The following is a 115,343-nucleotide window of genomic DNA, read 5'->3' on the forward strand; positions in this document are numbered from 1 at the left end:
GGCGCGGGAGATGGTGCGGCGTGACGGTGAAACCCCCGAGCGTCGCCGGCTGCTGGAGGATCTGGACAGGGAAGTCTTTGGGCGCAGGCCGGGGGAGATGAAGGCCGGGGCGTTCCTGCGCGGGTTTCTGGCGGCGCGCTGAGAGGGCGCCCGGGCCCCGGGCTGCGGCGCCGGAGTGAGGGGCGCTGCCCCTCACGCTCCCCGGGATATTTGGGGACAGGTGAAGGGCAGGAGGGGGACCGATACCATTGGTTCTCTTGTCACAAGCGGATGGCGCGGGCAGGATTTTGAGCAGCGCGCAAAATAAAGGGCGCGGTCAAGGGAGGGATTGCTAAAATGGGACTGCTTTCAAATCTGTTCGGTGGCGGGAGTGCGGCAGCGAAACCGAGCGCGCCGCGCTACAGCAACGTCCGTATTCATCCGGCGGTGGACAACGGCGTGAAGGCCGGATCGTCGGCCTTTTCCGGCGGTACGCTGAAATGCCATTGCGCCAGCGACAAGGTCGAGGTCGAGATCGGCGCGCAGACTGCGCATAATCATGTCTGCGGTTGTTCCAAGTGCTGGAAGCCCAAGGGCGCGACATTTGCCCAGATCGCGGTTGTTGGCAGCGACAAGGTGCGCGTGACCAAAAATGGCGAGAAGCTGGACCGGGTCGATTCGCATGCTGCGATCCAGCGCTATGCCTGCAAGGGCTGCGGCGTGCACATGTTCGGCCGCATCGAGAACACCGGGCATCCGTTCCACGGGCTTGACTTTGTGCATACCGAGCTTTCCTCTGCTTCGGGCTGGGCGGCGCCGGAATTTGCCGCCTTCGTGTCGTCGATCATCGAGGCTGGGTATGATCCGGCCAAGATGGAGTCCGTGCGCGGGCGTTGCAAGGAGCTTGGGCTTGAGCCCTATGACTGCCTGTCCCCGCCGCTGATGGATGCGATCGCGACCCACGTCGGCAAGGCGAATGGCAACCTCAAGGCCTGAGACAGCCGTTTGCGCGGGGGCAGGGCAGCGGTTGTACCCCCGCGCAGGATCCAAAGCGTTTTGACTGTACCCCCGGCCATGGGGGAATCGTCATTTGCGTTCAGATCTTTGAGTTGAGGCGCGCGATCGCATGTCCCAGGGTAGTCGAACCCGCATGCGCATGGCACGTGACAGTTGCGTGACGGGGGGCTTTCTTGCTAGCATCGGGGCAGGGAGGACTTTGCTATGAAACATGATCCGGTGGCGCAGCCCGCTGGTCGTATCCGATACGTGGTGATCGTGGACGACCATCCGCTGTATGGCGATGCGCTGGCTTCAGCCTTGCGCCATGTTTTTCAGGAGTGTCGCATCGAAACGACACGGTCTTTGGGCGAGGCGATGGCGCTGCTGGAGAGCGACGTGGCGCCAGATCTGGTGATGTTCGACCTCAAGCTACCGGATGTTACGGGAATCAGTGGGTTCCTGTCGCTGCGCGACCGCATTCCGGACACGCCCATCCTTGTCATTTCCTCGCTGACCTCGCTTGACGTGGTTCATGCGCTGATGGAGGCGGGGGCGGCGGGCTTCCTGCCCAAAGATGCCTCGGCCCAGGTGCTGAAATCTGTGCTGTTCGATGTCAGTGCCGGGCGCAAGTATCTGCCCAAGGAATTTCAGAAGGCGGCCAATGTCGATCCGGCGCGGCCCGATTGCCAGCAGGTCAATCAGAAGCTGGCCGACCTGACCCCCCAGCAGACCAAGATCATGAAGCTGATCTGTGCGGGCAAGCCGAACAAGCAGATCGCTTATGAGCTGAGCCTGGCAGAGGCGACGGTGAAGGCACATATCACCGCGCTGTTGCGCCGTCTGGGGGTGCAGAACCGCACCCAGGCTGCGGTGCTGGTGGAAAGCGGCAATATCGACGGTGCGGTGGGGGCGTCGGATGCGGATGCGCGCGCCTTCCTGAGCCAGTAGGGGCAGCGCATGCTGCATCGCCCGCTCAATGCGCCAACTTCGGTCGGGGTTGGTGTGTCTCATGTGCGCGGTGCGCGGGAGGCTGTGGCGGAGCTGGTGGGCCAGATCGATCTGCGCGAGGTCTGTCTGGCGCTGGTGCTGGTGCCCGAAGGGTTCAATCTGACGGCGCTTGCGCAGGAGCTGAACCGGCAGATGCCGGGGCTGCCGGTCTTTGGCTGCACCACGGCGGGCCAGATCACCCCGCGCGGTTATGAAACTGAGGCGCTGCAGATCCTGACCTTTCCCAAGCGGCATTTCCGCTGTGCGTCGATGCTGATCAATCCGCTGAAGCCCCTGTCGATCAAGAAGATCGCGGCGGATGCGCGCCGCCATGCGGCGCAGTTCCAGCGCACTGCGGGATGGAACAGGTTGGCGCTGATCTTTGCCGATGGGCTGTCCAAGCAGGAAGACATGCTGGTCGCCGCGCTGGAGCAAGGGCTGGGCGAGATGCCGGTCTTTGGCGGATCAGCGGGCAACGGCCTGAATTTTCGCGAGACCTTTGTGCTGCATGGCGGGCGCTTTCACACCAATGCGGCGCTGCTGCTGTTTCTTGAGACGGATCTTGAATTCACCGGGCTGGGGTTTGATCATTTTCTGCCCACGGACAAGCAGATGGTCGTGACCCATGCCATCCCCGAGGAACGGCTGGTGCTGGAAATCAACGGCGCCCCGGCGGCAGTGGAATATGCGCGTCTGGTGGGGGTGCCTGTGGACATGCTGTCGCCGCAGGTTTTTGCGGAAAACCCGGTGCTGGTGCGCAACCATCACAATTACCACGTACGTGCCATTCACACGGCGTCCGATTCCCATGCGCTGTCGTTTCTGTCGGCAATCGATGATGGTCTGATCCTGACGCTGGGGCGGGGCAAGGAGATCCTGCGCACGCTGGAGGCCGGGCTGGATGTGCGTGGTCCTGCGGGCACGCCGCCGGATTTCATCCTGGGATTCGATTGCGTGCTGCGCAAGCTGGAGGTCGAGCAGAAACAGCTGAGCGGCGCTGTGTCCGAGATTTTCCGCGACCATCGGGTGCTGGGGTTCAACACCTATGGCGAGCAGCATTGCGGCGTGCATGTGAACCAGACCTTTGTGGGCGTAGCGTTCTTTGAGCCCAGAAAGCGGGATCTGCATTGATTGATCCGAACGATCCGCTGGATGTTCAGGTCGAAAAGCAGGCCAGGATCATCGACGCGCTGGTCCGCCGGGCAGGGCGGCAGCATGATGTGGGGCAGTCCGCCTATGCGGCCTTTCAGTCTGCGATTGCCCTGCAGGGGCAGATCTGGGCCAAGACGCTGGATCTGGAACGCGCCAGCACCGAGCTGGAGCTGGTGCGCTATGACCGCGAGCGCACGCAAAAGAATCTGACCGATGCGCTGTCGGCGATGGAGGGCGGTTTTGCGCTGTTCAACGACGGCACGCTGCAGGTCTGCAACGATCTGTTCAAGACACTGCTGCCGGATATCACCGAGCGGATCCTGCCAGGGCTGGATATGGTCGGCTATTTCGCCGCGATGGAGCAGAGTGCGCATCTTGTGGATCCCGACAGCCGGTTGCGTGCCAATCTGGCCGAGGCCAAGACCGGGCCTTCGGGGGCTTCGCTGCTGTCTTTTGTCGTAGAGCTGTCGGGCGATCGGTGGTTCCAGATCAGCCAGCAGCGCACGGGTCTGGACAATGTGATCATCCTGCAGACCGAGATCACAGATGTGGTGCGCCAGAACCGGTCGGAAAAGGATCATCTGATCGACATGCAGGCGCATTACCTGCAGGCGGCGTTTGACAACATGTCCTCTGGCATCTGCACCTTTTCACGTGCGGGTCTGGTGATGATCCACAATGACCGTTTCCGCGAATTGCTGGGGCTGCCGTTCACGCTGATGCATCAGGGCACTTTGTTCACGCAGATCCTGGGGTTTATCCAGACCAACGGATTGCTGGTGGATGCGGATATCACCGACATCGACCGCTGGCCCTATCGTTTGCGCACCGAAGGACGCCTGCGCAAGCGGCTGCGCCATGGCGGAGGGCGGGTGCTGGATCTGCAGGCCAATCTGCTGCCGGATCGCGGCTTTCTAGTGGACATCAAGGATGTGACCCTGGCCGCCCGCGCGACAGAGATGCTGGAAAAGCGGGTGGAGGAGCGCACATCCGAGCTGACGCAGGCCAACGTGCGGCTGACCGCGCAGTACGAGGCGCAGGCGCGGGTCGAAGAGGAGTTGCGCCTCGCCAAGGAAGCGGCAGAAGCTGCCGTATCGTCCAAGACCCGGTTTCTGGCCGCGGCCAGCCACGATCTGCTGCAGCCGGTCAATGCGGCGAAGCTGCTGATCTCGACCCTTGTGGACATGTCGCGCGGATCATCCACCGCGCCGACGGTGGAGCGGCTGGACGGATCATTCGCGTCAATCGAATCCTTGCTGCATGCGCTGCTGGATATCTCGCGGCTGGAAAGCAGCGAAAGCGCGTTGACGGTGACGGATGTCAGTCTTGGCCCGCTGATGCAGGGGATCATCGAGGATCACGCGCCGGTTGCGGCCAAGAAGGGCGTGCGGCTGAGCGTGGTGCCATCCTCGGTCTGGGTGAAAAGCGATCAGCGCTATCTGATGCGGTCGGTTCAGAACCTTGTGGTGAATGCGATCCAGTATACCGAAAACGGCCGGGTTCTGGTGGGGTGCAGACGTAAGGGCGCGACTGTGGTGCTGCAGGTCTGGGACACCGGCATGGGGATTTCGCACAAGGATCAAAAGCGCATCTTCGAGGAATTCACCCGCGCCGACAATGTTCCGCCCGGATCGGGCATGGGGCTGGGCCTGTCCATCGTCGACCGCACCTGCCGCCATCTGGGGCACACGGTGTCGGTGCGCAGCAAGCCCGGGGTCGGGTCGGTCTTTTCCATCGAGATGGAGATGGTGCCGGGCCGCGCGCCGATGCCGGTCAGCGCCGACACCCTGCCAACCAGTTTCGACAATGACATGAACCTGATCGTGCTGGTTGTGGAAAACGACCCCTATGTGCTGTTTGCCACAACCCAGAAGCTGGAGACCTGGGGCGCGAGCGTGCTGGCGGCGAAATCGACTGAAGAGGCGCTGAGCCTTGTGCGTGACATCGGCATGGCGCCGGACATCATCCTGGCCGATTACCAGCTGGACGGTGATGACACCGGTGTGCAGGCGATCCGTCTGATCCGCGAAGAGACGGGCGTGCACGTTCCGGCCATCGTGATCACCGCTGACCGCGGTCCGGCGCTGATCCAGATCGGGGCGCGCAACGATTTTACCGTGCTGACCAAACCCGTGCAGCTGTCGCGGCTGCGCCCGCTGATCGATTGGAAAACACGCGAGCGCGCCGAGGCGTGACCCCGACAAAAGTAGCGCATGACAGCGGGCCTGTGCCCGGTAGGCTGCGCCCCGGAGGAGACAAACATGCTGAAACATCTGGCTTATGCGATGGTGGCTTTTGCGCTGGCGGTCACACCGGTCCTGGCGGCTGCCGGGGACGGCACGGCGACCTATGATCTGCTGTTCAAGGAGGGCACGCTGGACGACGTGCCGATGGATCACATCCTGCTGTACGAACGTTCGGTGACAAATACGCTGCTGCCCGAGGCAGGCCCCCGCGACACCGGAGAGCTTGAGCTGTCCTTTGAGGAGACCACGCCGCCTGAGGCCGCATTGCGATTTCTGCGCGACGGCAAGCACCGCAATCTTGGCGTTTTCCCGATGAGCGTGGGAAATCCGATCATCATGTATTTTGTCGAAACGACCGTGCGCGACATGGCCGAATCTGCAGGCGGCAGCCCCTTTTACATCCGCAACCGGGTGAAAGAGGCGCTGATCACCCCCACCGAGGTGCAGACAGGCGAGGCGATATATCAGGGCAAGACGGTGCAGACCCAGATTGTGACGCTGCATCCTTTTGCCGAGGATCCCAACCGTGACCGGATGCAGGGTTTCGGTGATCTGGCGCTGACTGTGACCATGTCGGACGAGGTGCCGGGCTGGTATCAGAAACTGGAAGCCACGGCGACGGGCAGCGACGGGCCGGTCTACAGTTCCGTGATGGCGTTCGACAAACTGGAGGAGGCGCCGCAATGAGAGGACTCGTGATCGCATTGACGCTGCTGGCCGGGTCGGTGTCGGCCCAGACGGTGGAACAGCGCCTGAACGACTATCCCACCGCAGCGCGGGCGGATTACGTCTTTGCCTGCATGGCGACAAACGGGCAGGGGCGGGATGTGCTCGACAAATGCTCTTGCTCGATCGACACGATCGCGTCGATCCTGCCTTATGACAACTATGTCGAGGCGGAAACGGTGTTGTCCCTGCGGCTGACCGGGGGCGAGCGAATGTCGATCTTCCGCTCTGCCGCCTTTGCCAACAACATGGTTGCCGATCTGCGCCGCGCCCAGGCCGAGGCCGAGATCGTCTGTTTCTGAGCATCGCCGTTCGGCGCATCCGTGAAGTGCAGCGGTCTGTGCTGTTTGTGCACAGACCCTGTTCGCCAAAAGCTGTTTCGCCAAAGATTTTGCGGATGTATATCCGCTGGCAGAGCGGTCCCGGACGGACTGCAGCCATATCAGGACTGTTTCGACATGAAGACCACCCCTTTGCAGACCATCTGGGCGCCGCGGATGCTGAGCGTTCTGCGCATCGTCGCCGCGCTGATTTTCTTTGAACACGGCACTCAGAAGCTTTTGGGCTTTCCTGTTTCGGATTTCCATCCGGAAATGTTCTCGATGCCCTGGATCGCGGGGGTGCTTGAACTGATCGGTGGTGCGCTGCTGATCATCGGCCTGTTCACCCGTCCTGTCGCCTTTGTGCTGTCGGGCCTGATGGCCGTCGCCTATTGGACTGCACATGCGCCGCAAAGCCCGTTTCCGGCGCTGAACGGTGGCGACGCGGCCATCCTTTACTGCTTTGTCTTCCTTTACTTCGTCTTTTCCGGCCCCGGACCGTGGAGCGTTGATGCGACCCGGCGCTGAGCTGTCGCTGTAGAACGCCCAAGAAGACAATCAGACTTGAACAGCGCCTAACCGGATTGGTCGGGCGCTGTTTTTGCATGTTCGACGTCTTTTTTAAGTTTCACCTCGGGACAGTCGGTCAGCCCTGCGCATCCTTGGGCAGGGTGTGTTCGAACACGTTTCCTTCGGTATCGGTGGCACGCACCCGCAGGTCTGTTGCGCCGTTGTCGGTATACTGAAACCGGAAGACCGGGTTTTCGCTGACCGAAATGCCGCCCTCCATCGTCCAGAGCATGTCGTCGCCCTGAAACACCTCAATCCGGTCGATGAAATGGGCCGGGATAAACAGCTGGGTGATCTGATCGCGCTGCAGCCCGGAATAGTTCGGGTGGCGGATCATGATCTGCGCCTCGCGGCGCGGTGTGGACATCTGCGGCTGATCAAACGGGCGCAGGCGCATCTGACCCATGGAGGCGAGCGCAAGTTCCGGGTTCTTGGACGCCGGGGCGGAGCAGCCGCCCGACGCCTTGACGAAGCGCCCGGTCATCAGCAGGCCGCTGCCCGTGTCGGCAATGACGCGTACGTTGGAATACTGGTTGACGCGCACCCGCAACTCCATATCGAGCGGGGCCATTGCGGGGCCGTAGGTGAATTCGGCCGCCAGCGGCGCGGGGTTTTCGTCGATCACCACCTTGAGGCTTTTGATATCGGTGCTGGGGTCGGTCTGGGTGATGTGGATCGGCACGGTGGCGGCATCATCGGCGCGGTAAGGCGCATCGACGTTGAACACGCCGCCGCCATCCGCGATCTCTGCATCGCCGGTGATATCGCCGCGTAGGTCTGTCCAGCTTTCGCTTGGCGTCAGGGCGGTCTGGGCGGTGTCGGATGCGGCGCTTGCCGGGCCTGCGATCAGCACAGCGAGCGCAACGGCATGGAACAGTTTCATGTGTGAGGTCCTCCTCCTCGGGCGCCCCGGAGGGCGTATCGACGGTCTATGCCACAAAATCCGTCAAAAAGACATTAGATCCTTGGTCTGACTGGATCGACTTTGCGCGACCGCGCAGTCTGATCCTGCGCCGGGGAGGGTGTGTGACATGTTCGAAGCTGTGGTGACGCTGTGTGTGATGGGGGGCGACCCTTGCCGGGAGGCGCTGCTGGCGGGATACGAGGCGGCAGAGGTTGCGGGCTGCGCGGCGGGGCTGGTGGCCGCGCCACCCGATCTTGGGCCTTTTGCGGGCTATGTTCTGCGGAAGAGTCCGCACTGCGCACCTGCGGCGGATATGCTGGCGTTCACGGAGGTGGCGCCGGGGGTGTTCCTGCATCGTGGGTTGATCGAAGAGCCCGCTGTCGGAAACGGTGGGGATGTGGCGAACATCGGTTTTGTGATCGGCGAGATCTCTGTCGCGGTGATCGATTCGGGGTCCGCGCGCTGGGTGGGAGAGGCGGTCTGGCGGGCCATCCGCGCGCAGACGGACCTGCCGGTAAGCCATGTGATTCTGACGCATATGCACCCCGATCATGTGCTGGGCGCGGAGGTGTTCGCCCAGACCGGCACCAAGGTCGTAGGGCATGCCGGGCTAAACCGCGCGCTGGCCGACCGGCGCGCGAATTATCTGGACAGTCTGACGGATCTGATCGGACCCGCGCAGTTCATCGGGACGGAAACGGTGCGTGTCGATATACCGGTGGGGGGTGAGGGCGAGATTGATCTGGGCGGGCGTCGGATTGCGCTGCGTGCCTGGCCGCTGGCGCATACCGGCACGGATCTGACGGCGCTGGATCTGCAGTCCGGCCTGCTGTTCACTGGGGATTTGGTGTTTGACGAACATACGCCCGCGCTGGACGGGTCTGTCATCGGCTGGCAGACTGTGTTGGCAGAGATGTCAGATCTGCGGGTCACGCAGGTCATGCCGGGGCATGGCGGACCGCTGCTGGACTGGCCCGCTGGGGCCGCCCCGATGCTGCGCTATCTGTCGGTTCTTGCGGCGGATACGCGCGCGGCAATCGCGGCGGGGCGGCGGTTGGGGGATGCGGTGCGGACCATTGCGCAGTCCGAGGCGGCGCATTGGAAGCTGTTTGATGCTTTCAATGCGCGCAATGCCACGGTGGCCTTTACCGAGCTGGAATGGGAGTAGTGCCGAGGCAGCGGCGCGGATTGCCTCAGCTCTGGGACACGTCGATCAGCATCTGCGCAATGGCGTAGAGGCGTTTTTCCAACAGAACAGGTGTTTCACAGACATAGGTCAGCGACTTCTGCCGGTCGGTATAAATTCTCTCGTCCCAGTCAACCTGCTCTTCAAGTTTGTCGACCTTGTCATAGTCCGGCTCTGCCGTTGCCATCAGCGTATCCATTTCGGTGCGCGCAGTGTCGATCCGTTCGGACATTGCGATCTGCTTGAGCGAAAAATCCTCGATCCCGCGCATGATTAGGGTGCGCCGCGCGGCGAGCCGGTCAAAGACCTTTTCAAACACATGGCCCATCAGCGCGTCGTCCTGGCCGTGTTTGGCGGCAAAGGCGTTGATATAGCGCTGCGCCTCGTCCAGATCGACCCGGCGCAACACCAGACGCGCCGCGAGCTCATCGACTTCTGTGGCCAGTTCCGGTGTCATCTTGATCTGTGCGATCTCACGCGGCCACATGAGCCCGACGGACAGGTTTTCTACCTTGCGCTGGATACAGGGCCAGGTTGGATCGGAAAAGTCGGCAGCCTGGACCGGGGCTGCAAGACCCAGAAAAACAAGGCTGGCCGCCCATTTGCAAAGGTGTTTCATGTGCTCTCTCCCTATGGGGGGACTATGCGCGAGGGCCGGTTGCCTGTCCACAACCCGCAATACCAACCATTGTCGCAGTTGTTCGGTTGATGCCCCCTTTTATAGTGCTATTCAACGCCATTAGAGCGAACCTAATTTGTGGAGGAAAAGGCATGCGCACACGTGCAGCCGTGGCCCTAGAGGCCGGCAAACCGTTGGAAGTCATGGAAGTGAACCTTGAAGGGCCGAAGGCTGGTGAGGTTCTGGTCGAGATCAAGGCGACAGGTCTGTGCCATACTGACGAATTCACCCGCTCCGGAGACGACCCTGAAGGCATCTTCCCCGCGATTCTGGGTCATGAAGGCGCTGGTGTTGTGCTGGAAGTGGGCGAGGGCGTTACCAGCCTGAAGCCGGGCGACCATGTCATTCCGCTCTACACACCGGAATGCCGTGAGTGCGAATATTGCCTGTCGGGCAAAACCAACCTGTGTCAGGCGATCCGCGTGACGCAGGGCAAGGGTCTGATGCCGGACGGCACCACGCGCTTTTCCATGCTGGATGGCACGCCGATCTATCATTACATGGGCTGCTCGACCTTCGCGAACCACACGGTTCTGCCGGAGATCGCGCTGGCCAAAGTGCGCAAGGATGCGCCCTTTGACAAAATCTGCTATATCGGTTGCGGCGTCACCACAGGCATCGGTGCGGTAATCAACACCGCCAAGGTCGAACTGGGCAGCCGCGCGGTTGTCTTTGGTCTGGGGGGCATCGGTCTGAACGTCATCCAGGGTCTGCGCCTTGCCGGTGCGGATCAGATCGTGGGTGTTGATCTGAACGACGACAAGGAAGAGATGGCGCGCCATTTCGGCCTGACCGATTTCGTGAACCCCAAGAAGGTCGACGGCGATATCGTGGCGCATCTGGTCGAGCTGACCAAGGGCGGCGCGGATTACACCTTTGACGCAACGGGCAACACGACCGTCATGCGGCAGGCGCTGGAGTGCGCGCACAAGGGCTGGGGCACCTCGATCATCATCGGTGTGGCCAAGGCCGGCGCCGAGATTTCGACACGTCCCTTCCAGCTGGTCACCGGGCGCAACTGGCGCGGGACTGCGTTTGGTGGTGCGAAAGGCCGGACCGACGTTCCCAAGATCGTCGACTGGTACATGGACGGCAAGATCGAGATCGATCCGATGATCACGCATATCCTGACACTGGACGAGATCAACCACGGTTTCGACCTGATGCACGAAGGCAAGTCGATCCGCGCCGTGGTGGTGTTCTGATATGAGCCTTGAGGTCATCTCGGAACACAGGTGCTTTGGGGGGGTGCAGGCGGTTTACACGCACCCGTCAAATACCTGTGGAGTCGAGATGACCTTTGCGGCCTATATTCCGCCGCAGGCAAAGGATGGTCCGGTGCCGGTGCTTTGGTATCTCTCCGGACTGACGTGCAGCCATGAAAACGCGATGACCAAGGGCGGTTTTCAGGAACATGCCGCCCGCCGTGGCATCGCGGTGATCTATCCCGACACCTCGCCCCGTGGCGCGGCTGTCGCGGATGACAAGGCCTATGATCTGGGTCAGGGCGCCGGATTCTACGTCAATGCGACGCGTGATCCTTGGAGGCCGCATTTCCGAATGTATGACTACATCGTGTCCGAGCTGCGTTCGGTTGTGGTGGACAACCTGCCGGTTCAGGACCGTCATGGCATAACCGGGCATTCCATGGGGGGACACGGAGCTTTGACTATTGCCTTGCGCAATTCTGAGCTATTTGACTCTTTGTCAGCATTTGCACCCATCGCACATCCGACCCAGTCGGATTGGGGCCGCAAACAGCTGAGCGCCTACCTGGGCGATGACGAATCCGCCTGGTCCTGCCACGATTCTACCATCCTGCTCGAGGAGCACGGCTGGAAAGGGGATATCCTGATTGATCAAGGTGCGAATGATCAGTTTCTGGAGCTGCTGAAGCCCGAAGCCTTGGCAGATGTCATGGCACGGCGCAGGCAGCCCGGGCTGGTGCGCATGCAAAAGGGGTATGACCATTCGTACTACTTTATTAACACCTTCGCGTGTGATCATGTAGATTGGCACGCCGAAAGGCTGCACCAAACACGGCACTAGGAAAGGAATGACATGTTTGTCAAAATGTTCAGCACGGTATGCCTTTTGGCGATGACGGCAGGGTTTGCCTCCGCACAAGACATTACCGGCGACGCCGCCAAAGGCGAAAAGGTTTTTCGCAAGTGCATGGCATGCCATGACACCGGCCCCGGCGCCAAGAACAAGGTCGGCCCGCATCTGGATGGCGTCGTAGGCCGTCATGCGGGCGCGATCGAGGATTTCAGCTATTCGGACGCGATGAAAGCCAAGGGTGACGAGGGTCTCATCTGGACGCCTGAACATCTGGCCGAGTTTCTGGAAAAACCGCGTGATTACGTAAACGGGACAAAGATGTCCTTTGCCGGTCTTCGCAAGGAAGACGAGCGTGCAGACGTGATCGCCTATCTTGCGACCTTCAAGGCGGACGGGGAGGGATCCTGACGCAGTGAAGACCTGCATCTGACCGGTCGGAGGAAATACGGAGCCGGTCGGATGTGAAGACACCCTTTGGTCATTGCCCACTCTTGATGGGGCAAGCCGGGGGGTGGCCATTATGGCAAGACGTCAACAAGGGAGTTGGAAATGAAAAAGCTTTTTGCTTTGACTTCAGGGATCGCACTCTGCGCCGGCATGGCCGCAGCGAACGAAGACCTGTCAAAGATGATGGAAGACCCCGGTCAGTGGGTGATCCAGACCGGTGACTACAAGAACCAGCGTTATTCCAAGCTGGATCAGATCAACAAGGACAACGTCGGAGACATGCAGGTCGCCTGGACCTTCTCGACCGGCGTTCTGCGTGGTCACGAAGGGTCGCCGCTGGTGATCGGCGACACGATGTATCTGCACACACCGTTCCCGAACATCGTCTACGCGCTGGATCTGGCCAATGACGGCAAGATCAAGTGGAAGTACGAGCCCAAGCAGGATCCGGAAGTTATCCCGGTCATGTGCTGTGACACTGTAAACCGCGGTGTGGCTTATGCTGACGGCAAGATCTTCCTGCATCAGGCTGACACGACTGTTGTTGCGCTGAACGCCGAAACCGGTGCTGTCGAATGGTCCGTGGCAAACGGCGACGCGTCCAAGGGCGAAACCAACACCGCGACCGTCATGCCCGTCAAGGACAAGATTCTTGTGGGGATCTCCGGCGGTGAATTCGGTGTGCGCGGCTCGCTCACAGCGTACAACATCTCGGACGGTTCGCTGGCATGGCGCGCCTATTCCATGGGCCCGGATTCGGACATCCTGATGGATCCCGAAAACACGATGAACCTGGGTAAGCCGGTTGGCGAAAACTCGGGCACGAACACCTGGGAAGGTGATCAGTGGATGATCGGCGGCGGCACCACATGGGGCTGGTATTCCTACGATCCCGAGCTGAACCTCGTGTATTATGGCACCGGCAACCCGTCGACCTGGAACCCGGCGCAGCGTCCTGGCGACAACCGCTGGTCGATGACCATCATGGCACGCGACGCCGACACCGGCATGGCCAAGTGGGTTTATCAGATGACCCCGCATGACGAGTGGGACTATGACGGCGTCAACGAGATGATCCTGACGGAGCAGACCATTGACGGGCAAGAGCGCAAGCTGCTGACCCACTTTGACCGCAACGGCCTGGGTTACACCCTTGACCGCGTGACCGGTGAACTGCTGGTTGCCGAAAAGTTCGACCCGGCCGTGAACTGGACCACGGGCGTCGTGATGGACAAGGAGTCGCCCGAATACGGTCGTCCCCAAGTCGTCGCACAATACTCGACCGAACAGAATGGCGAAGACGTGAATTCCACCGGCATCTGCCCGGCGGCTCTCGGCTCCAAGGATCAGCAGCCTGCTGCTTATTCCCCGAACACCGAACTGTTCTACGTGCCGACCAACCACGTCTGCATGGATTACGAACCCTTCCGCGTGTCCTACACTGCCGGTCAGCCCTATGTCGGCGCGACGCTGGCCATGTATCCGGCACCGGAAAGCCATGGCGGCATGGGTAACTTCATCGCCTGGGACGGCAAGAAGGGTGAGATCAAGTGGTCCATCCCCGAGCAGTTCTCGGTCTGGTCGGGCGCTCTTGCGACAGCTGGCGACGTCGTGTTCTACGGCACGCTTGAAGGCTATCTGAAGGCTGTAGATGCCAACACGGGTGATCTTCTTTACAAGTTCAAGACACCGTCGGGCATCATCGGCAACGTGATGACCTACACCTATGATGACCAGCAGTTTGTTGGCATCCTGTCGGGTGTCGGTGGCTGGGCGGGTATTGGTCTGGCCGCTGGTTTGGCCAACCCGAACGATGGTCTGGGCGCCGTGGGTGGTTATGCCGCACTCAGTGACTACACCGCGCTTGGTGGTCAGCTGACCGTGTTCAAACTGCCTAACTAAGGTTCTAACCAAATGGGGCCGACGCGCCGACAGGGTGTGTCGGCCCCTTCCTCAAAATGTTCCCCCCCCAAACTGAAAGGTCCGCCTCATGAAGCGTGCCGCGTCCCCCCTTTATGTCGCCGCGATCCTGGCTCTTTGTCTTCCTGCTGCAGTCAGCGCGCAGTCCTGGAGCGATCAGGCGGTTGATCCCGCTGCGGATCATCCCGAAGTTCCCGTCTCTTATGAAGACGATGGGCGGTATTACAGCGAAGATGACAGCCCGACCTTCAACATCGGTGATGATGGGACAGTCGACTGGCTGACCTTCTCGGGTTTCCGGCGCTATCATTCCGAATGCCACGTCTGCCACGGGCCGGACGGTGAAGGGTCGAGCTATGCGCCCAGGATCAAGAATTCTGCCGTAAACATGGATTACTATGCCTTTGTCGACACTGTTGTGAACGGTCGTCAGAACGGCAACTCGGTCATGCCGCACTTTGGCGACAACAAGAACGTCATGTGTTATCTGGATGACATCTATGTCTACCTCAAGGCACGGGGCATGGAAGCCGTTCCGCGTGGCCGTCCCGCCAAGAAAGCCACAAAATCGGATCTGATTGCAGAGACTGAAAATGCCTGCATGGGCTGAAAAATCTCTGGCAAGTGCCATTGCCGTCACGGCCCTGCTCTTCTCCCAGGCGGGGCCGGGTGTGGCGCAGACCTCTGACCTTGTGTCCAAGACCGCGTTCAGGGTTTGCGCCGATCCCGCCAATGCGCCCATGTCCGACAAGGCCGGTACGGGCTTTGAAAACAAGCTGGCGGATCTGTTTGCGGCCAAGCTGGACCTGCCGGTGCAGTATGAGTGGTATCCGATGGCCACTGGGTTCGTGCGCAACACATTGGGGTCCAACAAGTGTGACGTTGTCATCGGCTATGCCCAAGGCGACGAGATGGTGCTGAACACCAATCATTACATGACTTCGGCCTTTACCCTTGTGGTGCCGAAGGAGTCGGATCTGGCTGATGTGACGCAGCTGTCTGATCCGAGGCTCAAGGCGGTCGATATCGGCATCATCGCAGGCAGTCCGCCCGCGACGCATATGGCACGCAATGCCCTGCTGAAGAATGCAAAATCCTATGACCTTATGGTGGACCGACGCTACGAATCGCCAAGCATTGATCTACTGAACGATGTTCGGGACGGTGTCACCGGGGCGGCGATCCTTTGGGGTCCGATTGCGGGGCCGCTGGTCAAGGCGGATTATCCAGGGCTGATGGTTACACCGCTGCTGAAGGAAACGCTGCCGCCGCGCCTGTTCTTTCGCATCACCATGGGGGTTCGCATGGGCGAAAAGGTGTGGGAGCGTAAGTTGAATTCGCTTATCCGGCGAAATCAGGATGAGATCAATGCGGTGCTGGTCGAGGCTGGCGTGCCGCTGGTCAATGACATGGGGACCGAGATGATGGTGGTCGGGCAGTGACGACGCGGCTGGCGGTGGGGGTGATTTGCGCCTTTTTGCCGCTGGCGGCCTGGGCGGTCGAGGAACCGGGCGGCTATCGGATGGAAGAGTTCCGCGACCCGGTGCCTGATACCCTGAGCGGAGCAACGGTGGTCGGCCCCGAGGATGCGCATGATCTGTGGGAAACCGGCAATGTTGCCTTTGTCGATGTGCTGCCGCAGGCGCCGAAACCGGCGGGTTTGCCAGAAGGCACACTCTGGCGCGACAAAAAACGCAATTCGATCCCGGGTGCGATCTGGCTGCCGAATGTTGGCTATGGTGCCTTGGCGGACAGTTATCACGCCTATTTCCAGGCCGGGCTTGAGAAGGTGACCGGCGGGGACAGGGATCACCCGGTGCTGTTCTTCTGTCTTGAAAATTGCTGGATGTCTTGGAATGCCGCCAAGCGGGCGTTGGAGTATGGCTATTCATCCGTCTACTGGCTTCCTGAGGGTACAGATGGCTGGGCGCTGTGGGATTATCCGCTGGCAGAGGTGAAGGCCGAGCCAGAACCCGGCGCCGAATAGCGCGCAGCCCGGAATTGCGGGCTGCTTGTCTGGCACTTAATACCCAGTCAGCCGTTTGCTTGCATGGGTCACTGTGCCACTGCTATCTGTCATGGTCACATCCACGGATTGCGATTGACCTGGGATTCCCAGCGACACACGCGGGTTTTCTGACAGGGAAATGCTGCCGGTCAGGTCCACATACCCGCGCCCGTCCAGATCGATCGCGACATCCTCGACATAGCGCATAGGCACGAACAGCAGGGTGATCTGATCCATCTGCATCCCCGAATTGCTCGGATGGGAGATGTCGAGATCCAGCCGGTGCTGGCGCAGGGACAGGGCGCTGAGCGCGTCGCCCGACCCGGTGCCGAACATCTGGTCGATGCCGATGGTCATGTTGCCGAGTGTGGCAAGCGCCTCTTTCAGATCGCTGCCCGGTGGGGCGGAACAGGCGCCCTGACCTGAGGTCTTAACAAAAGCTTCGGCAACGAAGAGCTGGCCATCGGTGGTTTCGGCCACCACATGCATCGGCGTCGGGCCGTTGACCCGCATGGTCACGTCAAAGAAGAACCGCGGCTGGGGCTGTTCAAGGGTGAAGACCGCCGATACCGGCATCGGGTTTTCATCCAAAATCAGCGTCACACTGCCCAGCAGAAGCCCGTCGGGCGCCGCGATCTGTGCGGCGACTTGGGTGCGGGCATCGTTGTCAGTTCTGTAGGGCACGTCGATCGAAATATAGGGCGCGCCGTCGTTCAGCGTTCGGCTTTCATAAAGGGCATCTGACAGATCCGGCCAGGCGGGATCATAGGCAAAGGCGGGCAGGGCGGATGCCAGCAACAGGGGCAGGGTCAGAGCCGTAAGCTTCATGGTCAGTTCCTCTGCTGAATGAAGGTGCCAAAGGCGCGGGGGCCATCTGCTGTCTCGATTTCTCCAACCACTTCCAGCGTGGCGGCATCTATCAGGCTGACGGTGTTGGAAAACCAGTTCGCGACGACAATGGTGGCGCCGTCACTGGTGGTGTCGATCCCCTCGGGGTATTCACCGACGTCGATTGTTGTGATCGTCTCAAGCGTGGCGAGGTCGATCACGCTGACCGAATCGCCATATTGGTTGGTGACAAAGGCGCGCCCCAAGGCAAAGGCCACGCCATAGGGGCGTTCCCCGGTCTTGACTGTTCCGAGAACCTCACCCGAAACGGGATCGAGCACAGTCATATCGTTGGTGCCGACATTGGCCACGAAAAGCCGCCCGTCGGGGGCAAAGCGCAGGCCAAAGGGGCGGGCGCCGACGGTGGGGCGTAGATGCAGGTCCAGCGTGGCAAGATCGAAGATCGAAACCTGATCTGAATCGCGATCCGCAGAGGCCAGCCATTGGCCATCTTCAGAAACGGTCAGTCCAGCCGGGGCGCTGCCGGTTTCCAGCACCTGCAGAGTCTGGAGCGTTTCAGCGTCCATCACCCAGATCCGCGCATTGTACCAGTCCGACACGAAGATCAGGTTCTGTCGCGCGTCATAGGCCACGCCGATTGGCCCGCCGTCCAGCTGAGCCGCCGCCAGAATAGTGCCGGCCGCATCCAGCCTGCGCACCACCTTGCTGTCGGGTGAAACGGTAAAGACGTGCCCCTTGAGATCCACCGCCACCCCTGCGGGTTTTCCGGGAATGGAAATACGCGCGGTTTCGGTGCGTGCGTCAAGGTCCAGTATGCTCAGCTCCTGGCTGTTCTGGTTGGTCACATAAGCAAAATCCCCCGCCGCCAGTTGCGTGGCGACGAGGGTCATCAGGGCGACAAGCGTCCCGGTGCGGGACTTACGGTGCGCCAAAGCGTTCCACGAGCGCAGCCATACCCGCGTCATAGATCGCCGTTACTCCGGCAATCGCGGCTTCGTCGTTCAGTTCTGCGGGTGGGTCGTTGTTTGGGTAGCCACGATAGAAGGCACCGCGCCATTCTATCAGGGATCCGCCGCCATCGCGTGGTTTGACCGTGAGGTGGGACGAATAATTGGTGACTGGCAACACTTCGACGGCGACGTCGTCGATGTAGTAGGAATAGCTCATCTTGTCGGCGTCGTATTTGTACAGCGACTCGGTGATGGTCGGGCCGCCCGCTTCGCCAAGGACCAGTACGCGGACCGACTCGAGGTCGTTGCCGCCCTCGCCTTGGGTTTCGAACACGGCGGGGTGCCAGCTCATGTCATGGAAATTGCCGATGACCGACCAGACTTCTGCCGGGTCAGCGGCCACTTCGGCGGTCACGGTGACTTTTTGGCGGGACGGTCCATGGGCAAAGGCCATGCCGGGCAGGATCAGCCCAAGCACCACCAGAAGATATTTCAGTTGTCGCATAGGTCCTCACGATTTGAAGAAGTTGTTTTTAAGGATGTAGCGCATGCCACGCAGCCACGAGTCGTCTGTGTTCGAGCGTATGTCGACGGACATGCCACGTACGATCTCTCCGCTGGTCACATCGCGCATCACCAGGTTCATGTTCAGGATCAGGTTGGAAACCTTCTGCACCTGGCCATGCAGGATGTACGTCGCTCCCAGCTTTTCCCCCATGCGCACGTCGCAGCCATAACAATTGCTGGGATTGAAGGTGCGCGCAAGCTCTTCGGAGACGGAGGAGATGTCCATGAAGTCAAAGCCCTGCTCTTTGAATGCCTGGGTTACTGTGTCTTCGAGCAGTACGATCCTTTCCGCCTCGTCCGGGCGTTCGCCGAAATAGGCACCTTCGGTCGAGGTGTCGGTGAAGTGGATGCCGAAAAAAGCGACAGACCCGTGCTGGTCAAGGGCGCCCTGCGCCAGAAGCGGCCCTGCGCAGAACATCAGCAGGACGGAAAGGATGATATGTTTCATGGGTTGCATCGTGTTGCAGTCGGCAGGGCGCGGCAATGCTCCAAAAGTATTGGTAGGGGTTGCTGCCCATCTCTGGCAGTGTCGCGGCAGGCCCCGGAGGAGGGGTGGGAGGATACCTTGAAATTTTTGCGGATCATGCTGATTTTCGGCGTGTCTTTCCTTGTCGCGGGGCAGGCGCTTGCGGTTGATGTGCGCGCGGTGGTGTTTCGGATTGATTATCCCACGCTGGCGCCGATTTCCCGCTTTGACCTGCTGCCCGAGGATGTCGGATTTGCCGGCGCACAGCTTGCGCAAGAGGATAACATGACCACGGGTCAGTTCCTTGGGCACAGCTACACCCTGAAAACCGTGGGCGTCGCGCCGCAAGAGGCCGATGCGGCCTTCGATGCGTTGCTGGCCGAGGGCGAGACGCTGATTATCGTCATGGCAAACGCGCCGGATCTTTTGCGCCTGTCCGACAGGGCGGGGAATGGGGTTCTGCTGCTGAACGCTACGGCACGCGATACCACCCTGCGCGATGATCAGTGCCGCGCCAACACGCTGCATGTGGCGCCGAGCCGCGCGATGCTGACGGATGCGGTGGCCCAGTTCGCCATGTGGAAACGCTGGCCCAGGTGGTTCATGATCCATGGATCCAACCCGGCGGATCAGCTGCTGGCCGCGTCATACCGCACCTCTGCCAGCAAGTTCGGTGCCAAAATCGTCGAGGAGCGGGAGTTTGCGGATACCGGCGGATCGCGCCGCACCGACACCGGTCATGTGCTGGTGCAAAAGCAGATCCCGGTTTTTGCTCAGGATGCCAAAGACCATGACATCGTCATTGCTGCGGATGAATCAGACGTCTTTGCCCCCTATCTGCCGTTCCATCTGTGGACGCCTCGACCGACGATGGGCTCTGCCGGGTTGCGCCCTGTGTCGTTTCACCCTGCACATGAGGCCTGGGGGGCCACGCAATTCCAGCGTCGGTTCGAGGCCCTGACCGGGCGCTATCTGCGTGAAGAGGATTATCAGGTCTGGCTGTCCCTGCGCGTGATCGGAGAGGCCGTGACACGTACCGGCAGCAACGATGTTGCCACGCTGCGCGGCTACATCCTCTCGGATGCCTTTGAACTGGCCGCGTTCAAGGGCGTTGCCGTGACCTTTCGCAACTGGAACGGTCAGATGCGCCAGCCGATCCTGCTCTATGACGGGCGCATCACCGTCAGCGTCTCGCCGCAGGATGGCTATCTGCACCAGCGCTCTCCGCTGGACACCTTGGGGCTGGACGACCCTGAATCCGCCTGTACCGCCTTTGACTGAATCCCTGGGAGGATTGCAATGCATCACCTGTTCCTGACGACCGCGCTTGTGGCGGCTTTGGCGACGCCTGCCTTCGCGAACAAGGTCTTTGTGACCAATGAAAAGGGCAACACCGTCAGCGTGCTCGACAGTGATACCTGGGAGGTGATCAAGGAATTCGAGGCTGGGCACCGCCCGCGTGGCATCACCATCTCGCCTGACGGCAAGTTGCTTTATGTGGCGGCGAGCGATGATGATCAGGTTAAAGTCTTCGACACCGACACCTATGAAGAGCTTTATTCCCTGCCGTCGGGGCCCGATCCCGAACAGTTCGTGCTGAACCCGACAGGCAGCCCTTTGTACATCGCCAACGAGGATGACAATCTCGTCACCGTCACGGATACCGACAGTCACATGGTGCTGGCCGAGATCCCTGTGGGGGTGGAACCGGAGGGTATGGCGTTGAGCCCGGACACAAAATGGGTGGTGAACACGTCAGAGACGACGAACATGGCGCATTTCATTTCCACCGACGATTACAAGATCAAGCACAACGTGCTGGTCGACCAGCGCCCGCGCTATGCCCGGTTTACCGATGACGGCACATTGCTGTTCGTGACCTCGGAAATCGGTGGTACGGTCAGCGTTATCGGCATTGCTGAGGACGGCACCCCGACGCTGAAGACAAAAATCGGATTTGGGCTGCCCGGTGTTCTGCCGGAATGGCTGCAGCCGGTCGGCGTGCGGGTGACGACGGACGACAAATGGGCCTTTGTGGCGCTGGGACCGGCCAATCGTGTGGCGGTGATCGACGTCGAAAAGCTTGAGGTCGTGAAATATATCCTTGTGGGGCAAAGGGTGTGGCAGATGGCCTTTACCCCGGACGAGAAATACCTGATCACCACAAATGGCAATTCCAACGACGTGACCGTGATCGACGTGGCCGACCAGACCGCGATCAAGTCGATCCAGGTGGGGCAGCAACCCTGGGGCGTTGTCGTCGCACCGGACTGATCGGGTGACACATTCCTTGGGAGGGGACAGATGAACAAGAGCCTGAAATTCGCAACTGTGGTGTTTGTCGGCGTGATTGCCGCCACCGGAGTCTGGGCGCAGGATCTGCCCGTCATCCGCGCCGCAGTGCTGCAGATCGGCACGGTGAATTGGGAGCTGAGCACGATCATCGACGCCGCTCTGGACGAGAAGCATGGTTTTGATCTGCAGATGCAGCCCTATGCCGACAACGGCGCGACACGTGTTGCGGTTGAAGGGGGCGAGGCGGATATCGCCGTTGCCGACTGGATCTGGGTCGCGCGGCAGCGGGCGGCGGGTAAGGAGTATGTTTTTGTTCCCTATTCCAAGGCCGTAGGCGGCGTGGTTGTCCCGGAAGACAGCACTGCAAGCACCTTGCAGGATCTCAGGGATGGCAAGATCGGCATCGCGGGCGGGCCGCTGGACAAGAGCTGGCTGATCCTGCGCGCCTATGCGCAACAGGAATACGGCATGGACCTCAAGGCTGACACAGAACAGGTGTTTGGGGCGCCGCCGCTGATCTTCAAATCCGGTCTTTCGGGCGATCTTGATGGGGCGATCAACTTCTGGCACTTTCTGGCCAAGATGAAAGCGGGCGGCATGCGAGAACTGATTTCGGTCGAGGCCGCCTCGACCGCGCTGGGGTTGAATCCCGAAACGCCGCTGCTTGGCTATTACATGAAACAGAGCTTTATCGACTCCCATCCCGGGATCGCGCAGGCGCTATATGACGCCTCGCAGGAGTCTAAGGCGCTGATGGCCGGTGAGCCGACGGTATGGGAGGCGTTGCGCCCGCAGATGAACGCCGGGACCGACGCCGAGTTCGAGACGCTGAAGGCCGATTACATCGCCGGATCACCCGCGCGCGGGCCGGTTGATCTGGACGGTGCCGACAAGTTCCTGCAGCTGATGGCCGATCTGGGGGGCGAAGAGCTGGTCGGGCAGGCGACGACCCTGCCCGAGGGCCTGTTCGCGGATGTGAAGTGACAGCCCGCCCGATGATCGAAAAAGGCCTTGTTCCGGCGCTCTCGCTTATCGGGCTTTTGCTGTTGTGGGTTGTGGCGGCGGCGCTGACTGCTGATGCGACGATCCTGCCAACGCCTTGGTCCCTTGTCGGGCCGTTCCTGCGCGAACTTCAGTCCGGAGAGCTGCTGTTTCATCTGGGTCATACGCTGCTTCGGGTGATCTGGGCCTTTGTTCTGGCAATGACTGTCGGCATGGCGCTGGGTCTGGTCATGGGGCGGTTTCCAAAGGTGGACCGCTGGCTGGATCCCTGGCTGGTGGTGTTTCTGAACCTGCCGGCGCTGGTGCTGATCGTTCTGTGCTACCTCTGGATAGGGCTGAACGAGACGGCGGCAATTGTTGCAGTGACGCTGAACAAGGTGCCCAATGTCACGACGATGATCCGCGAAGGCGCGCGGTCCTTCAGCCCGGATCTGGACGCCATGGCGACGGTCTATCGCATGCCGCCGGTCACACGTTTGCGCCATGTGCTGTTGCCGCAGCTGGCGCCTTTTGTCGCTGCCGCTGCGCGGTCGGGTGTCGCGGTGATCTGGAAAATTGTGCTGGTGGTGGAATTTCTGGGCCGTTCAAGCGGGATCGGGTTCAAGATTCATCTGTATTTCCAGCTGTTCGATGTGCGTATGGTGCTGGTCTATGCGCTGTCCTTCATCATCGTCATGCTGGTGGTTGAATGGTCTGTCCTGCAACCTTGGGAACGGCGCGTGCGCCGCTGGCGGATCGCATGATCAAGGTCGATGTCACCCGCAAGTTTTATGGCGACACCCAGATTCTGGGACGTATCGCTTTCGAGATCAAGCGAGGCGAGACGGTGGCCGTGCTTGGCCCGTCTGGCGTGGGAAAATCGACCCTTCTGAGGATCATTGCGGGGATAGATCACACATACGAGGGGCAGGTCACGCGGCCCGAAAAGATGGCGATCGTGTTTCAGGAACCGACGCTTTTGTTGTGGCGATCTGTCCTGCAAAACCTGATGCTGATCCATCCCGGCCTGTCGGATCACGCGGCCCGGGGGATGCTGGAGAAGGTCGGGATTGGCGGCAAGGCGGATCTGTTTCCCGGTCAGTTGTCTTTGGGTCAGCAGCGGCGGCTGGCATTGGCGCGGGCTTTTGCGGGCGATCCGGAGTTCCTGATCATGGATGAACCCTTTGTGTCGCTGGATCCGCAGACGGCCGAGGTGATGCTGGCGCTGACCGAGACGCTGATTGCCGAGGTGCGACCGGCGACCCTGTTTGTCACCCATGCCCGGGCTGAGGCCGAGCGCTTGCGTGCGCGAATTCTGGAATTGCGCGGCACCCCGGCATCGCTCGCGCCGAGGCTTGTCTTGTGAAGTGACGTCCTGACGAAAAAGGCCAGAGCGTGGAGGAGACACGCTCTGGCCACTCAGGTCGCAACCATCGGGAGAGACTGGTTACGACACAGGGTTGGGCACCGGCTTTCCGGCGAAAAAGGCGTCGAGGTTGTCGGCGACCATGTTGCCCATATCCTCGCGCGTTTCAGTTGTGGCGCTGCCAAGGTGCGGCAGCAGCACAGTGTTTTCCATGGCGATCAGTTCGGCGGGCACGTCCGGTTCGCCCTCGAACACATCCAGACCGGCGCCGCCCAGCTTGCCATCTTGCAGCGCCGCAATCAGGGCTCTCTGGTCGATGACATCGCCCCGGGCGGAGTTGATGAGCATGCCCTTGGGCCCGATCAGCGCCAGCCGTTCGGCGTTCATCATATGAGTGTTTGCGCCGCCGCCCGGCAGATGCAGCGACACGACATCGGACGCCGCCAGCACATCCTCGATCGTGTCCAGACGCATCGCCTGCAACCCGTCCAGCTTTTCCGCCGACACGTCGCTGCGGTTGAAGAACACCACATTCATGCCGAAGGCCGCCTGTGCCCGCCGGGCGGTGGCGATGCCGATGCGACCCATGCCGATGATGCCCAAAACCTTGCCGCCAAGGCGCGTGCCCATCATGTGGGTGGGGCGCCAGCCCGCCCATTTCCCGGCGCGCAGCTCGCGTTCGCCTTCGCCCGCGCGGCGGGCCAGCATCAGCATCAGGGTCAGCGCCGTGTCCGCGGTGCAGTCGGTCAGCACGCCCGGCGTGTTGGTCACGGTCAGACCCGCGCCTGTCGCCGCAGTAATGTCGATGTGGTTGAAGCCCACACCGTAATTGCCAAGGATCCGGGCGCGGTGGCCGCCCGTAAAAATCGACGCGGGCAGCTTGTCGGAAACCGTCGGGCAGACGGCGTCGTGGTCATTCAGGGCCGCGCCGATGGCGTCAATCGTCATCGGCACGTCGTCGGTGTTCAGCGTGACATCGTAATCGACGGACAGTCGTTTTTCGACGGTGTCCGGCCAACGACGCGTCAGCAGGATCTTCTTTTTGGTCATGCAGCTACTTTCTTGCCCGTCAGCACGGATTCGACGGTTTCGCCAAAGGCTGCGGGGTGCGGAACGATAGTGTGGCCAGCCTCGCGGATGATCTCAACCTTTTCCTGCGCGGATTCGCCAAAGGCCGAGACGATGGCACCGGCATGGCCCATACGCTTGCCCTTGGGCGCGGACAGACCGGCGACATAGGCCATCAGCGGTTTTTTCATATGTGCCCGGGCCCATTCGGCGGCTTCGGCCTCTTGCGGGCCGCCGATTTCGCCGATCATCACGACCGCGTCGGTGTCGGGGTCCTGTTCGAACAGTTCGAGCACGTCCTTGAACGAAAAGCCGTTGATCGGATCGCCACCAATGCCGACCGAGGTCGAAACCCCGATCCCGCGTGCCTTCATCTGGCTTGCGGCCTCGTAGCCTAGCGTTCCCGAACGGCCCACGATTCCGACCCGGCCGGGGATGTAGATGTTGTCGGGCATGATGCCCATCATCGCCTCGCCGGGTGTGATGGTGCCCGCGCAGTTGGGGCCTGTCAGGATCATGCGATCCTCTTTCTTGTAGCGGCGCATGTAGCGTTTCACGCGCATCATGTCCTGCGACGGGATGCCATCGGTGATGCAGACGCAGTATTTGATGCCCGCATCTGCCGCTTCCATGATGGAATCCGCAGCAAAGGGGGGCGGGACAAAGACGATGGAGGCCTGCGCCCCAGTCTCGGCCACGGCGCCCTTGACGGTGTTGAACACCGGCAGATCCAGATGCGTGCCACCGCCCTTGCCGGGGGTGACGCCGCCGACGAGATTGGTGCCGTAGGCCTTCATCTCTGCGGCATGAAAGGTGCCGATGCGTCCGGTAAAGCCCTGGACGATCACCGGCGTGGTCTTGTTCAGAAGAATGGACATCGCGTATTTCCCCCTCAGGCTGCGTTGCGTTGCGTGGATTTCAGGGCAGCGACGGCAGCGACAGCGGCGTCTTTCAGCGTATCGGCTGTGATGACATGGGGCGCCTTTTCGCGCAGGATGGCCTTGCCCTCATCCACCTTGGTGCCGGACAGACGCACGATCAGGGGCATGTCAACGCCGACCTCTTCGATGGCCTTCACGACGCCCTCGGCCACCCAGTCGCAGCGATTGATGCCGGCGAAGATGTTCACGAGGATCACCTTGACGTTTTTGTCCTGCAGTACCGCACGGAAGCTTTTTGCCACCCGTTCAGGGGATGCACCGCCGCCGATGTCGAGGAAATTGGCCGGTTCGCCGCCTTCGATCTTGATCATGTCGAGCGTCGCCATGGCAAGGCCGGCACCGTTGATGATGCAGCCGATATCACCATCAAGGCCGACATAGGACAGACCGCGATCCGAGGCGAAGGTTTCACGCGGGTCCTCTTGCGACTTGTCGCGCAGTTCTGAGATTTCCGGGCGCCGGAACAGGGCGTTTTCGTCAAACGACATCTTGGCATCCAGCGCGATCACCTCGCCCTTGGAGACAACCAGCGGGTTGATTTCGAGCATGGAGGCATCAAAGTCGCGAAACACCCGGTAGCAGCCAAGGATCGTATCGACCGCCTTGCCGATCAGTGCGCCGTCCAGACCCAGACCAAATGCGATCTCGCGCGCCTGAAATTCGCGCATGCCGAGGCCGGGATCGACCGAGGCACGGACGAGGCTGTCAGGCTCTTCCTCGGCGATCTGTTCGATCTCCATCCCGCCAGAGGACGAGGCGACAATCATGATCCGCTCTTCCTTGCGGTCGAGGACGAAGCCCAGATAGAGTTCACGCTCGATCGGCACGGTTTCTTCGATGTAGAGCCGGTTGATCAGCTTGCCTGCGGGGCCGGTCTGGTGTGTGACCAGCTTCTGGCCCAGCAGCTTTTCAGCTGCCGCTGCCACCTCCTTGTCATTGCGGCACAGCACGATCCCGCCGGCCTTGCCCCGAGCGCCGGAATGGACCTGCGCCTTGACGACCCAGGCTTCTCCACCAATCTCGGTCGCACGGTAGGCGGCCTGTTCGGGGCTGTAGGCTAGGCCGCCACGGGGCATGCGGATGCCGTGCGTGGCCAGCAATTCCTTGGCCTGATATTCATGGATATCCATCTTAAGTCCTCCCTTAATCCGGTTATGCTGCGCGCGCCTTGAGCACCTTCTGGACGGCAAGCACGTTGTTCGCCATCTTCTCCGACGCGGCGTCGATCATCTTGCCGTCGAGGCTGGCCGCGCCCTTGCCCTGTTCTGCCGCCTCTTTCAGCGCGACAAGGATACGTTCGGCGCGCTGCACCTCGGCGTCGGTGGGCGAGTACTCCTCGTTCGCCATGTCGATCTGGCTGGGGTGGATGGCCCATTTGCCTTCGATCCCCAGCGCCGCGCCGCGTTTGCAGGCATCGCGGAAGCCGTCGGGATCGCTGAAATCCCCAAACGGTCCGTCGATGGGGCGCAACCCATAGGCGCGACAGGCGGTGGTCATGCGCGACAGGGCGGCGTGCCACTGGTCGCCCGGATAGTTCGGGTTCAGACCGCCGATGTTGACTGTGCGTGCCTTGTGGAAGGCGGCATAGTCGGCCACGCCGAAATGCATCGCCTCGAGCCGGGACGGGGCTGCTGCAAGTGCTTCGACATTGGCCATGCCGAGGGGGGTTTCGATCAGCGCCTCTAGCCCGACCTTGCGCTTGTAGCCCATTGCCATCTCGATCTGGTTGCACATGGCTTCGACCATGTAGACGTCAGCGGGCAGGCCAACCTTTGGGATCAGGATTACATCGAGCTTGGAGCCCGCCTGTTCCATCACATCCACCACGTCGCGATACATATAATGGGTGTCGAGACCATTGATGCGCACCGAGGTGACCTTGTTCTTGCCCTTCCAGTCGATGTCGTTCAGCGCCTCGATGCAGTTCTTGCGCGCCTGTTCCTTGTCATTCGGCGCGACTGCATCTTCGAGGTCGAGGAAGACGACATCGGCATTGCTGTCCGCCGCCTTCTGGATCATCGCAACGTTTGAAGCAGGCACCGCGAGGGTCGAGCGCTGCAACCGGGCGACGCGCATACCGTGTACTGTATGGCTCATTTTCTGTGGTCTTTCCTGTTGGTCAATGGATCGCTCCGATCACTCGGCCGCGATAGCCTTGCCGGATTTCGCCTGGGTGCTGGTGAAGTGTTCGATGGCGGCGCCAACGCCGGACCCGGCCTTGATGTTCATGCCGACGTCGATCATTGACATTTCCGCAACCGACAGAGCCGTGCTGACCATGCCTTCGTTCAGCCAGCCGAGGTGACCGATTCGGAACACGCGGCCCATGACCTTGGACAGTCCCGTGCCGAACGAGGTGTTGTATTTGCTGTATCCGGTCGAGATCACGTCGCGGGCATCGAACCCTTCGGGCACCAGGATCGCGCTTACGGTGTCGGAATGCCACTTGGTTTCTTTCGCGCAGAGCTTGAGGCCCCAGGCATCCACCGCCGCGCGCACCCCGGAGGCAAGACGGTGATGGCGCGCCCAGATGTTTTCCAGACCTTCCTTGTGGATCATGTCGCAAGACACATCGAGACCCTTGAGCAGCTGGGTCGCCGGTGTGTAGGGGAAATAGCCCTGATCGTTGGTCGCGATCATATCGTCGAAACTGAAGAAGGTACGCGGGAATTCCGCATGTTTATGCGCCTCAAGCGCCCATTTGCTGACCGACAGGATGCCCAGACCGGCGGGCAGCATAAATCCCTTTTGTGACCCCGAAACGGCACAGTCCACGCCCCAGGCATCCTGATCAAATTCGATTGACCCGATGGAGGACACGCCATCGACCATCAGCAGGGCCGGATGGTTGGCGGCGTCAAGCGCGGCGCGCACGCCTTTGATGTCGGAGCTTACGCCGGTTGCAGTTTCGTTATGGGTGGCGAAGACGGCCTTGATCTCGTGACTGGTATCGGCCTTCAGACGCTCTGCATATTTTTCGACTGGGACGCCTTCGCCCCATTCGCAATCGAACACCTCTACATCCAGACCAAGACGTTGTGCCATGTCGACCCAGAGATGTGAGAACTGGCCAAAGCGGCTCATCAGAACTTTGTCACCCGGGGATAGTGTGTTCTGGATTGCCGCCTCCCAGGCACCGGTGCCGGAGGAGGGATAGAGGAAGACACGGCCGGTTGTGTTCTTGAACACGCGCCGGACTTTTTCGAAAAGCGGCTTGGTGAAATCGGGAAAATCCGGGGCGCGCATATCCTGCATGCTGACGTTCATCGCCATGCGGACTTGCTCGGGCATATTGGTCGGACCCGGGATGAAGAGATGATTGAAACCGGCCATTGGTGTTTCCTCCCTACGGAAATGCATTTTCTGAGGGAAGGATGGCAGCGGGCGTGCTCAGCCAGAACACCTTGCAGGATAGGAAAGCACGTCTTGGGGAGGGGTTTAAGCCTACCCGTTGGGGATAGGACGACGGTTGCGGGAAATGTCGCGATGCAAGTTGAGGCAGGACGTTCACGCAGTGGTGACAAAATGATCCCGGCCAGAGAGATTGCACGTTTGACATATCTGATCGAATAAGTAAGGTATTCCTCGCAGGGTCTGCAAATCCAACTTTGAGGACATCTGCCCACCATCTGGTGGACAATCCGAACTGACACTGCACGGGATCCTGCCCTCATGATCGTATGCCACTGCAAGAACATCTCGGACCACGATATTCTGAGAGCCGTCGAATGGATGCGTGCTGCTGATGACAAGACGATCATCACCCCGGGCAAGGTGTACCGGGCCTTGGGGAAATCGGCGGATTGTGGCGGTTGCATGCCAATTTTCCTGTCTGTCATGCGCTCTAGCAAAAGTTTGCAAGTTCCAGTTGAACTGCGTAATCTGAGAGGGTCAAAAACACAGGAATTCCGTAATGAACGGCGACACGAAAGTTATTGAGTATCTCAACTCGGCCCTGCGCAGCGAGCTGACGGCAGTCAGCCAGTATTGGCTGCACTACCGCTTGCAGGAAGACTGGGGTTTGGGCCACATGGCCAAGAAATCCCGCGAAGAGAGCATCGAAGAAATGAACCACGCGGACAAGCTGATCGCGCGGATCCTGTTTCTGGGCGGTCATCCCAATCTGCAGAAACTTGACCCGCTGCGCATCGGACAGAACCCGAAAGAGACGCTGGAATGCGATCTTGCCGCCGAGCAGGAGGCGCGTGCGCTGTATATGGAAGCCCGTAAATACGCCGAATCCGTCGGTGATTTTGTGACCAAGAACCTGTTCGAAGAGCTCATGACGGACGAGGAAGGTCACATCGACTTTCTCGAAACGCAGCTTGATCTGTTTTCCAAGATCGGCGAGGCGAAATACGCCCAGCTCAACGCGTCCAAGATGGACGAGGCCGAGTAAGCCACTTCGGGTTCATTTCAAAAGCGCGGGGCAGTCAATCTTCGGCCTCGCGCGAATAGACAGCCACGGCCATCGCGCGGTTGCGCACGCCCAGCTTGTCATAGAGATTCTTGAGATGATATTTCACCGTGTTTTCAGAAATGCCTGTCCGGTTGGCGATCTGCTGATTTGTCCAGCCTCGTGCCAGCACAGCCAGTAATTCACGTTCCCGAACCGTTAGCTGAGACAAAGGCGTGTCGTTGATCTGAGTGACATCTATATAGGGCACACAGAGTCGCCCGTTGGCGACCGCATGCAGCGTGTCGAACAGGACCGAAGGATCGTCGAACTGATAGCAATAGCCCAAAGCGCCCAGTCTGACCGCCTGACGCACATGGCCCAGATCGCGGTTGTTGGAAAAAATCGTTGTGCGCATGCGGCTTTGCCGTGCCTTCAGCGCGCGCAGAACATCCGGCGCGCCCATATCGGAGAGTTGCCAAGACAGCACGACAACATCCGTGTCTTCTTCGGCCATCGCAAGGACATAGGCGCCGCTTTCCGTGCTGGTCACCAGGCGGAATCGCGGATCTCCCTTGAAGCACATGCCAAGGGCCGAGACGACAAGGGGATTTGGTTCGGCAAGGACGACCCGGATCTGGGCCTCCACCCCACCCGGCGGATTCTGCATGGTTCTCCTCCCGTCCCCATGGCGAATATTTTTTTTCATCGCTCCGCAAAGCAGACCCGACAGCTGTATGCGTGTCTACCTATTCTTTCGGCTGCGTTCATCGGTGCGCAATTTTATGTCCCGCCCGACCGGGTAGGGAGACTTTTCCGGCAGGACGAAATCTCGTCGCGAAACGGCAATTCAGTCTACTGTCTAGTTGCCCCGGCACTATGATCCGTGGCAGTCGCTTGGGGTTGCCAGTGACTTGGGAGGGAAAATCATGAGCCACAAGACAGATATCCAGATCGCCCGTGAGGCTTCGAAGCGTCCGATTCAGGAAATTGGTGCCAAGCTTGGTATCGGTGCCGAGGACATGCTGCCTTATGGCCATGACAAGGCAAAGATCAGCCAGGAATTTATCACCTCGGTTCAGGGCCGCCAGAATGGCAAGCTGATCCTCGTGACCGCGATCAACCCGACCCCGGCGGGCGAGGGCAAGACGACGACCACGGTGGGGCTGGGGGACGGTCTGAACCGGATCGGTAAGAAGGCCTGTATCTGCATCCGCGAAGCCAGCCTGGGGCCGAATTTCGGCATGAAGGGTGGGGCCGCCGGCGGCGGATATGCGCAGGTTGTGCCGATGGAAGAGATGAATCTGCACTTCACTGGCGATTTTCACGCGATCACCAGCGCGCACAATCTGCTGAGTGCGATGATCGACAACCATATTTATTGGGGCAATACGTTGGACATCGACCTGCGGCGGGTTGTCTGGCGGCGCGTGCTGGACATGAACGATCGTGCGCTGCGCAATGTCGTTACGTCCCTCGGTGGTGTGGCGAACGGGTTCCCGCGTGAAACCGGATTTGACATCACCGTCGCGTCTGAAGTCATGGCGATCCTGTGTCTGGCCAAAGATCTGGCAGATCTGGAAAAACGGCTGGGCGACATGATTGTGGCCTATACCCGCGACAAGGCGCCGGTTTATGCCCGCGACATCAAGGCCGACGGCGCGATGACCGTGTTGCTCAAGGACGCGATGCAGCCGAACCTCGTGCAGACGCTGGAAAACAACCCGGCCTTTGTGCATGGCGGCCCGTTTGCGAATATCGCCCATGGCTGCAATTCGGTAATCGCGACGACCACCGCGCTAAAGCTGGCAGATTATGTGGTGACCGAGGCAGGCTTTGGGGCTGATCTGGGTGCCGAGAAGTTTCTGAATATCAAATGCCGCAAGGCCGGGCTGTCCCCGGATGCCGTTGTGATTGTTGCAACCGTGCGCGCGATGAAGATGAACGGCGGCGTGGCAAAGGGCGATCTGGGGGCCGAGAATATCGCGGCAGTCAAGGCGGGTTGTCCGAACCTTGGCCAGCACATTGCCAATATCCAAGGCTTTGGCGTGCCGGTGCTGGTGGCGATAAACCACTTCGCCGGAGATTCCGAGGCCGAGGTGCAGGCGGTGAAAGAGTATGTCGCCGAGCAGGGCGCCGAGGCTGTATTGTGCAAGCACTGGGCCGATGGCGGCGCCGGGATCGAGGAGATGGCGCAGAAGGTCGCGGACCTGGCCGATTCTGGGGTGTCCCGCTTCAAGACGCTTTATCCAGACGAGATGCCGCTGTTCGAAAAGATCGAAAGCATCGCCAAGAACATCTATCACGCCGACGGTGTCGAAGCTGATGGCAAGATCCGCGCACAGCTGAAGGAATGGGAAGAGCAGGGCTATGGCCATTTGCCGATCTGCATCGCCAAGACGCAATATTCCTTTACCACCGATCCGACCCAGCGTGGCGCACCGAGGGGGTTTACCCTGCCTGTGCGTGAAGTGCGGCTGTCTGCGGGCGCGGGCTTTGTCGTGGCGATCTGCGGAGAGATCATGACCATGCCGGGCCTGCCGCGTGTGCCCGCGTCTGAATCGATCCGGCTGAACGATGAGGGCCTTATCGAAGGGCTGTTTTGATACGAATCCTCTGACAGGAGCAGAGCGCCCAGGCGGCGCTGCCCCCGGAGGATAATTTTGACCCAGAGCAGGGTAGGGTGACTACGCCCTGTCCCCCGCTTGTGACGAACTGGAGATCCGATGACCGCGACAGTGATTGATGGCAAGGCTTTTGCCGCGAAAGTGCGTGAACAGGTTGCCGTGCATGTGACCACGCTGAAAGACAAACATGGGATCACGCCTGGACTGGCCGTGGTGCTGGTGGGTGAGGATCCGGCAAGCCAGGTTTACGTGCGATCAAAGGGCAAGATGACCGTCGAGGTCGGCATGAATTCCTATGAACACAAGCTGGATGCCGATACGTCCGAGGCGGATCTGCTGGCCGTGGTGGACAAGCTGAACAAGGATCCGGCGGTGCATGGCATTCTTGTGCAGTTGCCGCTGCCGAAACATCTGGATTCCGATCTGGTGATCAATTCGATCGACCCGGCCAAGGATGTGGACGGCTTCCACATCTCGAACGTCGGCCTTCTGGGCACCGGGCAGAAATCCATGGTGCCCTGCACGCCGCTCGGCTCGCTGATGATGCTGCGCGATCATCTCGGGTCCTTGTCGGGGCTGAATGCCGTGGTGCTGGGCCGGTCGAACATCGTGGGCAAGCCTATGGCGCAGCTTTTGCTGAATGACAGCTGCACGGTGACCATCGCGCATTCGCGCACCAAAGATCTGGCCGATGTGGTACGGCGCGCCGATATCGTCGTTGCCGCCGTAGGTCGGCCCCAGATGGTGCCTGGGGACTGGATCAAGCCGGGCGCAACGGTGATCGACGTGGGCATAAACCGCATAGACGCTCCTGATCTGGGTGAGGGCAAGACCCGGCTTGTCGGCGATGTCGATTACGCATCCTGCGCAGAGGTGGCCGGGGCAATCACGCCGGTGCCGGGCGGTGTCGGTCCGATGACCATCGCCTGTCTGCTGGCGAACACGGTCACCGCCTGCTGCCGCGCCAACGGGTTGGCAGAGCCTGAGGGGCTGACTGCCTGAGCCAGCGATCAGTCAGCGCCTGCCGGAAATCCTTTGGCGGGCGTGTTCAGTTCGACGAATGTCAAAGTCGGTGCGTTAGATCGGCTATAGGTCTAGGTCCAGAAGCGCCTGCCGCATCACCTGCGGGTCAGCCTCTACGCCTGTCCAGTATTTGATGCCGATCACGCCTTGCTGCACCAGCATGCCCAGCCCGTCCACGGTCTGACAGCCGCGCGCCTCTGCGGCTTGGAGCAGACGGGTCAGGGGCGGATTGTGGATGCCGTCGGCCACCACCATTGCCGGTGTCAGGCTGTCAGTGTCGATATCGGGCATGGCCTCCACATCCGGATAGAGCCCGACCGAGGTTGCATGGATCACGATGTCGGTGTCCTGCGGCACAGAAAATGTCTGCGTCCAAGGGGCATATTCCGCCTGCGTCGGGGTTTGATCGTTGAGAAGGTCCACGACCGCCTGCCCACGCTTCGCGCTGCGGTTGACGACGGTGATCCGCGCGACCCCGGCAAGGGCCATTTCCACTGCCACGGCGCGCGCGGCCCCGCCCGCCCCAAACAACACAACAGATTTGCCCTTTGGGTCCACCACTTCGCTTAGGGCCGCGACAAAGCCGCGCCCATCTGTATTCTCGCCGATCAGCCGGTCACCGTCGCGCACGATGGTGTTGACCGCGCCGATGATTTCCGCCGATTTTCCCAGCCCGTCCAGATGGTCGATCACCGCGACCTTATGCGGGATGGAACAGTTGAACCCGCGCCAGCCCATGGCCCGCGCGCCGCGCACCGCATCACCCAGATCATCAGGCGCGACCTCGACATTGATATAGCGCCAGTCAAGGCCATGGTGCGCAAAAGCAGCCTCGATCATGGCAACCGTCGGGTTTTCGGCGGCAGGTTGTGCAAAGGATCCGGTGAGGGGCAGGAGAAAGTTCATATGATTGGTCCTTGTAGTTGAGGCGGCGCGTGTGTCGCGCAGATGCGCCCCGACCCTCAGCGCCTGGGCTGCGATGGTCAAGGCAGGGTTGAGCGCGGCAGAAGACGCAAAGAACCCCGCATCCACCACGTAAAGGTTCGGATGGTCATGGGCACGACACAGGGCATTGAGCGCCGAGGTCGCGGGGTCATCGCCCATCCGTACCGTGCCGCATTGATGCGACGGGGTCTGAATGGCTGTGTTGCACAAATACAAGAGGGATTCATGTCGTGAATCCAGTGTGGTAGCTGGCCCTCATGAGCAAACCGCACACTACGCAACTCTCGGTCTGAAGCGTTTTCTGATGGCGTATTTTTTGCCTGTGATCAGGGGAGTGTGGTTTGTGCGAAGGCGGCGGCGCAGTTCATCGAAACCAGTTCTGAACCACGACTTTGAACAGTACCCATGCTTCTTCCGGGCGGGGTATTTTGACCCCATGAGCCTGGAAGCTGTGTGACATGCCATGGCGAGAGCGATCGCGCAGACCTCCATCAGAAGGCTCAACTTTTTGGAGAGTTCCATCCTCGTATCCTCGAGGTTTAGCCCCTTTGTTTTGCTGTCAGCAAACATGCACTCTTGACGATGAAGGTGCTGTTCGGGATGGCCCTGCGTCAGACTACGGGCTTTGTGGAAAGCCTGCTGCGGCTGACGGGACTCAATTGGGACGTCCCTGACTTTAGCACCATCTGCCGCCGTCAAAGGACGCTTGCGGTCAACATTCCGTATCGCGGCGCGAACGGCCCACTGCACCTTCTGATCCCCTCTCGGGCATTGCTGCGCAATACCCTGCCTGGCGGCGGACAGCACTGGCTTCAAGGTCGAAGGAGAAGGCAAATGGAACGCCCGCAAGTATGGCGGCTGCAAACGGCGTGTCTGGCGCAAGATCCACATTGGTATCGACGAGCGAACGCTGGAAATCAGACCCGTCCATTGCCCGGCAGGCGATTTGCATAGCAAATCTGCCGAGAGGGGAGATCACGGGCAGCAACACCGGGGATGCCCCGATGTTGCCTCATCTGCTCAACCAGATCCCGCACGATCAGGAGATTGGCAGCGTGACCGCGGATGGCGCATACGACACGCGCCGATGCCATAACGCCATCCACCGCCCGGCAGTGCATTTTTACATGCATGAGAGGGGCCGATCGTGGAGCCTCTGCGGTGATACCGCCACGCAGAAATGCCCAGCCATGGAAGCCAACCACTGCCGGCGCCATCGCCAGGAACGACGCACTCCGCGCATCAAGATATCTGTGTCGAGCACTCTGGCGAAACTGGAGCGGATACCACCGCCGGAGTTGCGTCGAGACAAAGATGCACTGCGTTAAACTACTCGGCCAACGCCTGATGGCACGGGGCTTCGACCGCCAGGTCGCGGAGGTTCAGGTGCGCATCGCGATCCTGAACGGCTACACCGCTCTTGGCATCCCTGTCACGAAAGCCGTGGGGTAAATCCGTCTGGGGAAAGGGGGGAACCGTTCGTCAGCTGATTTGCGCAACAGAGTCGCTACACAGTCCAGACATGCTTTTTCGCAGTTTCATGCCGTCCCGCCAGATCAGACGCACTTGCGATTTGGGCCAAGATCACACCCGAACGCGGTGCGGTCTGACCTTTCGCGCCGGAGAGCGACTGCCCATTCTGACTGCAAGTTGACGATCCTGTTTCCAGGTATCGCGATGTCCTAAGATTATGCACCTGAAGACGACACGCTGAACTCTCAAAATAGGACAGCGTGTCGTTGCTATGGGTACAGCGTTCGGGTCGCCAACGTATTTGGCACAGGTCAGCCAGAATGTTACGTCTTTGGAATGATCCCGTCGACGCGCAGGCGATCGAACAGATCAAAGAAGGCCCTGTCCGTCGCGACATACCCCGTGAACCCCATCGCGCGGCTCTTGCTCATGTCGGTGACAACTTCGATCGGGCGGCCCAGATCGGCGTCCGTGTGCCACGGTGACGCCAGTCGCGACAGCTCACTTTCGGCAAGACCATGCTTTTTGGCGATCTCCGCCCAGACCGGGGCATCCTCTTTCATCTGCTCTTCCAGCGGGCGTTCCACACCGTCGAACTCTTCGACCTCCACACCGAAGTAGTCCCCGATCCGGTGCCACATCCAGTTCCAGCGAAAGACATCACCATTGACGATGTTGAAGTCTTCGTTGCGTGCCGCCGGGGTGGTCGAGGCCCAGATCACCTGCGCTGCCAGCTGGCGCGCATCGGTCATGTCGGTCAGCGACTCCCATTGCACCCGCGATCCCGGAAACCGGAACGGCCGCCCCGTCGCCTTGCAAAGCTCGGCATAGACGGCCAGCGTGGTGCCCATGTTCATCGCATTGCCGACCGCCTTGCCGATGACCGTGTGTGGGCGATGGATGCTGTAGCCGAAACCGTCGCGGGTGGCGGCGGCAAAGACCTCATCCTCTTGCGCATAATAGAAGTTTGCGACATCCATCCGGCCCTGATTTTCGCGGAACGGCGTCTTTGGCAGCGTGCCCTTGCCATAGGCCTCGAACGGCCCGAGGTAATGCTTGAGCCCGGTCACAAGGGCGACATGCTCCACGCTGCCAGCCGGGCGAACGGCGTCCAGCAGGTTGCGGATCATGGTGCCGTTGACGCGGATGTTCTCGGCCTCGGTGGCCTGACGCAGCCAGGTGGTCAGGAAAACATGGGTCGGTTTGAGCCCTTCGAGGGCCAGCGCCAATCCCTCGGGGTTCAGCAGGTCTGCGGCAACGTGTGTAACCCCCTCCTGCTCCTGCGGGCTGCGGGCTAGGCCCAGAACGGTCCAGCCGTCCTCGACCAGTTTGGCCGCGATGGCGCTGCCCTGGATGCCGGACGCGCCGACGACGAGTGCTGTCTTTGTCATAGGAATTCTCCTGTCGCTTCAATCTATGACAGGCACCTAGCCAGCCGGGCCGCATTTCGCTAGACGGCACCAAAGCGGAACGTAGTTACCTTAAGGAGACCACCATGCAGGATGATGACTGGCGCGAGGATTGTGCGCCGCGCCGCGTGTTAGAGATCTTTGCGACCAAATGGACCAGCATGATTCTGCACACCCTGAACGCCCGCCACAAGGGTGCGGCGCGCAGCGGCGCGTTGCACCGCAGCCTGCCGGGCGTGTCCAAGAAGATGTTCGTGCAGACTCTGCGCGATATGGAAACCGGCGGGCTGCTCGACCGTCATATCGACAGCACCGTACCGCCCGCCGTGACTTATCGGCTGACGCCGCTTGGCCATCGGTTCGTGGGCCTCGTGGATCTGGTCTATGACTGGGGGCGCGACAATGCCGATGCGCTGGATGCCCTTCAGCCCCGGGAAGGCGCCCGCCGGACACGGAGCACAGTTCTGTCGCAAAGCGAGCATGACGCTTAGTGGGGTTGGCATCGGATATAGCGATGATGCGAGTTCTGCAAACGGCTTTATCCCCTTGTTCGCGTGAGCCCTGACCAAAAACGATGTTGCGACTATGGGGTTATTGCTTCGGACATCTCCTGTCCAAGGGCTGAGATCGTGAGCCCAGGCGTGGCGGTAGAATGTTGCAGAAAGGGGAGTGGCGCTCCGAATGAAACAACGTTGTGGTTTTTTCTTGAACGGCTGAAAATCGCTGGGCTTGGCGTCGATATTTGAAACGACCATTGATCGTTTCTCGTCGCGGCCTTTCAGCCCGGTTGTTCAAGCCTTTGTGGGAGCGGTGTACGGCGCCGGCGCGAAGGTCTTGGTCGGCGATACCGCAGCAGCGCAGCTTTTCTCCACCAAAACGTTTGGCATGGGCGTGCTTGCGCCGTTGTACCAGGATTTCCAGCAAGTCACCGTTCGCATCCAAGACCTGCCAGAGCCAGTGGATCTAGCAACGGACAGAGAGGAGAATGTCGTGGTGGTGCCACTTGTCGGCCGCGGCAGGACAGTCGCGCCAGATCTTTGCTGTAATTTGTGTTCCCGAACTGTTCGCACCACACTAGGAAGCTTTCGTAGGAGACAATCACGGGTAGTATTGCAGAGCTTTGACGCCCAGTTTTTACTTCTGGACCGGAGTGATCCATTGATTGACTGAACGGGTTGGTCTTTCGCTGTGAGACACGGACCACTGGTCGGCCACAGCGGATCAACAGGGTTCTCAGGTGTCTGTCTGCGCGTTTGCTGAACCCCATGAACAGCCTCTTGTCGCCGATCGGGTGCTGTCGTGGAACAGCTCCATCGCTGTGCCAAAGGCACGCTCGCAGCGTGACGCGGCCAGATGCAGGCCGGTCGTGAACTCTTGGCCTTGGCCCACAGCTGTCGCTTTCTTTGGGGCGACACCGCAGATGCGTACGAACCGGCGGCCGATGGCCGTGATGCGCTCGTTGATTTGCCCCAAAAAGTTGAACGGGTCGCCAATGATCTTTCCGCTCACTGCGCTCAGCCCGTTGGCATGATCCTCAAGAATCTGCGGGATGGCATTGCGCGCCCGTCTGATCGAAAGGGTGATTGATATACCGCGGTCCAACAGCAGGCCTCGCATTTGGCTCATGAGTGCGGTCCTGTGATCAACGAGGCGGCGTCGTCCGCGTTGCACGGCCTGAATGTCTTGTTGTTCTTCTGTATTGGTCGGCACGAACTTCATATTTGGCAGCATCAGGGCGGTGCAGATGGCATCAGCATCATTCTGATCGTTCTTCTGATGCTTGACGAAGGGTTTGACCTATTGCACGCGATCTCCTTCACCGAATAGCCGGGCGCTTCGAACTGCCTCTGCCAATAGAACGCCCCTGTGCAAGCTTAGACGCCAACAACACAAGGGCCCAGCTCAGCACTCTGGGCCAGCAGTCCTTCTTGCCAGATGCGGCGCTTCAACACGGCCTGTCCGTCAGCGTCGGCTTCGTGCAACTTGAACACGGTCTTGCCCAAGTCAATTCCAACGACTGCGACTGATATATTGCTCTCCATTCTGCTGCGTCACAGCCGCAGCGTTGCTCATGGCTGGAGAAACATCGATCCCGTTAAATGGCGCAAGCGCAACAGTGTCGAGGATCGCAGCCTACTCCACATCAGCTGCTGCCGACGTCAACGTTCGCGCAAGAAGCCGTTGCTGTGGCACTGCGCCAGACGCTTCTGGTCTCGCTTGATCCTGCCTGCCTTCCGCAGTGTGAATACCGCCACTCAACGCTGTGGGAAGTATTGGCTTCGTTCAAACAGCGCCACAAAAACAGGCTCTGAGCCCGCCGAGACCTGCCAGTTTCGGCGGGCTATCGCCGCATACTTGACAGCGCTTGCTAGAGGCTTGAACACAAACGCGTCTTACGTCACTTGCCGAAGTCATCGGTGACGGAGAAATGCACCGTGACGTGACGATCTTATGACCGGAGTTTGATGAAGATGACCCTGAAACATTTACCGGCGGCCTCTTGTTCGGGCGAACGCGGCACCGCGCAAACCGATGTCGGTTTCAAGCCGTCACGACGGGGCATTCTCAAAGCGGCAGCGGCTTTTATCGGCACCGGTTACGCAGGTGGGGCGTGGGGGCAGGGGGCGCCACTGGGTCAGGCCAGCAGCCTGACATTTGAAGATTTGGTTGACCGGGCGCGCGCCTCTGCGTCACAGCCCTTTGTGCCGCCGGTGGTGCCTGCACCCGATCTGATCAAAAAGATCGATTACAGTGCGCACTGGCAGATCAGGTTTCGCGAGGATGAAAGCCTTTATCCTGGTGACACCGATGCAGCCGTACAGCTGTTTCATCCTGGGCGGTACTTTCCCGAACCGGTTCAGATCAACCTGCGGGATGAAAACGGGGTGTCGCGTGAGGTGATCTTCGGCGAGGATATCTTTACGATGCCACATGACAGCCCCGCGCATGAACTGCCGCCGGGGTTTGGCTTTGCCGGATTTCGGGTGATGCGGCCTGACATGGGACCAGACTGGGTTTCATTTCTGGGTGCCTCGTATTTCCGCACAGACGGCCCCGCACGGCAATATGGTCTGTCTGCACGCGGTATAGCCATCGACACTGGTCTGAACCGGCCCGAGGAATTTCCGCGCTTCAAGGCGTTCTGGCTGGGGCCGCCAGAATCAGAACGCGAAGATATGTCGGTATGGGCCGAGCTTGACGGACCCTCAATCACCGGGGCCTACCGGTTTGGTCTGGTGCGCGACGCAGAGGGCACGGATGGCCATGTCACCAGTGTTTCAGCGAATCTGTTCATGCGCGCAGATGTCGAACGGCTGGGCATAGCCCCCCTTACGAGCATGTACTGGTATTCTGAACGTGATCGAATCATCGGCGCGGACTGGCGGCCTGAAATCCACGACAGCGACGGCCTCGCCCTTGCGACGGGTGCCGGCGAACGAATCTGGCGTCCGCTGAACAATCCTGAATTGGTCAGCACATCCAGCTTTTTGGATGAGAACCCAGCAGGTTTCGGCTTGATCCAGCGCGACCACAATTTCGATCACTATCAGGATGACGGTGTATTTTACGATAGACGGCCTTCGGCTTGGGTCCGTCCAACCAGCGCCTGGGGTCGTGGGGCGGTCCAGCTTGTTCAGATCCCGACCGGAGATGAAACCTTCGACAATATCGTGGCCTATTGGGTCCCCGAACAGCCTGCACGGCGTGGCGATTCCTTCCGTTTCGATTATGAAATCGAATGGCGTGCCCAAGACCCGAAATCTGACACAGTGGCAACGGTCGTTGCCACTCGGCAGGGACAGGGAGGGATGCCGGGCCAACCCATTCCGGAAGGCGTCGGCAAGTTCGTAATCGACTTTGATGGGACCAGCCTCGAAGGGCTCGACGTAGATAGTGGCGTCGAGGCGGTAGTCGAAGCAGCCAACGGGGTCATCGTCAAACCGGTTGCAGCGCATCCAATCGTCGGAACAAAGCAGTGGCGGCTGACGTTCGATTATAAGCAGTCCGGACCCGAAGCAGTCAGCCTAAGGGCATATTTGCGCCTTGATGGACGTGCTTTGACTGAAACATGGCTGACCGATGCCTGGGTCAAAAGGAGGTCGGCATATTGACACTGCCTGAAGGTGTGTACACTTGGCGAAACTACGTCATGCAGGCCGCGCGATCACAAATCGCACAGCCTGCGCCAAGCCGGTGTACGGCGCAACTTCTGCGCGCAGACCGCCAACAGGCGGCAAGGGGAATTTTATGAGTGCCGCAATATCACGCCGAGCGTTCACTGGCATGGTACTTGCCGGGCTAGCTCCGCACGTTTTCGGGGTCTCGGCACATGCTCAGACCACACCATCCGTAGCGGCGGGCTCCATTCTTGTGCCAACCGAAGGTATTTCGGGCAGCTTCGAATCGCTGGTAAAGCTTGCCAGCGATAGATCGAAGAATGACGCAGATTTGCCAACCGGCAAGCTGTCAGGGATTTTCGACGGGCTTAATTCCGATCAATATCGCGCGATCAGACCTGAATCACTGCGACTGCAGGCTGACAACGCAACAGTTCTGCTGGATGCACTCCCCCCGGGCACGGTTTTTTCAAACCCTGTGAAACTGTCTGTGATCGATGGTGATCAGACCTTTGATGTACGTTTTGATCCTGCCATCTTTTCCTTTGATCCCCGATATTTCGATCCGGAACAGGTGGCGCAGTTCCGGGATGAGTCCGCCAGTGACACTCTGGGCTATTCCGGCTTTAGATTGCGTGCGCCGCTCAACCGCCCTGACGAGCTTGACGAATTCATCGTTTTCCAGGGCGCTAGTTATTTTCGCGGCGTCGCTAGGGGCATGGTCTATGGGCTGTCTGCCCGTGGACTCGCCATTGATACGGCCGCGCCAGAAGGCGAAGAATTTCCGCGCTTTATCCAGTTCTGGATTGAAGCGCCGGAACCCAATTCTCAGACTGTGGTGGTGCGTGCACTGCTGGAAAGCCGATCCTGCACGGGGGCGTTCCAGTTCGAGATTTCGCCGGGTGAGACAACGGTGATGCAGACGCGTTGCAAACTGTTCCCGCGCCGCGACATTGATCAGATTGGCATTGCGCCGCTGACATCGATGTTCTTTTTCGGCCCGTCACGGCGCGCTGGGGTCGACGATTTCCGCGATGCCGTGCATGACAGTTCGGGCCTTCAGATGGTCACAGGTGATGGTCGGCGGATTTGGCGATCCCTGGCCAATCCGACGACGCTGCAGGTTTCCGCCTTTGCAGACGAAAATCCCAAAGGTTTTGGCCTGTCACAGCGGCAGCGCGACTTTGAATACTATCAGGATGCCGAGGCGCGCTATGAAAAGCGACCCAGCGGCTGGGTGGAACCTATTGGGTCATGGGGACGCGGATCAGTTCTTTTGGTCGAGATTCCGGTAAAGACTGAATTCAACGATAACATTGTCGCGTTCTGGCGGCCGGAGAAGCCGCTTGGCCCGAGCGAGGAGGGGCATGAATTCAATTATCGTGTGCATTGGTGCGCAACTCCGCCCGACACGGCGCCCCTTGGCCGCGCCTATGCGCTGCGTTCGGGAGCGTTGGACAAAAACAGCAACAATCGCATTTTGGTCATCGATTTCCGAAAGGAAATGGCTTGGGTCGAAGGTATTACCGTGCAGGCTTGGGCAAACGGCCAGCCGGTAGAGAATGTGAGGCTGCGTCGACTGCCCGATGGCAAAAGCATTCGTGCCTCATTTGCCTATGATGTCGGTGATGCTTCCGTCACAGAGTTCGAAATGACGCTGATGGGTCCGGAGGGACCGGAATCCGAAACCTGGCTCTACAGACTGGCACGGTCATGACCGCTTTTCCACATCACCCTCTGCTGCCTACACCAGATAAAGCACCGCTGGAAATGCCGACACAGGACCTGCGCAAGGCCCCGGCACGTCAGCGGATCTGGCAGACACCGCAGGTCTATCTGGCGCGGATCACAGCGTTTGGCGGGGCAGCCGCGCTTACCATCTACGGCTTCATGCAGATGAACCTGGTGTTTGGCAACGAGACCTCTACCACGCTGCAAAGCCTGCTGCTCGGGTTTTTCACGGTCACCTTCGGCTGGATTGCGCTTTCGTCCACCCAAGCGCTGGCTGCGGTATTTTCCGGTCGAAGGGAAGTGGCTAATGAGAGCAGCGATCGCCCACTGACTAGCCGGACCGCAATCATCATGCCGGTCTATAACGAAGACCCCGCCACCACCTGTGCCGCTCTGCAGGCCATTGGCGAAGCCATTGCCGACAGGGGCGAGGGTAGTGCATTTGAGATTTTTTTGCTGTCGGATACGACGGATCCCGCTGTCTGGGCACAGGAAACCGCATGCTTCAGCCGCCTGCGCCAAGGCCTGAAAGGCAAGATGCAGGTGTGGTATCGTCGGCGGTTTGACAATGTTGGACGCAAGGCGGGCAATCTGCGCGAATTTGTAGAACAGTGGGGCGCGCGCTACGACCATATGCTTGTGCTTGACGCTGACAGTCTGATGGCAGCTGACACCGTGATCACGCTTGCCCGCCGGATGGAGGCTGCGCCCCGCCTTGGTATTCTGCAATCCGTACCCGTCTTGATGGGTGGGACAACCGTTTTTGCGCGGATTCAGCAATTTGCTGGCCGAGTCTATGGCCCGATAATCGCACGGGGCGTGTCCGCTTGGCAGGGCCTTGACGGCAACTACTGGGGCCATAACGCGATTATCCGTGTCAAGGCCTTCGCGGAATGCTGCGGCATGCCAGAACTGCCCGGCAGGAAGCCGTTCGGTGGCCATGTCATGAGCCATGATTTCGTCGAAGCCGCCCTGATCCGCAGAGGTGGCTGGCAGGTGCGCATGGATACAGACTTGGGCGGCAGTTGGGAGGGCGCACCGCAGAGCCTGCTCGATCTAGCCGCGCGCGATCGGCGATGGGCACAGGGCAATCTGCAGCACGTCAAAGTTGTCGGCGCACGCGGGCTGAGTGCGTCAAACCGCGCCCATTTCCTGATTGGCATCGGATCTTATCTGATGTCATCGATCTGGCTGGCGATGCTGGTCACCGGCGGTTTTCTGACAGCTCAAAGCCTGCTGTATGAACGTGATTATTTTGGCGACGAACCTCAGCTTTTCCCGCAATGGCCGATCTTTGACGCACAGCGTATGATGTGGCTCCTTGCTCTGTCGATGGCGCTTTTGTTTCTGCCCAAAATTTTGGGCGCGCTGCGCGCCATCTCTCTGCCAAAGTTGAGACGTTCCTGGGGTGGTGCCGGACGGATACTTGGCGGCACGATACTTGAAATCCTTTTGTCCGCACTGCTTGCACCAATTCTGATGCTGTTTCAGGTCCAGCAGGTGTTCGAGATCCTGAGTGGGCGAGACAGCGGCTGGTCAGCACAAAGTCGCGGCGCCAACGATATGTCATGGAGCAAGGCCTTTGCGAGCCACGGAGTGCAAGTTTTCATCGGTCTCGCCGCCTCTGTGACAGTGGTCCTCTTTGCGCCCAATCAGATCATCTGGCTCGCCCCCGTGCTGGCAGGCCTGGTGCTTTCCCCTGCGCTGTCGCGATTTACCGGTCGGGTTATGGACATAGGGCTGATCCGGCTTCTATACATCCCAGAAGATCGCAACCCACCGCCGGTCGCCTTGCGCGCTGAAGCCTTGCGTGCCGATTTCGACATCGTGGCGGATGTGACGCCGATGATGCTGCTGAGCGATCCAAAGCTGAATGCAAGGCATTTGTCATCGCTGCCACCTGTGACTGATCAGAGTGCCGACGACAATAAGATGGACCTGGATGTCATCACGACACGCGCCAAGTTGAGCGCAGCGGGGAATGTGGATCAAGCTATAGGATGGCTGACGAAAAAAGAACTTACCAAACTGCTCTCGACTCCAGAACTCTTATCTTGGGGTTGTGAAAAGTTTTCCAGAGCGCCGTAGCAACGTTCATGGGGAGTGTCGCAGATTTAGAGACGCGTCGAGAACGTCCCGTGGAGCGGATACAATTACTCCGCGAATTGCTCGAAGCCGGACTTGGCTGACCGTTCGAATTGCTCTTTACAGATCATGTGAGCGACTTCGATGCCAGCATCCCGTGAAACTGATCAATCGCTTGAACTTTGAACAGGATATCGAAAGCTTGCTCCAAGAACGCCCCAGTCCAGAAGCACAACTGGGTGTCAGAACGTGGCGACACTATCTGTGAACATCATCGTGCTGCCTGCCGGTGATCAGGACGCATCTTGGCTCAAGCCTCTGGCGGATGCCTATCATTCGGATGCGGTCAAAGCCTTCATCGACGAGAAATATCACGGCACGGTGCTGACCTCTTGGTAAGGCGGGCTAGTCTTCTGCAGCGGGCGTCCAGTCGGGCGCCCGTTTTCGTTTGGGGCACGTCATTGGCGTAGAACGGCGGTTTTACGTCGTGTGCTCATCTGTTAAGCAGATTTTATTCATAAAACCGGTTCGGCCCAAAAGGCCGCGCCAGACTAGCAATAAAAAGGGAGAGGACATGCAAATCGGAGTCTGGATCAGCCTCATCGCGTATTTCGCGCTCATGCTTGGCATAGGGGTCTACGCATATCGCAAATCAACCTCGAATTCCGAGGATTACCTTCTGGGCGGGCGCAACCTGCACCCCGCCGTGGCCGCGCTATCTGCCGGCGCTTCGGACATGAGTGGCTGGCTGCTGCTGGGTCTGCCTGGTGCACTTTACCTCTCGGGACTGGTCGAGGCCTGGATCGGCATCGGCCTGTTTTTCGGTGCTTTGGTTAACTGGATCGTCGTGGCCCCGCGCCTGCGCGAACAGACCGAGCGCTACGACAATGCACTGACGATCCCGGCATTTCTGGCCAACCGCTTCCCGACCAAAGCCACGGCGCTGCGCCTTGTATCCGCGATCATCATCGTGATTTTCTTTGCAGTCTATACCGCCTCCGGTCTTGTCGCGGGCGGCAAGCTGTTCACTACGGTGTTCGAGGGCGGTTACATGACCGGCGTTTGGCTCACGCTTGGCGTCGTGCTGGCCTATACGGTCATCGGCGGCTTTCTCGCGGTCAGCCTGACCGATTTCGTCCAAGGCTGCATCATGATGCTGGCGCTCGTCATCATGCCGCTGGTTGTGCTGTACTCCGGACAGGGCGGTGGCTTTGATCAGGCTGGCGAGACACTTGCGCAGGTTGATCCGAACTTTCTGTCGCTGACCAACGGGCTGACCGTCATGGGCTTTCTCTCGGCGGTGACCTGGGGCCTTGGCTACTTTGGCCAGCCGCATATCATCGTGCGGTTCATGGCGATCAGAAGCGTGGCCGCCGTCGCGACCGCGCGCAATATCGGCATGGTCTGGATGGGTATCTCGCTTCTGGGCGCTGTCGGGCTTGGCGTGTTCGGTCGCGCCTATGCTGAACGCAATGGCCTCGTGGTAGAGGATGCCGAAACGATCTTTATCGTGCTGGCGGATCTTCTGTTCCACCCGCTGGTGACAGGATTTCTGTTCGCAGCCCTTCTGGCGGCGGTCATGTCAACGGTGTCGAGCCAGCTTCTGGTCGCCTCATCGTCGCTGGCGGAAGATTTCTACCGCCTGTTCCTGCGCAAGGATGCAACTGAGGGCGAGATCGTCACGGTCGGCCGTCTGGCGGTCGTGCTGGTGGGTGTCGTTGCGGCCATCATCGCAGGCGATCCTCAAAGCAATGTTCTGGGACTCGTCTCGAACGCCTGGGCAGGCTTTGGCGCGGCCTTCGGCCCCTTGATCATCCTGTCGCTGAGCTGGAGCCGGATGACAGGTTCCGGAGCGGTTGCAGGTCTCGTGACCGGCGCTGCGGTGGTGATCGCATGGATCAGCCTTGACTGGAGCGCATCCTTCCTTGGCGGGCCGGGGGTCTATGAAATCATCCCGGGCTTCATCGCGGCGTTCCTTGCAATCGTCGTGGTCAGCCTGATGTCGCGCGAACAGGGTGAATTCCGCGCGCTGAACGCGAAGTAAGCTGACAGTGGCGGCGCCAGGCGCCGCCACATCTCGCGCGCAAGGGCGCGTTCGATCACGCCGTGCGTTTCGTGGACAAGTTTCATTTTTGCGCAATTGGCGTGTTCCAGCATCATGAGTGACCGCCCCCTTCCGATTGATCCAAAGTCAGTCGAACAATTTTGCGATGCTGTGCCGAGGGTTTTGTAGTCGTTGATGTCGGCGACGCAGATACGCATTTGAGCGGCTTGGCGTTCCGGGTTTCGTGCGGCAAAGCCCTGTGCGACCGCGTTCAGTTAGCGTTTCTTGGCCGCGATGAGGCTACCTTTTGCACGAGGTGGAAAAAGTAGCCACTGCCAGATCAAGACCGATCCAAATTTCGTGCGACCGCGAAGGTGAGGGCTCGGCCACCTGCGCCGTCTCTTAAACGGATTAATGACAAGAAACCTTGGTCGTCATCGTTTTGCATCAGAGCCCATGTAAGATGCTGACCGCATCAAGGCATAATACCAGACATGCAGCCTGAGCAATCGGCAAAGGTGTAGCCGATGCCGCTATCTCTTTTCAAGAAACCGGTACGCTTCGACGATTGCTTCGGTGAGCCCGGCAAAGAAGCTCGGGTCTGTGACATCCACAAGCCCTACCGGTCGGTGTGCGTCATCTCGGATCGTATCTTGGGCAGGTCTGACAACGATGAGGGAATTCGGCTCACGCATCAGCTCTCGATAGCTCTCGCCTTTCCCGTGTTTCAGAACGTTGATCGCTAGATAGTATTGGTGGATCCTGTCGGCGAGGTCAGCTTGCCCGCTGTCAACGAGCAAGGTGACCAGCTTGCGAGAGAACGGGCCTCTTTTGAAGTGATGCTGCATCCGCACTTCAAAAATCGAGAAGATGTCGACCGCCGTCAATTCAAGCTCGACGGTCGCCGCACGAAGCGCTTCGACGTCATCAACTCCGCCCTCGCGGCTCATAATGTCTGAAATGCGCTCCTGGGAAGCCCTTGCGTTTGCCTGAGCCGAAGCAACCAGTTCGATAACGCCCTGCGAAACAGCCATTCTTCACTCTCCATAAGTTCCCGCCGCAATACGCTATCTGGCTCGGAATGCTAGGGCCAGTTGAATACCTCGGATCTGTCGGAGACGATCAACTTAAGTAAGGGTGATGGTTATGACAAAAAGGCAGATCGCTACTCGCCAGAGGTCCATGCGCGTGCGGTCCTGATGATGTTCGAGCATCAAGGCGCTGGACGGGAGGTTCGCGCGTTGCGCCAGGCAAATGAGCTTCTGCGCAAGGCGTCAGCTTGTTTTGCCCCCCTCTCGGATGGGTTGACACCGGCGTTGTTGAAGAAACGCCTGAGTTCCACAACACGCGCCTGCTTGGCCCAATTGGAAACACCCTGCCAGCAGAGGCTGAAGAAAAGGTCCATGCAAAGCGTGACGTCCTCGATATGCTCGCAAGAAATGAAGCCAAAGGTTTGCGATGAAACCGGCGCGATTCAAGTCCGCCACGGAGAGTGTGAAATCGCACGCATGAAAATCTGAAGTTCTGATCCGCGGATGATTGTTTTATTCCGTCTCGACGATATGCCAAAAAGCGGAAAACAAGATGATGTTTGGGACAGATTGCGCCAGTTATCAAGATGATCGGATGGGCGTCTGGCAGCTATTTGAGGCATGCACTTGCCAGAACGGCAGGCATCTCTTGCTGCTGCGAACTCTATTGGTCCACGCGCTTGACCAGAAGCTTGTCGATGCGCCGCCCATCCATGTCGACGACCTCGATCGACCAGTTCAGCAGAGCCAGATGTTCCGAGACCTCCGGCAACCTGCCGATTTTCTCAAGGACAAATCCAGCGACTGTCTCATATCCACGATCCGTGTCGATCTCCAGCGAAAGCAGATCGGCGAATTCATCAACGGGCATCCAGCCGGCGACGAGGTATGATCCGTCTGCGCGGATAACGACCTTGGGTTCATCGGTCTCGCTGTCTGGAAAATCTCCGGTGATGGCCTCCAAGAGGTCCATTGGCGTTATGATGCCCTCGAAATGGCCGTAGTCGTCATAGACCAGAACCATATGCGCCGGCGCCATGCGCAACCTGTCGATCACATCCAGAGCGCTCTGCTCGTCCCGGACCACCGGCGCTTCGCGCAACAGCTCGTGCAGATCAAACGGTTCGTTCATGAGGGCGGGGGCGAGAATATCGCCGGTGGCCAGAACCCCGATGATGTTGTGGGGGTCTTTCTCCCAAACCGGCAGTCTCGAGCGGTGATGATCCTTCAACTGTCGCATAAGATCCGCCCTGCTGCAGGCCACATCAAGCATTTCAACTTCGTGGCGTGGTGTCATCAGGCCACGCGCGCTGCGGTCAGCGACGCGCATCACGCCGGCGATCATCTGGCTTTCGGCCGGGTTCATGGCACCGGTGCTTTCGGCCTCGGCAACGATCAGGCGCACCTCTTCATCGCTCACATGGCGGTCTTGCGTGCGTGACTGGCGCAACAGGCGCAGCACAAGCTTGCCGGAGCGGTCCAGCATCCAGATCAGCGGAAAGGCGAAGCGGGCGATGATGCGCATCATCGGAGCAACGCGGATGGCGACCTGTTCTGGGTTGCGCAGGGCGATCTGTTTGGGGACCAGTTCGCCCACGATAAGCGACAGATAGGTGATCGCCACAACCACCAGACCTACGCCTAGCGGCAAGGCGATTCCTTCGGAAAGGCCGACCTCGATCAGTATCGCTGACAACCGCGCGCCGAGCGTCGCGCCGGAAAACGCGCCGGCGAGCACCCCCACAAGCGTGATCCCGATCTGGACGCTCGACAGGAACCTGCCGGGATCCTTGGCAAGACTGATGGCTGTTGCCGCACCCTTGCTGCCTCTGTCGGCCAGCACTTGCAAACGTGCTGGGCGTGCCGACACGACAGCCAGTTCAGACATTGCCAAAAATCCGTTGATTAGTGTCAACAGGAGGACGATTGCTATTTCAAGGACCATTTTTCCATCTACTGCCGGGCCGACCGGCGATCAGTTCCGGCACTATCACATCGTATCGGGCTGGTCAGTTTCTAAATAGGCGCAGCAGGCTCGCACCGGCATCCCAGAGGTCGAGCAGGCGTGCATAATAATGTTCCCGCGCCGCAAAAGGTTTGCTGCCGGGGCCGCACAGTTCATCTTCCAGTGTGTCGATCAAGCGCATAAGTCGGCGGCGGTGGATGCCAAGGCGGCTTTGCACAGGGTCAACGAGGATGCCGGCAAATGCTGCAACCACAGAACCGATCATGACAAGGCAGGTGACGGTCGCGGTAATGAGCCATGGCCCGGCTCCGGTTGGGAACAGGCCATACCAGAGGCCGCCGAGGGACTGACCCATTGGAAACTCTGCAATTGCGTTAGTCTGTGCGACGGCGTTCGCTATGCCCGGTGCCATCGAGATCATGCCCGGGGTCAGAGCGTGGAACACCAGCGCGCCCAACGTGAGCGAGATCAGCGCCGTGGTGATTTCTGCCACTGCAGAACGTGTGCCGGCGTAATCCCCAAGTGCTTCGGAAATACTGCGCCCAAGGGCCTGCGCATCAGCCGTGCTTTGCCGCGCGCGGATCCATTCGCGAAACTGCGGGGCGGCGAGAACGGCGCGGGACAGGGCGTCAGGGTCGCGCGCTGCCGCGCCCTGCGGCATGGAAAGGTCCAGAAGATCGGTCACGATACATAACTCGACCCGGCGCGCGACGGCGGTGCGCAGCAGGATGCGCCGCTCTGACAGCCAGATTGCGACGCGGCGCATCCCGATCCGATCGCAAAGCCCGGCGGCGATGCGTGTCAGCACAAAGACCGGCGACAGCATCACGTTGATTGGCGCTAGAAGTATATCCCAGCCGAGCGCTGCACCATGCAGGCGCAATGTTCCGGGCCATGTAAAGTGCCTGTCTATGAACCTTGGCACTCTGGCACGGCGGGCACTGAAATAGTCATGGCCCGTTGGCAAACCGGTCGTTTCGGTTGTCGAGATCGGATCAGATATTGGGGACATGGCTCTGATGCACTGCTCCTTGAGTTTGATTTCAGGACCGCCTTGCTTCTGCGTGGCGTAGCCTGCGCTTCGGCTTGGATTCTTTCTAGCACGATATTGATCACGTAAGGCAGAGGAACAGGATTCTTTCCGCATCCCGCTTTGGTGAAAAATAGTTTTCGTCGATCTTGCGGACGTGACCGTTGATGCACACCTCCACGGCGGGGCAAATCAAATGCTCGCAAGAGGATTAGATTTGGACTATCTCTATATCATCGCCGGTCTGATCGGTCTGTTTTTCGGTGGAGAGGCGCTTGTGCGCGGAAGCATTGGCATCGCCCGACGCATGTCACTTCCCCCTTTGTTCATCGGCCTGACGGTGGTTGGCTTTGGGACATCAACCCCCGAACTTCTGGTGTCGGTTGATGCGGCGCTGCGCGGGGTTCCCGATATCGCATTGGGCAACGTCATAGGGTCCAACATTGCAAACATTCTGCTGATTGGTGGTCTTTCTGCGCTGGTCTGGCCCATTAAGGTCATGGGTGCAACTTTGCGGCGTGATACTTTCGTCATGATGGCCGCAGCCCTTATTCTTGTGCCGATCTTTGCGCTGGGGCAGGTAACGCGCCTGTCCGGTCTGGTCCTGTTTGGCGGCTTACTGGCGTATCTGGTCTGGGCCTATCGCACGCCCGGCGCACCCGAGGCAGAGGAAGAAGGACTGAAACCACCCGCCTCGATACCTGTGTCAGTCGTGTGGGTGGCGGGCGGACTCGTCGCCTTGATGTTTGGTGCGCGCTTTCTGGTGGACGGCGCAGTCTCGATCGCGCGGGGTTACGGCATGTCAGAGGCTTTTATCGGGCTGACCATCGTTGCCATCGGAACGTCGTTGCCGGAACTTGCCACATCCCTTATCGCGGCCCTCCGCCGCCAGTCGGAAATCGCGATTGGCAATATCATCGGATCTAACATCTTTAACCTTCTGGGAATACTTGGGGTGACCGCGCTGATTGCGCCGGTCCCAGTGGCAATGCGGTTCCTGACCTTTGACCTTCCGGTCATGATCGCCGCATCGCTGGTGCTGTGCGCTCTGCTGCTTGCCCGCTCGATGATCGGACGCCGTGTAGGTATCGCGATGCTGGCAAGCTACGGGGCCTTCGTTTGGGCCGCGCAAGGATGACGCGGGCGGGCAGGGACGTCGGAATGCGGGCTCTGCTCTCGCGGCTGCTCCTTGTCTTAGCACTGGCGTTTTTTGGAGCGCATGACAAGTCGGGCCCGACGGTACCATCCATTGGCCCGGTCGCGGAACACGAAGCTGCGTTCGCGCCAGCCATACTGACGGCCCAAAGCCATTTGTTGCGGGCGCAGTCGCCTGATGTCGATACGCCGCCGCTGATCTTGTCTGCACCGGGTAGGCGCGCGCTGATCGAAACCGCGGCTGCGCGGATCTCTTGGGACCAGCACCAGTCTTTTGTCCCTTCGGCCATTCATATCCAGCCGCCCGTCCGGGGGCCGCCTTTGGTCTGACCGTTCGACGTCAGACCAAATTTCAGGCCTTAAAGGATATAGATATGCGCCGACCAGCATGGGTTATCATGACCTATGCCATCCTGCTGCTTTTGGCAGTCGCGATGGCTCTTCCGAACTTTATTTCCACAGACATGCGCGACAGGCTGCCGTCCTGGATCAGCAGCGATACCGTGCCGCTTGGCCTTGATCTGCAGGGCGGCGCGCATTTGTTGCTTGCGGTGGATCGCGGTGATCTCGCCTCGGCACGCCTTGCAGAACTGCGCCAGATGCTCGTCGCAGAAATGCGCGCGCAGAATCTTCCCCAGGCCAAAATCCAGTTGGATGGCACCGAGCTAACTGTTCCCGGGACCGCATCACTGCTGTCAGCCGTGCAGGCGACAGCCCATGGCACGCCTGGCGTGCCGTCGGATTTTACCGTCGCGCTGACGGATGGTGTGTTGCATCTGGCGCTGACCGACGCCGGCCTTGACCGCGCGGCCACCGAAGCAGCAGATGGCAGTCTTGAGGTGATCCGCCACCGCGTTGATCAGGTCGGCGTGACTGAGCCGGTGATCAGCCGTGTCGGCAAGGATCGTGTCCTTGTGCAGATGCCCGGGGTCGAGGATCCGGCCGAATTACGCGCGCTACTGGGATCCACTGCCAAGATGAGCTTTCAGATGGTTGCGTCAGGCCCGGGACCTGGAGTGTCGCTTTTGCCGATGCGCGACGGATCGGATAAACTCCCGGTCGAGGATCACGTGGCACTTTCAGGTGATCGGCTGAAATCTGCAGCATCGGGATTCGAGCCGAAGACAGGTCGTCCGATGGTCAGTTTCAGTTTTGACCGGCAGGGCAGCGCGGTATTTTCTGAAATCACCGCCGCTAATATTGGCAGGCGGTTTGCGGTGGTGCTGGATGGCGAGGTTCTGACCGCGCCGGTGATCCAGCAGGCGATTCCCGGTGGGCAGGGGCAGATTACCGGCAACTTCACACCCCAAGAAGCGCAGACCCTGGCGGTGCTTTTGACCTCCGGCGCGCTGCCTGCCACACTTGACGTGATCGAGGAACGCAGCGTCGGTGCCGCACTTGGCGCGGATAGCGTCCGGGCGGGTCTGGTCACCGGCGTAATCGGCCTTGGGCTGGTGGTAGCGATGATGGTGGGGCTTTATGGGGCTTGGGGTCTGCTGGCCAGCAGCGTGCTTGGGCTGAACGTGATGCTCACACTCAGTGCGCTGGGATTTCTAGGAGCCACTCTGACCTTGCCGGGGATTGCTGGTATCATCCTGTGCCTTGGCATTGCGGTTGACAGCAACATCCTGATCTTCAGCCGCATTCGCGAGGAAACAGCGAAGGGCGCGGTGGCGATCAAGGCGCTGACGCTGGGATATGGGCGGGCCTGGGCGACCATACTTGACGCAAATATCACCACGCTTTTGGCGATGGTGCTGCTGTTCATGTTTGGCGCCGGCGCGATCAGGGGATTTGCAGTGACCATGAGCCTTGGCATCGTGATCTCGATGTTCACCTCTGTGGCACTGATGCGGTTCATGATGGAGGGGGTGGTGCGGCGCCGCAAGCTCAAGCGGCTGGAAATCAGACCGCTTATCGGGAGCGTGCCGAAACCGGGAAAATTTTCATTCATGCGGCGCGGACGTCTGGCACTCGCGGTGTCGGCGGTACTGTCGGTCGGATCGCTGGCGATGCTGGTGATGCCGGGGCCGAACCTTGGCATCGATTTCACCGGTGGGGTGCAGATGGTGCTGCATTCGGACGCTCCGGTGCCCCTGTCCGATCTGCGGGAGCGTCTCGCGACCGAAGTTCCCGGCGACGCCAGTCTGCAGGCTTTTGACACCCCTAACGAGGCGCTGATCCGCGTACAGGGGCAGGCCGGACAGGCCACGGTGGCCGCCGTCGAACATGTGGCCAATCAATTGATCCCTGATGCGGTGTTCAAGCAGATTGATCTGGTTGGTCCAACGATCAGCGGTGAACTGGCGACCACCGGCCTGCTGGCGCTAGGGCTCGCCGTGCTGGCGATGCTGGTCTATATCTGGATCCGTTTCGAATGGCACTTTGCCGCCGGGGCTATTGTCGTGCTGTTCTTGGACGTGACCAAGACCTTTGGCGTGATCGCCCTGCTGGGGTGGGAGGTGAACCTGACTACCATCATCGCGCTGCTGACGCTGATCGGCTATTCCGTCAACGACAAGGTGGTGGTCTATGACCGGATCCGCGAACAGCTTGCCACTGACAGCGGCGCACCCTTGGCAGAGGTTATCGACCGCAGCCTCAATCAAGTGCTTGCTCGCTGCATCTTTACTTCAGGCACGACGCTGATGGCCATTCTGCCGATGGCGATCTGGGGGGGGCCGGCGGTGGCGGGCTTTGCCTGGCCGATGATTGCAGGTGTCACCATCGCCACCGCATCCTCCCTATTTGTTGCAGGGCCTGTGCTGGCTTGGCTCGCGCGGCGCAACAATGCAACCATCCTGCATCAGGTCCTGCACAGCCCGAGCTAAAAGTCCTGGCCGCCGGGGAAAACACCCCCGGCGGGATCAGAATTTGGTAATCAGCCCCTGATCGTTTTCTGCAAAGACCGCTATGGTCAGATTATCAAGCCGCGTTTCGAATCGACAAAACCTGCACCCACGCCGTCAACGGCCCAGCGGAGCCTGATCCCATCATGGCATTCGATCTTTTACCACTCGCACCTTATGCCGCTGTTCTTTTATTCATTGCCGTTTTTGCAGCCTTTGTGCTGGAATTGCGCTCGCCCGATGTGGTCGCATTTTGTGGCGCAGCCACGGCGCTTGCCATTGGACTTGTCACGCCGAACGATGTCCTGTCCGCGATTGCCAACCCTGCACCAGCAACAATCGGCGCAATGTTTGTCCTGAGTGCTGCGCTGGTGCGGACCGGCGTGCTCGAGGCCGTCAGCGGGGTGCTTGGCAACTATGCGTCGAGTCGTCCTATCCTGACGCTCGGCCTGTTTTTCAGTACTGCTGCTGCGGCGTCGGTCTTCATGAACAACACACCGGTGGTCATTGTGTTGATCCCGGTTGTGATCACACTGGCACGCCAGATGAAGATTGCGGCGTCGCACCTGTTGATACCCCTGTCCTATATGGTCATCCTTGGGGGCACCTGTTCGCTTATCGGAACGTCCACGAACCTGCTTGTGGATGGTATTGTGCGCGACATGGGAATGCCCCCCTTTAGCCTGTTCGAGATCGCGCCAGTCGGAATTATTGTGGCCCTCATCGGGGGCGCCTTTCTGGCGGTCGCCGCCCCGCGCCTGCTGCCCCTGCGCCATACGGTTGGGGAGGTTCAGTCAAGCCGGGATCAGCGCAGCTGGCTGGTGGAACTCTTCATCCCCGCAGGCTCGCCTCTGATCGGCAAGACTGTACGAGAGGTGGACGCCTTCCGGAAGGCCGGAAATAGGGTCGTCGATCTTGTTTGCGGTGATATTTCCTTGCGGGACTCCCTTGCAACATCGGTGATGGAGGTGGGGCATATCGTGGTCGTGAAGACGACGGATACCGAGATCATGGGCTTTCGGGACGGGACCGTCGTGGGCAAGGCCGTGTTGGGAACAGAGCCGTCGACCGCCCGGCGCACATCAGTTGTCGAAGTTCTGATCGGGCCGAATTCGCAGGCTCTGCACAGACGGGTCGGCCGCCTGCACTGGCGTCGTCGGTTCGGGGTTTATCCAATTGCACTGCATCGCAAGGGAGCAGCAGTCGATATGCGTCTTGCGATGGTGAAACTGGCTGTAGGCGATACCTTGCTTCTGGATGGAGCGCCCGATGATATCGCGCGCCTCGCCGAAGAAGAGCAGCTGATTGTACTGTCGCCCGTAACGTCGCGCGGCTTTCGCCGAAACAAGGCACCCATAGCAGTTGCCACCATGATAGCGGTCGTCGTCCTCGCAGCCTTGAACGTGGCCCCAATCCTGACGCTCGCGCTGATCGGCGTCGCGGTCGTTCTGCTGACAAACTGCATTGACGCAGACGAAGGGGTGGGAGCGATCGATGGCCGGTTGCTTTTGCTGATCGTCTCAATGCTTACACTGGGAAGCGCGCTCGACAATTCCGGAGCGCTTGCACTGATTGTCGCGAAGCTCTCACCACTTCTCGCTAGAGTTCAGCCGATCATAGCGCTTGCATTGGTGTACGCCCTGACATCGATCCTAACCGAAGTGGCTACCAATAACGCCGTTGCAGTCCTGCTGGCACCGATTGCCGCGGGTGTTGCCGTTCAGCTTGGCCTTGATCCCCGACCATTTGTCGTGGCCGTGATGTTTGGTGCCAGCGCAAGCTTTGCGACGCCCATCGGGTATCAGACCAACACGCTGGTCTACAATGCCGGGGGATACAGGTTCACGGATTTTCTCAAGATAGGCGTTCCAATGAACATCATCATCGGCACTGCGACCGTGTTCCTGATCCCGCTCATCTGGCCTCTGGCTGGATAGGCAAACTGTTTGAAGTCCATCGACTTTAAGCGGACAGATCACCGTATCACCCTTCACGTTCAAATCTTTGATTTTTGAGCGAAGAAGGGTGAGGAAGGTTTAAATTGAAGACCTTAGTGGATCAGCGCATCTGCCCCTGCAGCCAGCCATAGCAGGATCGTTGCTGTCAGAACAACAGAGGCGGCGCCCATCACCATGCCTGCTGCGGTGACAAGTCCGTCACGCTCGACGATGCCGACACCAATGGTGAACAGTGAAATGGCTGGGAACCAGCCACTGAGCGGCACGGGCAGGAACAGAGCAAAGGCAATTATGAAGAGCAGCACTCCGATAAGACGTTCATTCCGGCGGGTGAAAAGCGCAGCGTAACGTGGTTTCAAGATGCGTTCCAGCCTGCGGGTGACAGGCCTGAGGCGCAAAATCGCGACCCGGATCTTTCCCTGATCCAGCCGCAGGCGGGCTAGCGGCCCTGGAAGCCTTACATGAGGGTAACCGAGTGACATCTGGACCGTCGTCACCAAGAGCGGCAGGGCGGTGAGAAGGGTCGACCCCGGCGGCAGTGGCAACAAGGTTATCAGGGAAAACAGGACAATCGCCCAGCCAAAGGATGTCTCGCCGATGGCGGAAAGAAGATTGCCGAGTGTAAGTGTCCCGGCGCGGTGCTGATCGCGCGAGGTCCGAAGAATAGGCAGCGACAGGGATGGCCGTTTTTGCGGTCTATCTTGGGCCTTCATTGCATCCCTTTTCATACTGCCAATGGACTCTGTTGCACAAATCAGCTGATGGACTGGGCCACCCTTTTGCCAGAGGGATTCCTACCACGGCTTTTGTGACAGCAATGCCACGCGCGGTGTCGCCGTTCAGGACCGCGATGCGCACCTGAACCTGCGCGACCTGTCGCTCGAAGTCCAGTGCCATGAGGCGCTGGCCCAGCAGTTTCATGGAATGCATCTCTGTCTCGACCCGGCTCCGTCGGTGGTCTCCGCTCCCGTCCCGCCAGAGTGCCCGACCCAGATGCTTCGATGCGCGACGCGCGTCGTTCCTGGCGACTGCGCCAGCTGTGCCCGGGTTCCATGACCTGTCATTTCTGCGTGGCGGAATGACTGCGGACGCACCGCGGTCCGCGATGGTATTATGGCATCGCGGGTCGTATGCGCCATCCATTGCTCGACAGGCGATTTCGCCACGCCAAAGGCGTGCTTTCAGCACGACGCAATCTGGCGAGAGTGGGCTGCACACTGCTAATCTTCTGATTGCGCGGGATCTGGTCGGGAAGATCAGACAACATCGGAGCATCCCCGGTGTTGCTGCTGGTGATCCCGACCGCTCTGACGTCTAACGCATGTTCGTCGATACCGGGATGGATCTTGCGCCAGATGAGCCATGCCGCGCCATTGGTGTGAGAGACAATGGCGAACCCGCCTGGGGCCACCATGCTTGCGGTCGCTCCACTTCTCCTCTCCCTCGACCGTGATGCCCGTACTGTCCACTGCCCGGCACTGTATTGCGCAGCAATGCCCGAGAGGGGAAGAGGAGCTGCAGTGGGCCTTTCGCGCCGCGATAGGGGATGGTCACCGCAAGTGTCCTTTTACGACGGGACAAGGTGCTGAAGTCAGGCACCGCCCAATCAAGGCCAGTCAGCCGCAAGAGGCTTTCGACAAAGCCCGTCGTCTGCCGAGGCACCATCCCGAACACGACCGGGGCCCCGCCCGTTCAGGGCTGAAACGAACCCTCTGGACGGTTTCCCGATCCGGCTCCATGCTGAATGTCCACGGCCCGCTCCTCTGCCGGAAGTTCTGGCATGCCAGTTCATCTTGGAATCAAAGTAACTTCTCATGACATTACCGCGCAACGCACTCCCGGTCAGCGACCCGCTCCGCTTCAGCGCCTCATTCGAGGCACGCCAGTTCGTAGTCTTGTAGCTCGGCGACGTTGGTTTGCTCATGCAGGCCAGCTATCACACTAAATTCACGACATGAATCTCTGATGGATTTGTGCGACAGAGCCGGCAAACTCGGCTCCTCCTGGCCTCCAATGTCAGGCCCCGATGGGCTGAGCTATAAAAAGAATTTGGCCCCGAGGCAGCATCACGTTCTTGCGTGTCACCTGCCAGCCGCTGCAGTGGGCAAGGTGGCTCACGTCTTCGGCGAGGATATGATAGGGGGCGCGCGCGTTATGTGTCACGACACCGTCGGGTTGCCGATAGGGGGTCAAGGCGGTGACGGCATCCGGAGCAAGAAACACCGTGAAAAGAAAATTTTCCAGTTTCTCGAACCGACGAAGGTTGGTCAGCGCGCGGCGCAGAAAGGCCATCGGCAGATGTGGAAACACCGCAAAGGCGATGGCATGGGTGATCGTGGCTGGGACACCAGGATACTCGAACCTTGCATCTTCGATCAGCTGTGCGGGGTCCAGTCGGCTTTGGTTCTCAAGTTCGGTGCGATGCCCAGCCATCAGGAGTGCATGAGATGCATCCGTGGCCCAATAATGACCAGGCTCCAGATAGGGAACGGCCTTGCAGCCAAGTCGCAACGCACCGGCACCGATGTCGAGAAGATGGTGATGCGGCAAAAGGCCAACCCCCTGCAGAATCGTCATCTCTATCCTTCCGGTCTCTTCCCACCGTCCTCCGACAATGGCGCGATGCCGCCCCGCGCCGATGGCAGAGTCGTAAAAGCCGACCGTTTCATATGGGTTCGTGGACAAGGTCTGATGTTTCTCGGAGAGAGTGAGTGCAATACACCCGGGAATGGTCTTGGGCCTGCTCATGCATGCAAGTCAAGTGAGCTTTTCTGAAACCAGCATCCGATCGGTTGATTGTCCCTAAGGACGATCCAAGAAAAGGTGGAAGTGATTGTCTATATTCGATCCATGTGCAGGCTTGTCCCTGATGGAAACTGTCGGAAGCTAACGGGAGTGATCGGCGTGTTTTTTGATTTTTATTGATGCTTGACGTTACGGGACAAGCGTCATCGGTGCGCCGCTCACACGTGAAGGGCCCTACAAGGCGCGCGTTCTGTCCTCTTTGTGCCGACTGAGCGTCATGATTGAAAGACTTGATCCGCATATTTCAAAACGACAAAATACGCATAGAGGCCCAGAAGCAAGGCTGCCGAACTTCAGCCAGCGACAGCCGTCTCCATACCTGCTCGCTATGCCGCTGAACTGCTTCGCTACGGTCGTCACTTAACTGTCAAATATCTGTCACAACACTGATGGGACGACATGTGAAACGCCATAGGCCGAAGGTCCATCCAGACATGGACCCCATTCAGAAAAGACTGAGGATCACACCGTGGATATCAAGAAAACCGTAGCCCTGTCCTGGGACGAATTTGACGAGCTGCGCTCGCCGCGCTCGGCGGAGAATGAGTTTGACCAAGTTGTCGAGCGCGCCATCTCGCGCCGTGGGTTTCTGGGCGGGGCACTTGCCTTTGGTTCCGGTGCCGCCGTCTTTGGAACGGGCATGCTGTCCGGCGCAGGGCGCGCGCTGGCGCAGACCAGCACTTTTGCCTTTACTCCTGTGGACATCGCAACAGGCTTTGATCTGACCGTTCCCGAAGGATATCAGTGGAAGCCGCTGGTGCGCTGGGGTGACGCGCTGTGGTCCGATGCCAGCGATGCATATTCCCCCGAGACCGGCGTTTCGGTTGACATGTCCGACAAGGTTTTTGGTGAAAACACGGATGGCATGGAGACCTTTGTTGTTGACGGCCACACGCTACTGGCAATCAATTCTGAATATGCCAACCCTGAAATCAACCTGCCCACCTCCTCTGAAGGCGTGCCTGCCAATGCAGACGAAGTGCGCATGATGAAGAATATTCAGGGCGTGACCGTTCTGGAAGTGGCCGACACAGGCAACGGTTTCGAAATTGTCGTCGACAGTCCCTACAACCGCCGCATCACGCACGAGACACAGATGACCATGGACGGCCCCGCTGCCGGGTCAGATCTGGCCAAGACCAATGCAGACCCCGAAGGCATGTCGCCCAAGGGTACAATGAACAACTGTGGTTCGGGCAAGACGCTCTGGGGCACGTATCTGACCTGTGAAGAGAACTTCAATGGCTATTTTGGCACCACCGGCACCATGCCACAGGACGAAGGCTACAACCGCTACGGCATCGGCGACGAGGGCCGCTATGCCTATGAAAAGCATGATGCGCGCTTTGATCTGAGCCAGGAACCGAATGAGCCGAACCGCCACGGCTGGGTCACGGAAATCAACCCCGCCGATCGCGAAAGCACACCGGTAAAGCACACCGCCCTGGGCCGTTTCAAACATGAGAATGCTGAAATGGTACAGGCGAACGATGGACGGATCGTTGTCTACATGGGCGACGACGAACGCGGCGAATTCATATACAAGTTCGTCTCCAAAGGCACATGGGCCGACGGCCAGCCCACCGATGGCCTGTTGTCAGATGGTACGCTGTTCGTGGCCAAATTCAACGATGATCAGACTGGCGCCTGGCTGCCCCTGACGCCCGAGACGACCGGCATGGACATGGCGGAGATGCTGGTGTTTGCCCGTATGGCCGGATCCAAGGTCGGCGCCACCACCATGGACCGCCCTGAATGGATCGCCGCCAACCCGCTGCGCTGCGAAGCCTATTGCGCCCTGACCAACAACACGAACCGCGGCGTCAAGCCGAATGCGGGCGGTGACGAAACCCCGGTCGACGGCGTGAACCCGCGTGAGGTCAACAACTACGGCCAGATCGTACGCTGGCAGCCCACCGGCGAAGACCATGGCGCCGAGACCTTTAGCTGGGATCTCTTCGTCATGGCAGGCAACCCTGACGCGGCTGAAGGCCTGTATCGTGGTTCGCAAAACGTCACCTCGGGCAACATGTTCAACTCGCCCGACGGGATGGCCTTTGACACCAAGGGCATGCTGTGGATCCAGACTGATGGGGACGACAGCAACGAAGGTGAATATGTCGGCATGGGCAACAACCAGATGCTGGTCGGAAACCCTGAAACCGGCGAGATTGCGCGCTTCCTGACCGCTCCGAACGGTGCCGAAGTGACGGGCCTGACTTGGTCCCCGGATCAAAAAGTGGCCTTTGTAGGCATCCAACATCCGGGCGGGTCCTGGCCGGATGGCGAAGGCAAGCCGCGTTCCGCAGTCATCGCCGTTTGGAGAGAAGATGGCGCGACCATCGGCTGATCGGCGTTGCGCGACTGAATGACACCGAGGGCGACGCCAGCAAGCGTCGCCCCAATTTCGTTTTGGCTTTTGAAATCCGGGCCTGTGAGCCACAAAACGTGGCACGCTGCCCAAAGGGTACACGTGCAAAAGACTCCGGCAGACCTGCTTGACCGCAAGCGCGGCCAAGCGACATTCCCTTAGGCCAATCAGAGGCCTGCGGAGTGTTCGACACTGCTAAGCGTCCGTCTACATTTGACCGAATGTGGTGAAAGAACTGGCAGAGGTGACGGCGGCATTTTCCGATTTCTCCGTCTTTAGAGCATATCGTCGGTATGAAATCCGTCATGAGGCGGATGCGGCGCTGAATTCCGCACCAAAGCGATTTTAATCCGCGCGAAGGGCTGAGTTTGCCAACTCACTTGCAGAAACTGACCGGGATCAGCCCTTGATCAAATCACCTCGTAAATCTGGCGACGCAGGACACGAACCTGTGTGCTCGGAAAAACCGGCTTGCTCTGCCTCTCTCTTTTCAGGGCTGAGACCAGCAGGCCCGGCAGGTTGACGCCGGAATGTCCTGTCATGCCAATCCCACCGGCAGCCCGGCTATTGACCTCAAGAAGACACTGTCGGCCATCGGCGTCCTCCATGGTCTGTAGGTTGGCAAGACCGGACAGACCGAGAGCGCCAACGAGAGCGGTTGCAATACCAACTGCCTCCGGATCATGGCCGACCAATTGGACCGAGCCATGTTTTTCACGGGTCACGGCCCCAAGCAGCAGCCCCTCAAGGCAGGCAAAATCAACGCTTCTTTCCCGTCCGGGAAGAAACGGCATCGTCATCATCTTCTCGACACACCCTGCCCCCTCCACAATCCTGTGCAGGCTCTGGACAGAGATATGCGGACGCTGATCATTCACGGCGATCGAAAAAGCATTTGCCGCCTGATCATCGTAAAGGATGTTGAATCCTTCACCGTAGATACCCTGTGCGGGCTTCACACAGAGCCGCACGCCATCCGGTGCCGCACCGCCAAAGTGCTCCAGTGAAGCCCTGAAACCCTCTGCATCCACCCAGGCTCGGAATGGGCTGATGCGCATCCCCAGCCGTTCCGCCACCTCCAGAAGTCTGGTCTTATCCTCGATCAAAGACATCACGTCATGGGGGCCACAGGTTAGCAGGCGTAGCCCTGCCTGTGCGAACAGAGGCTGCTCTGCGGAAAGATCGTGCCGGTGGCGATAAGGGATGACGACGTCTGCGCCTTCCCTTGACGCGATATCGATCAGCCACTGCGTATATCCTATTGGCATTCCGCCATCGGGGCGCGCGGGCATTTCAGGTGTGACGCACTCCAGGACCTGTTCCAGTCCATGATCCTCTCGGGCATGGCTGGCCGAAACAGTCACGTCGGGATGCGCCGCCCGGATCATCTCGATGATGTCGCGGATGCAGGAAATGTGATGGTTGAAATGGATATGCATATGCGTCTCTGTCGTCGTTTCAGGCGATGTTGACAAGGTGTTTTACGACGACAGGGGGGGGCCTTTGCAGGTTTCAGGCCCAGATTTTGCAGCTCTGCGAAACCAGACGGATTTCTGCCCGAACGTTCAGAACATCATCATATTCGGCGGGCGGGCAGTCGTCCTTGCTCGGCTACAGAAAGCCCGGCATCAAATGCGGACTGGTCACATTGGTCTGGGGCAAAATCCATAATGGACCTTACTGGCAGACCAATTCAAGAGCAGCCTTTGCAGAACTGTCTGATACCACACCCGCAGGTCAGACTCTGAGCGGGACAGAAACTTCAGGAAATACCGTATGAAGATCAAATCCATTGAAAGCTTCTCGACCCCCTTCATGGGTCTGGTGCGCGTGACGGATGCGGAAGGTGATATCGGCTGGGGCCAGGTGTCTACCTATCATTCGGATATCACCTCCCTTGTGCTGCACCGCCAGGTCGCGCCATATTCTTTGGGTGTCGAAATCACGGATCTTGACGACCACCTCGATCTGATTGCCGAGCGTGAGCACAAATTTCCCGGCTCCTACGTGCGCCGGGCGATGTCGGGCCTTGATACGGCAATCTGGGATCTGCGCGGTCGCAAGGCAGGCAAGCCAGTCGCCGAGCTGCTGGGCGGATCTGCGGGGCCGCTGCGGGCATATGCGTCTTCGATGAAACGCGACATCACACCTGAACAAGAGGCCGAACGGTTTCGCAAGCTACGCCAGGAACACGGTTTTGATGCCTTCAAGTTCCGCGTCGGGGCGGAGGTTGGCCGAAACGTAGATGAATGGCCGGGCCGAACAGAGGAGATCATCCCCACCATTGCCCGTGCGATGGGGGACGGGGTTGATCTGCTGGCAGATGCGAATTCCTGCTACAATCCCGCCCGCGCGATCGAGGTGGGGAGGATCATGGAAGCCAACGGCATGGTGCATTATGAAGAACCCTGCCCCTATTGGGAGCTGGAGCAGACCCGCGCGGTGACCGAAGCGCTGAATATCGACGTGACTGGTGGCGAGCAGGATTGCGATCTGCCCACATGGCGGCGGATGATCGACATGCGCGCGGTCGACATCGTTCAGCCAGACATCTGCTATCTTGGCGGCATCAACCGCACCCTGCGTGTGGTGCGGATGGCAGAAGCCGCAGGCCTGCCGGTCACCCCCCATTGTGCGAACCTGTCGCTGGTGACCCTGTTCACCATGCACCTGCTACGCGCCATTCCCAACGCTGGCAAATACCTCGAATTCTCGATCGAGGGCTCGGATTACTACCCCTGGCAGGCGGGCATTTTCCGCAATGACCCCTATCGGATCACTGACGGCAAGACGACAGTGACGGACACCCCCGGCTGGGGCATCGAGATCGAACCGGAATGGCTCGCGAAATCCGCCTATCAGATCAGCGAGGCTGCCTGAAATGCCCCGTGTAACGGGCATCGATGTCCGGTTCCTCGTAGCCCGTATTGTAGCTATGCGGCTTGCGGCAGATAGTGGACATGCGGACAGCAACGCCGCACCGGTCAGGAGTTGATCCATGCCAACCTCGCCCTTCACGTCCGACGCAAAAATGTCCTCCTATTGGTGGGAGACTACACCGCTTTCCAAAACACCGGTCGCACCACTTTCGGGCAGCGCGGATGTCGTGATCATTGGTGGCGGATTCACCGGGCTGAACGCCGCCCTGCAAATCGCGCGCGGCGGACGCCATGTGGTGGTCTGCGATGCCGAGGCGATGGGATGGGGCTGTAGCACCCGTAACGGAGGCCAGATCAGCACCAGCATAAAGCCGGATCTTGAAGCACTTGCCAAACGTCACGGTGCAGCGACGGCCCACAGGATCCTTCAGGATGGGCGCGACTCGCTGGCTTGGATGGGACAGTTCATCGCTGAAGAAGGAATCGACTGTCAGTTCGACATTGTCGGGCGATTTCACGCCGCCCACAGCAATGCGGCGTTTCGCAAACTTGCAGGCTCGCTGGACAAGGACGCACTGAAAGAGGCGCATGTTGTGTCGCGCGCAGAGCAGCGCCAAGAGATCGGCACGGATGGATATTTCGGCGGCGTGGTGTTCGAAAAACACGCATCGATAGATCCGGGACGCTATCACGCAGGCCTGCTAGACCGGGTTATCGCGGCGGGTGCCGAGATCTCTGCGCATACGAAGGTCACGGCGATCACGAAGGAAGGATCGGGCTTCTGTGTCCACACCGCCCGTGGCCAGATCAAGGCCCGAGATGTGGTACTGGCCACCAATGGCTATAGTGGTCCGCTGTCCACCTGGCACCGCCGCAGGATCATCCCGATCGGCAGCTACATGATCGCCACTGAGGCGTTGCCGACCGAGTTAATGGACGAGGTCATTCCGAAGAACCGGATCGTCTCGGACAGCCGCAAGGTGGTCTACTATTACCGACGCTCTCCGGACCGACGGCGAATTCTGTTCGGCGGACGGGTGAGCCAAGCCGAAGTGGGCCCCGCGATCAGCGGGCCGGTCCTGTTTGACGAGATGGTTCGCCTGTTCCCACAGCTCGCCTCTGCCCGGATCAGCCATTCCTGGATGGGGTTCGTGGGCTACACTTTCGACACGCTGGCCCATACCGGCACACAGGACGGGGTATATTACGCGATGGGCTACTGCGGCTCGGGTGTCGGCATGGCAAGCTATCTTGGCATGCGCACCGGCCAGCGCGTGCTTGGTCTGCCTGTCGGCGAAACCGGGCTTGGTGAGACCAAATTCCCCACTCGTCCCTATTATTTCGGTAAACCGTGGTTTTTGGCACCCGCGGTGAGCATTTTCAGGCTGCGGGACCGCATCGGGCTGTAAACTCGATGCGAAGGGACGGCTGAAATTTAAAATTCACCCCAAATCAGAAGGATCTGTTAAAAAAACCAATCAGATTTTTTCTGATGAACCCGGAAAAGGCACTGCGATTGACACGCTAAAAAGCGGCATCCTCAGTGGAATCAAAAAACAAACAACCAACAGAGGGAAGAAAATGAATAAAATGAAACTCCTGGCAACAGTCTCTGCACTGGTGGCCATTACGGGAACTGCATCCCAAGCAGAAACACTGCGTTTGCTGACCTGGGGCGGCTACGCCCCTGACGAGGTGGTCCGCCTTTTCGAGGAGAAATACCCGGACATCGACGTCGAGGTAACCTTCTCGAACAATGAAGAGATGATCGCCAAACTGCGCGCCACACGCGGCGCGGGCTTTGATCTGGCCCAGCCGAGCCATGACCGCATCTATGCCGCGCAGCTTGAATACGGTATCTACAAGCCGCTGGACCTTTCCCAGATCGACACGTCTGTGATGCAGGACGGTCTTTTGAAAAGCGTGAAGGACAACACCACAATCGATGGTGAAGTCTATGCTGTGCCGCACCAATGGGGCACCTCGGGCCTGATGGCCGATATCACCAAGGCACCAGACATCAACAGCTGGGATGACCTGTGTGACCCGGAATACAAGGGCCGCACCTCGATGCGCCTGCGCCGCACAATCCTGCTAGGGATGGCCTTTTCGATGGGCAAGGATCCCTTCGCAGCCTATGGCGACCTTGCAGAATACCAGAAGATCATGGATGAGGTCACCGAAAAGCTGATTGCCTGCAAGGGCAACATCAAGACCTATTGGAGCGGTGGTGACGATCTGTCGAACCTCATGCTCTCGGGCGAGGTGGTAGCCTCGGAAACCTGGGATTCCACCGCTTACAAACTTTACGGCGAAGACGCCAATATCGTGTTCGTTCCGCCGGAAACCGGCGCTCTAGCCTGGATCGACACCTTCGCCATCCCCGCCAAGGGCGAAGCCGACGATGCGGCCTACAAGTGGATCAATTTCGTCCTCCAGCCGGAAATCGTGACGATGATGTCCGCATCAACGGGCGCGCTGGCCTCGGTCAAGGGATCGATAGACCTGCTTCCTGACGACAAGAAGGCAGCGGTCAAGGCGGCCTTTGATGACGCGGCCATCGAAAATCTGAAATTCTTTGTCAACATTCCCGCCGGGATCGAGGACATCGAGGGCAAGTCACTGGAACGCATCAAAGCTGCTTCACAATAAGCTGCACCACCACAGCGTTTGAGCGGAGGGGCAGTGCTGCCCCTTCGTGCCGCCCCCGCAAGGAAAGAGAGCCTCATGTTCGATCTGGAAAGCGACAAGATTACCAAACGTTTTGGGACCTTTACGGCTGTAAAAGACGTGTCGTTCGAGGTTCCGAGCGGTTCTTTCTTTTCCATCCTCGGTCCGTCCGGATGCGGCAAGACCACGCTGATGCGCATCATTGCAGGCTTTGAAACCCCAAGCGAAGGCGACATTCGTATCAAGGGGAAATCGGTCCTGGGCAGCGCCCCGAACAAGCGCAACGTAAAGATGGTCTTTCAGCATCTCGCGTTGTTTCCGATGATGAATATCGGCGAAAACATCGCCTACGGTCTGAAATGCCGGGGCGAAAACCGGACGGATATCAAGCGCAAGGTGACCGCAGTTCTTGATCGGATCGGCTTGCCCGGTGTGGAAGAAAAGCATGTCTCGCAATTGTCCGGCGGGCAGAAACAGCGCGTCGCCATTGCGCGTTGCATGGTGCTTGAGCCCGATGTCCTGCTGTTGGACGAACCGCTTGGCGCGCTTGACCTCAAGCTGCGCGAACATATGAAGATAGAGCTGAAACAGCTTCAGCACCAGTTTGACACGACTTTCCTCTATATCACACACGACCAGTCCGAGGCGCTTGTCATGTCCGACAATGTTGCCGTGATGAACGCCGGACGATTTGAACAGATCGGCCCGCCGGAAGAGCTCTACAACGCGCCGAAATCCGCTTTCGTGGCCGGGTTTGTCGGCGACAGCAATCGTTTTTCCGGCAAGGTCAGCGCGATCAGTGGCGGCGAGGCCCGGATCACTCTGGCCAACGGGCAGGAGGTTTTGGCCGGGATCGATGACAAGGCTCTTTTTCTTGGAGCAAAGGTCGACGTTTTTGTCCGCCCCGAAGCAATTTTCATCACGCGTCGCGAAAAAGCGGCGGCTGACAGCCCGCAAACCCTCCTGAAGGGCGTGGTCGACAGCCTGCTGTTCAACGGTGCCAACAGCCGTGTTCTGGTGCGTCTGGAAGATAGCTCGCTGGTCGAGGTCGATCACCGGATCGGTCAGGGTGAGGATCGTTTCAACAAAGGCGAGGCGGTGCTTCTTGGCTGGGAGATGCATGCCGGCCAGTGCTTTGCTGCGAAGGGATGAACGCCATGTTGCGCAATGATGCGACCAAGCTGTCACTGATCCTTCTCATGACGCCATTCATCCTTTGGATCGTGCTGCTGATCATCCTGCCGCAACTCGGAATCGGATATCTGTCGCTTCGTGAAAAGCTTGGTCCCAACGACTATAAGTTCGGCTTTGCGAACTACGTCGACTTCCTGCAAGAGCCGATCTACTGGAACACGCTGCTGCGCACCGCCTGGATGTCGATCCTCGTGACCATCCTGTCGCTCTTTGTCGGTTTTCCAATCGCCTATTATATTGCAAAAATCGCACGGCGCCGGTCGCGGGCGGCACTTTTTCTTCTCTGTCTCATCCCGCTCTGGGTGAGCGACCTTGTGCGTGCGTTCGGCTGGATCGTGCTGTTGCGCGAAACCGGGATCATTTCAGGAGCCCTGCAATCGGTCGGGCTGATCGAAGGCCCGGTGGAACTGCTCTATAATGACGTGACCGTCGTCATCGGGCTGATCTACACGGTCGTGCTTTTCATGATCGTGCCACTGGTCTCAACTCTGGATGGCATGGACAATTCCCTGCTCGAAGCGGGCTACAACCTTGGCGGCAGCCGCTTTACCGTCTTTCGCATGATCGTCGTGCCCTATGCGATGCCCGGCATCGTCGCGGGTTGCATCATCACCTTCATGCTGACCGCGGGAAGCTATCTCACTCCGATCCTGCTCGGCGGCAAGAACAGCATGTGGTTCACCGAGCAGATCTACGACCAGTTCATCACCCGCTACAACTGGGAGGCCGGTTCGACTTTTGGGGTGCTTTTGCTGGTGTTCACGTCTTTCGTTGTCTGGCTCGGCCTCCGGCTGACCGGTCAGAACCTCGCCTCTACCGTCGCAAAGGACTGACTCCGCCATGAATGTTGCCGCGCCACAGTCGACCGTTCTGCGCATGACCTACAACACCTATCTTCTGTTGTTCTTTGTCTATCTCGCCGCGCCGCTGGTGGCCGCGGGGGTCTTTGCCTTTAACGATTCCACCTTTTCAGCTTTGCCTTGGAAGGGTTTCACGCTGGATTGGTTCTTTGGCAGCACCGACCCGAAGGTTGGCATGTTCAACGACCGCCGACTTTTGCGCGGCATGACGAATTCGCTCTATATCGGGATAATCGTGTCGGCGATGGCGGTGATCGTCGGCACCTGCAACGCCTTTCTGTTCGAACGAAAGCAGTTTCCGTTCAAGAACGTGCTGTATATCCTGATGATCATTCCGCTGGTCATTCCCGGTGTGATCCTTGGCATCTCAATTCTCGTCTTTGCCAGCATGATCGCGAATGGCGCCGAAACCAGTCTGAACCTTGACCTTGCGTTCCTGCGGCCCGGCATGTTTCTTGTCATCCTCGGTCAGTTTTCTTTCCTCACAACCATCACTTCTCTGGTGATTGCCGCAAGGTTGCGCAAGTTCGACATCTCTCTCGAAGAGGCCGCGCTGAACCTTGGCGCATCGCGTGGCCGGGTTCTGGCAACAGTCACGCTTCCCTTTCTCGCCCCTGCCTTGTTCTCGGCATTTGTTGTCGGCTTTCTCATCTCGTTCGAAAATTTCAACACGACGCTGATGCTTGTCGGATCCGATGCACCGCTGACGATCACCATGTACGACCGTATGGTCAAGGTCGGCTCGACTCCTGTGCTGAACGCTGTTTCCGTCTTCCTGATGGTCGGATCCGGTTTATTGGCGGTTCTGAGCGTCCTCGCGCAACGCAACCGCACCGGCGAATAATGTCCGGTTCCCTATAAAAGGAGAAGCCCATGCAGCGGTTTCAAATCGTCAACTCTGTCGCGGGCCTGGATTTGGGCGCAACCAACCCAAAACCGACCTCGGTCAGCGGCAATCAGAGAGAGGCCGCAAAGGCGCTGTTCCAGTCGAACGACAAAGCGCTGAATATCGGCATCTGGGACTGCAGCCCTGGACGCTTCACTGCAGATAGGGCCGAGTCGTCGGAGACATGTTACATTCTCTCCGGCCGCGTCACCCTTCATGACAGTGATGGACGCGCGCAGGATCTCGGCGCCGGAGACATGATGACATTGCCCAAGGGATGGCGCGGAGAATGGACAATTCACGAGCAAACCAGAAAGATCTATATTCTCCACGAAGACACCGACCAATCGCCCATGATCATGCCTTTGGCTGCGCGAACAGACGGATCAGCGTAGTGTCGCAGATCTGGAAAAGGGTTGAGAACGGCTCGTCTCATCCGAAACGTGCACGCCACGTTCCAGCATCAGCACCTCCCCTTCGCGCAGGCTCAAGTTGAACCGGACGTAGAGCCAGACAACTGAGCAATGATCGGAGGCGGAAACCGGTGGTGCTTGTAGCTGATTTTCAATGTCTGCAGCAGCACCACCTTCGCCCAGATCAGTGAACCGGCAGCCTCAGGCCCCTTGACGTGACAACACCAACGCCAGATTTCAGGTGCTGCGTCTGGCAAGAACCTGAGACAGTGTCAGAAAAGAGCTGGCAACGTGGCTTCGCATCAGCATGCGGGTTGTATCTGCGTCCCGTGCCAGGATCGCCCGCATCAGCGCCTCGTGTTCGGCGCGTGACGTCGACAGGCGGTCAATGTCCTCGTGAAAATTTGCAGCGCGCCAGGCCAGGGCGCGCAGGTTGAGCTCGTCGAACGCGCGCGCGAGCATCGGGTTGCGCGCGCCGGTCTTGATCGCATCATGGAACCGTGCGTTGATCTGGCCATAGGCTTCGGGATCGGTGCCACAGCTCTGCCCCTGTTCGACAATCTGCAAAAGCTGCTGGCGCTCTATCTCGGTCAGGCGCAGGGCCGCCAGTGCGGCAAGCGCGCTTTCAATCTCTCCCACGGCTTCGAACAGTTCAGCCAGATCGCAGGCCTTCATCTGCGATACAAAATAGGCGCGCCGCGCGCCACGTTCCGCGAGATGGGACTGTTCGAGGCGGTGAAGCGCCTCGCGTACGGGCGTGCGAGAGACGCCGAACTGTTCGGCCAGCGTCTTTTCTATCAGTGGCTCGCCGGCAATCATCCGGCCTGCGACGATGCCATCGACCAGTGTGTCGAATATTTCTTCTGCCACTCTATTGGTCATCCACCATCCAATTCTGCCGAAAAATGCACCTTTGGTATCAATATGTATACATATTGGCACAGCCCGTCGTTTCCTCCAAGCCGTTAAGCGCCAGTTATCTTGCACGGGAGGGGGCAGTTCAGGCATCGCCCCGCAGAATAAGGGCAAACCGGCACGGGGGAAATGCGCCAGAGATACCGAGAGGAAAGGGGGGAGACCAATCCAACAGGGAAGCAAAAAAATGACAGAGATAGATCACAAGAAGATCCTGACCGAGCGTATCTCGGCCAGACTGGGACGGCGGGCCGTGCTCAAGGGGATGGGTGCAGGGATCGTCGCGGCCACAGCTGCGGGCGGATTTCCGGCCATCGCGCGGGCGCAGCAAAGCGGACATCTCAAGATCGCATCAATCAAGGTCATCGATACACTCGATCCGCATTTCACCGGGTTTCTTTCGTCCATTCAGGTGATCAACAACATCCACAACGGCCTGCTCAAGATCGTCTACGACGGTGAAAACCTGACCTTTGAACCGGATCTCGCAGAAACTTGGGACCTTGAGGACGACAAGACCCACGTGTTCAAGCTGCGCGACGGTGTGAAATTCCATGACGGCACAACTTGCGATGCAGAAGCCGTAAAATTCTCGCTTCTGCGCGTCAAGGAGGGCGAGCCGACGTCGCCCCATGCTTGGAAACTCGCCCTGCTGGACGAGATCGAAATTGTCGATCCCCTGACGGTCAAACTGCATTTCTCGCAGCCTTATGCGTTTTTGCCGGTCGCGCTGAACGGATCGACGGGCCGTGCCGGAACAATCGTGAGCCCGGCGGCTGTCGAGAAATACGGCACGGATTACGGGCGCAACCCGGTGGGAACCGGCCCGTTCAAGTTCGTCTCGTGGCGCGAAAACGACGCAATCGAGCTTGAGGCCAACACCGAGTATTTCGAACCCGACATGCCCAAGCTTGAGCGGGTCACTTTCCTGCTGATGAACGAGGCATCGACGGCGATAGCGGCGCTGTTCTCGGGTCAGATCGACGGCATGAACGACTGCCCGATGCAACTGGTCAATCAGGTGGACGCCAACCCCAACACCACCCTCTATGGCGAGATCGAGGGGAACTACACCTTCCTTGGCATGAACTGCAAAAAGGGACCGTTCACCGACATCAACCTGCGCCGTGCGGTGGCCTGGGCCATTGACCGCGAAACCATGGTGAAACAGGCGTATTTCGGGCGTGCCCAGCAGGCCTATACCCCGATTTCCCCGCCCATGACCGATTTCTTTGACCCCGACATCGCGACCTCGGGTCGGGGGCAGTGGTTCGATCTGGACAAGGCCCGCGAATTCCGCGCTCTGGCCGAAAATCAGGACGAGATCGAAGTCACCTACATGATGGCCGAACGTGGCCCCGTCGGCACCCGCACAGCGCAGACCATCGCGCCGATGCTGGCCCAAATCGGCATCAAGGTGAACCTTGAGCTGGTCGAGCCCGCAACATGGCTCAAGCGCCGCAACGAAGGCGACTTTGATCTTTACGACTTTGAATGGGTGGCAGACCTTGATCCGGACGAGGCGATCTATCCCGAATTCAAATCCGATGGCGCATGGAACTTCTGCGGCTGGGTGAACACCGAATTCGACGATCTCTGTGCTCAGGCACAGGTCATTCTGGACCCTGCAGAGCGTCGCAAACTCTATTATCAGGCCGAAGACCTGCTGATGGACGAGGCGCCGATCGGCGTCATGGCGCATATGCCGATCTACAAGGTGTTCTCGAACAAGGTTGAGGGATTTCAGTATATTCCGGCTGACCTCATGAACCTGCATACGGTCAGCAAAGTCTGATGCTGATCCAGGCCCTCAAGAAACTCGGGCAGACTCTGGTCGTGCTGATGATCGTGTCGATTGCCACCTTCGGACTTCTGAAGCTGGCACCGGGCGATCCGGTTCAGATCATGCTCGGCGCGGAGTATTCGCAAGAAACCTACGAGTCGATGACCCGGGAACTGGGCCTGGATCAACCCTTTCTGGTGCAATATGCTGACTGGGCCATGAACTTTGTGCAGGGCGACTGGGGGACTTCCTATATCGCCCGCACCGATATCTTCACCTATGGCTTCAAAGAGGCGCTGCCCGTCACTCTGACGCTCGCCTTCTTCTCGCTCAGCTTTGCGATCCTGATCGGTGTGCCCCTGGGCGTGTTGTCGGCGGTTAAGAAGGACACGATATTCGATGCGGGATCAGCGGTCTTTGCGCTGACCGGCACAGCCTTTCCGTCCTTTCTGCTGGGCATCCTGCTGATCTGGTTCTTTGGCGTCAAACTGCAGCTGTTTCCGGTGATGGGCTATGTCTCGCCCTGGGAGGACCTGCGCCTCGGCATATACCACATGATCCTGCCCGGGCTGACGCTGTCGACCTATTTCATTGCCATGATCACACGCCTCACGCGTGCCACGTTGATCGAGGTGATGGATGAACCCTATATCGCGGCGGCGCGTGCCCGCGGTGAACCGGGCTGGCGGGTGATCTGGGTGCATGGCGTGCGCAACATCGCCATGCCGCTGGTGACCATCCTCGGGCTGCAACTGGGCACGCTCATTCAGGGCACTGTTCTGACAGAGACGGTGTTCAACCTGCCAGGCATTGGTCAAATGCTGACCAGCGCCGTGCTGGGCCGCGAATATCAGGTGGTGCAGGCCGGTGTGATGATGACCGCCTTCCTGTTCATCGGGGTCAATCTGCTGGTGGATCTGTCCTATCCCATCCTTGACCCAAGACTGAGAGACCGCAAATGACTGCCAAGGCCGCTCCGGCGCCCGCAACCGTTCCACCTGCCGGACCCAGCGGCAATGGGGCCGCACGCGGCAAACGGTCGATGTTCCGGCGCCGCCCGTTCTTTACCGTCGCGCTGATCGTATCGCTGGCCTATATTCTCGGCGCGATCTTTGCGCCGCTGGTGGCGCCCTATGACCCGGTTGCGCAATCCATCGACGCCATGATGCAACCGCCAACGGGTGCGCATCCGCTGGGCACCGACAGCTATGGGCAGGACATCCTGTCCCGCGTCATCTTTGGCGCGCGCTATGCGCTGATCATCGGGTTCTGCTCCGTGCTGATCGGCGCGGTCGGCGGGCTGATCATCGGGCTCGCTGCAGGGCTGTCGGGGGGATGGCTCGAATGGGCGCTGATGCGGCTGATTGATTCCATTCTCGCGCTGCCTTCGCTGATCCTGGCGGTGGCGTTTATCGCGATCCTGGGGCAGGGGGTGGACAAGGTGGTGATCGCCGTCGGCCTGTCGATGATCGGTCCCTTCTCGCGCACCGTGCGCGCCGATGTGATGCAGGTCCGGGTGCAGGGCTTTGTCGAAGCGGCGCATCTGATGTCGATCCCGTATCTGCAGGTGGTCTGGCGGCATGTGTTGCCCAATGTGATCTTTCCGCTGGCGGTGCAGGTGACCATCCGCATTTCCGAAGCGATCCTTGTGTCCTCCTCACTGTCCTTCCTGGGCATAGGCGTCACACCGCCCACCCCGGATTGGGGGCTGATGATCGCAGAGGGGCGCGATTTCGTAAGCTTCGCGCCCTGGATGGCGGCGATGCCCGGCTTTGCCCTCGCTTTGCTGCTGATTGCGCTGTCGATTGTGGGCGACGGCATCCGCGAAGAATTTGATCCAAAGGGGCGCAGAGGATCATGACCATGGCGATGACAGAAACGGACACGCTGCTGACAGTGTCGGACCTGACGCTTTATCGCGGGTCGGCCAAGATCCTTGACCATGTGAACCTGTCGCTGGCGCGGGGCGAAACCCTTGCGCTGGTCGGGGAAAGTGGTGCCGGAAAATCCACCATCGCCATGGCGCTGATGCAGCTTCTGGATGGCGCACGGATCGAAGGGCGGGCTGATCTTGCCGGGGCGGGCGATCTGTTCTCGCTCTCGTCGCGCCAGATGGTCAGGCTGCGGGGCAAGCGGTTGTCGATGATCTTTCAGGATGCGGGCGCCGCGCTGAACCCGGCTTATACCGTGGGACGCCAGCTGATCACCACCCTGCGCCGCAACCTTGGCCTCACCCGTCCCGAGGCATACCGCCGCGCGGTTGATCTCTTCGCGCAGGTCGGCATCAACGATGCCGAAGCGCGCCTGTCGGCCTTTCCGCATCAGCTGTCGGGTGGCATGCAACAGCGTGTCATGGTCGCTATTGCCTTGGCCTGCAATCCGGACCTTCTGCTCGCGGACGAACCGACCTCGGCACTGGATGTCACGATTCAGGCCCAGATCATCCGGCTGATCCTGTCACTGACGCGCGAACGTGGGGCCAGTTGCATTTTTGTGTTGCACGATCTGGCTTTGGCGAGCCAATCCTGCGACCGGATTGTGGTGCTTTATGCCGGGCAGGTGGTCGAATCCGGCCCCGTGGCCGAGGTGCTGAACAACCACCGCCACCCCTATACCCGCCAACTCAAAAGCTGCGTGGTCGAAATCGGGCGCGCCGATCTGGTCGCGCCCGAGGGCACGGTGCCGCCCCACGACCAGATGCCCAAAGGCTGCCGTTTTTCCACCCGATGTCCGCGCGCGCTGGCACGCTGCAGCGATGATGCGCCACCGCCGATGCCCGCCAATCCGGACCGGGGCGGCCCACATGACCATGTCTTTGCCTGCTGGAATCCCGAATGAGCTTTCTCATGTCCTCTGCCTCTGCGCCGCGCACCGAAAAGGTCCCAGCTACAGCGCCTGTTTTCGAACTGATCGAGGTCGAGAAGGTGTTTCAGGTGCGCCCGCCAAACTCTGGCCTCAGCCGCAAGACCGTGGGCCTGCGCGCCCTTGACGGCGTGCGGTTGCGGGTGGACACCGGCACCTCCATCGCCCTTGTCGGGGAAAGCGGATCGGGCAAATCAACCCTGCTGCGCGTGCTTCTGGGGCTTGATGCCCCAACCGGCGGTCGCGCGCTCTATCACGGCGCGCCGATCCGCGAGGCCCGGGCCAAAGGGCGTGATTTTGCCCGCGACGTGGCCATGGTCTATCAGGATGCACGAGGCTCACTCGATCCGCGCATGACGGTCGAGGCGCTGATTGCAGAACCCCTGCGCCACTTCAATATTGTCCAGAAGGATCAGATCAAGGCCCGCGTGGCCGAATTGCTCGACCGGGTGGGCCTGCCCACGGATGCGGGGCGGCGCTATGCCGCCGGTCTGTCGGGCGGGCAGGTGCGGCGTGTCGCCATCGCCCGCGCACTGGCGTCGGAACCCTCTGTTCTGGTGGCGGACGAGGCTGTTTCCGGCCTTGACGTCTCGACCCAGGCGCAGCTGCTCACGCTGCTGCGCGGATTGCAGCGGGATATGAACCTGACGCTGGTGTTCATCACGCACGATCTGGGCGTGGCGAGCTACCTTTGCGACGAAATTGCGATCATGTATCTGGGGCGCATCGTCGAAACCGGCCCAACCGATGTTGTGCTGAACGCCCCGGCGCATCCCTATTCTGCGGCCCTGCGCGCCGCTGCGCCCCGGTTCTTTGAACCCATGCCAGAGCCGCTTTCGGGCGAGATTCCAAGCCCGCTGGATCTGCCGCCGGGGTGCCGGTTTTCAACCCGTTGTCCCGCAGCACAGCCCGATTGTGGCGAACGCGATCCCCAGCTTGGCAGGTTCGGCGCGCACCGCGCCGTGGCCTGTCTCCATCCCCTCACCAATCCACAGGCCTGACGGCCCGGCGACTTTACAGGAATACCCAATGTTTGATTTCTTCTCTGCCCGGCGCCCCAGCACCTTGGCCTCCGAGGCGATGATCGCCACGTCGCATCCGCTGTCCACCGCCGTCGGGCTTGAGGTGCTGTCCCAGGGCGGCAATGCCGTCGATGCTGCCATCGCCGCAGTTGCCGTGCAATGCGTGGTTGACCCGCTGATGACCGGGATCGGGGGCGATTGTTTTGCGCTTTACGCGCCGGCTGGTGGCAAGGTGAAGGCGCTCAACGGATCGGGCCGTGCGCCCGGCGCGGCCAGCGTCGCGGCGCTGAAGGCTGCTGGTCTGACCGATGAAATCCCCCAGACCAGCCCGCATTCCGTGACCATCCCCGGGGCCATTTCCGCCTGGTGCCGCCTGCATGCCGATCACGGCTCGCTTCCGCTTGACCGCCTGTTTGCGCGGGCCATCGGCTACGCTGAAAACGGATATCCCGTGACGCCGCGCGTGGCGATGGACTGGGCCAACAATGCGGCCCTTGTGGCGCAGGACGAACATGCCGCGCGCCTGTTTCTGCCGAATGGCAAGGCGCCGCTGGTGGGCGAACGCCGCGCACAGCCGCTGCTGGCGCTGCGCCTGCGCGAAATCGCCGCCAAAGGCGCCGCCGCATTTTACGAAGGGGAAACCGCCGCGCGCATGGTCGCACATCTGCAATCGCTTGGCGGTCTGCACACCGAAGAGGATTTCCACGAAGGGCGCGATCAGGCGCATTGGGTCGATCCGATCTCGACCAGTTATGGCGGCTATGATGTGGTGGAATGCCCGCCCAACGGTCAGGGGCTGGCCGCGCTTTTGATCCTGCGGATCCTGTCGAAATTCGACATGGGCAAAGGCCTGTCAGAGGCCGACCGCATTCACCTCCATGCAGAGGCGACCAAGCTGGGCTATCACCACCGCGACGCGCTGATCGCCGATCCTGCGACTAGTCCCGGCGTGGTCGAGACATTGCTGAGCGACACAGTGGTTGATGCCCTTGCCGCGCGCATCGACATGACCCGTGCCCTGCCGCCGGCCCTGTGGGACGAGCCAGAGCATAAGGACACAATCTATCTGTGCGTGGTGGATCGCGACGGCAATGCAATTTCCTTCATCAACTCGATCTTTCACGGTTTTGGCTCAACCCGGCTTGATCCCGCAACCGGTGTCCTGTTCCACTCGCGGGGCGCGTCCTTCCGGCTGATCGAAGGACATCCCAATGCCATTGCGCCTGGCAAACGTCCGATGCACACGATCATTCCCGGCATGCTGTGCCAGAACGGCCGTGCGGTCATGCCTTTTGGCGTGATGGGCGGGCAGTATCAGGCGGCGGGCCATGCGGCATTTCTGTCGGGCCTTCTTGATCAGGGTATGGATCTGCAAGAGGCGATGGATGCACCGCGCAGCTTTGCCACCGGGGGCGAGCTGCAGATCGAACCCGGCGTGTCCGAACAGGCGCGCGCCGACCTTGCCGAACGGGGCCATGTGCTGCGGATCATGTCCTCGCCCATCGGGGGCAGTCAGGCGATCCGCATCGACACTGAAACCGGAATGCTGAGCGGGGGCAGCGACAGCCGCAAGGATGGCATGGCGCTGGGGTTCTGAACAAGGGCTGGGTTCATTTCAGCGCCGACAACAATGCACAGCGTGGCCGCAGCAAGGCGGCCGCGACCTCCCTTGCGATGTCCATGATGGAACCGAAAAACCAGTCAGCCCGCACAAGGGCGGATCGGAAATGCCGCCACCTGGCCCGGTTACCATACCCCACACAGATAATTACTTTGCTGACCTAATTAAATTCACTCCTTTCGACGGTCAAAGCCTGCGGCGCGACACCGGATGAAATTCGCATAAATAACCTAATTTTCAACATATACTACGGGTGGATTCAGGAATTGCATCAGAAGCACGCAGATTTCAGCCGGATTTTATCGGTTTGATCTTTGGAATACCATGCATTAGCTAAGCATCGAAGGTAGATGGCCTGATCGCACACCTCACCACCGCGCCCTTGCCGATGAGGCCTGCTGGTGCATCCTGGGGTGGGCCTGTCATCTGGTTTTGCCAAAAAATTACAGGAGCACTTTTATGCGTAAGCTAACCCTGACGTCGACGGCACTTGCGGCCATCAGCATCATGCCCATGACTGCCAACGCCCAGGACAACACTGCCCAAGACAACAGCGCGCAATGTGGCGAGGTTTCCATCGCCCAGATGGGCTGGGCCGCAGCGGAAGTGACCACCAACATCGCAAAATTCCTGCTGCAGCAGGGCTATGGCTGCGACGTTTCCCTTGTTCAGTCGGATACGATCCCAGCGATCACCTCCGTGGCCGAAAATGGCGAACCCGACGTTGTGACCAACCTCTGGCTGAACTCCGCCGGCGACGCCTATGCCAAGCTTGAAGAAGGCGGCACCATCCAGACGCTCACCTCGGTTCTGGAACCAGGCGGCGTCGAAGGCTGGTGGATCCCGACCGTCCTGGCCGAGGAGCACCCCGAGCTTAAGACCATCGAAGGCGTGCTCGCGCATCCTGAATGGGTCGGCAACCAGTTCAACAATTGCCCCGATGGCTGGGGCTGCCGCGTGGTGTCGGACAACCTTGCGCGCGCCGTGGACCTCAAAGGGCACGGCATCGAAGTGTTCAACCACGGCTCTGGGGAAACGCTCGCCTCCTCGATGGGCGCGGCGGACACAAACGGCGAACCATGGTTCGGCTACTACTGGGGCCCCACCGTGCCGCTTGGCAAATACGACATGACCCGCGTGTCGCTGGGCGACTATGACAAGGCGAAATTTACCCCGCTGCAGAACCCGGACACCCCGGATCCGCAGGTTTCCGAATTCCCGGCAGCGCCGATCCTGACGGCGGTCACCACAGACTTTGCGCAAAACAACCCGGTTGTGACCGAATTCTTCACCAACATGACCTTTGGGACCGATCAGATGTCCAGCCTGCTGGCATGGAAGGAAGAAAACAACGCCTCGAACGAGGAGGTTGCGGTGTATTTCCTGACGTCTTCACCCGACACATGGTCCGCATGGGTGAATGACGCTGCCCGCGAAAAACTGTCGGCTCTGATCAAATAAGGTCGCATCGCCCTTGCGGCTGAGGTGATCAGGCGGGGCCGTCCATCGGTCCCGCCTTTGTATTTATACAAGGAGGGGCTTCGGCCCGAGTGCAAAACATGGCAACATACGACGGACTTTTCGACACACTGGGTCTGCGCAGCTGGTGCGACAGCGGCGACGGCGGTGGTCCGATGTCGATGGCTGACCTTCTCGCCCAGACAGGCGGGTCAGGGGATGGCGGATCTGGCAGGCTTCCCTTTCCCTCACTCGACTCGCTGAACGATGCCTGCGCGGCGTTTCCGCAATCCCGCGACCTGACGGTTGGTCTTGAAGAGGGGTTTCTGTCGATCCGCGATCCCCTGCGCGCGATTGTCGACCCGCTGACCCAGCCACTAAGCTGGATGCTGAACGGCACACTGAACATCATGACAACCACGCCTTGGTTCATCATGATCCCACTTCTCATGCTGATCAGCTGGTGTGTGGGACGGTCGTGGAAAATTGTCGGCCTTGTGGCCTTTGGCTTGGGGCTGCTCGCCTTTGTCGACTACTACGATTACGCGATGCAGACACTGGCAATCATTTTTGTCTGCGCCTTCATCTGTGTCCTGTTCGGCGTGCCAATCGGTATCGCAATGTCGCGCTCCGACAGATTGCAGCGCGTGGCCATTCCTGTTCTGGACATGCTGCAGACCCTGCCGCCCTTTGTTTATCTGATCCCGCTGATCTTCCTGTTCTCGGTGACGGAGCCCAAGCTCTACGGCATTGCGGTGATCCTCTATGCCATCGTGCCTGTGGTGCGCCTGACGGATCTGGGCATCCGGCTGGTGGACAAGGACGTGATCGAGGCCGCCGATGCCTTTGGCATGACCAAGCGGCAAAAGCTGTTCGGGGTTCAGATCCCGCTGGCCCTGCCCAACATCATGGCGGGTGTGAACCAGACAATCATGATGAGCCTCGCCATGGTTGTGATCGCCTCGATGGTGTCGGCCCCGGGCCTCGGCATTCTGGTGCTGCGCGGTATCCGCAATCTGGAACTGGGGGTCGGGCTGATTGCCGGTCTTGGCATCGTCATTCTGGCGGTCCTGCTGGATCGTGTCACCAAAGCCTCGCTGGCGCGGATCGATTCCAGCCAGTCCAGCCGATAGGAGGTCAAGATGACCAAACCCGTCAAGATTTCCATCCGCAACCTCTACAAGATCTTTGGGGATGATCCGCAACATGCGCTGAAACAGGTGCAGGCCGGCAAGAGCAAGGCCGATCTGCTGAACGAAAGTGACCATGTTCTGGGTCTGCGGGACATCAACGTCGACATGAAGGATGGCGAGATCACAGTGATCATGGGGCTGTCGGGGTCGGGAAAATCGACCCTGATCCGGCATCTCAACCGCCTGATCGACCCCACCTCGGGCGAGGTGCTGGTAAACGGCGAAGACATCATGAGCTGGGATGAGTCACGTCTGCGTGGTCTGCGTCGGCAGACCATGTCGATGGTGTTTCAGAAGTTCGCGCTGTTGCCGCACCGCACGGTGCTGGAAAATGCCGGCATGGCCCTCGCGACCCAGGGCCTGAAGCAGCAAGAGTTCGAGACCGAGGCCACCAAATGGCTGGAACGGGTCGGGCTTGCCGGTTACGGTTCGCAATACCCGCACCAGCTTTCGGGCGGGCAACAGCAGCGTGTCGGCCTTGCGAGGGCGCTGACATCGAATTCCGACATCATGCTGATGGACGAAGCATTTTCGGCACTGGATCCGCTGATACGCACGGACATGCAGGATCTCTTGCTGGAACTGCAGGCCGAGCTGAAAAAAACCATTGTGTTCATCACCCATGATCTGGACGAGGCGCTGAAGCTGGCTGACCATCTGGTCATCCTGAAGGCTGGCGCCATCGTGCAGCAGGGTGAACCGCAGCACATCCTGCTGAATCCGGCGGATCCCTACATCGAACAATTCGTTGCAGACATCAACCGCGCCCGCGTGCTGCGTGTCCGTTCCGTGATGACCAAGGGCGCACCCGAAGGGAAGGTTTGCGGCGATATCGCAGCCAGCGACAATCTGGAAAGCGTGATTTCGCGGGCCCGTGGCGCGCTGGACCGCCGGTTCCGGGTGATGGAGGGTGACACGCCTGTCGGCTCGCTCACAATGGCCGATCTGATGCTGGCCCTGGTCCCCCGAGAGGCCCGCATCCCGGCCTGAGCATACAAACGGTGTCCGCCCGCATCAGGCGGGCACCGCAACCGGACAATATGATCCGCCGACGGCGCTCGCCTTGCAGGCCAGCTCACCTCAGGCTGCGCTTACGGCTTATCCGGCCATCTGCCGTCAAAGATCAGCTCTTCAAGCGGCGTGCGCTTGTTCCAGCCTTTCACCTCAAGTTCCGGGCGCGTGTACAACTCGTCCACATATCCAAGGCACAGGTATCCGACGATTTCGACATGCTCGGGTATGTTGAGCAACTGCCTGATGTCCGCAGGCCGAAAGATGCTGACCCATCCCAGACCGACGCCCTCTGCCCGGGCGGCAAGCCACAGGTTCTGTATCGCGCAGACCGAACTGTAGACGTCCATATCCGCATTATGTGTGCGGCCCAGCACAACCTTTCCGCCGCGCGTTCTGTCACAGGTCACGCAAATGTTGATAGGTGCCTTGCGGATCCCTTCAAGCTTGAGTGATCTGTATTTGGACTGGCGCTCTCCACTGAACATTTCGGCGGCTTCCTCATTTGCCGCGCAAAAGGCCTGCCAAATGCGCTCGCGCTCTTGCTGCGCGCGAATGACGATAAAATTCCAGGGCTGCATGAATCCCACGGAAGGCGCGTGATGCGCCGCATCCAGCAGCCTGAGCAGGACATCGTCCGACACGGGGTCCGGTTTGAACTGATCACGCACATCACGGCGCGTGTAGATGGCCTTGTAAACGGCGTCCCGTTCGGCTTGGGAAAATGGTTCGGCCTGTTCCAGCATGGATGTGATTGGCATTGTCTGATCCCCGGCAATACGTGTCTGCGCCCGCTCCACCCTCCGCGTGTCCCGGGCTATCCTGTCTGGCCGGTCTTCTGACTGAGGATCATCTGATCGGGGCACCTTCCCGGTTTGCACCAGTGGCATTTGCCTGGACCATCACCGTCACAGCGTTGGGCACGTGCCGGACTTTCACCAGCTTCCCGATTCTCCCGCACAGGCGGGCACCAGACGTGATCAGATAGACACGGATGAATAACGACATCAACATCGATCTCAGGTTGATTTCCCCAACGCAAAAGAGGGGTCCTCGCGCAGGGCAAGGGGTACAGATATGATGACCGGCCGCGCCGCGACCTTGGCGCAGCCTCAGATACCATCCTCGATCAGGGGGCTTTCGCGCAGAATCCCGGCAAAGGGATCAACCAGACCCATGTCTGACAGGCGCGGCCCCGGGTTGCAGATCAGGGACGCGCCGAAAAGTGCCTTGAAGACCAGAAATGGCGGCTCCCATTTCGCGATCTGATCCGCCGCTGCGCGGATCTCGGCAAAGCCTCGCGCCACCTGCGCAAGTGGCAGGGGGCTGACCAGCCCCGCCAGGGGCAGCGCCAGTCTGGCCAGGACCTGGCCGTCACGCACCACAGCCATGCCGCCCCCCATCGCAACCACCGCATTGGCGGCCACTGCCATATCTTCGGCATCGCGGCCAAAGATCGTCAGATTGTGGCTGTCATGGGACAAGGTGCTGGCATAAGCGCCCTGCCAGACCCCCCAGTTTTCCAGAAAAGCCGTGCGCACGGGCGCGCCTCGGGTGTAGCGATTGATCACACTCATCCGGATCATGTCATCAGCGGGCTTCAGCACGCCGCTCTCAACCTCTACGATCCGTTCGCCCCATTCGGGAAAGCGGGGTTTGGACAGTGTGTCGATGCGTGCACGCGGCCCGATGGCGGCGATCTCGAAATCTTTGGGGGCGAACCGGCGCGATACGACGGTTTCGAACAACACCTGTGGTACGGGATGGCACGGCGATTGCGTCAGAAGCGCGCCTGCGCTCGCAATGATGCGTCCATCGGCCACCACCGTGTGCACCTGAACCTCGTTCAGATCGCCGATCAGCGCGATATCGGCGCGCCGCCCCGGCGCCACCAGACCCAGATCGCGGCGTCCGATCTGCGTTGCGGCATTCAGCGTGGCCGCGCCATAGGCCCACCAGGCGGGCAGACCGGCACGGATCAGCAGGCGGATGACCTGATCCAGCCCGCCATCTGCCAGCAGATCATCGGGAAATACGTCATCGGTGCACAGGGTCAGGGTCTGCGGCAGATGCCCCAGGGCAAGCAGCCTCTGGGCAAATTCCGGCAGAAGATGCGCATGGGATCCGCGCATTTCCACCGTCATCCCGGCCTCAAGCCGCGCCATAAGATCCGCCCCGGATGTCAGTTCGTGATCGGTTTGAACACCTGCTGCGGCATAGGCGTTCAGATCCCGTGGCCCCAGCCCGCGCGCATGACCACAGACCCGCTTGCCCGACGCAAGACCGGCATTCACGATGCCCCGGCTGCGCGCATCGCCCTTTAGCAAGGGCTGCATGGTCATCACCTCGGCCACGCCATGGATCTGCGGATCGCTCAGCAGCTCAGCGATGGTCGCAGGGTCGAAATCCGCGTTCGCAGCCTCGTACCCCGGGGCCGATGGCACGCAACTCGGGGCCAGAACCATCAGGCGCAGGGTGGCCTGCCGGGCGGCGTCCAGCGCATAGGCCATCCCGGCACGCCCGGTCGCATTGGCAAATTCATGCGGATCCCACAGCGCCGTGGTGACCCCGCGCGGCACAACGGCGCGGGCGTATTCCTCGGGCATGACAAGCGAGCTTTCGATATGCATATGCGTGTCGATAAACCCCGGCAAGAGGGTCAGCTCATCCGCATCCAGCACCTCCTGCGCCGCACGGCTGGGGTCTGGTGCATGCACGCTGGCGATCAGCCCACCGCATATCCCGACATCGGCGCGGCGCATCTGGCCCGTGACCATGTCAAGCAGCTGTCCGCCCCGGATCAGCAGATCAAAGGGCGCCTCGCCCCTCGCGGCACGAACGGCACGGGCGCGCAGCTCCGGCGCATTCAGGTCACTGTCTTGGGACATACGTCAACTTTCCGCCAGAACGGCAAGGATCCGGGCCGCGACACCGGCATCTGCGCGCACCGCCAGTCGGCAACGGCTTTGGATGTCTGGGGCAAAGCTGGTTTCCCCGAAGCTGTCATCTTCGCTGCAGGATACGTGCAGCGTCTTGTGCGCGAACTCAAAAAGCTCTGGCGCCACAAGCGCCAGCGCGGCCACCGGATCGTAGATCGCCATGCGCGCGCGCCCTCTGGACAGCGCGATGTCCAGATATCCGCCCAGCAGATCGGTGGTCAGCGGATCGCTTTTGGGCAGATCCTGCGTGCCAAAGGTCACCGTGCGGCACAGCATCAGGTCGATCACGTCCAGCGGCAGACCGGCGCGCGCCACGATATCCGCAGCATGCGGATCACCCAGCGCGTTGAATTCTGCACGAGGGGAATGGTTGCCGGGCCCGGCGCTGCCCCCCATCCACACCAGCCGCCCCAGGCGCGCCGCAGCATCCGGCGCCTGCAGGACCAACTGCGCAATGGTGCTCAGTGGCCCGAGCGCGAGGAGCGTGCAACTGCCCACCGGGCTGCGCAACAGCCAGTCCGCAAGGGCGGTGACCGCATCGGGGGGCGTTTCACCGGCCACCTGCGGCAGGCTGCGCCCGCGCGTTGGCATGCCCTGCGCGCCAAGGATACGCTCAGCCGTTTCGGGTGTGCGCTGCAGGGGCCGCTCCGCCCCGGCATAAAGGTGCAGCGGCAGGTCAAACGCCTGCGCCGCTCCGCGCGCATTGGCAATCGCGACGTCCCGCGGAACGTTGCCTGCCACCACCGAAACCCCCGTTGGCGTGATGTTGTGCCGGTGCAGCAGCCGCAGCGCCCAGAGGTCGTCAAACCCCATATCGGTATCGACCCAGACCGATGTCATGACGCAAGGCCTATCGCAGTGTCATGCGGCAGATCGAATGCCACGGTGGCGCCGATTTCGGCCTGCGGCGTTGCGATCGGCGTGTCGGCCTTGATCTGGCCGAGGGGGGTGTCAAGCACGTATTCCCGGTGCGCACCGGCAAAGCTCTGGCTCATGACGCGGCCAAGGTGCGGGCCGGAGCCAACCGTGACCGCATCCGGCCGCCACGCGAGCAGAGGCGCGCTCGCCTCATAGCCCGCAGCCAGCCGCCCGTGGTCCGACACCAGATCGCCAGCTTCGGTGCGAAAGATGTTCTCGAATCCCATGAAACTGGCGGCAAAGGCGGTGGCCGGTCTGTTGTACAGCTCTGATGGCGTGCCGATCTGTTCGATCCGCCCGTCGTTCATCAGCACAATGCGGTCGGCCATCGCCAGCGCCTCGGTTTGATCATGGGTGACAAAGACCATCGTGACGCCGGTGTCGCGGTGCACCCGCTGCAATTCGCTGCGCATCTCAAGACGCAGCTTTGCGTCAAGGTTCGACAGCGGTTCATCCAGCAGCAGGACCTTTGGCTCCATCACCAGCGACCGCGCCAGCGCCAGCCGCTGTTGCTGGCCGCCGGACATTTCGGCCGGTTTGCGCGCCTCAAAACCACTCAGCCCCACCTTGGCCAGGATCGCTTCGGTGCGGGCGCGGATCTCTGCGGCGGGCAGTTTTTGCAAGCTCAGCCCAAAGGCGGCGTTCTGGGCCGCAGTCAGGTGCGGAAACAGCGCATAGGATTGAAAGACCAGCCCGATGCCGCGCTTGTTGGCCGGTGTGCGGGTGATGTCCTGCCCGTCCAGATGGATCTGTCCGCCCGTCGGCTGCAGCAGCCCCGCAACAGCGCGCATGGTGGTCGACTTGCCACAGCCCGACGGGCCCAGAAGCGCGATGAATTCGCCCTTGGCGATGCTCAGGTTCAGGTTGGGCACCGCAACCGAGCGGCCATAAGACAGGGTCAGATCAGACAGGTTGAGGTAAGCATCAGACATAGCGAGAGAATCCCAATAGGCGCTCTGCGACAAAGACAATCACGACAGAGAGCAAGGCAAGAAGCGCCGACAGTGCCGCCACGGAGGGATCATAGGTGATCTCCATATAGGCCAGCATGTCGATCGGCATGGTGCGTACCCCGGGCCCCGACAGGAACAACGAGACAGGCACCTGGTTGAAGCTGGTGACAAAGCCCAGAATGAACGCGGCAAGGACCCCGCCGCGAATGTTTGGCAACACAACCTTGGTAAAGGCCTGAAAGCGCGTACAGCCCAACAGCACGGCGGCCTCTTCCATGTCAGAGCGCAGGTTGTTCAGGCTTGATGACACCACCCGCACCGCATAGGGCAGCACCAGCGCGGTATGCGCCAGAAACAGCGCCAGCGTGACTGTCACGCTCAGCGGCACCACCATATAGCGCAGCAGCGCCAGACCGACGATGATGCCCGGAACGATCAGCGGGGCGGCAACCAGCGTGCGGATCGTCTCGCTTCCCGGCAGCCGGTAACGGTTGAGCGCATAAGCCGCCGGCACGCCCAGACCCAGCGCACAAAGGGTGGACAGGATCGCGATGCCCATCGACAGCGCAAAGCTGGCGCGGAAACTTTCGACCGTAAACACCTTGGCATACCATTTCAGCGACAGCCCCTCGGGTGGAAAGGCCAGCATGTTGCCGCCCGATGCGCCGGCGAGGATGATGATAAGAAAGGGCCCGATCAGAAAGGTCAGCGTCAGACCTAGGATCACCCATTGCGGAAATTTGCCCATATCAGCGGCGCCCCGATGCAATGTATTTCAAAAGGAAGTTGGCCGAAAAGGACATCAGGATCAGGATCATCGCGATGATGCTCGCCGCCACAAAATCGTTCGAGACGTTGACCTTCTGGTACAGCAGCGTCTCAAGCATCAGCACCTTGGACCCGCCCAGAATGGCCGGCGTGATATAGGCGGTCAGAGATCCGGTGAACACGAGCGTCCCCCCGATCACCAGCCCCTCTTTCGTCAGGGGCAGGATGACGCGAAAGAACACCGCGATCCAGCTGGCCCCCAGCACCCGCGCAGCAGGGATGACATCCCGCGGGATATTCTCCATCGCAGACACCAGAGAGATGATCATCAGCGGCAGGAACAATTGCAGCAGCCCCAGGAAAACGGCCGTTTCGGTGAACAGCAGCCGCACTGGCCCATCGGTCAGATGCAGCCCGACAAGCGCCGAATTGACGATGCCCGTGCGGCCCAGGATCACGATCCAGGCAAAGGTGCGCGCCACCGGAGAGATCATCAGCGGCAGGATCACCAGACCGAACACCCGACCCCGCGATTTTGGCGGCAGGCTGACGATGCTGAAGGCGGCGGCATATCCGATCACGGCGGCAGTCCCCGCCACCAGCGCGCCCAGCTTGAGCGTGCGCAGAAACACGGTGCGGTTCAGACCAGAGCTGAAGAAATCGACATATCCCGACAGGCTCCAGCCGGTGGCGGAGGGGCGGAAGCCTTCGGACAACAGGATCGCCACCGGCAGGATGAACAGCAGGGTGGCAAAGGCAGCGGCGGGCAGGGCCAGCACCAGCCCTTCTTTTCTGTTCGAGAACATTGGCGGACTTTCAGGCGAAAGGAGGGACCGCGCCGTCAGCGCGGTCCTTTGCGGGGCAGCTTAGCGGATGACTTCGGCATTCCACTGTTCCACCCAGGCGTCACGATGTGCGACGATATCCTGCGGTGAGATCATGTTGAGCGAATTGATCAGCTCGGCTCCATATGTCAGGCCCTCGGCCACCTCGTCGCTCAGGACGACCTTGGCATTGGCGGGGCTGTCGATCTGCGCCTCGGCGATGCGGGTCTGAACCTCGCTCGACAGCCAGTAATCCATGAACTGATAGGCCAGATCCTCGTTTCCGTTGCCTTTGGTCATGACCATGACATTCATGCCGCCGGTCTGGCCTTCCTTGGGTTCGGCCCAGGCAAAGGGCAGGCCCGACTCCTTGAAGCTGCCCCAGGCAAAGCGGCCCACGGGCGCGGCGATCACTTCCTGCTGGTTCATCAGCTGCGCCAGCTCGGAAGAGCGGGAATAGAATGTCACGATGTCGTCGGCATGTTCCCCGACTGTTGTGATCGTCTGGGCAAAGTCTTCCGGATGTCCAAGCGCCTTGGACAGCATCAGCAGGGTCAGCGGACCCTGGGTGCCGGTGATGTTCGGCAGGGCAACGCGGCCTGCAACCTCTTCGTCCAGCAGATCGGCCCAGCTGTTAATCTTGACCAGATCCGACCGGTAGACGATCGAGCTTGCGTAAAACGTGTACCCCACAGCCGTCTGATCCCCCAATGGGTCCTGCGCCGACGGGTAGAGATCTCCAAAGCTGGTCAGACGGGTGCTGTCGATCTGCGCCAGCAGCTCTTTTTGCGACAGCGCATAAGCGTCATGGGCCGAAATCACCGCAACGTCGATCACCGGATCTGCGGCATTTGCCTCGATCTTGGCCATACGCTCGACGCTGTTGCCGGTCTCGACCACCAGATCGCAGCCGCAGATTTCCTCAAACGGATCGTACAGCGCCTCTTTGTATTCGTCCTGGGCAAAAGCATAGACCGAAATGGTCAGCGTCTTGTCGGCGGCTGTGGCGGTCGTGGCCATCAGTCCCGCTGCGGCCGCAGTGCAAAGCATGGTTTTCATATCTGTGAACCCTGTTGTGGTTTCGGAGAGGTGGTGGATTGCCGGATAACCAGACGCATGGGAATGGTCTGCCCCAGCAGGGGGGCCTGTTCACCGCGGATCTGGGACAGGATGATGGCGATGGCGCGCTCGGCGATGTCTTCGGTCGCCTGCGCCACAGTGGTCAGCTGCGGGTGCATGGCCTGCGACAGCGGCAGATCGTCGATGCCGCTCAGGCTGACGTCCCCCGGGACCTGCAGCCCATGCCGGGACAGCTCCGCCAGCACCCGCAACGCCAGAAGATCCGAGGTCGTCAGAACCGCAGTGGCCCCGTCCCGGATGTCATCCACCAGATCCTTCAGGCCGTCGGGGGCAGATCGCGTGCGGATCTTGGCATGCGCCGCAAGCGCCTCGGTCATGCCGGTGATCCGGTCGCGCTGCACGTCGGACAACGGATCGCCGATCAGCACCACATCCTTATGGCCAAGCTGTGCGATATGCGCCCCGATCAGCCGCCCGCCCCCGATGTGATCGGCGCTGACCGTGTTGGCGGGATCGGCGGCGGCGTTGATCACGACCATGGGCACGCTCTGACGTGCGGGCGTTGTCCCCCGTTGCGGCACGATCAGGATGCCGTCGACACCGCGCTGCACAAGACGGCTCAATGCGCGGTCCTGTTCTTCGGCACTGCCGCGGGAATCCGCGATCAGAACGCCCAGCCCCATGCGATCCGCCTCGATGGCAAGGCTTTGCGCGATGCGCGGAAACAGCGGATTGGTTAGGTCCGGCATGACAAGCCCCAGCGTATCGGTGCGGCCGGACTTCAGCGCGCGGGCCGTCTGACTGGGGACATAACCGGCCTTGGCGGCGTACCTGCGGATGCGATCCGCCAGCTCGGCGGAAACGCGTCCCCGCCCGGACAGGGCATTGGACACGGTGGCGACGGAAACGCCAAGTTCGGTTGCGACTTTCTTAAGGCTCATCTTCGGTCCATCCTGAGTCGATGAAACGTTTAACCTTCGGCTTATCGCCGGGTCAATGCTGAGGTTAAACGATTAACCATACAGATTGTCGTCTGCTGCAATTTAGACCGACGTCGCCACAGAAACAGGCAGTCCACAAATGCAGTCAGCCTACTGCCCGCAATCGACCTCAAGAGCAGATGAAACCGCAGGGGCCGCCCAAAAGGGCGGCTCACAAATGGACAGGCTCAGCCCCCAGCACTCTCAGCGCGTGGTGATATTCGTCAAGATCGGGATGCTCGGGTACGAAACTCAGGCTCTTTCGCAGCGATTCACCGGCCCGTGCGTCGGCGTGCTTCTCGGCCAGGGCGCACCAGTCAAGTGCTGCGCGCAGGGCCAGCAGATGATTGCCCGCTGCATCGGCCATCTGCCAGGCCTTTGCCAGTGTCTCTGACACCTCCGCCATGTCGCGTCCCTGCGCCTGCTGGGACTTGGCCAGAAACCGCCACAGCTCGGGATCGAAATAATGGACATTGGTGTCGGCGGTAAAGCCCAGCGTCTCTTCGGCAACTTCCGCGGCGCGCTCGGCCGCCCCCTTGGCGTAAAACGCCTCGGCGCGCCAAAGCGAAACATAGGGCACGGCAAGACTGGCACCGGTCTCTTTGTACGCCAGCTGGCCCTGCTCCATCAGCTCCAGTCCGATGTCCTGCCCGTCAAGGTCAAGCGAGCGCCCCAGATAAATCTGGGTCTGTGCGCGCCACTGGGCAAAGCTCTGCCCTTGCGACAGCCGCATCGCCGCCTCTGCCATCTCCTGTGCGGCCTCTGAATCCTGCCGGAACTGGTACATGCCGGTAGCAAACACATGCGCAAAAGCCACGCTGAAATCGTGTTTGGACGCTTCGGCCCGGTCAATGCACCTCTGACAGGCGTCATCGGCGTCCCGGTAGCGCCCCATCAGCGTATAGGCCCAGCCCAGATAGGCCAAAGAGGAAACCGCCGGATCCACGCCAAAACGCCGGATACATATCTCAATCTGGTCATCTGCCGCACCGGCCACCGCCGCCTCAAAGAACACCGCAGCCTGCGCCGCACGGCCGTAATAAAACGCCACGACTCCCTGCATGTAACGCGCGGCAGTTTGTGCGTCCCTGTCATTGGCCGCATCAGCGTCCGCTGCAATTTCGGCGGCGATCTGCTCGGCGCTCTTCAGTTCTGACCGCATCACATGCTGGCCCCAGATTCCCCACAACAGACGTGGGAAATCCATCTGCCCGCCATCCCCGGCAGAGGCGATATTGGCCTTGGCATAGACCGATTCCACTTCGACGGCGCCAAAACCCTTTGTCGCCAGCAATTGCGGCCCCAGCTGCAACAGCAACTTGCGCTCCAGCCCCACGGGCCGCTCCTGCGCAGGCAGGCTGTCCAGCAAGGTCAGCGCCTTGCTGAAATGCCCGGCAGCTTCCATCTGGGCGGAAAACACCGCCGTCTGCTGACCGGCTTTTTCAAAGAACTCGACAGCTTTCAGGACATTCCCGCTCAGCTCATAGTGACGCGCGATGATTTCGGGCGACGACAGAAGCTTCTCCCTGCCGCGATGTTCCAGCCGGTGCGCGATGCGGCTGTGACACTGCATTCGCGCCTTGTTCAGCATCATCGAATAGGCAAATTCCTGAAACAGCGCATGCCGGAATTCGTAGCGGGCATTGGGCGGACGCCCAAAGCGCAGGATAAGACCGGCCTCCTGCAGATCGTTCAGCTGACTTTCCAGCGTCTCGCGGTCAAGCGACAGAATCTGCTGCAACAGGGAAAAATCGAAGGCGGGACCAATCGCCGCCGCAGCTGATAGGGTGGGCCAGGTCTCCTGCGCCTCGTCCAGCCGCGCCATCAGCGAGGCGCGCAGGTTTTGCGGCACCTTCCGTCTGGCCCCGTCGCCCTCGCGCAGCATGGTGCGCACCAGCTCGACCACAAACAGCGGGTTGCCGGACGACCGGCGCACCAGTTCTTCGGTGATTTTGCTGCCCAGCTTTTCGGAGCCAAGCAATTCGACCAGTTCGCGCACGCGCGGGCGCTTCAGACGATCCAGTGAAATATGGATCAGACCCTGCGCCGGCAGCGTCGCGGCCATGCTGTTGGTCCGGCTGGTGATCAGGATCAGCAGCGTGCCCGCCGGGCGCCCCTTCACCAGCTGGTCCAGCACGTCAAGGCTGGTGTGGTCAAACCAATGCGCATCTTCGATCAGCAGGACCGATGGCCCGACCCCAAGGGCCGACCACACGTCGCTCAGCGCGCTCTCCACTGTTGCCTCTGCGATGGGGGCAGGGGCGTCCGTCTCGCTTTGCTCATCGTACGTTGTCGCGGCGTGCCCCGCCACAACACGTCCCGTGCGAATGGGCCAGAGCGCACTGCCCGTGCGATGCGGCGATCCTGACAGCGTCAGCTGGGTCAGCGGTTTCGGCGATATGCTGTCCAAAAACGCACGAGCAAGCCGCGATTTGCCGATGCCGGGTTCGCCGGTGATCAGGCCGATTTGCACCCGCTCTGTCGTACCGCCCTCCCAAAGGCCCCCCAGCAGCGCCAGCTCCTCTTCGCGCCCGACGAAGTGGCCGGATCTGTCGCGCACCGGTCCCGCCGGCTGCTGCTCGGGTTCGGCCAGCGGCCCGACAATGCCCAGAATGTCCGACCGGCCCGCGACCTCTGTGATCGCAACCTTGTGGCGCAGCGCCTCTCCAACCTCTGCGGTGACCAGAATTCCGCCGGGGTCTGCCAGCTGCGCAAGCTCTGCCGCCATCATGATCGGCCCCCCCGTCAGATCGGGCGCCGTCGGATCGTTGGGCGCCTGCCGCACCAGCACCTTGTTCTGCGCAAGGCCGCAGGACAGACCGGCGGTCGTGCTCTGCGCCATCAGCGCCTGTGCCGCGCGCAGGGCATTTTCAAGGTCGAATTCACTTGCTTGAGGAAAGCCGAAAACCGCGATGGCACGGCCATTGCCGCTTTCGATCAACCGCCCGCCAAACTGCGCGACGACCTTGTTCACATCGTCCCGGAAGGTATCCGCAAAGATCAGCATGTCTTCCGGGTCGGCGTCCGGCGCTTCGCTCATCCTCGCCGCATCGCGCACCAGTACCGCAAGGACCGAGACTTCGCGCTTTTCCTCGCGCCACGCCGTGCTTGGTTCGGCCGGGGCGGGCAGGCGGGCAGCGCCGCGCAGGCTTTGCGCCAGATCCTGCAGATCCTGCCCGGGCGCCACATCCAGCTCGCGGTGCAGCGCCTCCTGACAGCGCTTGTACTGCCGCAGCGCCAGATCCGGTGCCCCTTGCGCAATATGAAACAGCATCAGCGCCTTGTGCGCATCTTCGACCGCCGGATCCAGCCGCAGAATGGCCGTGGCCGTCTCTGCCGCGGCAGGCAGGGCATCGCGCGCCATGTCCGTCGCCAAAAGCCCCAGCAGTGCGCCAAGCGCGGCATCGCGATACCGCTCGATTTCCAGCTGCAGCCAGTCGTCAAACCCGCCCGAACGCACAACCATCGCGTTCAGGAATGGCCCCCGGTACAGTGCCACCGCAGCGCAGGGATCGGATCCGGTCAGGCGCCAGAACGATTCGGTATCAATCTCGAAATTCTCGAGGTTAAGTTGCAGGCTCCCTTGATTCGAAGAAATCGCCTCCGGCGCAAAGGGCGCAAGACTGCGCCGCAGCACGGCCACCTCCTGCCGCAGACTCGCGCGCGCCTGCTCTTCGCCACTGTCGGACCATAAAAGCGCCGCCAGCTCTTCCCTCAGCACCGGCATGCCCGGCGCACGCGCCAAAAGGGCAAGTAATGCCCATGACTTACGCGTTTTTATCGGTATCTCTTCACCGGTTTCAGAGAGGAGCGTGCAAGGCCCCAGCAGGGACAGCTGAACCTTTTTCATAGCGACCTTCTTGACGTCTTACTGGGTACTTTACGCATTTTTTATGCTGTCCGAAATATCAAGTTGTTATTGCTAAGTGACGTTAACCAGTACGAGTATCCAAGGTTATTGTGGCCTCCAGGTCGGGCGTGAACCGTCCGGCCTGGAAATAACATTTTAACAAAGAGATGCAGATGACACTGGATAACCCAAAAGACCAAGCCCTTATTATTGATGGCGTGGACAGCACCGATGCGCCCGCCCTTGCCGGACGGCTCGCGGCACTTGCCCCTGCTGAAAAGCAGAATGCACTGAACGGGCCGCTGGTCCAGGAAATGATTACGGCCATGCAGGGTGCTTCTGTCCCGATGGTCTATGCCTCGGAGTCAGAGCTGCTGGACGAAATCCTCGTCCGCCTCGCCGCGGTTGACGCAATGACCAGCCTCACCAGTGGCGCATATGACTGCGATTACTTTGACCCCAACATTGATCTCAAGCCGCGCATCGGCACGACGGACAACAGCCGGACGTCCCGCTACTGGAAATTCCTGAATCCGACGGATCACTGGGATGCAGCGTGGCGCCAGACTCCGCAAACACCGCCCTCCACCGCAATTGCGCCCGAATACGGCTCGGTCCTTCCGTTCCGGGGCGAATGCGCTGGCGCCTATCAGCTGGTGATCTACTGGGGCCTTTTGAACGGGCTGGGCGCGGATCGTTTTGCGCTGATGGCTGAAAAATTCGGCACGATGTTGGTCGGCCCGTGGAGCCTCGGACCTATCTCCAATCCCGCCACCCTGTTCATGCCCAAGGCTCCGCTCGAAGATCCGCCCATCCCCGGCGACTACATGTATTTCCAGAACAAGGACGATTATCCCGAACTGGCGCCGGACGGGTTCTGGATGGGGCTGAACAGCATGTACATGGGCAAGGACGCCCTCGGCACGCGCCACTATTCCGGCATGGGCGCAAGCTGGCAGACCGAGGCGAATTTGCGCATGGAACTGTCAAACGCCTATTATCAGGATTGTTATCCCCACCAGATAGAGGCGCCTCTGACCGAGGTCCGCTTTACCGTGCGCGCCCTGTTGCAGCTGCCAAAGGAACAGAACGTGGCGATCGAACACAGCGCTGACACGGACAGCACCTTTGTGATTCATGCGCCAAATGTCGGATCGCTGCAAAATGCCGGGTACACGCTGAACGAAAATGGCGTGCTGACCAATCCCTCCACCACCCTTGGCGCTCTTGCCGGCCTTTTCGGCACCACGCCAGAACATATCAGACAGTTCCGCAGCGCCGGCCTTTCGAACCCGCCGGGCAGGATCTCTTTCGGTGGGGTGACGGCGGTCCTGTTCTTTGCGGATCCCGAAGCGGACAGAAACGATCCCGCGGCCGTGGTTTCGGTCCATGTCCACATGCACAGGAACGCCTGATCATGGCGCACATACCTGACCTGCGCGCCAGAGACGTCGTCAACAACGCCATCGGCCCCTTCCCGAAAAACTGCGCCGGCTATATGAACCCGCCCGTCGGCGGCTATGGCTATATCGCCGCGCTCAAGCTGTCGATCGGGACCGTTGTGGCAGACATGGACGAAGGTCTGGACGGAATCGTCTCTTATGACCGCGCCGAATGTGAAGACGCCTATATCGGCCAGATCAACATGCTCACCGCGTCGTCGTTCTGTGGCGTCAACGGGGCGGTCTGGGGCTACGATCTGGCCCGTCACGACGATCTTGCCAATGGGCTGATCCAGCCAAAGATGGTGCTGCCGCGGCATGATGGCGTTCCGGTGCCGATCATGCCGCTCGACCCGCTTCTGGACGCGGCCTATCGCCTGTTCGGCAGTCGGGATGAACGTCGCTTCAGCCCGCTACCCGGGGCCATGGTGGTCTGCGCCAACAAATCGCAGACCATCAATCCAAAGGTTGAAACCACGGTCTGGTGTGCGCTGGCGATTGCCATCGCCGAAGATCGCAGTTCCACCGCCAACCTGTTCATCGAAGATGCCTCTGACACCGAAACGACCGGCCCCGCCCCGCTTGAAGAGATCGAGCGCAACATCGCGTTGTCGATCCTGCGCTGCGGGCGCGATCAGGGTGTCGCCTACCGCGAGATTTTCATCGGCTCCAAGGCCCTGACAATACCGCATGGGCATGTCGGTTGCGCGCTGGCCTGTGCGCCCTACGTCACCCTGCCGCCTGCGGCAATTCCCCCGGGATGTGAACCCGGCGATCTGACCGAGATGACGCTCAGCATGTGGGAAAACCAGCTCGGCCTCACGCCGATGCGGCCATATCCTGGGGTCTACCGCGCATTTTCCGATTAAATAGTTTTAGCTTCAAGTAATGTACCCGTCGTAGTTTATCTGGTTTGCGCGCATTAAAAGGGGGCCACAGGCCCTCTTTTTTGTGCCTTATGCTGATCGCGCAGGCCTCTTCTCCTGATCAGCGTCAGACCGCATCACCCTTTGGCAGTCATGTATTTGGCAAAACAGCGGCGCCAGCGGTCAGCCATACGAAATCCATACGGTTTCCATACGCCTTCCGTATCCCCGCAACGGGACGATTCCGCCAAACCCTGCTCACCGAAGTGCTTGCCGAAATCAGGCGACGCGCAACGGTGCATTCCCCCTGCAGCCGCTGGGGCAGGTGCGGTGCTAAAGGACCGCGCGGATGCGGCCTTGAAACAGCGCCTTTAAAGCGTCCCGCCTTAAACTTGAATCGCTTGTTCGCGGCCTGTCAGCTGCGCCTCCAACGCGAAAAACGATGAGTGTGTTTCAGGTTATAGGCGGCGCGCTTTAATATCAGTAGTTTAGCGGGCATTTTGCGCCGGGTGCTTACCTCCGGCACGCCAGAAATGGGGGCCACCGCTCACTTGCGGTGCAGCATGCTCCAAGTCTGGATCGCCACGCTTCCGCCCGCAAGCAGCGCCCCCAGCAGGCACAGCAGGGTCCAGCCACCCGCCACCCAGGCCCAGGCCGCCACCGCAGAGCCGCCGGCTCCGCCCACGAACATGCACCCCATGAAAATCGTGTTCAACCGCCCCCGCGCCCCCGGCCTCAGGGAATAGACGATGTGCTGGTTCGAAATCATCGCGCTTTGCACGCCAAAGTCGAGCAGGATCACCCCGACAATCAGCCCCGGGATGGAGGTCCAGAAACCAAATACCCCCCAGGAAAGTAACGTCAGCAGCGCCCCCAAGAGAATTGTCAGATTTGGGCCGCTCCGGTCGGCGATCCTCCCGGCAATCGGGGCGGCAAGAATACCGACGGTGCCGACGATCCCGAACAAACCAGCGGCGTCTGCACCAAGGCCAAAGCGTGGCTCCTGCAGGCGCAGCGCTAGTATGGTCCAGAACATGCTGAAAGCACCGAAAAGCAGGGCCTGCGTAACAGCGGCCTGACGCAGAACTGCAAATTCCCGCCACAGACCGGCAAGCGATCCGAGCAGCGCGCCATAGCCCAGTGTGGGTTCGGGCGCACTGCGCGGCAGGCGCCATGCCATCACCGCACCCGCCCCCAGTGCCAGCGGCACGCCCAGCCAGAACATCTCGCGCCATCCGCCGTGGGTGGCAACAAATCCTGCGAGCGTGCGGCTGAGAAGAATGCCGCACAAAAGCCCGGCCATCACGGTTCCGACCGTGGCGCCGCGCCGCTCGGGGGCAGCCAGATGCGCGGCCAGCGGCACGATCTGCTGCGCCACGGTTGCGGCCGCCCCCACAAGAAGCGAGGCCAGCACCACCAGCGCCGCCGTGGGCGAGAGGGCGACCAGGGCAAGAGCCGCACCAAGCGCCACGAACTGTGCAACGATCAGTTTCCTGCGCTCGACCAGATCGCCCAGCGGGACCAGTAGGAATAGTCCGACAGCATAACCCAGTTGCGTGGCTGTTGGTACCAAGCTGGTGGTCCCGCCTGGCAGGTCCCGGTCCATGACGCCGAGCATGGGCTGGTTGTAATAGATATTTGCAACGGCAACGCCTGCGGCAACCGACAGCGCTATGACAAGGCCATTGCCAAGCCCTTTGCCATCTTCAGGGGTCCGGGACTGCTCCACTGTCGTCATGACATGCTCCTGTGATGCGTACCTGCAGCTTGGGCAGGGGCCGGTGGTCGTGATCATACCAGTTGGTTACGTCAAACCGATCCAGTGCGGGATACACGTCAATGTATGATCTGCGCAATGCGACTGGCGCCCTGAACGTTCGTCTTAAAATCGTGTGTCTGCCAGTCGCGGACAACGCTCCGGACATATTGATTTACCGCTGGAACAAGGCGGGTACCGCGAGTGCGATGGTCTTCAGGAATAGGTTCAGGCGTCCGAACATGATCTCTACCTCGTTGCCCTGTCTGTCTTATAGGATAGGCATTGCTCGTGCCTTCCGCGCAGGGATGAACGGCGCAATACCGGTTTCTGCCCAGAAGTTGCGGAACCGGTTCGCGTTGTATCTTGATCCTGCCATAAACCAAGCGGGGGTCAAATGGCGTCAGCAACTGTCTGCAGCGTCGTCTTCATAAAACCTCCGTTCGCCCATGTCGCTTTAAGCGACATCTGCCTTGACACAGAAGAAAATGTAGCCCATAGCTACGCGATGAAGCAGATCAGCTACACCAAGGCCGCGATCCGGGCATTGCGCCGGATGCCTGCGAACACTGCAACCCTGATCCGTTCCAAGATCGAAGCCTATGCGCATGACCCTGCCTCTCAAGTAAACAACGCCAAATCTCTGAAGGGCAGAGAGGGTATCAGACTGCGGGTGGGTGACTGGCGAGTCATCATGGATGAGCAGGGCAATGTCCTTGCTGTCCTGGACATCGGCCCCCGGGGCAGCATTTATGACTGAAAGGGCATGATATGAATGAGATGGTAACAATTCCGCGCGAAGAATACGACCGTCTGCGGACGGCTGCCGAAGATCTTGTTGATCTTCAGGCCTATGATCGTGCCAAGGCGGGCTTGGCAACTGGTGAGGATGAATTGATCCCCGCGCAACATGTGAACCGCCTGCTGAATGGCGAAAGCCCAATGCGTGTCTACCGTGACCTGCGCGGCCTGACCCAGGCCGCTCTTGCCGAAAAGGCTGGCGTGAACCGCGTCACCGTTGCCGAGATTGAGACCGGGCGCAAACAAGGCTCTGTCGCGACCTTGCGCGCCTTGGCAGATTCCCTTGGCGTCACGCTGGACGATCTCGCCGAGTAAGGTTGGCCCTCTGCGATCATTCAGGTGCCGTGCAGCAAACATCCGGATTGTGAACGACGTTTGTCTTTCAAGGGTCTGCCACTGTCCGACACGGAGGTGCGCGTCCTGCGCGAGACATGTCTATAAGCGGGGAAGTCCAACCAAGGAGCATCGGAGTACTTTGATGGTGAGCGACTTCTATGCCAGCCAGAGTGGCTGCGGCTCAGTTGACTGATTGGAAGGTCTGCATGGGGCGGGTGATCTTCTTTATGAAACGGTGGTCCTGTTCGATTATATTGCTGAGATATTTCACTTGCAGAACCTCGATCGACCATCACCAGCAAGCGATTCATGTTGAACAGACTGGCTGCCGCAGATCCGCTCTTGTCGATGACCACCCTGTCGGGAAAGCCGTTGGTTCCGATTGCGCGGATGAAGAATGCGGTGGCTGCTGCTTCGTCACGGCACTCTGAAAGCATAAAATCAAGCGTTTTGCCCTGTTTGTCGATAGCTCGATACAGAAACCTTTGACTTTCACGGAGGTCTCATCCATCCGCCAAGATCGCCGAGCCTGTGCTTTCCTGCAATGGGCTTGCTGAGCTATGATATTCGCATATTTCTCGACCCATAGGTTCAGCGTCATGTGATCAACATCGACGCCATGCTCGGCCATGATTTCTTAGAAATCCCGATACGATACCGCAAGCCGAACATAGAAAGAGACCGCCTACAGGATCAAGGATTTTGGGTGGCGTGCACCTTTGAAACTGACCAATCGCTTGAACCTTGAACGGGATGTCGAAAGCTTGCTCCACGCGCGGCTCTGTCCATAAGTACAGTTGGACGTCAAAACCTGGCGAAACTACTACCAGAAATCAGTTTATCTGAAAAAGCCGGTCAAGCCGCTGTTGACCGGGTTAGTGCTGCTGCGAATGCAGAGCTGTACAGGCAGGATCAGCGTTTCTTCCGCCGTGGGTTGTGCGCCGGCGCAGCGACATCTCTGTCCAAGCTCCAGAAGATGGTCCACAGCCAGCCGTGCGCCGGTCTCGTTGTCGGCCAGAACCTTTGGCGCTATTCACCGATTTCGGTGCTGCGCCTGTGTCTTGCAACCTATGTGCTGCTGGGATTGCTGGTTGGCTTTGCCGTCGTCCTTCAGCGCAAGGGTGCAAAGGGCCACTGAATTTACGTCGTCTTCTAGGGAGGAACCAACAGATGACAAAGACCCTGATCGTAGCCATCGCACTTGTCAGTACCATGGCTTACAGGGCACATGCAGAGACCTTGGGTCGCAGGAATTGCCGGTTCTGAAACAGCACTGGCTTGAAAGCTCTATGTGCAAAGTCGCCGAACTCAGCCTCGACGAGGGCTGGGCCGATCGGGTAAACCATGACGCGCTAACCGAAAACTACCTGCATCACATTGATCTGGTCGCGCAGGCAGGTTATCGCAACCTCATCCAGTTCAGCGGCAACCGTCGCGACATGAACCCAGCTGAGGGGATGCAAAACTACGAAACGGGGCTGAGACGTATCCTTGACGCGGCCGAGGAAAGGGGCGTCGTTCTGCACATGGAACTGCTGAATTCGCGGGTCAATCACCCGGACTATCTTTTCGATGCCACCATCTTGGGCGTGGACCTTTGTCGCGGGATCCGCTCGTGCAACTTCAAACTGCTTTACGACATCTACCACATCCCTTTCCATGACTGTCTCGGCCACGACCATACGGCCGGAAATCCGATGCGCTGCGCGCCGCGGTTCTTAGTCGTGACGCCTGACGCCCACAAAATTCTTTCAGGAGGAGAGCCACATGGCAGGCAACATGCACTGCGACGCGATCGTCGTCGGATCGGGGATCAGCGACGGATCAGCCGCAAAGGAGCTGACCGAGAAGGGGCTGAAGGTGCTGCTTCTTGAGCGCGCTCGCAACATCGAGCATCTGACCGATTTCCTGAACGCAGACAAGGAAAGTTGGGACTATCCGCATCGCGGCAGCGCAGCTGTCGAGATGAAGCGCAAGAGCCCCGTGCTGCAGCGGGATTATCCGCTGAATGAGCAGACCTGGGGAATGTGGACCGATGAGCGAGCCAATCCCTATGTCGAGAATAAACGCTTTGACTGGTTCCGCGGCTATCACGTCGGCGGGCGTTCCCTGCTGTGGGGGCGGCAGACTTACCGTTGGTCGGACACCGATTTTAAGTCAAATGCGAAAGACGGCGTCGTGATTGACTGGCCGATCCGCTACGCCGACATCGCGCCATGGTATGATCATGTGGAGCGCTTCGCCGGGATTTCGGGCGCGCGCGACGGTCTGGATTTTCTGCCCAACGGAGATTTCCTGCCCCCATCCCGCTGAACGTCGTTGAAAAGGATGTCGCAGCGCGCTTGCAAAAGGCCTTTGGTGGCAAGCGTCACCTAATCAATCCCCGGGTCGCCGATATCACAGAACCCAAGCCCGAGCAGAGCCGGGTTAACTGCCAGTACCGCCACGAGTGCTCGCTGGGATGCCCTTATGGGACATATTTCTGTACTCATTCTGTGGCCTTGCCAGTAGCTGTGGCGACAGTCAATCTGACGCTGCGGCCGTTTTTCGAAGTGCGTCAAGTGCTGTACTACAATAACCGCAAGCGGGCGACCGGGGTTGAGGTGGTTGATGCCGAAACCAACAAGACCTATCAGTATACCGCCGATGTCATTTTTCTGAACGCTTCGACGTTCAACTCGACCTGGCTCCTCATGAATTCTGCAACGGATGTCTGGGAAGGCGGGCTCGGGTCCGCATCGGAGGAGCTTGGACATAATGCGATGGACCACAACTTTCGCGTCGGGGCCGAGGGATCTGTCGAAGGATTTGACGACAAATACTATTTTGATCGCTGTCCCGCCGGTTTCTACATCCCGCGTTTCCGTAATGTCGATGGCGAGGAACGTCCCTACCTGCGTGGTTTCGGCTATCAGGGCTCGGCCAGCCGCGAGGGCTGGAATCGCGAAATTGCCGAACTCAACATTGGCAAGGATCTCAAGAATGCGCTTTCTACGCCCGGCAGCTGGCGCATCGGCATGACCGCCTTTGGCGAGATGCTGCCCGATCATGCGAACCGCATCGCGCTCGCTACGTCCTTGACGGACAAATGGGGCTTGCCGGTGCTGTCAATCAGCGTCGAACTGAGCGAGAACGAAAAGAAGATGCGCAGTGCTGCGCCGTCGAGATGCTGCAGGCGGTCGGCATGGTCGATGTAAAGCCTACCGAAAGAGAACCGTGCCGAGTTTTCCGGATGCTGATTGACGTTAGTTATGCGGCCACGGCTTCAAAGTTGCGCCATGGGCCGCGACGGTGGATGACTTCGGCCTTGAGCAGGCCGTCGATGGTTTCGGCCAGCGCGTTGTCACAGCTGTCGCCAACGCTTCCGACCGAGGGTTCGATGCTCGCCTCAGCCAGTCGTTCGGTGTATTTGATCGACAGATACTGGCTGCCGCGATCACTGTGATGGACCAGCCCCGCGTCCTTGACTGGGCGACGCCGATGGACAGCCTGCTCGAGGGCGTCGCGAACGAAGCTGGCATGGCCAGATGTGCTGACCCGCCAGCCAATAACGCGGCGGGCATAGGCGTCAATGACGAAAACGACATATGCAAACCCTTTCCAGGTTGCGACACAGGTGAAGTCTGAAACACACAGCATGTTCGGCGCGGCCACACGGAACTGGCGGTTCACCTTGTCCAGCGGGCACGGCAACTTCTTGTCTGGGATCGTCGTCTTGTGCGGCTTGCCCAAGATAATGCCTTGAATGCCCATGCTCTTCATCAGCCTGGCACCTGTGCAGCGGGCGACATCGAAGCCCTCGCGGCGCAACTGCCGCCAGATCTCGCGCACGCCATAGACCTGCCAGTTCGCATCGAAGACACGCTGGATGTGAAGTCGAAGCTCCGCATCCAGCTTGGCACGATCCGACAGCCGCGCCGGGTCAGGTGATCATAGTAGGTAGCAGGGGCGATCGGCACCATGTTGCAGGTCGGCTCGACCCCGTGTGCATCTCGATGGTCATAGATGAACGACAGCATCACTTCGACCGGCGGTCGAGCTCCGCCATCGCAAAATATGCGCTGGCCTTGCGCAGGATCTCGTTCGCCTGGCGCCGCTCACGGTTCTCGCGTTCCAGCACCTTCATTCGCTCGGCCATCTCGCTGGAAACGCCCGGGCGCTTGCAGCTATCGACCTCGACCTTCTTGACCCAATCCTTCAAGGCCTGGGGCACGCAGCCGATCTTTGCCGAAATCGACATGATCGCCTGCCAACGCGTTCCATGCTGACCCACATTGTCGAGGATCAAACGCACGACACGTTCGCGCACTTCGGGTGAAAACTTGTTCGTCGTCTTGCTCATGATGCTCCATCTTGCTCAGGAGTTGGGGCATCCGGCAAACCCGGCGCGGGTCATTTGTCGCGTGGCAACGATGACCGGAATACTGAGATTCGTGTAGCATTCGAGCAGTGCCATGTGGACTTGACCTCTACCTCCAGGATCTCTAACATTTTCCCTTCAACCTAATATGCCTTTCTAAGAGCTACGCTACGCTTTCTCACCCATATAGCAGTCGTTTGCGAACCCGATAATTTAAATGCCGACTTCCTCCCGTAAACGATTAAGAAAGCAACATAAACCGACCCTTCCAGCTGGGGACACAGGTGAAATCGCTCAATCAAAGCATATCTCAATCAAAGCATATTGGGTACAGGCACGCGGCCCTCTGGATTCACCCCGTCAAACGGCCATACCAGCTTCTTGTCCGGGGCCTTTATATTCTGCGGACTATGTCCGGATAATACCTTGAACATCCAAGAATTTCATAAGCCAAGTCAAGCCTGTGCAGTTTTAGGTGCTACCACTTGGTGGCAGGTTGACAATTCTTACAATAACCGTCAGGTTAGCTGCGGTCAGGCAGCTAGGGCCATTTGGTCCCAGCAACCCAAATCCGAATTCTTATGATATCCTTGGAGCGCTGATGAATGCGTATCTGACCAATGCCCAGAGTTTCCTGGGACCCACGTTTGCCGAAGCGCTGGATTTCCTCGTTCTTGGCGGCCCATCGATCTGGGCGATTGCCGCCCTTGCCGTCCTCACACTTGCGCTGATTTTCTGGAAAATCTGGCGGTTCTTTCTGGCAGGCGCCTGGCGGGGCGGACGCCACACATCCCGTGCCATCGACCTATGGTCGGCAGGTCTGACCGATCAGGCCGTGCATATGCTGGAACGTCGCCGAAACCCAAGGGCTCGTGTTGCTCTGACGGCAATGAAGGTGCAGCTTGATCCAACACTGGATCAGATAGGCGCAGAATCGGAAACGCAGCGAGTCGCTAAAAATGAGCTGTCGGGGTTGCGGGGCGGGCTGAAGGCGCTTGAACTTTGTTCGACCATTGCTCCACTGCTGGGTCTTCTTGGCACCGTCATGGGGATGATTGGCGCGTTTCAGGCGTTGCAAGATGCCGGTGCGCGTGCGGATCCTGCTGCTTTGGCAGGTGGCATCTGGGAGGCATTGCTGACCACGGCGGCAGGCATGGCTGTGGCCATTCCTGCTTCGATCGCTCTGACCTGGTTCGAAAGCGTGGTCGAACGGATTCGCCACAGCATGGAAGACTCTGCAACGCGTATCTTCCTGCGTCCCGTCACAGGTGGAACCGCAGCGGATACTGCGCGGGGCCAAGACATGTCTATGGCATCCTTCAATTCTGCTCGGGCTGCTGCCGAATGAGCGTGAGCTTCGGTAACGCTCCTACGCCGCGCCGCCCCAATCTGACCCCGATGATCGACGTAGTGTTTCTGCTTCTGGTGTTTTTCATGCTGGCTTCCCGGTTCGGCGGCGAAAGGTCTCTCGGGCTGATAGTGGCGGGGCAGGGCAGCGGGTATTCTGGTCCGCCGCGTCTGGTCACCATCTACCCCGAGCGGATGACCCTGAACGGGGTGGATGTTACTGCCGAAGACCTGACGTCCGAAATCGGACAAATGACCGAGGATCCCGGCGACATCGTAGTTCTGCGCGCAGCGGATGACGCGGCGCTTCAGCGTGTGGTGGATACGCTCGATCTGTTGGGCGCTGCCGGATTCAACCGCGTCGTTCTGGTGGAATAGTCATGCGCATCGAAAGCAGCCCGCAACGCCAGCGTGGCGAAAATATCCTGCCGATGATCAACGTGGTCTTTCTGCTTCTAATCTTCTTTCTGATCTCTGCACGTCTGACCGCGCCCGAACCTTTTCCGGTAACGCCACCCAAGTCTGCCGCGCAGGGCGAGCCGGAAGGGGATATCGTGTTATTTCTGAGTGCTGACGGGCAGCTTGGCTTTCGCGAGGTTGAAGGCGATGAGCCGGTTATGGCCGCGCTTGCAGAGGCGCGCCAAAACCTTTGCGCGGCGCTGGATTGCGAAATTACCGACAATAGGCCACCGCTGCAACTCCGCGCCGATGCCGCTGTGCCGGGTGCCGATCTGGCGCGGCTGATGCCTGCCTTGGGTAGGCTGGGGTTTGGCCGCGTTGATCTGGTGGTGTCGCCGCAGTAAGCCTGTGAGCGATACTGATGTAAGGATATGTCCGTGAAACAGTACATCGAATTTCTGGTTTTCACTCTGGTCGCGGTCGGGGTGCTGATGCTTGGTTTTTCCGTCTCTCCGCCCGAAGACGCCGCCGCCTCTGCTGGGGTCGGTGGAGAAGACCTTGTGACCATGGAAGCATCAAGTGCCAGCGTTGAAACCATGGTCGAGGAATGGCTGAAGCCGCCCGACGTTTCCGAGCCTGCGGATATGCCGGAGATCACGCAAGAGGTTCCGGACATGACGCCGCCCACGATGACTGCGCCACGCGATGCATCAAAAAGGCCAACAGCCCCGGCCATGTCACTCCCGCAAGCGCCGAGCCTGCCGGATGCCGCTCTGGCCGAACTTCCGCCGCCGCCACCTGAACCAGAAAGCTCCGAACCAGAGATCGCGCCGGAAAGCTCGGAACGCCCGCAGTTGCGACCCGAACGGCCGGTTCAGCAGCAACCAGAGCCGGCCCCCCGGAAGGAAATAGCCAAGACCGCCAGCAAGGCCTCTGCTGACAGCGCGGGCCAGCGTGCAGCTGGCACCGGTGGGGGTGCGCAGGCTGGACAGGCTCGCTCAGGTCAGAGCGCCACTTCCAGTGCGGCAGAGCAGAACAGCCTAAAGGCATCTTGGGGGGCTGCCATCCGCACACGCGTGGAGCGCCGTAAACGCTATCCCAGCAGGGCTGGGCGGGCATCGGGCACGGTTGAGTTGTGGTTGAAAGTCACAAGTTCCGGTGCGCTTGCAGGGGTCGGCGTGTCGCGTTCCTCGGGCAACAGCTTACTGGATCAGGCCGCAGTCAGCGCGGTTCAGAATGCCAGCATGCCAGCCGCGCCACGCGGCCTGACACCGGGAACACATGCCTTTTCCTTGCCGATCCGGTTTTCCCGATAAGGTCTGGTTCCGGGCTAAAACAGCGTGCATGGCCCGAAATAGCAACCTAGGCCATGCGGCCTGAAGCCATGTGATTGAAGCCGCATGGCCGCTTCGCCGTTCGCGAGGAAGACTGATATACCCCAGGCAGACTACTTCGGCGTTTACCTAAGCAGTCTGCCGCTTTTTGGAGCCTTGCCGATGCTGCGTCAGTTCTACGAATATTACCGCCCCTGGACCGCCTTGTTCTGGCTCGACTTCGGCTGCGCCGTTCTGTCCGGCCTGCTTGAGCTTGCCTTTCCCCTTGCGATCATGGGCTTTATCGACGTGCTGCTGCCTCGCGGTGATCTGACGCTGACCGTCGTCGCGGCAGTGGGGCTTATGCTGATCTATCTGATCAACACCGGGCTGATGGCCATCGTCATCTACTGGGGCCACAAGCTGGGCATCAACATCGAAACCGAAATGCGCCGCCGCGCCTTTGAACATCTGCAAAAGATGTCGTTTGCCTTTTTCGACAAGGTACGTACAGGCAAGCTGGTGGCCCGCGTCACCCGTGATCTGGAAGAGATCGGCGAGGTCGCGCATCACGGCCCCGAAGATCTGTTCATCGCCGTGATGACCTTTGTCGGGGCGTTTCTGCTGATGCTGACGATCAACGTGCAGCTTGCGCTGATCACGGCGGTGATCGTCCCCGCCTCTATCGCGATTGTGGCTGTCTACGGCGGGCGCATGACACGGGCCTGGCAGGCGATCTATGCCCGTGTTGCCGATTTCAACGTCCGGCTCGAGGAAAACGTCGGCGGCATGCGCGTCGTGCAGGCCTTTGCCAATGAGGATCACGAAAAGACACTGTTTGCCGCCGACAACGCCCGCTACCGCGATACCAAGCTTGAGGCCTATCGCGCCATGGCCGCCTCGGCCTCGCTGAACTACATGGGGATGCGGTTCATTCAGGTGGTTGTCATGGTGGCGGGCGCGCTGTTCGTCCTGCGCGAGGATCTGAGCACTGGTGGATTCGTCGCCTTCCTGCTGCTGGTCGGCGTGTTCTTCCGTCCCATCGACAAGATCGCGGCGGTGATCGAACTCTACCCACGCGGCATCGCCGGGTTCCGCCGGTATCAGGAGCTTCTCGCCACCCAGCCCGACATTGCCGATCATCCGGATGCCATCTCCGCACCGGACCTCAAGGGCGATGTCAGCTTTCGCGCGGTCAATTTCGCCTATGACACCGGCGCGCCGGTTCTGCAGGACATCTCGCTTGAGGTGCGGGCGGGCGAGACGATGGCCTTTGTCGGTCAGTCGGGGGCGGGCAAGACCTCGCTTCTGGCACTGGTGCCGCGCTTCTATGCGCCGCGCTCCGGTCAGATCACCATCGACGGCATAGATATCGCCGACATGACCCTGCGCTCTCTTCGCCAGCAGATCGGCATCGTCAGCCAGGATGTGTTCCTGTTCGGCGGCACCCTACGCGAGAACATCGCCTATGGTCGGCTTACCGCGACCGAGGATGAAATCCTGCATGCGGCGGCGCAGGCGCAGCTTGACGGGATGATTGCAGGTCTGCCGCTGGGGCTTGATACAGTTGTGGGCGAACGCGGCGTGACCCTGTCGGGCGGCCAGAAACAGCGCGTCGCCATCGCCCGCGCCTTTCTCAAGAACCCGCCGATCCTGATCCTGGACGAGGCGACGTCGGCGCTGGATTCCGAAACCGAGCGTCTGATCCAGAGCGCGCTTGAGGCGCTGTCAAAGGGGCGCACCACCCTGGTGATTGCCCACCGCCTCGGCACGATCCGCAACGCAGACCGCATCGCCGTGATGGAGGCAGGCCGGATCGTCGAAATCGGCAGCCATGCCGATCTGGCGGCGGCCAAGGGTCAGTATGCCCGCCTGAGCGCTGCCTGAAACGCAAAAGGGCCACCCGATCCAGGTGGCCCAACCTGCTGTTTTCCTAAGTTCAGAACCGCGACGTAAGCGAGACGCTGATTTCCCGGCCCGAGCCATAAGAGCACAAGAGCAGACCGTCGCAGGTCGTGACATTGCGTTCGTCGGTCAGGTTGGTGACGCTCAGAGTGCCTTCCATTCCCTTGCCGAACGCATAGCTTGCCGTCATGTCATAAGCGGTCGAGCTGGGGACTTTGTATTTGTTTGCCGTGTCGGCCCAGCTTTCGCCGCGATGACGCGCCCCCAGACCCATCGACAACCCCTCCAGAGCCCCCGAAAATGCATAACGTGCAAAAAGCGACAGTTCGTGTTCCGGGTTCAGTGTCGGTTCCTTGCCCTCAAGGGCGGCATTCTTGTCCCTGGTGATTTCCATGTCCAGCAGGGTCGCCGCACCCGCCATCGTAAGGCCATTGCCAAAATCATATTGGCCTTCAAGCTCGAACCCGCGCGAGCGGACCTCGCCCAGCTGTGAGCGGTTCGGCGCCATGCCGGTTGTCACATTCTGCTGTTCGATCTGGAACGCCGCCGCCGATAGGCGGAAATTGCTGTCCTGAGGAGCCCATTTGACGCCCAATTCAACCTGATGTCCGGTCTCTGGCTTGGTTACGCCGGTCGACGGCGGCGACACCAACGGATTGAAAAAGCTTGAGAACGACGCATAAGGCGTAAGTCCCCCGGCGGTTTCATAGGCCAGCCCCACCCGGTACGACGTTTCGCTGTCGTCCCGCTCAAAGGCGTTGGTGCCCTCCTGTTCGGTCCAGACAAAATCATGCCGCAGGTTAAGCGTGCCGATCCAGCCACCGCCCCAGCGCATCTGATCCTGAAAATACAGACCAACCTGGCTTTGCGTGGTGGTGATATCGTTATAGGGCGGCTCTGCATACGCTATGCTGGGGTCAGACGGGTTTTTCACGGAATTCGGCGTGCCAAGACCAACGGTCAGGGTCTCGTCCAGCCAGAAATACCGCGCATCCAGCCCGACCATGACATCATGCGTCACAGCCCCGCTGTTCAGCGTCCCGTAAAAGCGCAGATCGGTCTGGGCGGTGCGCACACGCGCATCGGATGTAAAGGCGGCCATGCGCAATGTGCCTTCGTCATCGTTTGGCTTTGCGGTGCCATCCGCATAGATGCTCCCGTTCAGATAGCCCGAAGGATAGTAATACCGTTCGTCAAGGTCAGCCGCGCTGACACGCCCGATCCCCTCAAAGGTAAAGCCATTGGCCAGCTCGCGCTTTACGATGGCACTGGCATAGATCTGCCTGCGCGAATACTTGTCCCAGTCGGAATCGGAAAAATTGGCATCCGGGTCGATATAGCCGAATTCCTCTGTCTTCTTGACCGTGCCGTAATAGGGTAGAAAGTTGCTGCCGTTGTGCTGCTCTTCGGCGGCGTGGATATTGGCCAGCAGCGTGATTTCCGTGCCGCCATCGGTGGTGAACTTGAACGACGGTGCCAGCGTGCCGCGCAGTCCGTGGTTGAAATCGTCGTATTTGTCGCCGCCTTCCAGACGCCCGGTCACACGGTAGGACCGCCCGTTGCCCAGATCGTCGCCCATGTCGAACTCAAGCCATCCGGCCGAGGCATCGTTGGCACCGATCGTCACTTCGCGGATCCGCTCACCCGGGCGCTTTGAGACATAGTTGAGAATGCCGCCGGGGTTCGAGCCGCCATACAGCGCCGAAGACGGCCCGCGCAGAACCTCGATCCGCTCCAGCGTGTAGGGGTCGATGAAGAACGAGCCAAAGGAAATCGCGAGGTTCTGCGCATTGTCCAGATAGGTGCCGTTCTGGTTCGCCTTGAACCCCCGAATGCGCATCCAGTCATAATCTTCGTCATCGCCGTAAACATCCGCCGAAACGCCCGCAGTATAACGCAGCGCCTCGCTGACGCGGTGGGCCTTGAACCGGTCGATCTCGTCGCGGCCCAGAACCGACACGGATTGCGGGATCCGGTTCAGCTCCAGCGGCATCTTGGAGCCGGTGGTGGTGGTCGGGTTTCGTGCCCCATCCACGGGGCCAGTGGCGTCATCAGCGGAGTCGACGACGATCAGCTGCAGCGCAAAGGGATCATCAATCGCCTGTGCCATCGCGCCAGACGCGACTGTCATCATCAGGAGAGTCATAAGGCTCATCGACCCGGGGGGGGCGACGCGGGGTCTTGCAAGATTTGTCATGGCGTCCTTTTTGGCGCGACCAAATTGGCCGCCTGAATGGGAATAAAATGTCTGATAGAAATAGTCAGGTAGCTATGTCTTGTATATTTTCGCCGACCTCTGCAAGCCTGTGCCGTTTTATCCAAAAGCTGGGCGTCTGGCCGGCGACGGCCTTGAACATGCGGTTGAAATGGGCCTGATCGGCAAAGCCGGTCGCATCCGCGACCTCAACAAAGGGAGTATCCCGAAGCATCAGGGTCTTGGCGTGCTCGATCTTGATCTCCATCACCCATTGATGCGGTGAAACACCCAGAAACTTACGGAACTTCCTGCCAAAGCCGCTGCGCGACATTCCCGACAGCGTCGCCAGACTCTCAATCGAAATCCGCTGATCCATGTTCTGCTGTATGTATGTTGCAAGCTTTGGAAAATGTGCTTGCGATGGGTCAGTGGCCGTTCGCGCGAGATGAAAGAATTCCAATATCAGCGCTTCTGCCAGATGTTCGGTGTGATGTTGGGGCCTCTGCGGATTGACGGCCTCTTGTGTCAAAACTTCGGCCAGTCCGGCGAGTGTGCCAGCGCCGGTCAGAAAAAGCGGACGCTTTAGCGGCATGTCCGGTGCAACGATCTCTGAAAGGCGCTGCTGTGACAGATGAATGTCGAGGTGGCGCAATGGACCGGGGCGCTCCAGCTTGCCCCAGAACTCTACCCCGCCCGGAACATAACCGCAGGCGCACTTTTGCGGCAAGGCCGTCCTGTCCGCCGTGACGGACATATACCGGTTGTCCAGAAGAATGACGATCATTGGGTTGAGCGAGAGATATCTCCCTCCTGCGCTGGCCCGGCCGCGCATCTGCCAATAATTAAGCCTCATTTGCTCGAATGTCAGCCCCCGAAGATCGCTAAGCGGCTCGTAGCCCTGCACCGAGGTGATCATTCTTGGATGAAATGACACTTATCCCGCCCTCGTGTTTCCTTCGTGCGATGGATGTTCCGGCAGGCCGCCCGGGCAGATGTTTGCGCGCAGCCGTCCGGATCAAAACCGCCATCAGCGTACCCAATATCCCGAAAAATAGGACTCATCGCTGCGCAAGCCGAATTCGTCGCGAAACCGGGTCTTGGCCAGGCGCACCAGTGTACGTTCGGCTGCGACCCAGACATACCGGCTGTTTTCGGGCGGGATGGCTTCGCTCAGCTGGTCCCAGAGCGTCTCTCCCTTGTTGCGTATAACCCAGGTTACGGACAATGAGGTCGGGGCGACAAGAGGACTGCAATCCGTCTCGTCTTCGACCTCAATGTAGGCCTGTCCGCGTCGTGCGGGATCGGAACTCTGCAGAATACGGCGGATCGCTGGAAGGGCAGTCTCGTCACCCGCGATCAGCAGATTTTCCCCCGGGGGGAAGTCCCCGCCGCCGGGCCCCATGATGCCGACAAGGTCTCCAACCCTGGCAGTGCGAACCCAGTCGGTTGTTCTGCTGCCGTCATGTTCGAATATGTCAAAGCTAAATCTGCCAAGTTCGGGTACAAAATCGACAAAGGTGTAGACCGAGCGATGCAGCTTGTCCTCTCCATCCGGCCAGATCGTGCGCCCGTTGTCATCAAGCTGCGGCCACACCGGACGGCGCCCGCCCGGTGGGATCAGCAGCGAAAAATGCATCCCCGGACCCTGCGCCAGCGCAGGCGTGTCGGCACAGTCCAGCACGACCCGCAGAAACTGCCGAACCACCCGCGACACCGACACGACCTCGCCGTGATACAGGTTCGGCGGCGCACCGTTGCGGGCCACATTACCGCTCCAGCGCAGGGTTTCGGACAGGCCGGGCTGAACATGGTCTATCAGGTACAGGAAACTTTCGCGCGCCTGATGCAGGCTCAGACCGCTCTCTGCCTTGATCGACACGGAAAACCCGCGCGGATCCCGCTCGAAACGATAGCTGGCTTGCGGCAGGCTCAGCGCAAGACTGTCCTCGCTCACATTCACCGGCACATCGAATTCCTTGAGATGCTCAAGACAATGGGTCAGAAAATTCTCGGACAGGGCCCCGTCATAGCGGGCCGCAGACTGTCTGGAATAGCTCATGGGTGCGTCTTTCCTGAAGGGCGGTTCATAGGGGGATGACCATGGGTGAGCCTGCAACCGGGTCTGCCGCAATCTGCGCCCTCAGCCCGAATGCCGTCATCAGCCTGTCGGGGGTCAGCACCTCTTGCGGGTTGCCGGTCGCGACCAGACCATCCGGCCCGAGCAGGACAAGAGTGTCCGAAAACCGCGCCGCAAGGTTCAGGTCATGCAGGACCGAGATCACAGTCAGGCCGGTGTCACGGTTGCGCTGCCGCAAGAGCGTCAGCACATCCATCTGATGCACAAGGTCCAGAAAGGTCGTGGGTTCATCCAGCAGCAACACCTGCGCCTGCTGCGCCAGAACAAGCGCAATCCACGCCCTCTGACGCTGGCCGCCCGACAGCTCGTCCAAGGGACGGTCAGCCAGATCCAGCAGCGCGACCGCTGCCAGCGCCTCGGTGCAGGCAGCAGCGTCCCTGTCGTTCCACGGTGCCAGAAAGCCGCGCCAGGGCGTGCGGCCGCGTTTGACCAGATCACCGACGGTGATGCCGTCCGGGGCAAGGGGGGATTGCGGCAGAATCGCCATTTCCCGTGCCAGCGCACGGCTGGGCAGGGCATGTATGTTGCGCCCGTCCAGCGTCACCTGACCGCTGCGCGGCGCGATCAGCCGCGCCAGTGCCCGCAACAGGGTGGATTTGCCACAGCCATTGGGGCCAAGGATGGTGGTCATCCCGCCCCGGGGCAGATCCAGATCCAGCGCGTCGATCACGCGGCGGTCGCGGTATCCAAGCGTCAGCGCTTCGGCTCTCAGGCTCACAGTT

Annotated in this window: 102 protein-coding genes, 6 pseudogenes, 1 riboswitch and 1 other annotated feature (1 of these 110 running past the window's edge); of the genes and pseudogenes, 67 read left to right on the forward strand and 41 right to left on the reverse strand. The window is 60.0% G+C overall.

From position 1 onward, the window contains the following. The first annotated feature begins 336 nt into the window (after positions 1–336). The 7 genes from gfa to P775_RS04480 all read left to right on the forward strand — a co-directional run bounded on the left by gfa (position 337) and on the right by P775_RS04480 (position 6,937). Positions 337–975 carry an S-(hydroxymethyl)glutathione synthase gene (gfa, locus tag P775_RS04450; RefSeq protein WP_099909835.1) on the forward strand — a complete coding sequence of 213 codons (639 nt, stop codon included), beginning with the start codon at positions 337–339 and terminating at the stop codon, positions 973–975. A 225-nt stretch (positions 976–1,200) separates the two neighbouring features. Continuing rightward, the gene (locus tag P775_RS04455; RefSeq protein WP_099909836.1) at positions 1,201–1,926 is read left to right on the forward strand and encodes a response regulator; all 726 of its coding nucleotides are present in this window, start codon (positions 1,201–1,203) and stop codon (positions 1,924–1,926) included. Between the two features lie 9 nt (positions 1,927–1,935). Next, a complete protein-coding gene (locus P775_RS04460) occupies positions 1,936–3,096 on the forward strand; it encodes an FIST N-terminal domain-containing protein (RefSeq protein ID WP_099909837.1) in 1,161 nt (386 codons plus the stop codon). Next, complete coding sequence (locus P775_RS04465; RefSeq protein WP_099909838.1) at positions 3,093–5,312, forward strand: ATP-binding response regulator; 2,220 nt, start codon at positions 3,093–3,095, stop codon at positions 5,310–5,312. The genes P775_RS04460 and P775_RS04465 overlap by 4 nt, the downstream gene beginning before the upstream one ends. 66 nt (positions 5,313–5,378) lie before the next feature. After that, positions 5,379–6,050, forward strand: coding sequence for a hypothetical protein (locus P775_RS04470; protein WP_245875565.1), 672 nt, complete (start codon positions 5,379–5,381; stop codon positions 6,048–6,050). Further along, positions 6,047–6,391: a hypothetical protein gene (locus P775_RS04475; RefSeq protein WP_099909839.1), complete on the forward strand. Its 345-nt coding sequence runs from the start codon at positions 6,047–6,049 to the stop codon at positions 6,389–6,391. Before P775_RS04470 ends, P775_RS04475 begins: the two co-directional genes overlap by 4 nt. 156 nt (positions 6,392–6,547) lie before the next feature. Next, on the forward strand, positions 6,548–6,937 hold the full coding sequence (locus P775_RS04480) for a DoxX family protein (RefSeq protein WP_099909840.1): 390 nt from the start codon (positions 6,548–6,550) through the stop codon (positions 6,935–6,937). Between the two features lie 118 nt (positions 6,938–7,055). Here the strand turns inward: P775_RS04480 and P775_RS04485 are convergent, their stop codons facing one another. Continuing rightward, on the reverse strand, positions 7,056–7,862 hold the full coding sequence (locus P775_RS04485; protein ID WP_099909841.1) for a quinoprotein dehydrogenase-associated SoxYZ-like carrier: 807 nt from the start codon (positions 7,860–7,862) through the stop codon (positions 7,056–7,058). A gap of 148 nt (positions 7,863–8,010) precedes the next feature. Here P775_RS04485 and P775_RS04490 point away from each other — a divergent pair, with 148 nt between their 5' ends. Beyond that, the gene (locus P775_RS04490; protein ID WP_099909842.1) at positions 8,011–9,051 is read left to right on the forward strand and encodes a quinoprotein relay system zinc metallohydrolase 2; all 1,041 of its coding nucleotides are present in this window, start codon (positions 8,011–8,013) and stop codon (positions 9,049–9,051) included. Between the two features lie 25 nt (positions 9,052–9,076). Here P775_RS04490 and P775_RS04495 read toward each other — a convergent pair whose 3' ends face one another. Continuing rightward, positions 9,077–9,688, reverse strand: a complete 612-nt coding sequence (locus tag P775_RS04495; RefSeq protein WP_099909843.1) for a hypothetical protein — start codon at positions 9,686–9,688, stop codon at positions 9,077–9,079. 152 nt (positions 9,689–9,840) lie between these two features. Here P775_RS04495 and P775_RS04500 point away from each other — a divergent pair, with 152 nt between their 5' ends. The 7 genes from P775_RS04500 to P775_RS04530 all read left to right on the forward strand — a co-directional run bounded on the left by P775_RS04500 (position 9,841) and on the right by P775_RS04530 (position 16,163). After that, entirely contained in the window at positions 9,841–10,953 is a 1,113-nt protein-coding gene (locus P775_RS04500) for an S-(hydroxymethyl)glutathione dehydrogenase/class III alcohol dehydrogenase (RefSeq protein WP_099909844.1), read from the forward strand. A 1-nt stretch (position 10,954) separates the two neighbouring features. Further along, positions 10,955–11,797, forward strand: a complete 843-nt coding sequence (fghA, locus tag P775_RS04505; protein ID WP_099909845.1) for an S-formylglutathione hydrolase — start codon at positions 10,955–10,957, stop codon at positions 11,795–11,797. A gap of 12 nt (positions 11,798–11,809) precedes the next feature. Continuing rightward, complete coding sequence (locus P775_RS04510) at positions 11,810–12,217, forward strand: c-type cytochrome (protein ID WP_099909846.1); 408 nt, start codon at positions 11,810–11,812, stop codon at positions 12,215–12,217. A gap of 141 nt (positions 12,218–12,358) precedes the next feature. After that, entirely contained in the window at positions 12,359–14,158 is a 1,800-nt protein-coding gene (gene xoxF5 / locus P775_RS04515) for a lanthanide-dependent methanol dehydrogenase XoxF5 (protein ID WP_099909847.1), read from the forward strand. Positions 14,159–14,246: 88 nt separating this feature from the next. Further along, the gene (locus P775_RS04520) at positions 14,247–14,786 is read left to right on the forward strand and encodes a c-type cytochrome, methanol metabolism-related (protein ID WP_099909848.1); all 540 of its coding nucleotides are present in this window, start codon (positions 14,247–14,249) and stop codon (positions 14,784–14,786) included. Beyond that, the gene (locus P775_RS04525; protein WP_099909849.1) at positions 14,770–15,618 is read left to right on the forward strand and encodes a substrate-binding domain-containing protein; all 849 of its coding nucleotides are present in this window, start codon (positions 14,770–14,772) and stop codon (positions 15,616–15,618) included. Before P775_RS04520 ends, P775_RS04525 begins: the two co-directional genes overlap by 17 nt. Further along, positions 15,615–16,163: a PQQ-dependent catabolism-associated CXXCW motif protein gene (locus P775_RS04530; protein WP_281256058.1), complete on the forward strand. Its 549-nt coding sequence runs from the start codon at positions 15,615–15,617 to the stop codon at positions 16,161–16,163. The genes P775_RS04525 and P775_RS04530 overlap by 4 nt, the downstream gene beginning before the upstream one ends. 36 nt (positions 16,164–16,199) lie before the next feature. Here the strand turns inward: P775_RS04530 and P775_RS04535 are convergent, their stop codons facing one another. Genes P775_RS04535 through P775_RS04550 form a run of 4 tightly spaced genes read right to left on the reverse strand, consistent with a single transcriptional unit; the run spans position 16,200 to position 18,998 of the window. After that, positions 16,200–17,012: a quinoprotein dehydrogenase-associated SoxYZ-like carrier gene (locus tag P775_RS04535; RefSeq protein ID WP_099909850.1), complete on the reverse strand. Its 813-nt coding sequence runs from the start codon at positions 17,010–17,012 to the stop codon at positions 16,200–16,202. Between the two features lie 2 nt (positions 17,013–17,014). After that, positions 17,015–17,998 (reverse strand): YVTN family beta-propeller repeat protein, encoded by a 984-nt coding sequence (locus P775_RS04540; protein WP_245875566.1) that lies wholly within the window; start codon positions 17,996–17,998, stop codon positions 17,015–17,017. Beyond that, positions 17,952–18,488 carry an SRPBCC family protein gene (locus P775_RS04545; RefSeq protein WP_099909852.1) on the reverse strand — a complete coding sequence of 179 codons (537 nt, stop codon included), beginning with the start codon at positions 18,486–18,488 and terminating at the stop codon, positions 17,952–17,954. The genes P775_RS04540 and P775_RS04545 overlap by 47 nt, the downstream gene beginning before the upstream one ends. Positions 18,489–18,494: 6 nt before the next feature. After that, complete coding sequence (locus tag P775_RS04550; RefSeq protein WP_099909853.1) at positions 18,495–18,998, reverse strand: DUF3280 domain-containing protein; 504 nt, start codon at positions 18,996–18,998, stop codon at positions 18,495–18,497. Positions 18,999–19,133: 135 nt separating this feature from the next. Between P775_RS04550 and P775_RS04555 the strand changes: the two genes are divergently transcribed. From P775_RS04555 to P775_RS04575, 5 genes are read left to right on the forward strand one after another with little or no spacing between them, the layout of a single operon-like run. After that, positions 19,134–20,297 (forward strand): ABC transporter substrate-binding protein, encoded by a 1,164-nt coding sequence (locus P775_RS04555; RefSeq protein ID WP_099909934.1) that lies wholly within the window; start codon positions 19,134–19,136, stop codon positions 20,295–20,297. Positions 20,298–20,315: 18 nt separating this feature from the next. Further along, a complete protein-coding gene (locus P775_RS04560; protein ID WP_099909854.1) occupies positions 20,316–21,290 on the forward strand; it encodes a YVTN family beta-propeller repeat protein in 975 nt (324 codons plus the stop codon). Positions 21,291–21,320: 30 nt separating this feature from the next. Continuing rightward, positions 21,321–22,295 (forward strand): ABC transporter substrate-binding protein, encoded by a 975-nt coding sequence (locus P775_RS04565; RefSeq protein ID WP_099909855.1) that lies wholly within the window; start codon positions 21,321–21,323, stop codon positions 22,293–22,295. Positions 22,296–22,306: 11 nt separating this feature from the next. Continuing rightward, a complete protein-coding gene (locus P775_RS04570) occupies positions 22,307–23,056 on the forward strand; it encodes an ABC transporter permease (RefSeq protein WP_099909856.1) in 750 nt (249 codons plus the stop codon). Then, the gene (locus P775_RS04575; RefSeq protein WP_099909857.1) at positions 23,053–23,658 is read left to right on the forward strand and encodes an ABC transporter ATP-binding protein; all 606 of its coding nucleotides are present in this window, start codon (positions 23,053–23,055) and stop codon (positions 23,656–23,658) included. The genes P775_RS04570 and P775_RS04575 overlap by 4 nt, the downstream gene beginning before the upstream one ends. Before the next feature lie 81 nt (positions 23,659–23,739). Here the strand turns inward: P775_RS04575 and P775_RS04580 are convergent, their stop codons facing one another. Genes P775_RS04580 through P775_RS04600 form a run of 5 tightly spaced genes read right to left on the reverse strand, consistent with a single transcriptional unit; the run spans position 23,740 to position 29,000 of the window. Next, positions 23,740–24,708, reverse strand: a complete 969-nt coding sequence (locus P775_RS04580) for a 2-hydroxyacid dehydrogenase (protein WP_099909858.1) — start codon at positions 24,706–24,708, stop codon at positions 23,740–23,742. Next, entirely contained in the window at positions 24,705–25,604 is a 900-nt protein-coding gene (sucD, locus tag P775_RS04585) for a succinate--CoA ligase subunit alpha (RefSeq protein WP_099909859.1), read from the reverse strand. Before sucD ends, P775_RS04580 begins: the two co-directional genes overlap by 4 nt. 14 nt (positions 25,605–25,618) lie before the next feature. Next, positions 25,619–26,797, reverse strand: coding sequence for a malate--CoA ligase subunit beta (locus P775_RS04590; RefSeq protein WP_099909860.1), 1,179 nt, complete (start codon positions 26,795–26,797; stop codon positions 25,619–25,621). A 22-nt stretch (positions 26,798–26,819) separates the two neighbouring features. After that, a complete protein-coding gene (locus P775_RS04595) occupies positions 26,820–27,764 on the reverse strand; it encodes an HpcH/HpaI aldolase/citrate lyase family protein (protein WP_099909861.1) in 945 nt (314 codons plus the stop codon). A gap of 39 nt (positions 27,765–27,803) precedes the next feature. After that, positions 27,804–29,000, reverse strand: coding sequence for an aminotransferase class V-fold PLP-dependent enzyme (locus P775_RS04600; protein ID WP_099909862.1), 1,197 nt, complete (start codon positions 28,998–29,000; stop codon positions 27,804–27,806). A 339-nt stretch (positions 29,001–29,339) separates the two neighbouring features. Between P775_RS04600 and P775_RS04605 the strand changes: the two genes are divergently transcribed. Continuing rightward, positions 29,340–29,606, forward strand: coding sequence for a (2Fe-2S)-binding protein (locus tag P775_RS04605; RefSeq protein ID WP_099909863.1), 267 nt, complete (start codon positions 29,340–29,342; stop codon positions 29,604–29,606). Further along, the gene (gene bfr / locus P775_RS04610) at positions 29,581–30,066 is read left to right on the forward strand and encodes a bacterioferritin (RefSeq protein ID WP_099909864.1); all 486 of its coding nucleotides are present in this window, start codon (positions 29,581–29,583) and stop codon (positions 30,064–30,066) included. Before P775_RS04605 ends, bfr begins: the two co-directional genes overlap by 26 nt. A 34-nt stretch (positions 30,067–30,100) precedes the next feature. Here bfr and P775_RS04615 read toward each other — a convergent pair whose 3' ends face one another. Further along, entirely contained in the window at positions 30,101–30,733 is a 633-nt protein-coding gene (locus P775_RS04615; RefSeq protein ID WP_099909865.1) for a LuxR C-terminal-related transcriptional regulator, read from the reverse strand. 259 nt (positions 30,734–30,992) lie between these two features. Between P775_RS04615 and P775_RS04620 the strand changes: the two genes are divergently transcribed. Together P775_RS04620 and folD are read left to right on the forward strand one after the other, a co-directional pair. Then, on the forward strand, positions 30,993–32,669 hold the full coding sequence (locus tag P775_RS04620) for a formate--tetrahydrofolate ligase (RefSeq protein WP_099909866.1): 1,677 nt from the start codon (positions 30,993–30,995) through the stop codon (positions 32,667–32,669). 120 nt (positions 32,670–32,789) lie between these two features. Then, positions 32,790–33,692, forward strand: coding sequence for a bifunctional methylenetetrahydrofolate dehydrogenase/methenyltetrahydrofolate cyclohydrolase FolD (gene folD, locus P775_RS04625; protein ID WP_099909867.1), 903 nt, complete (start codon positions 32,790–32,792; stop codon positions 33,690–33,692). Between the two features lie 84 nt (positions 33,693–33,776). Here folD and aroE read toward each other — a convergent pair whose 3' ends face one another. Next, positions 33,777–34,874, reverse strand: coding sequence for a shikimate dehydrogenase (gene aroE / locus P775_RS04630; RefSeq protein ID WP_099909868.1), 1,098 nt, complete (start codon positions 34,872–34,874; stop codon positions 33,777–33,779). A 360-nt stretch (positions 34,875–35,234) separates the two neighbouring features. Between aroE and P775_RS04640 the strand changes: the two are divergent. Further along, positions 35,235–36,110 (forward strand): annotated as a pseudogene (locus P775_RS04640) (IS5 family transposase); the annotation flags it as partial. Between the two features lie 344 nt (positions 36,111–36,454). Here P775_RS04640 and P775_RS04645 read toward each other — a convergent pair. Continuing rightward, positions 36,455–37,522: an SDR family oxidoreductase gene (locus tag P775_RS04645; protein WP_099909870.1), complete on the reverse strand. Its 1,068-nt coding sequence runs from the start codon at positions 37,520–37,522 to the stop codon at positions 36,455–36,457. Positions 37,523–37,626: 104 nt separating this feature from the next. Here P775_RS04645 and P775_RS04650 point away from each other — a divergent pair, with 104 nt between their 5' ends. Further along, on the forward strand, positions 37,627–38,031 hold the full coding sequence (locus P775_RS04650; RefSeq protein ID WP_099909871.1) for a winged helix-turn-helix transcriptional regulator: 405 nt from the start codon (positions 37,627–37,629) through the stop codon (positions 38,029–38,031). Between the two features lie 238 nt (positions 38,032–38,269). Beyond that, the gene (locus P775_RS04655) at positions 38,270–38,710 is read left to right on the forward strand and encodes a hypothetical protein (protein ID WP_099909872.1); all 441 of its coding nucleotides are present in this window, start codon (positions 38,270–38,272) and stop codon (positions 38,708–38,710) included. Positions 38,711–38,773: 63 nt separating this feature from the next. Here P775_RS04655 and P775_RS04660 read toward each other — a convergent pair whose 3' ends face one another. Then, positions 38,774–39,166 carry a hypothetical protein gene (locus P775_RS04660; protein ID WP_099909873.1) on the reverse strand — a complete coding sequence of 131 codons (393 nt, stop codon included), beginning with the start codon at positions 39,164–39,166 and terminating at the stop codon, positions 38,774–38,776. A 12-nt stretch (positions 39,167–39,178) separates the two neighbouring features. Here P775_RS04660 and P775_RS04665 point away from each other — a divergent pair, with 12 nt between their 5' ends. The 6 genes from P775_RS04665 to putP all read left to right on the forward strand — a co-directional run bounded on the left by P775_RS04665 (position 39,179) and on the right by putP (position 47,518). Next, positions 39,179–39,367: a hypothetical protein gene (locus P775_RS04665; RefSeq protein WP_099909874.1), complete on the forward strand. Its 189-nt coding sequence runs from the start codon at positions 39,179–39,181 to the stop codon at positions 39,365–39,367. A 644-nt stretch (positions 39,368–40,011) separates the two neighbouring features. Further along, a complete protein-coding gene (locus P775_RS04670) occupies positions 40,012–41,652 on the forward strand; it encodes an OpgD/OpgG family glucan biosynthesis protein (protein WP_099909935.1) in 1,641 nt (546 codons plus the stop codon). Between the two features lie 172 nt (positions 41,653–41,824). Next, positions 41,825–43,375, forward strand: a complete 1,551-nt coding sequence (locus P775_RS04675; RefSeq protein ID WP_245875572.1) for an OpgD/OpgG family glucan biosynthesis protein — start codon at positions 41,825–41,827, stop codon at positions 43,373–43,375. Continuing rightward, positions 43,372–45,477 carry a glucans biosynthesis glucosyltransferase MdoH gene (gene mdoH / locus P775_RS04680; protein WP_099909876.1) on the forward strand — a complete coding sequence of 702 codons (2,106 nt, stop codon included), beginning with the start codon at positions 43,372–43,374 and terminating at the stop codon, positions 45,475–45,477. The genes P775_RS04675 and mdoH overlap by 4 nt, the downstream gene beginning before the upstream one ends. Positions 45,478–45,723: 246 nt before the next feature. Beyond that, positions 45,724–45,873, forward strand: a complete 150-nt coding sequence (locus tag P775_RS04685) for a MetQ/NlpA family ABC transporter substrate-binding protein (RefSeq protein WP_099909877.1) — start codon at positions 45,724–45,726, stop codon at positions 45,871–45,873. Positions 45,874–46,048: 175 nt separating this feature from the next. Next, the gene (gene putP, locus P775_RS04690) at positions 46,049–47,518 is read left to right on the forward strand and encodes a sodium/proline symporter PutP (RefSeq protein ID WP_099909878.1); all 1,470 of its coding nucleotides are present in this window, start codon (positions 46,049–46,051) and stop codon (positions 47,516–47,518) included. Between the two features lie 533 nt (positions 47,519–48,051). Here the strand turns inward: putP and P775_RS04695 are convergent. Continuing rightward, entirely contained in the window at positions 48,052–48,552 is a 501-nt protein-coding gene (locus tag P775_RS04695) for a hypothetical protein (RefSeq protein WP_099909879.1), read from the reverse strand. Positions 48,553–48,612: 60 nt separating this feature from the next. Here P775_RS04695 and P775_RS04700 point away from each other — a divergent pair, with 60 nt between their 5' ends. Beyond that, complete coding sequence (locus P775_RS04700) at positions 48,613–49,038, forward strand: hypothetical protein (RefSeq protein ID WP_143520805.1); 426 nt, start codon at positions 48,613–48,615, stop codon at positions 49,036–49,038. Between the two features lie 175 nt (positions 49,039–49,213). Here the strand turns inward: P775_RS04700 and P775_RS04705 are convergent, their stop codons facing one another. Next, positions 49,214–50,494 carry a hemolysin family protein gene (locus P775_RS04705; protein WP_099909881.1) on the reverse strand — a complete coding sequence of 427 codons (1,281 nt, stop codon included), beginning with the start codon at positions 50,492–50,494 and terminating at the stop codon, positions 49,214–49,216. A gap of 64 nt (positions 50,495–50,558) precedes the next feature. Beyond that, positions 50,559–51,527: a DUF6635 family protein gene (locus tag P775_RS04710; protein ID WP_245875567.1), complete on the reverse strand. Its 969-nt coding sequence runs from the start codon at positions 51,525–51,527 to the stop codon at positions 50,559–50,561. 235 nt (positions 51,528–51,762) lie between these two features. Here P775_RS04710 and P775_RS04715 point away from each other — a divergent pair, with 235 nt between their 5' ends. The 3 genes from P775_RS04715 to P775_RS04730 all read left to right on the forward strand — a co-directional run bounded on the left by P775_RS04715 (position 51,763) and on the right by P775_RS04730 (position 57,486). Then, a complete protein-coding gene (locus tag P775_RS04715) occupies positions 51,763–52,683 on the forward strand; it encodes a calcium/sodium antiporter (RefSeq protein ID WP_099909882.1) in 921 nt (306 codons plus the stop codon). Positions 52,684–53,074: 391 nt separating this feature from the next. Next, positions 53,075–55,531, forward strand: a complete 2,457-nt coding sequence (gene secD / locus P775_RS04725; RefSeq protein WP_099909884.1) for a protein translocase subunit SecD — start codon at positions 53,075–53,077, stop codon at positions 55,529–55,531. Positions 55,532–55,695: 164 nt separating this feature from the next. Then, a complete protein-coding gene (locus tag P775_RS04730; protein WP_099909885.1) occupies positions 55,696–57,486 on the forward strand; it encodes an SLC13 family permease in 1,791 nt (596 codons plus the stop codon). Between the two features lie 113 nt (positions 57,487–57,599). Here the strand turns inward: P775_RS04730 and P775_RS04735 are convergent, their stop codons facing one another. The 3 genes and pseudogenes from P775_RS04735 to P775_RS04745 all read right to left on the reverse strand — a co-directional run bounded on the left by P775_RS04735 (position 57,600) and on the right by P775_RS04745 (position 60,192). Then, positions 57,600–58,220 carry an exopolysaccharide biosynthesis protein gene (locus P775_RS04735; protein WP_099909886.1) on the reverse strand — a complete coding sequence of 207 codons (621 nt, stop codon included), beginning with the start codon at positions 58,218–58,220 and terminating at the stop codon, positions 57,600–57,602. Positions 58,221–58,305: 85 nt separating this feature from the next. Further along, positions 58,306–59,431: pseudogene (locus P775_RS04740) on the reverse strand (transposase); the annotation flags it as partial. A 92-nt stretch (positions 59,432–59,523) separates the two neighbouring features. Then, positions 59,524–60,192 carry a class I SAM-dependent methyltransferase gene (locus P775_RS04745; protein ID WP_099909887.1) on the reverse strand — a complete coding sequence of 223 codons (669 nt, stop codon included), beginning with the start codon at positions 60,190–60,192 and terminating at the stop codon, positions 59,524–59,526. A gap of 589 nt (positions 60,193–60,781) precedes the next feature. Here P775_RS04745 and P775_RS04750 point away from each other — a divergent pair. Next, a complete protein-coding gene (locus P775_RS04750; protein WP_099909888.1) occupies positions 60,782–62,662 on the forward strand; it encodes a PhoX family protein in 1,881 nt (626 codons plus the stop codon). Between the two features lie 431 nt (positions 62,663–63,093). Here P775_RS04750 and P775_RS04755 read toward each other — a convergent pair whose 3' ends face one another. After that, positions 63,094–64,122: an ATP-grasp domain-containing protein gene (locus P775_RS04755; protein WP_099909889.1), complete on the reverse strand. Its 1,029-nt coding sequence runs from the start codon at positions 64,120–64,122 to the stop codon at positions 63,094–63,096. 337 nt (positions 64,123–64,459) lie between these two features. Here P775_RS04755 and P775_RS04760 point away from each other — a divergent pair, with 337 nt between their 5' ends. From P775_RS04760 to P775_RS04790, 7 genes are all read left to right on the forward strand, one after another. Further along, complete coding sequence (locus P775_RS04760; protein WP_099909890.1) at positions 64,460–65,563, forward strand: mandelate racemase/muconate lactonizing enzyme family protein; 1,104 nt, start codon at positions 64,460–64,462, stop codon at positions 65,561–65,563. A gap of 118 nt (positions 65,564–65,681) precedes the next feature. Next, entirely contained in the window at positions 65,682–66,971 is a 1,290-nt protein-coding gene (locus P775_RS04765) for an NAD(P)/FAD-dependent oxidoreductase (RefSeq protein WP_099909891.1), read from the forward strand. 181 nt (positions 66,972–67,152) lie between these two features. Further along, positions 67,153–68,214 carry an extracellular solute-binding protein gene (locus tag P775_RS04770; protein ID WP_099909937.1) on the forward strand — a complete coding sequence of 354 codons (1,062 nt, stop codon included), beginning with the start codon at positions 67,153–67,155 and terminating at the stop codon, positions 68,212–68,214. Positions 68,215–68,289: 75 nt separating this feature from the next. Continuing rightward, positions 68,290–69,384, forward strand: coding sequence for an ABC transporter ATP-binding protein (locus tag P775_RS04775; RefSeq protein ID WP_099909892.1), 1,095 nt, complete (start codon positions 68,290–68,292; stop codon positions 69,382–69,384). 5 nt (positions 69,385–69,389) lie between these two features. Next, positions 69,390–70,259 carry an ABC transporter permease gene (locus P775_RS04780; protein ID WP_099909893.1) on the forward strand — a complete coding sequence of 290 codons (870 nt, stop codon included), beginning with the start codon at positions 69,390–69,392 and terminating at the stop codon, positions 70,257–70,259. 7 nt (positions 70,260–70,266) lie between these two features. Next, positions 70,267–71,130: an ABC transporter permease gene (locus P775_RS04785; RefSeq protein WP_099909894.1), complete on the forward strand. Its 864-nt coding sequence runs from the start codon at positions 70,267–70,269 to the stop codon at positions 71,128–71,130. A gap of 29 nt (positions 71,131–71,159) precedes the next feature. Next, positions 71,160–71,567, forward strand: coding sequence for a cupin domain-containing protein (locus P775_RS04790; protein ID WP_099909895.1), 408 nt, complete (start codon positions 71,160–71,162; stop codon positions 71,565–71,567). A 27-nt stretch (positions 71,568–71,594) separates the two neighbouring features. Here the strand turns inward: P775_RS04790 and P775_RS28790 are convergent. After that, positions 71,595–71,749, reverse strand: a pseudogene (locus tag P775_RS28790) (IS6 family transposase); the annotation flags it as partial. 73 nt (positions 71,750–71,822) lie between these two features. Beyond that, positions 71,823–72,467: a GntR family transcriptional regulator gene (locus P775_RS04800; RefSeq protein ID WP_099909896.1), complete on the reverse strand. Its 645-nt coding sequence runs from the start codon at positions 72,465–72,467 to the stop codon at positions 71,823–71,825. 220 nt (positions 72,468–72,687) lie between these two features. Between P775_RS04800 and P775_RS04805 the strand changes: the two genes are divergently transcribed. From P775_RS04805 to P775_RS04845, 9 genes are all read left to right on the forward strand, one after another. Then, positions 72,688–74,295: an ABC transporter substrate-binding protein gene (locus P775_RS04805; RefSeq protein ID WP_099909897.1), complete on the forward strand. Its 1,608-nt coding sequence runs from the start codon at positions 72,688–72,690 to the stop codon at positions 74,293–74,295. Beyond that, positions 74,295–75,245, forward strand: a complete 951-nt coding sequence (locus P775_RS04810; RefSeq protein WP_099909898.1) for an ABC transporter permease — start codon at positions 74,295–74,297, stop codon at positions 75,243–75,245. The genes P775_RS04805 and P775_RS04810 overlap by 1 nt, the downstream gene beginning before the upstream one ends. After that, on the forward strand, positions 75,242–76,144 hold the full coding sequence (locus tag P775_RS04815) for an ABC transporter permease (RefSeq protein WP_099909899.1): 903 nt from the start codon (positions 75,242–75,244) through the stop codon (positions 76,142–76,144). The genes P775_RS04810 and P775_RS04815 overlap by 4 nt, the downstream gene beginning before the upstream one ends. Positions 76,145–76,146: 2 nt before the next feature. Further along, complete coding sequence (locus P775_RS04820; RefSeq protein WP_099909900.1) at positions 76,147–77,121, forward strand: ABC transporter ATP-binding protein; 975 nt, start codon at positions 76,147–76,149, stop codon at positions 77,119–77,121. Continuing rightward, positions 77,118–78,146: an oligopeptide/dipeptide ABC transporter ATP-binding protein gene (locus P775_RS04825; RefSeq protein WP_245875568.1), complete on the forward strand. Its 1,029-nt coding sequence runs from the start codon at positions 77,118–77,120 to the stop codon at positions 78,144–78,146. Before P775_RS04820 ends, P775_RS04825 begins: the two co-directional genes overlap by 4 nt. A gap of 28 nt (positions 78,147–78,174) precedes the next feature. Next, positions 78,175–79,764 (forward strand): gamma-glutamyltransferase family protein, encoded by a 1,590-nt coding sequence (locus P775_RS04830; protein WP_099909901.1) that lies wholly within the window; start codon positions 78,175–78,177, stop codon positions 79,762–79,764. A 483-nt stretch (positions 79,765–80,247) separates the two neighbouring features. Then, positions 80,248–81,249 (forward strand): ABC transporter substrate-binding protein, encoded by a 1,002-nt coding sequence (locus P775_RS04835; protein WP_099909902.1) that lies wholly within the window; start codon positions 80,248–80,250, stop codon positions 81,247–81,249. 98 nt (positions 81,250–81,347) lie between these two features. Then, positions 81,348–82,379 (forward strand): ABC transporter permease, encoded by a 1,032-nt coding sequence (locus P775_RS04840; protein ID WP_099909903.1) that lies wholly within the window; start codon positions 81,348–81,350, stop codon positions 82,377–82,379. Between the two features lie 9 nt (positions 82,380–82,388). Then, on the forward strand, positions 82,389–83,429 hold the full coding sequence (locus P775_RS04845; RefSeq protein WP_099909904.1) for a quaternary amine ABC transporter ATP-binding protein: 1,041 nt from the start codon (positions 82,389–82,391) through the stop codon (positions 83,427–83,429). 101 nt (positions 83,430–83,530) lie between these two features. Here P775_RS04845 and bluB read toward each other — a convergent pair whose 3' ends face one another. From bluB to P775_RS04890, 9 genes are all read right to left on the reverse strand, one after another. After that, positions 83,531–84,211 (reverse strand): 5,6-dimethylbenzimidazole synthase, encoded by a 681-nt coding sequence (gene bluB, locus P775_RS04850; RefSeq protein ID WP_099909939.1) that lies wholly within the window; start codon positions 84,209–84,211, stop codon positions 83,531–83,533. A gap of 50 nt (positions 84,212–84,261) precedes the next feature. Further along, positions 84,262–84,440, reverse strand: a riboswitch (cobalamin riboswitch). 122 nt (positions 84,441–84,562) lie between these two features. Beyond that, positions 84,563–86,338: an adenine deaminase gene (locus P775_RS04855; protein ID WP_099909905.1), complete on the reverse strand. Its 1,776-nt coding sequence runs from the start codon at positions 86,336–86,338 to the stop codon at positions 84,563–84,565. A gap of 3 nt (positions 86,339–86,341) precedes the next feature. After that, positions 86,342–87,229, reverse strand: a complete 888-nt coding sequence (locus P775_RS04860) for a nucleoside hydrolase (protein WP_099909906.1) — start codon at positions 87,227–87,229, stop codon at positions 86,342–86,344. After that, positions 87,226–88,239, reverse strand: coding sequence for an ABC transporter ATP-binding protein (locus P775_RS04865; RefSeq protein WP_099909907.1), 1,014 nt, complete (start codon positions 88,237–88,239; stop codon positions 87,226–87,228). Before P775_RS04865 ends, P775_RS04860 begins: the two co-directional genes overlap by 4 nt. Then, positions 88,232–89,008, reverse strand: a complete 777-nt coding sequence (locus P775_RS04870) for an ABC transporter permease (RefSeq protein ID WP_099909908.1) — start codon at positions 89,006–89,008, stop codon at positions 88,232–88,234. Before P775_RS04870 ends, P775_RS04865 begins: the two co-directional genes overlap by 8 nt. 1 nt (position 89,009) lies before the next feature. Beyond that, positions 89,010–89,834, reverse strand: a complete 825-nt coding sequence (locus P775_RS04875) for an ABC transporter permease (protein WP_099909909.1) — start codon at positions 89,832–89,834, stop codon at positions 89,010–89,012. Between the two features lie 60 nt (positions 89,835–89,894). Next, positions 89,895–90,911 (reverse strand): extracellular solute-binding protein, encoded by a 1,017-nt coding sequence (locus tag P775_RS04880; RefSeq protein WP_099909910.1) that lies wholly within the window; start codon positions 90,909–90,911, stop codon positions 89,895–89,897. Continuing rightward, positions 90,908–91,873, reverse strand: a complete 966-nt coding sequence (locus tag P775_RS04885; RefSeq protein ID WP_099909911.1) for a LacI family DNA-binding transcriptional regulator — start codon at positions 91,871–91,873, stop codon at positions 90,908–90,910. The genes P775_RS04880 and P775_RS04885 overlap by 4 nt, the downstream gene beginning before the upstream one ends. 211 nt (positions 91,874–92,084) lie before the next feature. Beyond that, entirely contained in the window at positions 92,085–95,762 is a 3,678-nt protein-coding gene (locus P775_RS04890) for an ATP-binding protein (protein ID WP_099909912.1), read from the reverse strand. A gap of 173 nt (positions 95,763–95,935) precedes the next feature. Between P775_RS04890 and P775_RS04895 the strand changes: the two genes are divergently transcribed. Next, a complete protein-coding gene (locus P775_RS04895; protein ID WP_143520807.1) occupies positions 95,936–97,177 on the forward strand; it encodes a hypothetical protein in 1,242 nt (413 codons plus the stop codon). A 2-nt stretch (positions 97,178–97,179) separates the two neighbouring features. Beyond that, positions 97,180–98,073 carry a histidine decarboxylase, pyruvoyl type gene (locus P775_RS04900; protein WP_218967627.1) on the forward strand — a complete coding sequence of 298 codons (894 nt, stop codon included), beginning with the start codon at positions 97,180–97,182 and terminating at the stop codon, positions 98,071–98,073. 544 nt (positions 98,074–98,617) lie between these two features. On the opposite strand, the gene P775_RS04905 is transcribed toward P775_RS04900, so the two are convergent. After that, complete coding sequence (locus P775_RS04905; protein WP_099909915.1) at positions 98,618–99,808, reverse strand: MFS transporter; 1,191 nt, start codon at positions 99,806–99,808, stop codon at positions 98,618–98,620. 526 nt (positions 99,809–100,334) lie between these two features. Between P775_RS04905 and P775_RS04915 the strand changes: the two genes are divergently transcribed. Then, positions 100,335–100,586: a type II toxin-antitoxin system RelE family toxin gene (locus tag P775_RS04915; protein ID WP_099909917.1), complete on the forward strand. Its 252-nt coding sequence runs from the start codon at positions 100,335–100,337 to the stop codon at positions 100,584–100,586. 11 nt (positions 100,587–100,597) lie between these two features. Continuing rightward, positions 100,598–100,942: a helix-turn-helix transcriptional regulator gene (locus P775_RS04920; RefSeq protein WP_099909918.1), complete on the forward strand. Its 345-nt coding sequence runs from the start codon at positions 100,598–100,600 to the stop codon at positions 100,940–100,942. 205 nt (positions 100,943–101,147) lie between these two features. Here P775_RS04920 and P775_RS04925 read toward each other — a convergent pair. Further along, positions 101,148–101,696 (reverse strand): annotated as a pseudogene (locus P775_RS04925) (IS6 family transposase); the annotation flags it as partial. Positions 101,697–101,939: 243 nt separating this feature from the next. Between P775_RS04925 and P775_RS27930 the strand changes: the two are divergent. From P775_RS27930 to P775_RS28800, 4 genes are all read left to right on the forward strand, one after another. Next, a complete protein-coding gene (locus tag P775_RS27930; protein ID WP_180287323.1) occupies positions 101,940–102,101 on the forward strand; it encodes a hypothetical protein in 162 nt (53 codons plus the stop codon). A 115-nt stretch (positions 102,102–102,216) separates the two neighbouring features. Continuing rightward, positions 102,217–102,837, forward strand: a complete 621-nt coding sequence (locus tag P775_RS04930; RefSeq protein WP_342749636.1) for a TIM barrel protein — start codon at positions 102,217–102,219, stop codon at positions 102,835–102,837. Continuing rightward, entirely contained in the window at positions 102,824–103,276 is a 453-nt protein-coding gene (locus tag P775_RS28795; RefSeq protein WP_245875569.1) for a hypothetical protein, read from the forward strand. The genes P775_RS04930 and P775_RS28795 overlap by 14 nt, the downstream gene beginning before the upstream one ends. A 29-nt stretch (positions 103,277–103,305) precedes the next feature. Beyond that, entirely contained in the window at positions 103,306–104,160 is an 855-nt protein-coding gene (locus tag P775_RS28800; protein ID WP_245875570.1) for a GMC family oxidoreductase N-terminal domain-containing protein, read from the forward strand. A 61-nt stretch (positions 104,161–104,221) separates the two neighbouring features. On the opposite strand, the pseudogene P775_RS28805 reads toward P775_RS28800, so the two are convergent. Next, positions 104,222–105,305: pseudogene (locus P775_RS28805) on the reverse strand (IS3 family transposase); the annotation flags it as partial. After that, positions 104,908–105,024, reverse strand: a sequence feature (AL1L pseudoknot). (Overlaps the previous pseudogene by 117 nt.) 670 nt (positions 105,306–105,975) lie before the next feature. Here P775_RS28805 and P775_RS04950 point away from each other — a divergent pair. The 5 genes and pseudogenes from P775_RS04950 to P775_RS04970 all read left to right on the forward strand — a co-directional run. After that, positions 105,976–106,671 (forward strand): annotated as a pseudogene (locus tag P775_RS04950) (MotA/TolQ/ExbB proton channel family protein); the annotation flags it as partial. Further along, a complete protein-coding gene (locus tag P775_RS04955) occupies positions 106,668–107,048 on the forward strand; it encodes an ExbD/TolR family protein (protein WP_180287327.1) in 381 nt (126 codons plus the stop codon). The pseudogene P775_RS04950 and the gene P775_RS04955, both read left to right, overlap by 4 nt. A 2-nt stretch (positions 107,049–107,050) precedes the next feature. Further along, on the forward strand, positions 107,051–107,473 hold the full coding sequence (locus tag P775_RS04960; RefSeq protein ID WP_099909923.1) for an ExbD/TolR family protein: 423 nt from the start codon (positions 107,051–107,053) through the stop codon (positions 107,471–107,473). Positions 107,474–107,506: 33 nt separating this feature from the next. After that, complete coding sequence (locus P775_RS04965; RefSeq protein WP_180287328.1) at positions 107,507–108,385, forward strand: TonB family protein; 879 nt, start codon at positions 107,507–107,509, stop codon at positions 108,383–108,385. 180 nt (positions 108,386–108,565) lie between these two features. Further along, entirely contained in the window at positions 108,566–110,269 is a 1,704-nt protein-coding gene (locus P775_RS04970; RefSeq protein WP_099909925.1) for an ABC transporter ATP-binding protein, read from the forward strand. A 52-nt stretch (positions 110,270–110,321) separates the two neighbouring features. Here the strand turns inward: P775_RS04970 and P775_RS04975 are convergent, their stop codons facing one another. From P775_RS04975 to P775_RS04995, 5 genes are all read right to left on the reverse strand, one after another. Beyond that, the gene (locus tag P775_RS04975) at positions 110,322–112,484 is read right to left on the reverse strand and encodes a TonB-dependent siderophore receptor (protein ID WP_245875571.1); all 2,163 of its coding nucleotides are present in this window, start codon (positions 112,482–112,484) and stop codon (positions 110,322–110,324) included. A gap of 64 nt (positions 112,485–112,548) precedes the next feature. Next, entirely contained in the window at positions 112,549–113,418 is an 870-nt protein-coding gene (locus P775_RS04980; RefSeq protein WP_143520809.1) for an AraC family transcriptional regulator, read from the reverse strand. A 93-nt stretch (positions 113,419–113,511) separates the two neighbouring features. Then, positions 113,512–114,543: a siderophore-interacting protein gene (locus P775_RS04985; protein ID WP_099909928.1), complete on the reverse strand. Its 1,032-nt coding sequence runs from the start codon at positions 114,541–114,543 to the stop codon at positions 113,512–113,514. A gap of 25 nt (positions 114,544–114,568) precedes the next feature. Further along, positions 114,569–115,339 carry an ABC transporter ATP-binding protein gene (locus tag P775_RS04990; protein ID WP_099909929.1) on the reverse strand — a complete coding sequence of 257 codons (771 nt, stop codon included), beginning with the start codon at positions 115,337–115,339 and terminating at the stop codon, positions 114,569–114,571. After that, a protein-coding gene (locus P775_RS04995) for a FecCD family ABC transporter permease (RefSeq protein WP_099909930.1) crosses the window boundary here: on the reverse strand, positions 115,336–115,343 show its 3' end. It continues 970 nt past the right edge of the window; 8 of the gene's 978 nt are visible here — the last part of the coding sequence; the start codon falls outside the window, past its right edge; the stop codon is at positions 115,336–115,338. The genes P775_RS04990 and P775_RS04995 overlap by 4 nt, the downstream gene beginning before the upstream one ends.

The organism is Puniceibacterium antarcticum, from assembly GCF_002760615.1.
Lineage (GTDB): Bacteria > Pseudomonadota > Alphaproteobacteria > Rhodobacterales > Rhodobacteraceae > Puniceibacterium > Puniceibacterium antarcticum.

Bases quoted from the DNA above. Each gene is read 5' to 3' on its own strand.
- P775_RS04780 (WP_099909893.1), top strand. From the start codon at position 69,390: ATGTTGCGCAATGATGCGACCAAGCTGTCACTGATCCTTCTCATGACG.
- P775_RS04575 (WP_099909857.1), top strand. From the start codon at position 23,053: ATGATCAAGGTCGATGTCACCCGCAAGTTTTATGGCGACACCCAGATT.
- P775_RS04955 (WP_180287327.1), top strand. From the start codon at position 106,668: ATGAGCGTGAGCTTCGGTAACGCTCCTACGCCGCGCCGCCCCAATCTG.
- P775_RS04570 (WP_099909856.1), top strand. From the start codon at position 22,307: ATGATCGAAAAAGGCCTTGTTCCGGCGCTCTCGCTTATCGGGCTTTTG.
- bluB (WP_099909939.1), bottom strand. From the start codon at position 84,211: ATGCCAATCACATCCATGCTGGAACAGGCCGAACCATTTTCCCAAGCC.
- P775_RS04460 (WP_099909837.1), top strand. From the start codon at position 1,936: ATGCTGCATCGCCCGCTCAATGCGCCAACTTCGGTCGGGGTTGGTGTG.
- P775_RS04560 (WP_099909854.1), top strand. From the start codon at position 20,316: ATGCATCACCTGTTCCTGACGACCGCGCTTGTGGCGGCTTTGGCGACG.
- fghA (WP_099909845.1), top strand. From the start codon at position 10,955: ATGAGCCTTGAGGTCATCTCGGAACACAGGTGCTTTGGGGGGGTGCAG.
- P775_RS04755 (WP_099909889.1), bottom strand. From the start codon at position 64,122: ATGCATATCCATTTCAACCATCACATTTCCTGCATCCGCGACATCATC.
- P775_RS04605 (WP_099909863.1), top strand. From the start codon at position 29,340: ATGATCGTATGCCACTGCAAGAACATCTCGGACCACGATATTCTGAGA.
- P775_RS04900 (WP_218967627.1), top strand. From the start codon at position 97,180: ATGGCGCACATACCTGACCTGCGCGCCAGAGACGTCGTCAACAACGCC.
- P775_RS04670 (WP_099909935.1), top strand. From the start codon at position 40,012: ATGACCCTGAAACATTTACCGGCGGCCTCTTGTTCGGGCGAACGCGGC.
- P775_RS04770 (WP_099909937.1), top strand. From the start codon at position 67,153: ATGAAACTCCTGGCAACAGTCTCTGCACTGGTGGCCATTACGGGAACT.
- P775_RS27930 (WP_180287323.1), top strand. From the start codon at position 101,940: ATGGTCCACAGCCAGCCGTGCGCCGGTCTCGTTGTCGGCCAGAACCTT.
- folD (WP_099909867.1), top strand. From the start codon at position 32,790: ATGACCGCGACAGTGATTGATGGCAAGGCTTTTGCCGCGAAAGTGCGT.
- P775_RS04710 (WP_245875567.1), bottom strand. From the start codon at position 51,527: ATGTCCCCAATATCTGATCCGATCTCGACAACCGAAACGACCGGTTTG.
- P775_RS04540 (WP_245875566.1), bottom strand. From the start codon at position 17,998: ATGACGCGGGTATGGCTGCGCTCGTGGAACGCTTTGGCGCACCGTAAG.
- P775_RS04735 (WP_099909886.1), bottom strand. From the start codon at position 58,220: ATGAAGGCCCAAGATAGACCGCAAAAACGGCCATCCCTGTCGCTGCCT.
- P775_RS04480 (WP_099909840.1), top strand. From the start codon at position 6,548: ATGAAGACCACCCCTTTGCAGACCATCTGGGCGCCGCGGATGCTGAGC.
- P775_RS04830 (WP_099909901.1), top strand. From the start codon at position 78,175: ATGTTTGATTTCTTCTCTGCCCGGCGCCCCAGCACCTTGGCCTCCGAG.
- P775_RS04650 (WP_099909871.1), top strand. From the start codon at position 37,627: ATGCAGGATGATGACTGGCGCGAGGATTGTGCGCCGCGCCGCGTGTTA.
- P775_RS04550 (WP_099909853.1), bottom strand. From the start codon at position 18,998: ATGAAACATATCATCCTTTCCGTCCTGCTGATGTTCTGCGCAGGGCCG.
- P775_RS04865 (WP_099909907.1), bottom strand. From the start codon at position 88,239: ATGTCTGATGCTTACCTCAACCTGTCTGATCTGACCCTGTCTTATGGC.
- P775_RS04510 (WP_099909846.1), top strand. From the start codon at position 11,810: ATGTTTGTCAAAATGTTCAGCACGGTATGCCTTTTGGCGATGACGGCA.
- P775_RS04815 (WP_099909899.1), top strand. From the start codon at position 75,242: ATGACTGCCAAGGCCGCTCCGGCGCCCGCAACCGTTCCACCTGCCGGA.
- putP (WP_099909878.1), top strand. From the start codon at position 46,049: ATGCAAATCGGAGTCTGGATCAGCCTCATCGCGTATTTCGCGCTCATG.
- P775_RS04875 (WP_099909909.1), bottom strand. From the start codon at position 89,834: ATGTTCTCGAACAGAAAAGAAGGGCTGGTGCTGGCCCTGCCCGCCGCT.
- P775_RS04705 (WP_099909881.1), bottom strand. From the start codon at position 50,494: ATGGTCCTTGAAATAGCAATCGTCCTCCTGTTGACACTAATCAACGGA.
- P775_RS04960 (WP_099909923.1), top strand. From the start codon at position 107,051: ATGCGCATCGAAAGCAGCCCGCAACGCCAGCGTGGCGAAAATATCCTG.
- P775_RS04495 (WP_099909843.1), bottom strand. From the start codon at position 9,688: ATGAAACACCTTTGCAAATGGGCGGCCAGCCTTGTTTTTCTGGGTCTT.
- P775_RS04895 (WP_143520807.1), top strand. From the start codon at position 95,936: ATGACACTGGATAACCCAAAAGACCAAGCCCTTATTATTGATGGCGTG.
- P775_RS04860 (WP_099909906.1), bottom strand. From the start codon at position 87,229: ATGACATCGGTCTGGGTCGATACCGATATGGGGTTTGACGACCTCTGG.
- P775_RS04485 (WP_099909841.1), bottom strand. From the start codon at position 7,862: ATGAAACTGTTCCATGCCGTTGCGCTCGCTGTGCTGATCGCAGGCCCG.
- P775_RS04785 (WP_099909894.1), top strand. From the start codon at position 70,267: ATGAATGTTGCCGCGCCACAGTCGACCGTTCTGCGCATGACCTACAAC.
- P775_RS04565 (WP_099909855.1), top strand. From the start codon at position 21,321: ATGAACAAGAGCCTGAAATTCGCAACTGTGGTGTTTGTCGGCGTGATT.
- P775_RS04985 (WP_099909928.1), bottom strand. From the start codon at position 114,543: ATGAGCTATTCCAGACAGTCTGCGGCCCGCTATGACGGGGCCCTGTCC.
- P775_RS04870 (WP_099909908.1), bottom strand. From the start codon at position 89,008: ATGGGCAAATTTCCGCAATGGGTGATCCTAGGTCTGACGCTGACCTTT.
- P775_RS04970 (WP_099909925.1), top strand. From the start codon at position 108,566: ATGCTGCGTCAGTTCTACGAATATTACCGCCCCTGGACCGCCTTGTTC.
- P775_RS04775 (WP_099909892.1), top strand. From the start codon at position 68,290: ATGTTCGATCTGGAAAGCGACAAGATTACCAAACGTTTTGGGACCTTT.
- P775_RS04660 (WP_099909873.1), bottom strand. From the start codon at position 39,166: ATGAGCCAAATGCGAGGCCTGCTGTTGGACCGCGGTATATCAATCACC.
- gfa (WP_099909835.1), top strand. From the start codon at position 337: ATGGGACTGCTTTCAAATCTGTTCGGTGGCGGGAGTGCGGCAGCGAAA.
- P775_RS04600 (WP_099909862.1), bottom strand. From the start codon at position 29,000: ATGGCCGGTTTCAATCATCTCTTCATCCCGGGTCCGACCAATATGCCC.
- P775_RS04790 (WP_099909895.1), top strand. From the start codon at position 71,160: ATGCAGCGGTTTCAAATCGTCAACTCTGTCGCGGGCCTGGATTTGGGC.
- mdoH (WP_099909876.1), top strand. From the start codon at position 43,372: ATGACCGCTTTTCCACATCACCCTCTGCTGCCTACACCAGATAAAGCA.
- P775_RS04845 (WP_099909904.1), top strand. From the start codon at position 82,389: ATGACCAAACCCGTCAAGATTTCCATCCGCAACCTCTACAAGATCTTT.
- P775_RS04825 (WP_245875568.1), top strand. From the start codon at position 77,118: ATGAGCTTTCTCATGTCCTCTGCCTCTGCGCCGCGCACCGAAAAGGTC.
- P775_RS04500 (WP_099909844.1), top strand. From the start codon at position 9,841: ATGCGCACACGTGCAGCCGTGGCCCTAGAGGCCGGCAAACCGTTGGAA.
- secD (WP_099909884.1), top strand. From the start codon at position 53,075: ATGCGCCGACCAGCATGGGTTATCATGACCTATGCCATCCTGCTGCTT.
- P775_RS04555 (WP_099909934.1), top strand. From the start codon at position 19,134: ATGCTGATTTTCGGCGTGTCTTTCCTTGTCGCGGGGCAGGCGCTTGCG.
- P775_RS04525 (WP_099909849.1), top strand. From the start codon at position 14,770: ATGCCTGCATGGGCTGAAAAATCTCTGGCAAGTGCCATTGCCGTCACG.
- P775_RS04590 (WP_099909860.1), bottom strand. From the start codon at position 26,797: ATGGATATCCATGAATATCAGGCCAAGGAATTGCTGGCCACGCACGGC.
- bfr (WP_099909864.1), top strand. From the start codon at position 29,581: ATGAACGGCGACACGAAAGTTATTGAGTATCTCAACTCGGCCCTGCGC.
- P775_RS04890 (WP_099909912.1), bottom strand. From the start codon at position 95,762: ATGAAAAAGGTTCAGCTGTCCCTGCTGGGGCCTTGCACGCTCCTCTCT.
- P775_RS04975 (WP_245875571.1), bottom strand. From the start codon at position 112,484: ATGACAAATCTTGCAAGACCCCGCGTCGCCCCCCCCGGGTCGATGAGC.
- P775_RS04455 (WP_099909836.1), top strand. From the start codon at position 1,201: ATGAAACATGATCCGGTGGCGCAGCCCGCTGGTCGTATCCGATACGTG.
- P775_RS04915 (WP_099909917.1), top strand. From the start codon at position 100,335: ATGAAGCAGATCAGCTACACCAAGGCCGCGATCCGGGCATTGCGCCGG.
- P775_RS04645 (WP_099909870.1), bottom strand. From the start codon at position 37,522: ATGACAAAGACAGCACTCGTCGTCGGCGCGTCCGGCATCCAGGGCAGC.
- P775_RS04470 (WP_245875565.1), top strand. From the start codon at position 5,379: ATGCTGAAACATCTGGCTTATGCGATGGTGGCTTTTGCGCTGGCGGTC.
- P775_RS04615 (WP_099909865.1), bottom strand. From the start codon at position 30,733: ATGCAGAATCCGCCGGGTGGGGTGGAGGCCCAGATCCGGGTCGTCCTT.
- P775_RS04580 (WP_099909858.1), bottom strand. From the start codon at position 24,708: ATGACCAAAAAGAAGATCCTGCTGACGCGTCGTTGGCCGGACACCGTC.
- P775_RS04595 (WP_099909861.1), bottom strand. From the start codon at position 27,764: ATGAGCCATACAGTACACGGTATGCGCGTCGCCCGGTTGCAGCGCTCG.
- P775_RS04800 (WP_099909896.1), bottom strand. From the start codon at position 72,467: ATGACCAATAGAGTGGCAGAAGAAATATTCGACACACTGGTCGATGGC.
- P775_RS04820 (WP_099909900.1), top strand. From the start codon at position 76,147: ATGGCGATGACAGAAACGGACACGCTGCTGACAGTGTCGGACCTGACG.
- P775_RS04810 (WP_099909898.1), top strand. From the start codon at position 74,295: ATGCTGATCCAGGCCCTCAAGAAACTCGGGCAGACTCTGGTCGTGCTG.
- P775_RS04535 (WP_099909850.1), bottom strand. From the start codon at position 17,012: ATGAAGCTTACGGCTCTGACCCTGCCCCTGTTGCTGGCATCCGCCCTG.
- P775_RS04880 (WP_099909910.1), bottom strand. From the start codon at position 90,911: ATGAAAACCATGCTTTGCACTGCGGCCGCAGCGGGACTGATGGCCACG.
- xoxF5 (WP_099909847.1), top strand. From the start codon at position 12,359: ATGAAAAAGCTTTTTGCTTTGACTTCAGGGATCGCACTCTGCGCCGGC.
- P775_RS04760 (WP_099909890.1), top strand. From the start codon at position 64,460: ATGAAGATCAAATCCATTGAAAGCTTCTCGACCCCCTTCATGGGTCTG.
- P775_RS04765 (WP_099909891.1), top strand. From the start codon at position 65,682: ATGCCAACCTCGCCCTTCACGTCCGACGCAAAAATGTCCTCCTATTGG.
- P775_RS04545 (WP_099909852.1), bottom strand. From the start codon at position 18,488: ATGCGACAACTGAAATATCTTCTGGTGGTGCTTGGGCTGATCCTGCCC.
- P775_RS04730 (WP_099909885.1), top strand. From the start codon at position 55,696: ATGGCATTCGATCTTTTACCACTCGCACCTTATGCCGCTGTTCTTTTA.
- P775_RS04490 (WP_099909842.1), top strand. From the start codon at position 8,011: ATGTTCGAAGCTGTGGTGACGCTGTGTGTGATGGGGGGCGACCCTTGC.
- P775_RS04620 (WP_099909866.1), top strand. From the start codon at position 30,993: ATGAGCCACAAGACAGATATCCAGATCGCCCGTGAGGCTTCGAAGCGT.
- P775_RS04475 (WP_099909839.1), top strand. From the start codon at position 6,047: ATGAGAGGACTCGTGATCGCATTGACGCTGCTGGCCGGGTCGGTGTCG.
- P775_RS04840 (WP_099909903.1), top strand. From the start codon at position 81,348: ATGGCAACATACGACGGACTTTTCGACACACTGGGTCTGCGCAGCTGG.
- P775_RS04920 (WP_099909918.1), top strand. From the start codon at position 100,598: ATGAATGAGATGGTAACAATTCCGCGCGAAGAATACGACCGTCTGCGG.
- P775_RS04805 (WP_099909897.1), top strand. From the start codon at position 72,688: ATGACAGAGATAGATCACAAGAAGATCCTGACCGAGCGTATCTCGGCC.
- P775_RS04905 (WP_099909915.1), bottom strand. From the start codon at position 99,808: ATGACGACAGTGGAGCAGTCCCGGACCCCTGAAGATGGCAAAGGGCTT.
- P775_RS04855 (WP_099909905.1), bottom strand. From the start codon at position 86,338: ATGTCCCAAGACAGTGACCTGAATGCGCCGGAGCTGCGCGCCCGTGCC.
- P775_RS04835 (WP_099909902.1), top strand. From the start codon at position 80,248: ATGCGTAAGCTAACCCTGACGTCGACGGCACTTGCGGCCATCAGCATC.
- sucD (WP_099909859.1), bottom strand. From the start codon at position 25,604: ATGTCCATTCTTCTGAACAAGACCACGCCGGTGATCGTCCAGGGCTTT.
- P775_RS04695 (WP_099909879.1), bottom strand. From the start codon at position 48,552: ATGGCTGTTTCGCAGGGCGTTATCGAACTGGTTGCTTCGGCTCAGGCA.
- P775_RS04885 (WP_099909911.1), bottom strand. From the start codon at position 91,873: ATGAGCCTTAAGAAAGTCGCAACCGAACTTGGCGTTTCCGTCGCCACC.
- P775_RS04675 (WP_245875572.1), top strand. From the start codon at position 41,825: ATGGTACTTGCCGGGCTAGCTCCGCACGTTTTCGGGGTCTCGGCACAT.
- P775_RS04520 (WP_099909848.1), top strand. From the start codon at position 14,247: ATGAAGCGTGCCGCGTCCCCCCTTTATGTCGCCGCGATCCTGGCTCTT.